This window comes from Methanofollis fontis (assembly GCF_004297185.1).
GTDB lineage: Archaea > Halobacteriota > Methanomicrobia > Methanomicrobiales > Methanofollaceae > Methanofollis > Methanofollis fontis.
The window spans coordinates 396,867-507,963 of record NZ_PGCL01000001.1 but is presented as its reverse complement, the minus strand read 5'-3'; the positions used below and the strand labels follow the sequence as shown (position 1 = coordinate 507,963).

Annotated in this window: 117 protein-coding genes and 1 pseudogene (2 of these 118 only partly in view); 54 read left to right on the top strand and 64 right to left on the bottom strand. The window is 64.4% G+C overall.

Features of this window, described 5'->3' with window-relative positions; all coding sequences use genetic code 11:
- Together CUJ86_RS02480 and CUJ86_RS02475 are read right to left on the bottom strand one after the other, a co-directional pair.
- Positions 1-128: the 5' portion of a dihydropteroate synthase-like protein gene (locus CUJ86_RS02480; RefSeq protein ID WP_130645969.1), read on the bottom strand. 1,282 nt of this gene lie to the left of the window's left edge; only the first 128 of its 1,410 coding nucleotides appear in the window; it begins with the start codon at positions 126-128; its stop codon lies beyond the left edge, outside the window.
- Positions 61-576: a PAS domain-containing protein gene (locus CUJ86_RS02475; protein WP_130645968.1), complete on the bottom strand. Its 516-nt coding sequence runs from the start codon at positions 574-576 to the stop codon at positions 61-63. Before CUJ86_RS02475 ends, CUJ86_RS02480 begins: the two co-directional genes overlap by 68 nt.
- 205 nt (positions 577-781) lie before the next feature.
- Between CUJ86_RS02475 and CUJ86_RS02470 the strand changes: the two genes are divergently transcribed.
- Positions 782-1,447: a PHP domain-containing protein gene (locus CUJ86_RS02470; protein ID WP_130645967.1), complete on the top strand. Its 666-nt coding sequence runs from the start codon at positions 782-784 to the stop codon at positions 1,445-1,447.
- A complete protein-coding gene (truA, locus tag CUJ86_RS02465) occupies positions 1,444-2,286 on the top strand; it encodes a tRNA pseudouridine(38-40) synthase TruA (protein WP_130645966.1) in 843 nt (280 codons plus the stop codon). Before CUJ86_RS02470 ends, truA begins: the two co-directional genes overlap by 4 nt.
- Here the strand turns inward: truA and CUJ86_RS02460 are convergent.
- Positions 2,218-2,811 (bottom strand): hypothetical protein, encoded by a 594-nt coding sequence (locus tag CUJ86_RS02460; RefSeq protein ID WP_165394740.1) that lies wholly within the window; start codon positions 2,809-2,811, stop codon positions 2,218-2,220. The two genes, truA and CUJ86_RS02460, sit on opposite strands and share 69 nt — an antisense overlap.
- A 161-nt stretch (positions 2,812-2,972) precedes the next feature.
- Between CUJ86_RS02460 and CUJ86_RS02450 the strand changes: the two genes are divergently transcribed.
- The 4 genes from CUJ86_RS02450 to CUJ86_RS02435 are packed head-to-tail and all read left to right on the top strand — an operon-like array spanning position 2,973 to position 5,732.
- On the top strand, positions 2,973-3,863 hold the full coding sequence (locus CUJ86_RS02450; RefSeq protein ID WP_130646215.1) for a thiamine pyrophosphate-dependent enzyme: 891 nt from the start codon (positions 2,973-2,975) through the stop codon (positions 3,861-3,863).
- Positions 3,857-4,963 carry a transketolase C-terminal domain-containing protein gene (locus tag CUJ86_RS02445; RefSeq protein WP_130645964.1) on the top strand — a complete coding sequence of 369 codons (1,107 nt, stop codon included), beginning with the start codon at positions 3,857-3,859 and terminating at the stop codon, positions 4,961-4,963. Before CUJ86_RS02450 ends, CUJ86_RS02445 begins: the two co-directional genes overlap by 7 nt.
- Entirely contained in the window at positions 4,963-5,490 is a 528-nt protein-coding gene (locus tag CUJ86_RS02440; protein WP_130645963.1) for a 2-oxoacid:acceptor oxidoreductase family protein, read from the top strand. Before CUJ86_RS02445 ends, CUJ86_RS02440 begins: the two co-directional genes overlap by 1 nt.
- On the top strand, positions 5,487-5,732 hold the full coding sequence (locus CUJ86_RS02435) for a 4Fe-4S binding protein (RefSeq protein ID WP_130645962.1): 246 nt from the start codon (positions 5,487-5,489) through the stop codon (positions 5,730-5,732). Before CUJ86_RS02440 ends, CUJ86_RS02435 begins: the two co-directional genes overlap by 4 nt.
- Before the next feature lie 204 nt (positions 5,733-5,936).
- Here the strand turns inward: CUJ86_RS02435 and CUJ86_RS02430 are convergent, their stop codons facing one another.
- On the bottom strand, positions 5,937-6,566 hold the full coding sequence (locus tag CUJ86_RS02430) for a type 1 glutamine amidotransferase family protein (protein WP_130645961.1): 630 nt from the start codon (positions 6,564-6,566) through the stop codon (positions 5,937-5,939).
- A 79-nt stretch (positions 6,567-6,645) separates the two neighbouring features.
- Between CUJ86_RS02430 and CUJ86_RS12345 the strand changes: the two genes are divergently transcribed.
- Genes CUJ86_RS12345 through CUJ86_RS02415 form a run of 4 tightly spaced genes read left to right on the top strand, consistent with a single transcriptional unit; the run spans position 6,646 to position 8,754 of the window.
- Complete coding sequence (locus CUJ86_RS12345) at positions 6,646-6,987, top strand: transposase (protein ID WP_165394739.1); 342 nt, start codon at positions 6,646-6,648, stop codon at positions 6,985-6,987.
- Positions 6,917-7,201 carry a hypothetical protein gene (locus CUJ86_RS11745; RefSeq protein ID WP_165394701.1) on the top strand — a complete coding sequence of 95 codons (285 nt, stop codon included), beginning with the start codon at positions 6,917-6,919 and terminating at the stop codon, positions 7,199-7,201. The genes CUJ86_RS12345 and CUJ86_RS11745 overlap by 71 nt, the downstream gene beginning before the upstream one ends.
- The gene (locus CUJ86_RS02420) at positions 7,201-8,379 is read left to right on the top strand and encodes a DUF362 domain-containing protein (protein WP_235855548.1); all 1,179 of its coding nucleotides are present in this window, start codon (positions 7,201-7,203) and stop codon (positions 8,377-8,379) included. The genes CUJ86_RS11745 and CUJ86_RS02420 overlap by 1 nt, the downstream gene beginning before the upstream one ends.
- Positions 8,380-8,436: 57 nt before the next feature.
- Positions 8,437-8,754 (top strand): DUF2769 domain-containing protein, encoded by a 318-nt coding sequence (locus CUJ86_RS02415; protein ID WP_130645960.1) that lies wholly within the window; start codon positions 8,437-8,439, stop codon positions 8,752-8,754.
- A 54-nt stretch (positions 8,755-8,808) separates the two neighbouring features.
- Here the strand turns inward: CUJ86_RS02415 and CUJ86_RS12340 are convergent.
- The 13 genes and pseudogenes from CUJ86_RS12340 to CUJ86_RS02350 all read right to left on the bottom strand — a co-directional run.
- A pseudogene (locus CUJ86_RS12340) lies at positions 8,809-8,874 on the bottom strand (4Fe-4S binding protein); the annotation flags it as partial.
- Positions 8,875-9,163: 289 nt separating this feature from the next.
- The gene (gene argB / locus CUJ86_RS02405; RefSeq protein WP_130645959.1) at positions 9,164-10,033 is read right to left on the bottom strand and encodes an acetylglutamate kinase; all 870 of its coding nucleotides are present in this window, start codon (positions 10,031-10,033) and stop codon (positions 9,164-9,166) included.
- The gene (gene argJ / locus CUJ86_RS02400) at positions 10,030-11,181 is read right to left on the bottom strand and encodes a bifunctional glutamate N-acetyltransferase/amino-acid acetyltransferase ArgJ (protein WP_130645958.1); all 1,152 of its coding nucleotides are present in this window, start codon (positions 11,179-11,181) and stop codon (positions 10,030-10,032) included. The genes argB and argJ overlap by 4 nt, the downstream gene beginning before the upstream one ends.
- Positions 11,178-11,666: a CBS domain-containing protein gene (locus CUJ86_RS02395; protein WP_130645957.1), complete on the bottom strand. Its 489-nt coding sequence runs from the start codon at positions 11,664-11,666 to the stop codon at positions 11,178-11,180. Before CUJ86_RS02395 ends, argJ begins: the two co-directional genes overlap by 4 nt.
- Positions 11,667-11,681: 15 nt before the next feature.
- A complete protein-coding gene (gene argC / locus CUJ86_RS02390; RefSeq protein WP_130645956.1) occupies positions 11,682-12,668 on the bottom strand; it encodes an N-acetyl-gamma-glutamyl-phosphate reductase in 987 nt (328 codons plus the stop codon).
- 85 nt (positions 12,669-12,753) lie between these two features.
- Entirely contained in the window at positions 12,754-13,668 is a 915-nt protein-coding gene (locus tag CUJ86_RS02385) for an ADP-ribosylglycohydrolase family protein (protein ID WP_235855547.1), read from the bottom strand.
- Positions 13,669-13,738: 70 nt separating this feature from the next.
- Positions 13,739-14,863 (bottom strand): sulfopyruvate decarboxylase subunit beta, encoded by a 1,125-nt coding sequence (comE, locus tag CUJ86_RS02380; RefSeq protein WP_130645955.1) that lies wholly within the window; start codon positions 14,861-14,863, stop codon positions 13,739-13,741.
- The gene (locus CUJ86_RS02375) at positions 14,856-16,127 is read right to left on the bottom strand and encodes a cysteate synthase (RefSeq protein WP_130645954.1); all 1,272 of its coding nucleotides are present in this window, start codon (positions 16,125-16,127) and stop codon (positions 14,856-14,858) included. The genes comE and CUJ86_RS02375 overlap by 8 nt, the downstream gene beginning before the upstream one ends.
- A gap of 13 nt (positions 16,128-16,140) precedes the next feature.
- On the bottom strand, positions 16,141-17,364 hold the full coding sequence (locus CUJ86_RS02370) for a methanogenesis marker 16 metalloprotein (RefSeq protein WP_130645953.1): 1,224 nt from the start codon (positions 17,362-17,364) through the stop codon (positions 16,141-16,143).
- Complete coding sequence (locus CUJ86_RS02365; protein ID WP_130645952.1) at positions 17,361-17,975, bottom strand: (Fe-S)-binding protein; 615 nt, start codon at positions 17,973-17,975, stop codon at positions 17,361-17,363. Before CUJ86_RS02365 ends, CUJ86_RS02370 begins: the two co-directional genes overlap by 4 nt.
- Position 17,976: 1 nt before the next feature.
- Positions 17,977-18,684, bottom strand: a complete 708-nt coding sequence (locus tag CUJ86_RS02360; RefSeq protein WP_130645951.1) for a GTP-binding protein — start codon at positions 18,682-18,684, stop codon at positions 17,977-17,979.
- On the bottom strand, positions 18,681-19,460 hold the full coding sequence (locus CUJ86_RS02355) for an ATP-binding cassette domain-containing protein (protein WP_130645950.1): 780 nt from the start codon (positions 19,458-19,460) through the stop codon (positions 18,681-18,683). Before CUJ86_RS02355 ends, CUJ86_RS02360 begins: the two co-directional genes overlap by 4 nt.
- A gap of 167 nt (positions 19,461-19,627) precedes the next feature.
- Complete coding sequence (locus CUJ86_RS02350; RefSeq protein WP_130645949.1) at positions 19,628-20,710, bottom strand: ATP-NAD kinase family protein; 1,083 nt, start codon at positions 20,708-20,710, stop codon at positions 19,628-19,630.
- 159 nt (positions 20,711-20,869) lie between these two features.
- On the opposite strand from CUJ86_RS02350, the gene CUJ86_RS02345 reads away from it, so the two are divergent.
- Positions 20,870-21,823, top strand: coding sequence for an alpha/beta fold hydrolase (locus CUJ86_RS02345; RefSeq protein WP_130645948.1), 954 nt, complete (start codon positions 20,870-20,872; stop codon positions 21,821-21,823).
- A gap of 28 nt (positions 21,824-21,851) precedes the next feature.
- Here CUJ86_RS02345 and CUJ86_RS02340 read toward each other — a convergent pair whose 3' ends face one another.
- Complete coding sequence (locus CUJ86_RS02340; RefSeq protein ID WP_130645947.1) at positions 21,852-23,219, bottom strand: TrpB-like pyridoxal phosphate-dependent enzyme; 1,368 nt, start codon at positions 23,217-23,219, stop codon at positions 21,852-21,854.
- 113 nt (positions 23,220-23,332) lie between these two features.
- Here CUJ86_RS02340 and CUJ86_RS02335 point away from each other — a divergent pair, with 113 nt between their 5' ends.
- From CUJ86_RS02335 to CUJ86_RS02290, 10 genes are all read left to right on the top strand, one after another.
- The gene (locus tag CUJ86_RS02335; RefSeq protein ID WP_130645946.1) at positions 23,333-23,668 is read left to right on the top strand and encodes a hypothetical protein; all 336 of its coding nucleotides are present in this window, start codon (positions 23,333-23,335) and stop codon (positions 23,666-23,668) included.
- Positions 23,643-25,613: a V-type ATP synthase subunit I gene (locus CUJ86_RS02330; protein WP_130645945.1), complete on the top strand. Its 1,971-nt coding sequence runs from the start codon at positions 23,643-23,645 to the stop codon at positions 25,611-25,613. The genes CUJ86_RS02335 and CUJ86_RS02330 overlap by 26 nt, the downstream gene beginning before the upstream one ends.
- Positions 25,610-27,058 carry a V-type ATP synthase subunit K gene (locus CUJ86_RS02325; RefSeq protein WP_130645944.1) on the top strand — a complete coding sequence of 483 codons (1,449 nt, stop codon included), beginning with the start codon at positions 25,610-25,612 and terminating at the stop codon, positions 27,056-27,058. The genes CUJ86_RS02330 and CUJ86_RS02325 overlap by 4 nt, the downstream gene beginning before the upstream one ends.
- Before the next feature lie 3 nt (positions 27,059-27,061).
- Positions 27,062-27,649, top strand: coding sequence for a V-type ATP synthase subunit E (locus CUJ86_RS02320; RefSeq protein WP_130645943.1), 588 nt, complete (start codon positions 27,062-27,064; stop codon positions 27,647-27,649).
- A complete protein-coding gene (locus CUJ86_RS02315) occupies positions 27,646-28,830 on the top strand; it encodes a V-type ATPase subunit (protein WP_130645942.1) in 1,185 nt (394 codons plus the stop codon). Before CUJ86_RS02320 ends, CUJ86_RS02315 begins: the two co-directional genes overlap by 4 nt.
- A complete protein-coding gene (locus CUJ86_RS02310) occupies positions 28,827-29,138 on the top strand; it encodes a V-type ATP synthase subunit F (RefSeq protein WP_130645941.1) in 312 nt (103 codons plus the stop codon). The genes CUJ86_RS02315 and CUJ86_RS02310 overlap by 4 nt, the downstream gene beginning before the upstream one ends.
- Positions 29,135-30,898, top strand: a complete 1,764-nt coding sequence (locus tag CUJ86_RS02305; RefSeq protein ID WP_130645940.1) for a V-type ATP synthase subunit A — start codon at positions 29,135-29,137, stop codon at positions 30,896-30,898. The genes CUJ86_RS02310 and CUJ86_RS02305 overlap by 4 nt, the downstream gene beginning before the upstream one ends.
- Positions 30,895-32,283, top strand: a complete 1,389-nt coding sequence (locus tag CUJ86_RS02300) for a V-type ATP synthase subunit B (RefSeq protein WP_130645939.1) — start codon at positions 30,895-30,897, stop codon at positions 32,281-32,283. Before CUJ86_RS02305 ends, CUJ86_RS02300 begins: the two co-directional genes overlap by 4 nt.
- A complete protein-coding gene (locus tag CUJ86_RS02295) occupies positions 32,280-32,924 on the top strand; it encodes a V-type ATP synthase subunit D (protein ID WP_130645938.1) in 645 nt (214 codons plus the stop codon). The genes CUJ86_RS02300 and CUJ86_RS02295 overlap by 4 nt, the downstream gene beginning before the upstream one ends.
- A gap of 150 nt (positions 32,925-33,074) precedes the next feature.
- The gene (locus CUJ86_RS02290) at positions 33,075-33,692 is read left to right on the top strand and encodes a LysE family transporter (protein WP_130645937.1); all 618 of its coding nucleotides are present in this window, start codon (positions 33,075-33,077) and stop codon (positions 33,690-33,692) included.
- Here the strand turns inward: CUJ86_RS02290 and CUJ86_RS02285 are convergent, their stop codons facing one another.
- Positions 33,693-33,917 carry a hypothetical protein gene (locus CUJ86_RS02285; RefSeq protein ID WP_130645936.1) on the bottom strand — a complete coding sequence of 75 codons (225 nt, stop codon included), beginning with the start codon at positions 33,915-33,917 and terminating at the stop codon, positions 33,693-33,695.
- A gap of 3 nt (positions 33,918-33,920) precedes the next feature.
- The gene (locus CUJ86_RS02280) at positions 33,921-35,477 is read right to left on the bottom strand and encodes a solute carrier family 35 protein (RefSeq protein ID WP_130645935.1); all 1,557 of its coding nucleotides are present in this window, start codon (positions 35,475-35,477) and stop codon (positions 33,921-33,923) included.
- A gap of 290 nt (positions 35,478-35,767) precedes the next feature.
- On the opposite strand from CUJ86_RS02280, the gene CUJ86_RS02275 reads away from it, so the two are divergent.
- The 4 genes from CUJ86_RS02275 (at position 35,768) to CUJ86_RS02260 (ending at position 39,299) form a co-directional block, all read left to right on the top strand.
- The gene (locus tag CUJ86_RS02275; RefSeq protein WP_130645934.1) at positions 35,768-36,715 is read left to right on the top strand and encodes a hypothetical protein; all 948 of its coding nucleotides are present in this window, start codon (positions 35,768-35,770) and stop codon (positions 36,713-36,715) included.
- 150 nt (positions 36,716-36,865) lie between these two features.
- Entirely contained in the window at positions 36,866-37,393 is a 528-nt protein-coding gene (locus tag CUJ86_RS02270) for a zinc ribbon domain-containing protein (protein ID WP_235855546.1), read from the top strand.
- Complete coding sequence (locus CUJ86_RS11955) at positions 37,390-37,545, top strand: hypothetical protein (RefSeq protein WP_207231372.1); 156 nt, start codon at positions 37,390-37,392, stop codon at positions 37,543-37,545. The genes CUJ86_RS02270 and CUJ86_RS11955 overlap by 4 nt, the downstream gene beginning before the upstream one ends.
- Before the next feature lie 419 nt (positions 37,546-37,964).
- On the top strand, positions 37,965-39,299 hold the full coding sequence (locus CUJ86_RS02260) for a hypothetical protein (protein ID WP_130645933.1): 1,335 nt from the start codon (positions 37,965-37,967) through the stop codon (positions 39,297-39,299).
- A 40-nt stretch (positions 39,300-39,339) separates the two neighbouring features.
- Here the strand turns inward: CUJ86_RS02260 and CUJ86_RS02255 are convergent, their stop codons facing one another.
- Positions 39,340-40,017 (bottom strand): hypothetical protein, encoded by a 678-nt coding sequence (locus tag CUJ86_RS02255; RefSeq protein ID WP_130645932.1) that lies wholly within the window; start codon positions 40,015-40,017, stop codon positions 39,340-39,342.
- Positions 40,017-40,379: a hypothetical protein gene (locus tag CUJ86_RS02250; protein ID WP_130645931.1), complete on the bottom strand. Its 363-nt coding sequence runs from the start codon at positions 40,377-40,379 to the stop codon at positions 40,017-40,019. The genes CUJ86_RS02255 and CUJ86_RS02250 overlap by 1 nt, the downstream gene beginning before the upstream one ends.
- Positions 40,380-40,456: 77 nt before the next feature.
- Here CUJ86_RS02250 and CUJ86_RS02245 point away from each other — a divergent pair, with 77 nt between their 5' ends.
- A complete protein-coding gene (locus CUJ86_RS02245; RefSeq protein ID WP_235855545.1) occupies positions 40,457-41,293 on the top strand; it encodes an HFX_2341 family transcriptional regulator domain-containing protein in 837 nt (278 codons plus the stop codon).
- On the opposite strand, the gene CUJ86_RS02240 is transcribed toward CUJ86_RS02245, so the two are convergent.
- Entirely contained in the window at positions 41,241-42,293 is a 1,053-nt protein-coding gene (locus CUJ86_RS02240) for a hypothetical protein (RefSeq protein WP_130645929.1), read from the bottom strand. The genes CUJ86_RS02245 and CUJ86_RS02240 overlap by 53 nt on opposite strands.
- A gap of 137 nt (positions 42,294-42,430) precedes the next feature.
- Here CUJ86_RS02240 and CUJ86_RS12250 point away from each other — a divergent pair, with 137 nt between their 5' ends.
- Positions 42,431-42,556: a hypothetical protein gene (locus tag CUJ86_RS12250; RefSeq protein WP_268878233.1), complete on the top strand. Its 126-nt coding sequence runs from the start codon at positions 42,431-42,433 to the stop codon at positions 42,554-42,556.
- A 291-nt stretch (positions 42,557-42,847) separates the two neighbouring features.
- Here the strand turns inward: CUJ86_RS12250 and CUJ86_RS02235 are convergent, their stop codons facing one another.
- The gene (locus CUJ86_RS02235) at positions 42,848-43,351 is read right to left on the bottom strand and encodes a hypothetical protein (RefSeq protein WP_165394738.1); all 504 of its coding nucleotides are present in this window, start codon (positions 43,349-43,351) and stop codon (positions 42,848-42,850) included.
- 99 nt (positions 43,352-43,450) lie between these two features.
- Here CUJ86_RS02235 and CUJ86_RS02230 point away from each other — a divergent pair, with 99 nt between their 5' ends.
- The 3 genes from CUJ86_RS02230 to CUJ86_RS02220 all read left to right on the top strand — a co-directional run bounded on the left by CUJ86_RS02230 (position 43,451) and on the right by CUJ86_RS02220 (position 47,516).
- Positions 43,451-43,693: a hypothetical protein gene (locus tag CUJ86_RS02230; RefSeq protein WP_130645927.1), complete on the top strand. Its 243-nt coding sequence runs from the start codon at positions 43,451-43,453 to the stop codon at positions 43,691-43,693.
- A 230-nt stretch (positions 43,694-43,923) separates the two neighbouring features.
- Positions 43,924-46,134: a hybrid sensor histidine kinase/response regulator gene (locus CUJ86_RS02225; RefSeq protein ID WP_165394737.1), complete on the top strand. Its 2,211-nt coding sequence runs from the start codon at positions 43,924-43,926 to the stop codon at positions 46,132-46,134.
- A gap of 248 nt (positions 46,135-46,382) precedes the next feature.
- Entirely contained in the window at positions 46,383-47,516 is a 1,134-nt protein-coding gene (locus CUJ86_RS02220; RefSeq protein ID WP_130645925.1) for an ORC1-type DNA replication protein, read from the top strand.
- 209 nt (positions 47,517-47,725) lie between these two features.
- Here the strand turns inward: CUJ86_RS02220 and CUJ86_RS02215 are convergent, their stop codons facing one another.
- From CUJ86_RS02215 to CUJ86_RS02205, 3 genes are all read right to left on the bottom strand, one after another.
- Complete coding sequence (locus CUJ86_RS02215) at positions 47,726-49,177, bottom strand: MOP flippase family protein (RefSeq protein ID WP_165394736.1); 1,452 nt, start codon at positions 49,175-49,177, stop codon at positions 47,726-47,728.
- 121 nt (positions 49,178-49,298) lie between these two features.
- Positions 49,299-50,072, bottom strand: a complete 774-nt coding sequence (locus CUJ86_RS02210; RefSeq protein ID WP_130645923.1) for a polysaccharide deacetylase family protein — start codon at positions 50,070-50,072, stop codon at positions 49,299-49,301.
- Positions 50,073-50,708: 636 nt separating this feature from the next.
- Positions 50,709-51,287 (bottom strand): HEAT repeat domain-containing protein, encoded by a 579-nt coding sequence (locus CUJ86_RS02205; protein ID WP_130645922.1) that lies wholly within the window; start codon positions 51,285-51,287, stop codon positions 50,709-50,711.
- A 169-nt stretch (positions 51,288-51,456) separates the two neighbouring features.
- On the opposite strand from CUJ86_RS02205, the gene CUJ86_RS02200 reads away from it, so the two are divergent.
- Together CUJ86_RS02200 and CUJ86_RS02195 are read left to right on the top strand one after the other, a co-directional pair.
- Positions 51,457-54,585, top strand: a complete 3,129-nt coding sequence (locus CUJ86_RS02200) for a DUF3427 domain-containing protein (RefSeq protein WP_130645921.1) — start codon at positions 51,457-51,459, stop codon at positions 54,583-54,585.
- An 84-nt stretch (positions 54,586-54,669) separates the two neighbouring features.
- Complete coding sequence (locus CUJ86_RS02195) at positions 54,670-55,128, top strand: EVE domain-containing protein (RefSeq protein WP_130645920.1); 459 nt, start codon at positions 54,670-54,672, stop codon at positions 55,126-55,128.
- Here the strand turns inward: CUJ86_RS02195 and CUJ86_RS02190 are convergent.
- From CUJ86_RS02190 to CUJ86_RS02180, 3 genes are all read right to left on the bottom strand, one after another.
- Complete coding sequence (locus CUJ86_RS02190) at positions 55,097-55,315, bottom strand: hypothetical protein (RefSeq protein WP_207231371.1); 219 nt, start codon at positions 55,313-55,315, stop codon at positions 55,097-55,099. The genes CUJ86_RS02195 and CUJ86_RS02190 overlap by 32 nt on opposite strands.
- Positions 55,316-55,653: 338 nt before the next feature.
- Positions 55,654-56,136, bottom strand: coding sequence for a hypothetical protein (locus CUJ86_RS02185; RefSeq protein WP_130645919.1), 483 nt, complete (start codon positions 56,134-56,136; stop codon positions 55,654-55,656).
- 199 nt (positions 56,137-56,335) lie between these two features.
- Entirely contained in the window at positions 56,336-57,829 is a 1,494-nt protein-coding gene (locus CUJ86_RS02180; protein ID WP_130645918.1) for a transglutaminase-like domain-containing protein, read from the bottom strand.
- A gap of 91 nt (positions 57,830-57,920) precedes the next feature.
- Between CUJ86_RS02180 and CUJ86_RS02175 the strand changes: the two genes are divergently transcribed.
- Positions 57,921-59,819: a serine hydrolase domain-containing protein gene (locus CUJ86_RS02175; protein ID WP_130645917.1), complete on the top strand. Its 1,899-nt coding sequence runs from the start codon at positions 57,921-57,923 to the stop codon at positions 59,817-59,819.
- Here CUJ86_RS02175 and CUJ86_RS02170 read toward each other — a convergent pair.
- The 3 genes from CUJ86_RS02170 to cooS form a co-directional block, all read right to left on the bottom strand.
- On the bottom strand, positions 59,809-60,489 hold the full coding sequence (locus CUJ86_RS02170) for a ribonuclease III domain-containing protein (protein WP_130645916.1): 681 nt from the start codon (positions 60,487-60,489) through the stop codon (positions 59,809-59,811). The genes CUJ86_RS02175 and CUJ86_RS02170 overlap by 11 nt on opposite strands.
- Positions 60,490-60,824: 335 nt before the next feature.
- The gene (locus tag CUJ86_RS02160) at positions 60,825-61,250 is read right to left on the bottom strand and encodes a cupin domain-containing protein (protein ID WP_328590927.1); all 426 of its coding nucleotides are present in this window, start codon (positions 61,248-61,250) and stop codon (positions 60,825-60,827) included.
- The gene (cooS, locus tag CUJ86_RS02155; protein ID WP_130645914.1) at positions 61,234-63,138 is read right to left on the bottom strand and encodes an anaerobic carbon-monoxide dehydrogenase catalytic subunit; all 1,905 of its coding nucleotides are present in this window, start codon (positions 63,136-63,138) and stop codon (positions 61,234-61,236) included. The genes CUJ86_RS02160 and cooS overlap by 17 nt, the downstream gene beginning before the upstream one ends.
- A 240-nt stretch (positions 63,139-63,378) precedes the next feature.
- Between cooS and CUJ86_RS02150 the strand changes: the two genes are divergently transcribed.
- Genes CUJ86_RS02150 through CUJ86_RS02140 form a run of 3 tightly spaced genes read left to right on the top strand, consistent with a single transcriptional unit; the run spans position 63,379 to position 64,718 of the window.
- Positions 63,379-63,801, top strand: a complete 423-nt coding sequence (locus CUJ86_RS02150; protein ID WP_130645913.1) for a spore germination protein GerW family protein — start codon at positions 63,379-63,381, stop codon at positions 63,799-63,801.
- Positions 63,802-63,810: 9 nt separating this feature from the next.
- The gene (locus tag CUJ86_RS02145; protein WP_130645912.1) at positions 63,811-64,479 is read left to right on the top strand and encodes a DUF2953 domain-containing protein; all 669 of its coding nucleotides are present in this window, start codon (positions 63,811-63,813) and stop codon (positions 64,477-64,479) included.
- Positions 64,476-64,718 carry a hypothetical protein gene (locus tag CUJ86_RS02140; protein WP_130645911.1) on the top strand — a complete coding sequence of 81 codons (243 nt, stop codon included), beginning with the start codon at positions 64,476-64,478 and terminating at the stop codon, positions 64,716-64,718. The genes CUJ86_RS02145 and CUJ86_RS02140 overlap by 4 nt, the downstream gene beginning before the upstream one ends.
- Here the strand turns inward: CUJ86_RS02140 and CUJ86_RS02135 are convergent.
- Entirely contained in the window at positions 64,715-65,551 is an 837-nt protein-coding gene (locus tag CUJ86_RS02135) for a class I SAM-dependent methyltransferase (RefSeq protein ID WP_130645910.1), read from the bottom strand. The genes CUJ86_RS02140 and CUJ86_RS02135 overlap by 4 nt on opposite strands.
- Before the next feature lie 113 nt (positions 65,552-65,664).
- On the opposite strand from CUJ86_RS02135, the gene CUJ86_RS02130 reads away from it, so the two are divergent.
- Positions 65,665-65,844, top strand: coding sequence for a hypothetical protein (locus CUJ86_RS02130; protein ID WP_130645909.1), 180 nt, complete (start codon positions 65,665-65,667; stop codon positions 65,842-65,844).
- A 132-nt stretch (positions 65,845-65,976) separates the two neighbouring features.
- Here the strand turns inward: CUJ86_RS02130 and CUJ86_RS02125 are convergent, their stop codons facing one another.
- The 8 genes from CUJ86_RS02125 to CUJ86_RS02090 form a co-directional block, all read right to left on the bottom strand.
- Entirely contained in the window at positions 65,977-67,131 is a 1,155-nt protein-coding gene (locus CUJ86_RS02125) for a COG1361 S-layer family protein (protein WP_130645908.1), read from the bottom strand.
- Entirely contained in the window at positions 67,132-67,779 is a 648-nt protein-coding gene (locus tag CUJ86_RS02120) for a Yip1 family protein (protein WP_130645907.1), read from the bottom strand. It abuts the gene before it with no gap.
- A 42-nt stretch (positions 67,780-67,821) separates the two neighbouring features.
- Positions 67,822-68,187, bottom strand: coding sequence for a hypothetical protein (locus tag CUJ86_RS02115; RefSeq protein WP_130645906.1), 366 nt, complete (start codon positions 68,185-68,187; stop codon positions 67,822-67,824).
- Between the two features lie 65 nt (positions 68,188-68,252).
- Positions 68,253-69,998 (bottom strand): PAS domain S-box protein, encoded by a 1,746-nt coding sequence (locus CUJ86_RS02110; protein WP_130645905.1) that lies wholly within the window; start codon positions 69,996-69,998, stop codon positions 68,253-68,255.
- A 6-nt stretch (positions 69,999-70,004) separates the two neighbouring features.
- Complete coding sequence (locus tag CUJ86_RS02105; protein ID WP_130645904.1) at positions 70,005-71,144, bottom strand: pyridoxal phosphate-dependent aminotransferase; 1,140 nt, start codon at positions 71,142-71,144, stop codon at positions 70,005-70,007.
- Entirely contained in the window at positions 71,141-71,548 is a 408-nt protein-coding gene (ribH, locus tag CUJ86_RS02100) for a 6,7-dimethyl-8-ribityllumazine synthase (protein WP_130645903.1), read from the bottom strand. The genes CUJ86_RS02105 and ribH overlap by 4 nt, the downstream gene beginning before the upstream one ends.
- A 49-nt stretch (positions 71,549-71,597) precedes the next feature.
- Positions 71,598-72,059, bottom strand: coding sequence for a riboflavin synthase (ribC, locus tag CUJ86_RS02095; protein WP_130645902.1), 462 nt, complete (start codon positions 72,057-72,059; stop codon positions 71,598-71,600).
- Positions 72,056-73,189 (bottom strand): pyridoxal-phosphate-dependent aminotransferase family protein, encoded by a 1,134-nt coding sequence (locus tag CUJ86_RS02090; protein WP_130645901.1) that lies wholly within the window; start codon positions 73,187-73,189, stop codon positions 72,056-72,058. The genes ribC and CUJ86_RS02090 overlap by 4 nt, the downstream gene beginning before the upstream one ends.
- Positions 73,190-73,397: 208 nt before the next feature.
- On the opposite strand from CUJ86_RS02090, the gene purE reads away from it, so the two are divergent.
- Positions 73,398-73,787, top strand: coding sequence for a 5-(carboxyamino)imidazole ribonucleotide mutase (gene purE, locus CUJ86_RS02085; protein WP_130645900.1), 390 nt, complete (start codon positions 73,398-73,400; stop codon positions 73,785-73,787).
- Between the two features lie 465 nt (positions 73,788-74,252).
- On the opposite strand, the gene thiC is transcribed toward purE, so the two are convergent.
- Positions 74,253-75,533, bottom strand: coding sequence for a phosphomethylpyrimidine synthase ThiC (thiC, locus tag CUJ86_RS02080; protein WP_130645899.1), 1,281 nt, complete (start codon positions 75,531-75,533; stop codon positions 74,253-74,255).
- Between the two features lie 25 nt (positions 75,534-75,558).
- Between thiC and CUJ86_RS02075 the strand changes: the two genes are divergently transcribed.
- The 6 genes from CUJ86_RS02075 to CUJ86_RS02050 all read left to right on the top strand — a co-directional run bounded on the left by CUJ86_RS02075 (position 75,559) and on the right by CUJ86_RS02050 (position 81,938).
- On the top strand, positions 75,559-76,158 hold the full coding sequence (locus CUJ86_RS02075; protein ID WP_130645898.1) for an MBL fold metallo-hydrolase: 600 nt from the start codon (positions 75,559-75,561) through the stop codon (positions 76,156-76,158).
- Positions 76,155-76,610, top strand: coding sequence for a GIY-YIG nuclease family protein (locus tag CUJ86_RS02070; protein ID WP_130645897.1), 456 nt, complete (start codon positions 76,155-76,157; stop codon positions 76,608-76,610). Before CUJ86_RS02075 ends, CUJ86_RS02070 begins: the two co-directional genes overlap by 4 nt.
- Entirely contained in the window at positions 76,607-77,158 is a 552-nt protein-coding gene (locus tag CUJ86_RS02065) for a flavodoxin family protein (RefSeq protein ID WP_130645896.1), read from the top strand. The genes CUJ86_RS02070 and CUJ86_RS02065 overlap by 4 nt, the downstream gene beginning before the upstream one ends.
- Before the next feature lie 15 nt (positions 77,159-77,173).
- Complete coding sequence (locus CUJ86_RS02060) at positions 77,174-77,479, top strand: YunC family protein (RefSeq protein WP_165394735.1); 306 nt, start codon at positions 77,174-77,176, stop codon at positions 77,477-77,479.
- Between the two features lie 269 nt (positions 77,480-77,748).
- The gene (locus CUJ86_RS02055; RefSeq protein WP_130645895.1) at positions 77,749-80,808 is read left to right on the top strand and encodes an ABC transporter substrate binding protein; all 3,060 of its coding nucleotides are present in this window, start codon (positions 77,749-77,751) and stop codon (positions 80,806-80,808) included.
- A 218-nt stretch (positions 80,809-81,026) separates the two neighbouring features.
- Positions 81,027-81,938, top strand: coding sequence for a hypothetical protein (locus CUJ86_RS02050; protein WP_130645894.1), 912 nt, complete (start codon positions 81,027-81,029; stop codon positions 81,936-81,938).
- 7 nt (positions 81,939-81,945) lie between these two features.
- On the opposite strand, the gene cofH (CUJ86_RS02045) is transcribed toward CUJ86_RS02050, so the two are convergent.
- Entirely contained in the window at positions 81,946-83,025 is a 1,080-nt protein-coding gene (cofH, locus tag CUJ86_RS02045; RefSeq protein ID WP_130645893.1) for a 5-amino-6-(D-ribitylamino)uracil--L-tyrosine 4-hydroxyphenyl transferase CofH, read from the bottom strand.
- Positions 83,026-83,207: 182 nt separating this feature from the next.
- On the opposite strand from cofH (CUJ86_RS02045), the gene CUJ86_RS02040 reads away from it, so the two are divergent.
- Positions 83,208-84,035 (top strand): mechanosensitive ion channel family protein, encoded by an 828-nt coding sequence (locus tag CUJ86_RS02040; RefSeq protein WP_130645892.1) that lies wholly within the window; start codon positions 83,208-83,210, stop codon positions 84,033-84,035.
- Between the two features lie 789 nt (positions 84,036-84,824).
- On the opposite strand, the gene CUJ86_RS02035 is transcribed toward CUJ86_RS02040, so the two are convergent.
- Together CUJ86_RS02035 and CUJ86_RS02030 are read right to left on the bottom strand one after the other, a co-directional pair.
- On the bottom strand, positions 84,825-86,867 hold the full coding sequence (locus CUJ86_RS02035; RefSeq protein WP_130645891.1) for a sodium-translocating pyrophosphatase: 2,043 nt from the start codon (positions 86,865-86,867) through the stop codon (positions 84,825-84,827).
- Positions 86,868-86,996: 129 nt separating this feature from the next.
- Positions 86,997-88,409 (bottom strand): DNA-directed DNA polymerase II small subunit, encoded by a 1,413-nt coding sequence (locus tag CUJ86_RS02030; RefSeq protein ID WP_130645890.1) that lies wholly within the window; start codon positions 88,407-88,409, stop codon positions 86,997-86,999.
- A gap of 104 nt (positions 88,410-88,513) precedes the next feature.
- Between CUJ86_RS02030 and CUJ86_RS02025 the strand changes: the two genes are divergently transcribed.
- The 4 genes from CUJ86_RS02025 to CUJ86_RS02010 all read left to right on the top strand — a co-directional run bounded on the left by CUJ86_RS02025 (position 88,514) and on the right by CUJ86_RS02010 (position 91,446).
- Entirely contained in the window at positions 88,514-88,945 is a 432-nt protein-coding gene (locus CUJ86_RS02025) for a metal-dependent transcriptional regulator (RefSeq protein ID WP_130645889.1), read from the top strand.
- A gap of 61 nt (positions 88,946-89,006) precedes the next feature.
- On the top strand, positions 89,007-89,870 hold the full coding sequence (locus CUJ86_RS02020; RefSeq protein WP_235855544.1) for a metal ABC transporter solute-binding protein, Zn/Mn family: 864 nt from the start codon (positions 89,007-89,009) through the stop codon (positions 89,868-89,870).
- Positions 89,867-90,640, top strand: coding sequence for a metal ABC transporter ATP-binding protein (locus CUJ86_RS02015; RefSeq protein WP_130645888.1), 774 nt, complete (start codon positions 89,867-89,869; stop codon positions 90,638-90,640). Before CUJ86_RS02020 ends, CUJ86_RS02015 begins: the two co-directional genes overlap by 4 nt.
- Positions 90,637-91,446 carry a metal ABC transporter permease gene (locus CUJ86_RS02010; RefSeq protein WP_130645887.1) on the top strand — a complete coding sequence of 270 codons (810 nt, stop codon included), beginning with the start codon at positions 90,637-90,639 and terminating at the stop codon, positions 91,444-91,446. The genes CUJ86_RS02015 and CUJ86_RS02010 overlap by 4 nt, the downstream gene beginning before the upstream one ends.
- Positions 91,447-91,458: 12 nt before the next feature.
- On the opposite strand, the gene CUJ86_RS02005 is transcribed toward CUJ86_RS02010, so the two are convergent.
- Positions 91,459-92,031, bottom strand: a complete 573-nt coding sequence (locus tag CUJ86_RS02005) for a DUF3267 domain-containing protein (protein ID WP_130645886.1) — start codon at positions 92,029-92,031, stop codon at positions 91,459-91,461.
- Between the two features lie 92 nt (positions 92,032-92,123).
- Here CUJ86_RS02005 and CUJ86_RS02000 point away from each other — a divergent pair, with 92 nt between their 5' ends.
- The 4 genes from CUJ86_RS02000 (at position 92,124) to CUJ86_RS01985 (ending at position 96,080) form a co-directional block, all read left to right on the top strand.
- Positions 92,124-92,828 carry a S24/S26 family peptidase gene (locus CUJ86_RS02000; protein WP_130645885.1) on the top strand — a complete coding sequence of 235 codons (705 nt, stop codon included), beginning with the start codon at positions 92,124-92,126 and terminating at the stop codon, positions 92,826-92,828.
- 137 nt (positions 92,829-92,965) lie between these two features.
- Positions 92,966-93,673, top strand: a complete 708-nt coding sequence (locus tag CUJ86_RS01995) for a S24/S26 family peptidase (RefSeq protein ID WP_130645884.1) — start codon at positions 92,966-92,968, stop codon at positions 93,671-93,673.
- Positions 93,674-94,765, top strand: coding sequence for a 5-amino-6-(D-ribitylamino)uracil--L-tyrosine 4-hydroxyphenyl transferase CofH (cofH, locus tag CUJ86_RS01990; protein ID WP_130645883.1), 1,092 nt, complete (start codon positions 93,674-93,676; stop codon positions 94,763-94,765).
- A gap of 370 nt (positions 94,766-95,135) precedes the next feature.
- Positions 95,136-96,080 carry a magnesium transporter CorA family protein gene (locus CUJ86_RS01985; protein WP_130645882.1) on the top strand — a complete coding sequence of 315 codons (945 nt, stop codon included), beginning with the start codon at positions 95,136-95,138 and terminating at the stop codon, positions 96,078-96,080.
- Here the strand turns inward: CUJ86_RS01985 and CUJ86_RS01980 are convergent.
- The 12 genes from CUJ86_RS01980 to CUJ86_RS01925 form a co-directional block, all read right to left on the bottom strand.
- Positions 96,058-96,477: a response regulator gene (locus CUJ86_RS01980; protein WP_165394734.1), complete on the bottom strand. Its 420-nt coding sequence runs from the start codon at positions 96,475-96,477 to the stop codon at positions 96,058-96,060. The two genes, CUJ86_RS01985 and CUJ86_RS01980, sit on opposite strands and share 23 nt — an antisense overlap.
- A 68-nt stretch (positions 96,478-96,545) precedes the next feature.
- The gene (gene pdxT / locus CUJ86_RS01975) at positions 96,546-97,118 is read right to left on the bottom strand and encodes a pyridoxal 5'-phosphate synthase glutaminase subunit PdxT (RefSeq protein WP_130645880.1); all 573 of its coding nucleotides are present in this window, start codon (positions 97,116-97,118) and stop codon (positions 96,546-96,548) included.
- Entirely contained in the window at positions 97,108-98,004 is an 897-nt protein-coding gene (gene pdxS, locus CUJ86_RS01970; protein WP_130645879.1) for a pyridoxal 5'-phosphate synthase lyase subunit PdxS, read from the bottom strand. Before pdxS ends, pdxT begins: the two co-directional genes overlap by 11 nt.
- A 20-nt stretch (positions 98,005-98,024) precedes the next feature.
- Positions 98,025-98,945 carry an adenosylcobinamide-phosphate synthase CbiB gene (cbiB, locus tag CUJ86_RS01965; protein ID WP_130645878.1) on the bottom strand — a complete coding sequence of 307 codons (921 nt, stop codon included), beginning with the start codon at positions 98,943-98,945 and terminating at the stop codon, positions 98,025-98,027.
- Positions 98,927-99,442 (bottom strand): DUF7524 family protein, encoded by a 516-nt coding sequence (locus CUJ86_RS01960; protein ID WP_130645877.1) that lies wholly within the window; start codon positions 99,440-99,442, stop codon positions 98,927-98,929. The genes cbiB and CUJ86_RS01960 overlap by 19 nt, the downstream gene beginning before the upstream one ends.
- Before the next feature lie 3 nt (positions 99,443-99,445).
- Complete coding sequence (locus tag CUJ86_RS01955) at positions 99,446-99,628, bottom strand: methytransferase partner Trm112 (protein ID WP_130645876.1); 183 nt, start codon at positions 99,626-99,628, stop codon at positions 99,446-99,448.
- Positions 99,625-100,635 (bottom strand): adenylosuccinate synthetase, encoded by a 1,011-nt coding sequence (locus CUJ86_RS01950; protein WP_130645875.1) that lies wholly within the window; start codon positions 100,633-100,635, stop codon positions 99,625-99,627. The genes CUJ86_RS01955 and CUJ86_RS01950 overlap by 4 nt, the downstream gene beginning before the upstream one ends.
- A gap of 62 nt (positions 100,636-100,697) precedes the next feature.
- The gene (locus CUJ86_RS11740) at positions 100,698-101,015 is read right to left on the bottom strand and encodes a DUF4405 domain-containing protein (protein ID WP_165394733.1); all 318 of its coding nucleotides are present in this window, start codon (positions 101,013-101,015) and stop codon (positions 100,698-100,700) included.
- A 279-nt stretch (positions 101,016-101,294) separates the two neighbouring features.
- Positions 101,295-102,461 (bottom strand): aminotransferase class I/II-fold pyridoxal phosphate-dependent enzyme, encoded by a 1,167-nt coding sequence (locus CUJ86_RS01940; RefSeq protein ID WP_130645873.1) that lies wholly within the window; start codon positions 102,459-102,461, stop codon positions 101,295-101,297.
- An 8-nt stretch (positions 102,462-102,469) separates the two neighbouring features.
- Entirely contained in the window at positions 102,470-102,961 is a 492-nt protein-coding gene (locus CUJ86_RS01935) for an Lrp/AsnC family transcriptional regulator (RefSeq protein WP_130645872.1), read from the bottom strand.
- Between the two features lie 5 nt (positions 102,962-102,966).
- Entirely contained in the window at positions 102,967-104,250 is a 1,284-nt protein-coding gene (locus CUJ86_RS01930) for an ORC1-type DNA replication protein (protein WP_130645871.1), read from the bottom strand.
- 635 nt (positions 104,251-104,885) lie between these two features.
- Positions 104,886-105,146 (bottom strand): hypothetical protein, encoded by a 261-nt coding sequence (locus tag CUJ86_RS01925; RefSeq protein ID WP_130645870.1) that lies wholly within the window; start codon positions 105,144-105,146, stop codon positions 104,886-104,888.
- Positions 105,147-105,179: 33 nt separating this feature from the next.
- Between CUJ86_RS01925 and CUJ86_RS01920 the strand changes: the two genes are divergently transcribed.
- The gene (locus CUJ86_RS01920; RefSeq protein ID WP_130645869.1) at positions 105,180-105,668 is read left to right on the top strand and encodes a MogA/MoaB family molybdenum cofactor biosynthesis protein; all 489 of its coding nucleotides are present in this window, start codon (positions 105,180-105,182) and stop codon (positions 105,666-105,668) included.
- Positions 105,669-106,329: 661 nt separating this feature from the next.
- On the opposite strand, the gene cgi121 is transcribed toward CUJ86_RS01920, so the two are convergent.
- The 5 genes from cgi121 to CUJ86_RS01895 form a co-directional block, all read right to left on the bottom strand.
- Complete coding sequence (gene cgi121, locus CUJ86_RS01915) at positions 106,330-106,836, bottom strand: KEOPS complex subunit Cgi121 (protein WP_130645868.1); 507 nt, start codon at positions 106,834-106,836, stop codon at positions 106,330-106,332.
- Positions 106,829-108,997 (bottom strand): ATP-dependent DNA helicase, encoded by a 2,169-nt coding sequence (locus tag CUJ86_RS01910; RefSeq protein ID WP_130645867.1) that lies wholly within the window; start codon positions 108,995-108,997, stop codon positions 106,829-106,831. Before CUJ86_RS01910 ends, cgi121 begins: the two co-directional genes overlap by 8 nt.
- Positions 108,998-109,102: 105 nt before the next feature.
- Positions 109,103-109,645, bottom strand: coding sequence for a KH domain-containing protein (locus CUJ86_RS01905; RefSeq protein WP_130645866.1), 543 nt, complete (start codon positions 109,643-109,645; stop codon positions 109,103-109,105).
- A gap of 4 nt (positions 109,646-109,649) precedes the next feature.
- Positions 109,650-110,441 (bottom strand): serine protein kinase RIO, encoded by a 792-nt coding sequence (locus CUJ86_RS01900; RefSeq protein WP_130646207.1) that lies wholly within the window; start codon positions 110,439-110,441, stop codon positions 109,650-109,652.
- Positions 110,442-110,445: 4 nt separating this feature from the next.
- On the bottom strand, positions 110,446-111,097 hold the 3' portion of the coding sequence (locus CUJ86_RS01895) for a tyrosine--tRNA ligase (protein ID WP_130645865.1). It continues 290 nt past the right edge of the window; the window shows 652 of its 942 coding nt (coding positions 291-942); its start codon lies off the right edge, out of view; the stop codon is at positions 110,446-110,448.

The following is a 111,097-nucleotide window of genomic DNA, read 5'->3' as shown; positions in this document are numbered from 1 at the left end:
GCTCCCAGGTCGGCGGGGGTGAGGAATGCGGCGATCTCGCCGGTCACGGCGACCTCGGCATCATGGCCCCGGGCGGCCTTTCTGACGATATCGGCGGTCAATGAGCCGGTCGGAAGCAGGATTCGCATGCAGATCCCTTCGCGGCAGAGAGGATAAGTCTTGAGGGGCGGTCGGAACGGGATCCCTGAGCCTGAAGGTATTGAGGCGCAGACCGCCAAACAGACCGGTCCCCATCTCCTGGCTCGAATAACAGATATCCACCCCGCCAGCCCTTGTCCTGCAGGGGATTCCCCTCAGCGAGAGGCCGTTTTCATAGGTCGTTTTCAATAGACGCGGAAAGAGCGGACGCAACTCCGCTGCGGCGGCAAAGTGCGAGAGCATGAAGGTGACCGCATCCGTACCGGCAACCGGGGAGTCGGGACGGCCGATCATCTCGCAGAGCTGCTCGTTCATCCACAGGATCTTTCCTTCGGCATCCTGTAGTGCAATGCCGTCACTGGACTCATTGAATATTGAAAAATGAAGATATGAAGAAGAACCACACTCCTGAATGCTGGTTCCGGCAATGCCCGCCATACAAGGTAATGTCGATGGAATTAATTTAATATTTCGGACATATTAATGTCATTAATTTAACTGGCTGCGGCATCCCCCAGACCCGGGCGTTCAACGATCATACCAGGAGTGAATGGTGATCCTTCAGACCCGCCAGGGCGCACCGCCCCCAATTGGGAAGAATACCAGCCATTAATAGGAGACAGAGCAATACCGATCTGATCTCATGCTGAGGTGCGATCTGCACATCCATACCAGGTATTCCCGCGACGGGGAGAGCAGTGTCGAGGATATTCTCCGGAGGGCCGAACAGGTTGGGCTTGACGCCGTTGCGATCACCGACCACGACAGCGTGGAGGGGGCGCTCCATGCCATGAGATGCGAGCACCGGATCATCGTCATACCCGGCACCGAGATCTCCACAAAACAGGGGCACCTCCTGGCGCTCGGGGTCACCGAGGCGTTCCCGAAGGGGATAGACTTTTTTCTGGCAGTGAAGCGGGCCAGAGAGGCCGGGGCGGTGCTGATCCTCCCCCACCCCTTCCATATGTGGCGGCACGGTGTCGGGCGCAAACTGCGGGCCGGACTCTCGACCGTCGACGCCATCGAGGTCTTCAACAGCCGCTACATCACGGGCACGGCGAACCAGAAGGCCGCCAGGATCGCAAGGCGCCTCGGAAAACCGGCTGTCGGCGGGAGTGATGCCCACCACGCCCGTTTTGTCGGCTACGGCTACACCCTGGTCGATGCGGAGCCCAACGTTGATTCGATCCTGACGGCGATCCGGGAGGGGCGCACCTCTGCCGGCGGCCAGATGACCCCGATCAGCTCGTATACCAGACAGTCCATGAAGAGTTCGTGGAAGAGGGTCCAGGCCAGGATACCCAGATGAGATGTGCGTTCAGGATCGGCTACTGGGGGGAGCAGTTCTTCGGCTCCCAGGTCCAGCCCGACGTCAGGACCGTGGAGGGAGAGGTGGCGGCCGCCTGCCGCCGCCTCGGTCTCTTCGACGACCCAAAAGAGGCGGGTTTCACCTCTGCCGGCCGCACCGACCGCGGGGTGCATGCTGCCGCCCAGGTCGTCGCCTTCACGACCGATCTGCCCGGACGGGCGGTGGCCGCCCTGCCCCACGAACTCCCGAAGGACATCTGGTGCACCGGATGGGCGGCGGTCCACGACCGCTTCAACCCCAGAAAGGAGGCGCTCGCCCGCACCTACCGCTATTATTTCGGTGAACACCCCGGCGACCTTGCGGCGATGAACAGGGCGGCGGCGCTGTTCGTCGGGGAGCACGACTTCACGCTGTTTTCACGAAAAAGCGAACGTTCCCCCATCAGAAGGGTGCTCGCCACTTCGGTCGCAGAAGAGGAGGGGGCCTGCGTCTTCCAGGTGACGGCGGAGAGTTTTCTCTGGAACATGGTGCGCTGCATGGCCGGCGCCCTCGACGCCGTCGGGCGGGGGGAATGCGGGGCGGATGGAATCGCCGACCTCCTCACCGGCAGGGGCGGGAGGCGCCCGGCGGCCGCACCCCCGCACGGTCTGATCCTCACCGATGTCGACTACGGATTCGCCTTCACTCCCGTCCGCCCGTCACGAAAGGCAATGGCGGCACTCGAAAACAGGGGGCGGGAACTCCGCCAGAAAGAGGGGGCGAACCGGGAATTACACCGGTTCTGCCTGGATGTCCCGCGGGAGCAGGCGGTCGATGACGAACTGCGGCACCTGCCCTGAGGTCTGGACGGCCATGTGGAAGTTCGCCTTGCCCTCCGCCATACCGATGTACTTCATGAGCATCCTGAAGTCGGTGTCGAGCAGTTCAATCCCGAAGACCCGGACCGAGGCATGATAGGGTCCGAGCTGCTTTTCCTCACCTACCACGAGTTTCTGCCGGTTTCCGTTGACGTCGAAGATCAGTTCGTCGTCATAGCTGAGGGCCATCATACGAGCGTTGCCGATGGTGACCGCCTCCCCGTCAGGGAACCAGACATTGTAGGTCGTGGTGTACGGGAATGACGAGGCGCCGGGGGCGTCGGTGATCTCGATGTCGAGCGTGAGGAAGGCGGCGGCCGCCAGCAGGACGATCAGCACAACGATGCCAAGGGCGATCTTCAGCCCTCTCCCCCGTTTCGGCGGGGACGAGGGGGGCGAGGCCGGCGGTGGCGGAGACGCCGGCGACGGTGCCGGTGCAGGCTCCGGTTCCTGCACAGGGGGTACGGGCTCTGCCGGAGACGGATCAACGTTCACTTCTTCGTCCATACTCTGATCAGGGGAGAGTGTGATGTTCTGCCTATATATGCATGCTGAATCCGCCCTGAGAGGCGACCAACAGAACCAAGTCGGATCGGGAGCATAGTAACCTAAAAGAGCAGCCCGACAAATGTAATGATCGATAATGAAAAACATTCACCGATGTGGAGTTGATCACTATTTCTGAGATTCCAAAAGAGGAGTACCTGAAGCCCTGCACGGCGGCATGTGCGGGATGCAGCTCGTCCCTCTGCCTCCGCTATGTGCTGAAGGCGGCCGGCCCGGACACCGTGCTGGTCATCCCCGCCTGTTGCACCAGCGTCATACAGGGGATGTATCCGAACACCTCGTTCAATGTCCCGGTCTACAACATCGCCTTTGCGGCGGCGGCGGCCTGCGCCTCCGGGATGAGCCGGGCATTCAGGAGCGAGGGGAAGAAGACGAACGTCATCGTGTATGCCGGAGACGGCGGCACGGTGGATATCGGCATCCAGGCGCTTTCCGGCGCCTTTGAGCGCGGCACGGACTTTCTTTACATCTGCTACGACAACGAGGCCTACGGGAACACCGGGATGCAGCGCTCGGGTTCGACGCCGCTCGGCGCACTGACGACGACGACACCGGCCGGAAAGACCGAATACAAAAAGGACCTCGACCGGATCGTCGCCGCCCACAACCCGCCCTATATGGCGACCGCATCCAGCGCCTATCCCCTGGACCTCTATAAGAAGGTGAAAAAGGCGCTCTCCATCGAGGGGCCGAAGTTCATCCACATCATGGCGCCCTGCCCACCGGGCTGGCGCTATGACTCGGACCGCACCATCGAGATCGGCAAACTCGCCGTCAAGACCGGGATGTGGGTGCTCTGGGAGCGGGAGCACGGCAACCTGACCGTTTCCGGCCCCTCGAAAGGGGCGATGGCCCGCCCGCAGCCCATCGACGAGTATATCAAGGCGCAGGGCCGGTTCAAGGCGGCGACACCGGAGATCATCAACGAACTCCAGCAGACCGTCACGAAAAACCTTGAGCGGATCAGAAAGGAGGCCGAGGGCATATGCTGACGATTGCAACCGGGAACAAGGCCGTGGCAGCGGCCGTAAAGGAGGCGAAACCCTCCGTGGTGGCCGCCTACCCGATCACCCCGCAGACCGAGATCATCGAGCAGATCGCCCAGTATGTCTCATCCGGCGAGGCCGATATGGAGTATATCCCGGTGGAGAGCGAGCACTCGGCGATGGCCGCCTGTATCGGCGCCGCCGTCACGGGCGTGCGGACCTTCACCGCCACGAGCTCCCACGGGCTGCTCTACATGCACGAGATGCTCCACTGGGCGGCGGGCGCCCGCCTGCCCATCGTGATGGCGAACGTGAACCGCGCCCTGGGGCCGGGCTGGAACACCTGGGCCGAGCACACGGACGCCTTCTCCCAGCGCGACACCGGGTGGCTCCAGGTCTTCGTCGGCACCGTGCAGGAGGCCTACGACGCCACCCTGATGGCCTTCAGGATCGCCGAGGACGAGCGGGTGCTGCTGCCGGTGATGGTGAACCTGGACGGCTTCTCGCTCTCGCATATCATGCAGTCGCTCGAGACCGTTGAGGTCGGGGACTTCATCCCGCCAAACCGCCTCCCCCACGCCATCGACATCGAGAACCCGATGGGTTACGGGCCGATGACCGGGCCGGCCGACTACTTCCGGTTCCGCTGGGACATCGAGCGCTCGATGCGGGACTCCAGGACAGTGATCCAGGAGACCGAGGCGGCATTCGCCGAGCAGTTTGGACGGAAATACGGCCCGACCGAGGACTATCGCTGTGAGGATGCCGATGTCGTCGTGGTCTCGATGGGCACCCTCGGCAAGGAGGCCGAGGTGGCCGTGGACCTCCTCAGGGAGGAGGGCGTGAAGGCCGGTTCGATGCGGCTGCGCTGGTTCCGGCCCTTCCCTGACCTCGACCTGAAGGGCAGGGAGGTCGTGGTGATCGACCGCGACTACTCCTTCGGCTACGGCGGTGTTGTGGCGGCCTCGATCCGGGCGAAGACCGGCGTCGAGTGCTACAACGTCATCGCCGGCCTGGGCGGACAGGAGGTCACCTACGACGATATCGCCGGTTTCGTGAGGGAACGGCGGATCGGCGAGGAGCACTGGTTCGGGGTGAACGAATAATGTACGAGATCAGGATTCACTCCCGCGGCGGGCAGGGCGGCGTGACGGCGGCGCGGCTGCTCGCTCTGGCCGCCTTCAGGGACGGCAAGCATGCGACCGCCTGCCCCTTCTACGGGGCGGAGCGGCGCGGGGCGCCGGTCACCTCGTTTGTGCGGATCGACGACGGCCCCATCAAGATCTACTCACAGATCAGGAACCCGGACATGGTGGTGGTCCTCGACGCCAGCGTCATGGAAACGGTGGACGTCGTGCAGGGGCTCAAGGAGGGCGGTGTCGTCGTCATCAACAGCGAGCACCCCCACGAGTTCCCGGGCTACACCTCCTACCATGTGGACCTCACCGGCATCGCCCTGGCCGAGAACCTGGCGATCGCCGGCACGCCGATCGTGAACACCCCCTTCCTGGGGGCGGCGGCCCGCCTCGGCGTGGTCTCGTTCGAGTCGGCGAAACAGGCGATTTCAGAGATGTTCTCGGACAGGAGAAATGTTGCCGTGGCCGAAGCGGCATATCAGGAGATGGTCGTATGAGAGAGAGGCTTGCGCTGAGCAGACCGACAAAGGGTGCGTGCGGCCAGACAGGGTCGTGGCGGGTCTTCCGGCCCGTCGTGGACCATGAAAAGTGCAACCAGTGCGGCATCTGCGCCATCCACTGCCCGGACGGCGTGATCGATGAAGAACTCAACATCGATCTCGACTTCTGCAAGGGCTGCGGCATCTGCGCCAACGTCTGCCCGAAAAAGGCAATCGAGATGGTCAGAGAAGAGAAATAACTTTTTTTGTCTGCTCTGTTGAAATCCTTCCCCCAACGCGCTCAGGGGAATTGCGAGGGTGACTACGGTTTCGATCTTTTGAGATGCCCTAATACCGTCATTCTCCACGGGGCGGGGGTCGACAGACCCCGGGCACCCGTGGCTCCATCACCATCCAATGCCCATCCGATCAGGTTATCAACAGAGCCAGAATTTCCGAATTTGTTATTGAGAAGGCAGGGATGCCATGAGGGCATAGAAAAATTCCGGTTTCCTTAACGTAAAAAGCCCGTACCATGCGTCGAGGGTTGCGGGATTCATGACATCCAGTTTCCTGAATATGCTGCAGGCAAATTCAACCGGTGCAAGCCCGCTTGCCGTGATAAGGTTCCCGTCTGTCACTGTAGGCTCTGTCCGGTACAATTGTTCTCCTTTGTATCCGGGGCAGAACATTTTGAGCGCTTCGGGATCATTGCTGGTGTGGGGCCGGTTGTCAAGCAGCCCGGCATTGGCCAGTCCGAGGGTAGCCCCGCAGATTGCTGCAACAACCATCTCCTGCTCAAGGAGCGTGTCTACCATATTGATAATCGACGCATGGGCGGGATCAAGCCAGGGGTCTGCGCCGGGCAGGAGCAGGAGATCTCCTTTTTTGGCCCTGATATTCTCAATGGTGATACCCGGTGTCAACTTCAGTCCGCCCATCGTCGTTATCGGGTCCAGGGATTTTCCGCACAGGACGACATCGTACTTCAGCGACGGGTCTTTGAGGTACCTCCCGGAATGGAGTTCGCCAAGGGCATGGCCGGTTTCCCAGTCGGAAAGCGTATCAAGGATATAGAGATAGAGTGTCGGCATTTGGCATCACTACGCCATCAACACTTGGGGGGATGGGATATCAATTTTATTTCCCGAAATTACCGGAAATTTAAAAAAAGTGCTTGTTGAAATCCGAAAACATTTCCTCAAAACGTCAACCTCGGTTGATACCGAACAACAGGTTATTACCGGATTCGTTGCCTCGAAAAGCCAGGTTCGTGATACCCAGCATGCAAAGAAACTACTCAGGCAATGCCACAATCTCCGGAAATCCGATTGTTATGTCATGGATCGGGGATACGACTCTGAAGCCATTCACCGGCTGATCCGGGAAGTCCTTCATGTCAATTCGGTTATCCCTCTCCGATCCTGGAATGCTGACTTCGTTGGTGGGACGTACCGACAGGAAATGGCCACTCGGTTCAATGACATCATCTACCCTCGACGACAAAAACGTTGAAAACAAATTATCTGTCTTGAAAAGAAAATTCTCCGGGGATCTCAAAGCAAGAAAATTTCTCATCCAGACAAAAGATATCGCCGGAAAAATAATTGTCTGTAACCTCCACAGATCCTTACAATTTCTCATCGTGGAGGTTTTCTACAGTGCATTTTTGTCTGGATCCGCCCCGCCCCAATCGCATATATCAGAGCGGTGCAAAAACTGGGAGTGATGATGACGGAAAAACAGGTCGGGCTCGTCCACTGCCGCCGGTACGACCCTGAAGAGGTCGATCGCGCGGTGGAGCGGGCGATCGGGCTCGTCGGCGGGATCGGCGCCTTCGTCCGGTCAGGCCAGCGGGTGCTCCTCAAGCCGAACCTGCTGATGGGCGCCGAACCCGCAAAAGCAGTCACAACCCACCCGGCGGTGCTGGGCGCCGTCGCCCGCCTCATCGTCCGCCACGGCTGCACCGTCGTGATCGCCGATTCGCCGGGCGCCGGGACGCGCTATACGGAGAAAAATCTCCGGCGGTCCTATGAAAAATCCGGGTTTGCAGCGCTCGCGGCTATCCCCGGCGTCACCCTCTCGACCGACACCGCCTCGAGCACCGTCTCCTACCCCGAGGGGGCGGTGATGAAACGCTTTGCCATCATCGACGAGGCGCTTGCAGCCGACGCCATCGTCACCGTCTCAAAGGCGAAGACCCACCTATTCACCGGATACTCGGGTGCGGTCAAGAACCTCTTCGGCGTCGTGCCCGGACTGGAGAAACCGGTCTTCCATGCCCGTTTCAGGCGCCCCGATCAGTTCTCGGAGATGCTCCTCGACCTCAACGCTGCGGTCGTCCCGGTGCTCCACATCATGGACGCCGTCGTCGGCATGGAGGGCGACGGCCCAATGTCCGGGAGCCCGCGCCCGATCGGCGCCATCCTGGCCGGTGCAGATCCGACGGCGGTGGATGTCGCCACCTCCCGTCTGATGGGGATGGACCCGAAATCGGTGCCGACGATCGCCGCCGCCATGGAACGCGGCGTCATCGCCCCCGAATGCTCCAACCTCGAGATGCTCGGCGACGACCCCGGTGCAGTGCGGGTACCCGACTTCAGAAGGCCCTCCACACATCCCGGCGGCCCGGCCGTCCCCTGGCCAAACCGGCAGATTCTCCGCTTCCTGCAGCGAAGGGGGACCGACCTGCGCCCGCTTCCCGTCCCAGATCCGGAGCGGTGCAGCGGATGCGGGCGCTGTGTGCTCACCTGCCCGGCCGGTGCCATGCGGATCGAGGAGGGGCGGGCGGTGATCGACGCCGCCTCCTGCATCCGATGCTACTGCTGCCATGAGATGTGCACCGATGGTGCGATCGACCTGGTGCAGGGGATAGGTGGGCGGATCGCCGCCCGTCTGCTGCGGTGATGGGGGGCGCAATCCTTTTATAGAGGGCGGGACCGTCTCTCTTCGGGGGACGAGAGAATGGATACCTTTGAGTCGAAAGTGCACGCCATGAAGGAAATGCCGCCTGCCGAACAGAAGGCAATGGTCGACCGCCTGAAATCGATGTGCACCTGCGCCAGCTGCCCGTCGTACACCAGCTGTGCAAAAAACGGAAACGAACTAATCTTCTGCGCAACCGGAAAGAGTTTCATGTGCATCCCGACGGAAAAAGGCTGCATCTGTCCGACCTGCCCGGTGGCGGCGGAGATGGGACTGAAATATTCATTTTTCTGCACACGCGGCGCAGAAAAGGCACAGCGTTATGAGCATGCCCTCTGGGGCACGAAGATGGTGTAGACCATCTTCGGCAGTTTTTGAGAGGGCCAGAGCCTGAAACATCCGGAAAAGAGATTATTTCTCTTCCCTGGCCATCTCGATCGCCTTCTTCGGGCAGACGTTGGCGCAGATGCCGCAGCCCTCTTTACGGACCGAAAGACCTCATCGTCGCCATAGCGGTTGCAGTGCACGAGGGCGACCTGTTTCATGGGAGAGGGTGGTGCCTCCTCCTATGTGCGTTTTGCGATGATCCGGGATTGTTCGATGCCTCTGACCGGGAGGGGGGCACGAATTTCCCCACATACCCATACCCGCCCCTATCGCATCGACCGGGGGAGCGGGGGGTGACAAAACCCATCCGGTTTTTTGCGGGAAAAAGCGATTAGCACCCGGAACGGGAGGGGATCCCTCCCCATCACACAAAAGAGAATTATTCCGTGATCATCGTCCCGACGCCGGCATCGGTGAAGAGTTCGAGGAGGATGGTGTGGGCCTTGTTGCCGTTGACGATATGGGCATGGGGCACACCGCCCCGCACCGCCCGGACGCACGACCCGATCTTCGGGATCATCCCCTCGGAGATGGTGCCGTCGGCCATCAGGTCCTCGGTCTCGGCGACATGGAGGCGGCGGAAGACCTGGGTCCGCTCCTTATCCATCACGCCGTCGACATCGGTGAGGTTCACGAGTTTGAAGGCCCCCAGGGCGACGGCGATCTCACCGGCCGCCGTGTCCGCATTGATATTGAGGCTCCGCCCCGCCCGGTCGATGGCGATCGGGGCCACGACGCCGATATACCCGTTTTTCAGCAGGGTTTCCAGGATCTCGGGGTTGATCCGCTCGATCTCGCCGACATACCCGAGGTCGACCTCATGCTCCTCCTCGCCGATGAGCACCCGCTGCATCCCGATCTTCTTCGCCATGATCAGGTTGCCGTCATTGCCCGAGAGCCCGACGCCCAGGGCGCCGCACCGGGCGACGCGGGAGACGATGCCGTCGTTGATCTTGCCGACCAGCACCATCTGGGCGATCTCCAGGGTCTCGTCGTCGGTGATCCGCAGGCCCCCGACAAACCGCGGCTCCTTGCCGAGCGCCTTCATCTTCTCGGTGATCTCCGGACCGCCGCCATGCACCAGCACCACCTGCATCCCCACATAATGGAGGAGTATGGCGTCCTTGATCGCATTCTCCAGCACCTCCTCATCGACCATGGCATGGCCGCCGAGTTTGATGACGATGGTCCGCCCGTGGAACTGCTGGATATAGGGCAGGGCCTCCATCAGCACTTCTTCGCGCCTCATGTTGTGTACTTCCCGTTGATCTCAACATATTTCTCGGTGAGGTCGCATCCCCATGCGGTGGCCTCGCCCTCGCCGTCGCCGACCGAGAGGGCGAAGACCACCCGCCGCCCCTGCATCGCCGCCTTCGCCCGCACGAGGTCGGAGACGATCTCGCCGTTCCGGACGAGGGGGGTCTCGGCCTCGCCCTCCCCGATGGAGAGGTCCACCGCATCCGGGTCGAAGGGGGTGCCGGCACGCCCGGCCGCGGCGATCACCCGCCCCCAGTTCGGGTCCTCGCCATAGACCGCCGTCTTGACGAGCGGGGAACCCACGACCGTGCGGGCGATCATCTCGGCCGCCGCCTCGTCCCCGGCCCCGGAGACCCGCACCTCGATGAGCTTGGTGGCGCCCTCGCCGTCGGCGGCGATCTGCATCCCGAGAGAGATGCAGCACTGCTCCAGGGCGGCGTCGAAGGCCGCACGCGGCACCCGCCCCGCAGCACCCGTGGCCGTGCAGAAGGCGCAGTCGTTCGTGCTCTCGTCGCCGTCCACGACCACCCGGTTGAAACTCCGCCTCACGGCCGTGCGCAGGGAGTCCGATAGGTCCTCGGCCCCGATCTCGGCATCGGTATAGATGAAGGCGAGCATCGTGCCCATGTTCGGGGCGATCATCCCGCTCCCCTTGCAGATGCCGCCGACCGTGAAACCGTCCGCCTCCACCAGGGCGTGCTTCTCGACGAGATCGGTGGTCATGATCGCCCGGGCGGCGGCGGTCTCGGCCGCGGCCGAACAGGAGAGTGTCGGCGCCACCGCCGCACACTGCCGCCTGATCAGCGGCAGGTCCAGGTAACGCCCGATCACGCCGGTGCTCGCCACCCCGACCCGGCCGGCATCGACACCGAGCGCCTCGCCGGCGATGGCGGTCATCTCCACGGCGTCTTCAACGCCCCGCTGCCCGGTATAGGCGTTCGCACACCCCGAGTTCACCACGATCGCCTCCAGGCGGCCCGCCCGGATCTGCCGGCGCATCACCTGCACCGGGGCGGCGGCCATCAGGTTCGAGGTGAAGGTGGCGGCCGCCGTGCCCTCGGCCCGGATCAGGGCGAGACCATATTTGCCCTCCTTTATTCCCGCCGCCTCCACGCCGGGGACGGCGCAGAGACTCTTCATTCCTCTTCTCCCTCCGAGAAGGAGGTGCCGAGCCCCTGCACGATATCGCGACGTGCAAGGATCCCGACCAGCCGCCCCTTCTCCACGACCGGCAGGCGTGCGATCCCCTCCCTCAGCATCAGGGCCGCCGCACGCTCGATCTCCTCGTCCGGTCCGATGGTGATCACCGGCATCGACATCACCTTCCGCACCGTCACCTTCCCCACATCAGAAAGGGCCTCACGGGTCTTCTCCCAGTTGATCGCCTCCCGGATCGGGACCTCGATGAACTCGAGGGGTGATGGAAGCCAGAGGTCGTTCGAGATCCCGCCGGTCTTCAGCAGGGAGAGGATATCGGCCTCGGTGACCATACCGACCACCTGGTTCTCGTCGATCACGGGGAGCCCGCTCACATTGTGTCGGCGCAGCAGCGACGCCGCCCGGCGGACCGAATCGTCGGGGGAGACGGTCACCGGGTCCACGGTCATGATATCACGTACTTTCATTCTCTTCATCTCCGTTCAGGGTAGGCACGGGGGCACGGTCAGCCCCGCATTTTCGGCATAGCCGCACATAATATTCATATTCTGGATCGCCTGCCCGGCAGCGCCCTTGACCAGGTTATCGATCGCCGAAACGGCGACGACCCGGCTTCCCTCGCTCTCGACGGCGATATCACAGAAATTGCTCCCCCGCACCGCCGACAGCATCGGCCGCTGGAGGCGCACGAAATACTCGCCCCGGTAGAACTCGCGGTAGAGGGCCTCCACCTCCTCCTGCCCCATCGGTTCGTCCAGGAGGATGTGGGCGGTCGTCAGGATCCCGCGGTTCACCGGCACCAGGTGCGGGGTGAAATAACACGCCGCCGTCGAACCGAGTCTGGCGAGCTCCTGCTTCATCTCGGCAAGGTGGCGGTGGCTCGTCCACTTGTAGGGGTTGATGCCGTCGGCCACGTTCGGGTAATGGGTCGTCGCCGAGGGGTTGTCGCCCGCCCCGGAAACCCCAGTCTTGGAGTCGTAGATCACGTGCGCCGCATGCGGCGCCAGGGGTGCCGCCGCCAGCGTGGCGCCGGTTGGGAAACATCCGGGGTTCGAGACGAACCTGGCGTTTTTCACACCCTCCCGCGAGATCTCCGGGAGACCATACGGCGCCTCGAACCAGTCGGTATGGCTGACACCGTAGATTCTCTCATACACATCCCGCGGCAGCCGGTAGTCCGCGGAGAGGTCCACGACCCGGATCCCCCGCTCCAGGAGGGGGGAGACATAGTTCATGGCGGCGGTGTGGGGCACCGCAAGGAAGGCGAAGTCCGCCTCGATATCCCCGGCCGCCGGGTTCGTAAAGACACAATCGGTATACCCGCGCAGGTGCGGGTGCTGATCGGTCACCGGGCGCCCCTCCAGCGCACGCGAGGTGGCGACCGTCACTTCCGCCTCCGGATGGGTCATGAGGAGACGGATCAGTTCACCGCCGGCATAGCCGGAGGCCCCGACGATAGCGACATCCATACAGGAGTTATACGGGAGAAGAGTCTTAACCCTTTTTAAGATGGAGGCGGATGAATGCGGGGCTCGAACAGGGGGGACAGCGGGATCAAACCGGTTTTTGCCGGGCTGTCGCCTCAAAAAGCCGTGACGCACTGGCCTCGATCAGGTGGCGGTTCTCGAGCCCGGCGAGCAGGTCGGCCGGGAGCGCACCTGCCCCAAATTTCGCCCCGACGAACGCCCCGCAGATAAAGGCGATGGTGTCGGTGTTTCCGCCGATATTTGCCGCAATATACAGCAGGTTCTCGGGATCGGTATACCGCCCCATCAGGAAGAATGCGAGCGGGACGGTCTGGAAGACCGAGACATCGTTCCCGATGGCAGGCAACGCCCCCTCCAGGCTGATCCCCTCCCTCTGAAGGTCCATCGCCCGACCGATCCGCTCCCCGAGTGCGGGTTCTTCGGCCATGGCACACTGGAAGGCTCGTTCGAAGGGATCCGAGGCCCCGTGCAGGGCGGCGGCGATGGTGGTGGCGACCGTCACCGCGGCGGCGTGGGCGGCCGGGCTGGTATGCGTCACCGAGCAGGCCTTGACCAGTCGGCCGGAGCGCTCCACGGGATCGGCGTAATACAGGGCGAAGGGGACGGCGAGCGGGATGCAGCCTGCGGTATCGGAGTTGACCCCGCCCCGGTCGGTCTGTCCGGTGACCAGGTGCTCGCAGGCGGCCATCACCGATCCGTCCGGGAAGCGGAGGGCGCCCTCCATGCAGAGGCGGGAGAGGTCCCGGCCATAGCGTTCATCCGAGTACTCGCCGGAACCCAGGAGGTCGGCGACGAGCAGCATGATCTGAGTGTCGTCGGTGTATTGACCCGGCTCAAGGGCGGCGTTGGGGTGCCATTTCCAGGCCTTGCGGTAGCCGCCGTATATATTGGACAGGTTCATTCCCGAACTCTCCCCCGGCATACCGAGGGCGTCGCCGATCGCCGCTCCGAGCATGCAGCCCACAAACCTGTCCAGCATCATGCGCGTACTGGTCATGCGGAGGTGATAAGCCCTTCGCAGGGACGTTCCCCCGAATCACCGGAGACGGCGGTCAGGGCCGGGAGAGGGCGCGGCTGAACCGCTCCCTGATCGCCGCCGGGCTGAGCGGGATGTTCGGGACGGCGGTGTTCCCGGGTCTGATCACCACGTGGACGAAGTTCGGGCCGCCGCCCTCCGCCTCGCGGAGTGCTGCCCGAATCCCGGCGGCGTCGGCGGCCTTCCAGGTCCGTCCGATCCCGGAAGCCCGTGCGATCAGTTCGAGGTCGGCGCCCCGGGCCGCACAGGTGGGCTGGTTGCCGGTGGAGCCAAAGGCGCCGTTGTCCAGGCAGACCACCGTCAGGTTCGCCGGGGCGGCGGCGGCGATCACCGGCAGCACGGACGACCCCAGGAGGCTGCCGTCGCCGTCAAGCACGACCACCCGGCGATCGGTGGAGAGGGCGAGGCCGAGGCCGATCGGGGAGGCCTGGGTGTAGGAGCCGAGCATATAGAAGTTCAGGTCGCGGTCGGCGATCGCATGGAGTTCCTTGCTCGGAACCCCGATATTGGAGACGACGGCGGCGTCCCCGAGCAGGGGTGAGATCGCCTCTATGGCACCGTACCTGGTCAGGGAGGGTTCCGGGATCTCGCGTTTCAGGCAGAGGGAGGAGGTGCGGGGGCGGGGCGGGATAGAACGGCAGCCCGCCGTGCAGCCCTCCCCCTCCCAGAGCCTCGGCGAGATCAGGGCGACATGCGGGCGGTTGTTCTCGAAGGCGTCGTCGATTGCCTCCCCGATCCCCCCGATCCCGGCGGCGTCCTCGATGACGGTATAGCGGATCCCGAGGGCGTCGAGAACGGCCGGGAGACGGCTATTGAACGGGACCTGCGCCGGTATCCGCTCCTGGTAGACCCCCCGCCAGCTCGCCAGCACCGGCAGGGGGAGGTCGAAGGTGGCGCTCAGGGACATGACGGCGTTGAGCATGTTCCCGAGCCCGGAACTCTGGATGACGACGACCGGGTGCCGCCCGGCGAGCACCGCCCCGGCGGCGATCCCGACGCCGTCCTCCTCCCGGTTGAGCCCGACGGTCTGTATCCGTTCGGGGAGGAGGAAGCAGAGGTCACCGGCGCGGTCGCAGGGGAGGGTGAGGGCGAGGTCGATCCCGTGCGCCTTCAGGAGATCGCAGACGGCCTCCTCATGCATGCTCGTTCACCCAGCCGAGCACGTCTCGTGCGCATGCGGCAGCTCCGTCCGGGGAGCGGAGGCGGAAGGAGGGCTCGACCACTCTGAGGTCGAGGCTCTCCTCCGCCCGCCGGTAGCCCCCGCCGGTGATGTTGAGGAGGGTGCAGTCGCCGGGACTGATGGCCCCGCTCTCGACCGCCTCCAGCAGGGCGGCGACCGCCACCGCCGCTGCCGGGTCCAGGTCGATCCCCTCGGCCCCGGTGAAATGGCGACCCGCCTCCTCTGCCGCCCGGTTCTCCACGCCATACATCCGCCCGTCGGTGGCGGTGAGGGCGTCGTAGACCCCGCCGCCGATCGCATAGGGCGGGTTGCGGTTGGTGAGCACGTCGGCGGAGACGGCGGCGATCGAGCGCCGGGCGTCGGGCATGTCGATCTCCGGGACGATCTCCCGCCGTCCCGCCTGCCAGGCCCGCACCATCGGGATGAAGGGGATGTTCTGGGCGAGATGGAGACGGGGGAGGGCGCTCCCGAACCGCCCGTCGCCGATGAGACGCATCGCCGCCTCCCATGCGGCAATCCCTCCCGTGCCGCTCCCGACCGCCTGCACATAATGCTCAGGAACCCGCCCGATGCTCACGGCGGCGTCGAGCATCACCGTGCCCATGCCGTCGCGGCGGGCGACGTTCCGCGCCCCGCCCTCGGGGACGAGGCCAGGCGTGTTGCAGAGGGTGTCGGCGGCGGCGATCGCATCCGAGTAGTCGCCGTCAACGGTGATCAGGCAGGCCCGGTCGGTGGGTTCGGCCGTCCAGATCCGATCCCGCCCTCCGGTGGGCACCACCACCACCACCGGGATGCCGGTGACGGCGGCGGTCTGGCAGAAGGCCCGCCCGGTGTTCCCGGCCGAGGCCACGACCAGGGTGCCGCTGCCGGTCTCCCGCATCCGCACCACCGTCGGGAGGGCCTCGAGTTCCTTAAATGAGCAGGTGGTGATCCGGGCCCCGTGTTCCGGCCAGTAGCCGGAAAAACCGATCCAGAGATTCTCAAGCCCGATCTCACGGGCAAAGGCAGTGCTCCGGTAGGTCACCGGTCCAGCCTCAGCCGGGAGGGTCCCCTCCACCGGAAGCCAGTCGGCGAAGCGGAAGATGCCGGGTTCGTCCCGGAGATCCAGGCGTTTTTTCCGGTAGTCCGCCCGGACCAGGGCACGGCACCCGGAGGGGCAGGCGAGGGTGTAATGGTCCTCCAGGACCGCCCCGCACCCCGGACAGATGAGCTGGTATGGTCGCATTCTGTTTTTCTCCTCAAAATTGATATTTCCCGTTTAATAGTCCGTTTTTCAGGCGATAACAGAGGTCTTCTGCCCTTTTTCGGTCGGACTGGCGGATGGTGATCGGCACCCTTCGTTCCCCGACCTCCAGGGCGCCAAGGTCGGCAGTGACCGCTCCGCCGGTGCACGCCACCGCACATGCGCCACAGGAGGCGCAGAGGCAGGGGTCGACCCCCTCCCCGGTCAGGAACGCACCCGTGGGGCAGATCGCGCCGGCCGCACAGGCCTCGCAATAGGCGCAGGCGGCGGGGTCGTAGGTGACCGTCCGGTCCGTCCCGCCCCAGACCTGCCCGTAGTCTGCCGCCGCAAAGGGGGTGCGGTCGGCGATATCGACGACCGGGAGGGGGATGTCGGCGTCCAGCACCGAGAGGACGGCGATGGAGGCGTCGTCCAGCACCGGTATGGCGGCGGCAACCGAGGTGATGCACTCCGGTCCAGCGGCGGTCACGAACCCGCCGCAGGTGCAGGGGTCCATCCCCCGTATATCGGCAAAGACGGCGATGTTCGGGCGCTCCGTCGTGCTCCTGGTCCCCTCGCCCATCACATATCCCGGGGCGCCGTTGGCGAGCACACCGCTCCCGGGACGGATGGTGCGGAGGGCGGGGTCGTTCTGGAGCGGGTTTATCTCCCCGCAGCCGCTGACCGAGGCCTCTCGGAGCGGGCCCGAGAGCCCGGTGGCCGAGAAGATCGTCCGCACAGAACCCTCGGACCGGTTCACGAAGGCCGTATAGTTCCTGAAGGCGCTCCGCGTCGTCACCAGACGGGCCGAAGTCAGGTCGTCGATGGTGATCCGGGCCTCAAAGTCCCCGGCGTCGGTGCTGGCCTCCACCCGGATCTCCCGCCCGGCGGCGAGATCGGCAATGAGGTGCCCGCCGCCGTAGCGGCGATCGGCGTGGGCGGTGCCGTAGACCACCGCATCCACCAGCCCCAGGCGCTCGTTCGGGCAGGGGCCGGGATGGGCCGGGACGCCATTGAGGCGCAACGCCGTCGCCCGCCCGAAGGCCCCGGCATCGGCCACCGGCACCGAGAGCACGGCCATCGTCCCGGACATCACCCCCACCGTTGCGCAGGTGACGATGTCCACCTCATCAGCAGCGGGACGCTCCCCGGCCCGCACCAGGGCCTTGAACTCCGGGGCGGCCATCACCACGGCCTCACCCCGCTCCAGCCGCCTTCTTATCTCCTCGATATCCTTCATAGCCTGATGTCCTCCACCCGTACCTGCGCCTCCTCGCCCCGCCCGATGACCAGGTTCACCACGCCGGTGTGGGTGAGGGCCATCATGCAGGCCGAGGGCAGGAAACGCTGCCGCATCCCGAAGGTCGGGGGGCGCAGCACCGTCCGGGCCATACCCTCGAAGCCGACGATATGGTAGGCCTTCACGTCCAGACACTCCTTTCCCCGCGAATGGGCCGGCCCGACCACATGGGTGGTCAGAAGACCGGTGATAGGGTCGGCATCGATGACGCGGAGCACATGCTGCACCGGGCATCCGGCGCCCTCGGGCCGTCCGAGCACGATGTCGCCGGCGTCGATCCCCCAGCGCTCCACGAGATCGGGTCTGAACGGGAGCACGACCTTCCGGGCCGAGGGTTCGCCGGGGAGGGGTGTGAGCAGGAAGTCGTAGGTGTTGCCCAGCACGTCTCTGCCCGTGTGGACGGCAGCTCCTCGTCCGTCCGCCGTCCCCCCCTCATGGTAGAACGGACACTCCTGCAGCCGTTTCTCCCCCCGCTCCACGGCGGCGAGGAAACCCTCGCAGGTGCGTGCCCCGCAGAGCCCGCAGTCTTTTCCCGGCGGTCTCCACCCCACCTTAATCACCCCGGTAGAAATACTCTGCGTCCTCGAGGCGCCGCACCACCCCGAAGTGGTGCTGCCAGCCGATCTCCTTTTTCCCGACGCAGACGGTGCAGACGCCAAGCGGCGGCACGCCCCTGAGGGTGATGGCGTCGGGATCGGCGGCGTCCGGGGTCTCCTCGATCCGCCGCACCAGATAGCGCATCCCCGTGCCCTGGACGGCATTGGTCTCGACGATCTCGATCTCCGGGGCGACCTCCCGGATCCGCTCCCTGAAGACCTCCTTCTCGGCCTGGGAGACGAGATCGATCCTGGTCACCACGGCCGCATCGGCCAGGGCGATCATCGGCCCCATCTTCAGGGGGGCGTGGGTACCGGAGACGGCGGAGAGCACCACCACGCCGAGCGCATCGGTGGTGTAGGGCGAACAGCGGAGGCAGAGGCCGGCGCTCTCCACGATGAGCAGGTCGGCCCCCTCCTCCCCGGCCCATGCAATGGCGTCGCGCATCACCATGATCCCCACGTGGTCCGGGCAGACGTCCCCGGAATACACCTTCTTCGTGGGGATGCCGAACTCCTCCCTCAGCTCCTCGTCCTCGAACGCCCGCACCACATCGATCTTCAGGTATGCCACCGGCACCCGCCCGCCGATCTGCCGGATCACCTGGCGGATCACCGCCGTCTTACCGGCCGAGGGGGGTCCGGCCACGACCAGGATCTTCATGCGACCGGCACCGGACCGGTGATCGGTTCGCCTGCCCGGATCCGCTCCCGCAGACCGGCGAGCATGGCGTCCATTCTCCTGACGGCGTCGAGGGCGGGGCGCTCCCCCTCGCCACCCTGGATCACGCCTGCCACCGTGCCGTTGCGCATCACGATCCGCCGGTCGCACATCAGGGAGACCAGGGGGTCGTGGGTGACGAAGATCACGGCCTTGTTGTGGGCCCGGAGGATCTCGATCACCCGGTCCTTGAAGATGCCCGCATTCTCCACCTCGTCCAGGATGAGCACCGGGGCAGCGGAGATCAGGATGGCGTCGGCGACCATCAGGGAGCGGGTCTGCCCGCCGGAGAGCCCGGTCATGCGGGCCCCGGGGAGGATCTTCTCCCCGGTAAACTCGTTTGCCAGGGCGACTGTCTCCCCGACCAGCCCCTCCCGCTCGATCCGCCGGGCCCGGACATGCATCTCCAAAAACTCCCCCACCGAGAGGTCGGCAAGGCAGCGGGTGTTCTGGGTGATCAGGGCCACCGGTTTTCGCGCCGGATCACGCACGATCTCCTCGGGCGGGATCTGGCCGTTGACGAGGACCGTTCGACCGGTCACAGTGTCGTCTCTGGCAAAGACCTCGATGTCGTTGATGAAGGCGCTCTTGCCCGATCCGGTCGGGCCGACGATGGAGAGGGTCTCACCGGGGCGGATCTCGATCCGGTCAAAGTTCTCGGTGTTCCCGCATTTGTCCCGTCCGGGGAGGACGGTGATCTCGCAGGCCGGGATGTCCATGCCCCCTCTTTCTGCGGCGGGGAAGATAAAATTACCCAAGACGCAAATAAAAATCATACAATAGGGAGAAATTGTGCCAAAAAATGCAATATTGTAAAATAATTAGACATGCATGGACGAGATAGATTCCCCCATCGGAGAAAATCCGCCGCATTTCCGGACTGATGTCACCTGGAGAGCGGCATTCGACGGGCGGCATGGTAGCCGCAGATCACCTGCACCTCCCTCCCGAAGGCGGCGTCCAGGCCCGGGTCCCCGGTGTCCACAAACAGCGCGGGGGTCGCCGCCAGTTTCTGCGGAGTGGCCACCACGATCACGTTCGCCGCACCGACGGCACGCACCACGTCCGGACTGATCTGCTGCGTGCCCCGCCCGAGCACCGCACCCTGCGCCCCGATGGGGCTGACGATGATCCGGCATCGCCCGCCGCCCCGCACCTCCTGGAGCAGGGTGCGCTCATCGGCGTCGGCGGCGACGATCCGGCCGTCCCTGATGACGTCCACGCCGAGCAGTGTTTTTTCCAGCCCGAGTTCGGCGGCGATCGCCGCCGTCGTTCCCCCGGCGCCAAGGAGCGTGGTGCCGCCGCTCAGCACCAGGTCGGCCATGAAACGGGCAAGACCGGCGAGCGCCTCCCGTTCGTCGCCGAAATCAGCGGCCTTGCACCCCTGGAGACCACACGGACGGCAGGGGACGCGTGCCGCCGCAAACAGGCGGGCCCGCAGTTCGCCCCGGCGGTAGGCTTCTTCGTCGATATCCATCACCTCGGCCTCGCAGGAGTCCAGGGGGCCGACCAGGACGGCCGCCACCCCCTCCGGACGGCTCACAAACACCCCCGAAAACATCTTCACCCCGGCCGGTATGCCCAGGATCGGCGTATCCCCGGCAGCCCGGACGACATCGCGGGCCGTGCCGTCGCCGCCGCAGAAGAGGATCACCTCTGCCCCCCTTCTCACGAACGCTTCGACGGCGGCGACGGTATCAGCGGCGGTCGTGGCATCTTCCGCCGGCGTATAGACGACCTCATGGCCGATCCCGGCCTCCTCAAGAGCGGAGGCGCCCATCTCCCCGCCAGAGGTGAGCACCCGCAGGTCCAGCGCCCGCAGGGGCTCGAGCGCCTCGAGGGCGCGTTCTTGCGCCAGCGGCACCGCACCTCGCCGCCTGGCCTCGTCCGCCAGGCCGTCGGTGCCCTTCAGCCCGACCCGCCCGCCAAGACCGGCCAGGGGGTTGATCACCACTCCGATCGTCCTCATATCGGTTCAGCATTGCACCGCCGCCCCTATGCCTTTTTCCCCGATCCCTGAAATACGGCCTTTAGGCGGGGATAGGCGGTTTCCCCCTAAATCAATATAGAAACCAATAAACCATCCGATGATGACGGAAAAAGAAGAGCAGAACATGGAGCGTGCAGAATGAAGCAGAACAGCGCAGGCGACGCCGAAAAGACCGACGAGAACCGGATCGAGATCATGAAGGGCGTGTCCGTCTCCCCCAGGACCATCGAAACCCCCCTCGGGAGGGTGGAGATCGATATCACCGACGGGGACGGGCCCGTGCTGATGGGCAGTCACGGCGGTCTCGGCGGGATCGATCAGTGCCGTGCGGCCATCGACTTTGCCGGGGGCGAGTTCAGGCTTCTTTCGCTCTCCCGTCCGGGCTATCTCGGGACGCCCCTCGAGACCGGGGTCTCGCTCGAGGAGCAGGCCGACCTCTTTGCCGCCGTCCTGGACGAACTCGGGATCGAGCGGGTGGCGGTCTTCTCCATCTCGGCGGGCGGACCGTTCGCTTACACCTTCGCTATCCGCCACCCCGACCGGATCTGGGCCCTGATTACCGCCGACTCGGTCAGCGGGTATTACGACCTCCCGGAGACGGCGGGCCCGCTGACACAGATGATATTCCTCTCCGACATCGGGCAGACGATCCTCCAGAAGATGACGAAGGCAAAACCGGACGCATTCATCAAGGAGATCTTCAAAAGCGAGGCATATTACACAAAGGATCAGATGAAGGCGCACCTTGACTTCGTGCTGAACGACCCACACGCCCACGAATTCGTAACGGCCTTCATGAACACGATGTACCCCTATAAGCCCCGGAAAGCAGGGACCGAGAACGACGTGCGGATCACCCGCGGCCTCACCCACCTCCCCCTGGAGGAGATCGCCTGTCCGACCCTGGTGATCCACGGCACCCACGATGCCGACGTGAAGTTCTACGACGGCGTCTATGCCTACGAGCACATCAAAAATGCGGAGCGCCTCTGGATAGAGGAGGGCTCCCACCTCTGTTTCTGGATCCACCCACAGTCAGGCGAAGCGCAGCGGTATGCCCTCGATTTCCTGAAGAGAAACATGCCCCGGTGACCCGCCGGGGCTCATCTACTCTCTCTTTTTATTCCGCACCCGTCACCGTGGGCAACCGTCCGAGCGATTCCCGGATCAGGTCGGCCGGATATTCGTAGTCGACGAGCTGCCCGGCGAAATAGGCCTCGTAGCTGGAGAAGTCGAAGTTGCCGTGGCCGGAGTTGTTGAAGAGGATCACCCGCTCCTCGCCGGTCCGCCGGCACTCGAGGGCGGCGTCGATCGCCGCCTTGACCGCATGGGCCGATTCAGGGGCGACGATGATCCCCTCGGTGCGGGCGAAGGTGACGGCGGCCTCGAAGACCTCGTTCTGGTGGTAGGCGGCGGCCCTCACGACGCCGTCATGCACCAGTTTCGCCACCAGGGGCGAGACGCCGTGGTAGCGCAGACCGCCGGCATGGATCGCCGGCGGCACGAAGTCGTGGCCCAGGGTGAACATCCGCATCAGCGGGGTCAGACCGGCCACGTCACCGTAGTCGTAGGCGTAGAGCCCCTTTGTCATCGTCGGGCATGCGGCGGGTTCGACACCCAGGATCTCGGTCTCCGGGTGCTTCCCGGTGATCCGGTCCCCGGCAAATGGAAAGGCGATCCCGCCGAAGTTGGAGCCCCCGCCGACGCAGCCGATGACGGTGTCCGGGTATTCGTCGACCATCGCCAGCTGCTCCCGCGCCTCCAGCCCGATCACCGTCTGGTGGAGGCAGACGTGGTTGAGCACCGAGCCGAGGGCATAGTTGGTGTCCGAACGGCCTGCGGCGTCCTCCACCGCCTCGGAGATGGCAATCCCGAGGGCGCCTGGGGTGTCCGGGTGCTCCTCGAGCACCTTTCTGCCAGAGGCAGTGCGGGTGCTCGGTGACGGGAAGCATTCGGCGCCATAGACCGCCATCATGCTCTTGCGGTAGGGCTTCTGGTCGTAGCTCGAGCGGACCATGTAGACCGTGCACTCCATATCGAAGAGCGAGGTGGCGAAGGCCAGGGACGAACCCCACTGACCGGCCCCGGTCTCGGTGGAAAGGCGCTCCACGCCCTCCTTCATGTTGTAATAGGCCTGCGGGATGGCGGTGTTGGGCTTGTGGCTTCCCGGCGGGGAAACCCCCTCCCACTTGTAGTAGATCCTCGCCGGCGTCTTGAGGTGGCGCTCCAGCCGCCGCGCCCGATAGAGGGGGCTCGGCCTCCAGAGACTCAGGATCTCCCGCACCTCGTCCGGGATCGGGACCGAGCGCTGCGTGCTCATCTCCTGACGGATCAGCTCCATCGGAAAGATGGGGGCGAGGTCGTCGGGCACCACCGGTTGGCCGGTCGCCGGGTGAAGCGGCGGGTCCAGGGGCGAGGGCAGGTCCGCCTGGATGTTGTACCACGCCTTCGGGATGGCGTCCTCGTCGAGGAGGATCTTGGTCTGCATGAAGTATCGTCATCTTTGACCACATATATACATTCGTGATCAGAATGTGACGGAGGCTCCGGCAACAAACGCTTAATACATGGGTGACAGAACCGCACTCTGAGGAAGCGTCTGTGGCGTTCCATGAGATCGAACTCGTGAAACGGGCCGAAGCTGAGGCGGAGGAGGCGATCCGGCGGGCCCGCACCGAGGCGGCGGAGCGGATCGATGCCGCACGGGCTGAGGCTGCAGAGGCGGCGGAGGCGATCCGGCGGCAGGCGGAAACCGAGGTACAGGCCCTGATCGCCGCCGCCGGTGAGGAGGCCGAGAAGGAGGCGGCGGAGATCGCCCGCCGGACTGACGGGGATAGCGCCGCCGTCAGGCGGGCGGTGGGGGCCAGACTTGAGCGGGCGGCCGCACACATCGCAGGGGAGGTGAGCGGCGGTGCTGCGCCCCGCACCGATGCGTAGGCTGACGGTGGGTGTCCACCGGGAGCACGAGGGGCGGGTGATCGCCGCCCTGCAGGAGGCAGGCGCAGTCGAACTCGGGGCGGCGAACGAGGAGGAGGACCTGCGGGCCCTCACCTCCCGTCACGAGCGCTCCCCCCATCTTTTGCGGATCGCCGAGGAGCGGGTCCGCCTCGAACGCGCCATCGAGACTCTGGAGAGCGCCGGGCCGGAGAAGAACCCTGTTCGCCGGATCTTCGAGCCCCCAGACCGTCAAAGACGCCGGGTCCCCCTCAGGGACGCCGCCGCCGTTCTTGCGGAGACGGCGGCCCACCGTCCCCTCATCGACGAGGTGCTGGCGCTGCGGGCCGGGGAGACGGCGATCGACGAACGACTCGCCCGTCTCGGGGAGGAGGAGGAGATGCTCGCCGCCCTCGTCCCCTTCGGGCTCGACCTCAGCTGGCCGGGCAGATCGCCCTATCTGGTCGTCCGGGCCGGGACGGTTCCGGCGGCGGAGTGCGGGGACGTGGACCGCCGTCTGGGGGAGGCGGGCGGCGAGCACGTGATCTGGTCCTGCCTCTGCGCAATCGGTGATGCCCCGACAGCGGTGGTCACCGCCGCCCTGCCGGACGCCGCCCCGGCCGTGGACGCTGCCCTGCGTGCCCTGGCCTTCCGAGAGTTCGTGCCCGAGATCCGGCAGGGGAGCGCAGAAGACGGACTCTCCGCTGTCAGGGCCGAATGGGAGGACTTACACCGAAAACGGGAGGCGAATACCGCCCGGCTTTCCACCCTGGCCGCCGAGCACCTCCCCCTCATCCGGGCCCTTGCCGAAGAATGCCGGATCGTGCGGGAACGAGAGGAGGCGGCACCCCTGCTCGGCACCACCCGGGACATCGCGGTGCTGCGGGGCTGGGTGCGGGAACGGGATGAGGCGACGATCAGGGCCCTCTGCGAGCGGGAGACGGGGAGGCTCGCCTTCTGCACCTTCGAACCACCGGAGGGCGATCCGCCGGTCGCTCCGGACCACCCCGGCTGGCTCGCACCCTTCGGCGTGCTCACCGCCACCTTCGGCACGCCCCGCTATGACAGCGTCGACCCCACCCTCTTCCTAGCCCCGGTGCTCGTGATCACCTTCGGGATCATGCTCGGCGACGCCGGTTACGGACTGCTCCTCGCCCTCATCGCCACCCTGCTGCTGCGGGGCGCCGGGGCGGAGGCGGGATCGGTCCGAGACCTCTCCCTGGTGCTCCTGGCCTGCGGACTCTCGGGCACCCTCTTCGGGGTGCTGATGGGCGGGTTCTTTGGCGACCTCCTTCCCCGTCTCTTCGGCGTGACGATGCCCTTTACCCTCATCGAACCCCTCAGCGACCCGATCGCCATCCTGGTGCTGGCACTCGGCATCGGGATCGCCCACCTCAACCTGGGGCTCGCCATCGCCGCCGCCGAACACCTGCGGGCCGGGGAATACCGGGAGATGCTCCTCTCCGAGGGGACCTGGTTCGTGATCCAGCCCTGCGCCGCCGTGATCATCCTCACTTTTTTCGGCTGGGGCTCCTTCGCCCCGGAGGTGCTCACCGCCGCTGCCATCGGGGCGGCCGTCGGCGTCGCCGGAGTGATGCTCCATGAGGGGCCGCTCGGCTTCTTCTCCCTCACCGGCTTTCTCGGTGACTGGCTCAGTTATGCCCGTATCCTGGCACTGGCACTGGCCACCGGCGGGATCGCCATGATGATCAATATCCTGGCCGGGATGATCGCCGGCGTCCACCCGGCCCTGGTGGTGTTCGCCGCCCTCTTCGCCGTCGGCGGGCATGCGGCCAACCTGGTGCTGCAGGCGCTCGGCGGGTTCATCCACGCCCTCAGGCTCCAGTACGTCGAGTTCTTCGGCAAATTCTTCCGGAGCGGGGGGCGGGCTTTCGCCCCCTTCGCCGCCGGGCGCCGCCATACCGAGGTCGGGGGTGAGGAGGGGTGACGGTCGTGGACGCCGGGCTGGTGCTGGCCGTCATCGGGGCCGGACTGGCGGTCGGGCTGGCCGCCATCGGCTCCGGCATCGGGGTCGGGATCGCCGGGGCGACCGGGGCGGGCGTGATCGCCGTCCGGCCCGAACGCTTCGGGCGGGCCCTGGTCTTCCAGGCCGTGCCGCAGACACAGGGGATGTACGGCCTGCTCGTGGCAGTGCTGATCCTGCTCTCCACCGGGGTGATCGGCGGGGGGGCGGAGAGCGTGCCCCTCCCCCTGGGGCTGGCGGCGGTCGGCGCCGGACTCGCCTCCGGGGTGGCCGGACTCTCTGCCATCGGGCAGGGGATCGCCGCCTCCGCCGGGATCGCCGCCACCGCCGAACGGGACGAGGCGATGGGGCGGAGCCTGATCTTCGCCGTGATCCCGGAGACCCAGGCGATCTACGGGCTGCTCGTCGCCATCCTGATCATGGCCTTCACCGGCCTCCTGAGCGGGAGTGCGGCGGCGACCGAGGCCACCGGGCTCGCCGCCATCGGGTGCGGTATTGCCGTCGGCATCGCCGGACTTTCGGCCATCGGGCAGGGGATCGCCGCGGCCGCCGGCACGGCGGCGAGCGCAGAGCACAGCGAGACCTTCGGGCGGGGGCTGGTCTTTGCGGTGATCCCGGAAACGCAGGCGATCTACGGGCTGCTCGTCGCCATCCTGATCATGGCATTCACCGGCATGATCGCCGGCGACCCGGTCGGCGACCTGGCGATCGGCTTCGCCTCGGTCGGCTGCGGGTTCGCCGTCGGGCTGGCCGGGATCTCCGCCATCGGGCAGGGGATCGCCGCAGCCGCCGGCACCGCCGCCACCGCCGAGCACAACGAGATATTCGGCCGCTCCCTGGTTTTCTCGGTGATCCCGGAGACCCAGGCGATCTACGGGCTGCTGGTCGCCATCCTGATCATGGCATTCACCGGCATCATCACCCGCGACATCACCGCCACCGCCGCCGCCGGTTTTGCAGCGATCGGCTGCGGGTTCGCCGTCGGGTTCGCCGGGATCTCCGCCATCGGGCAGGGGATCGCCGCTTCTGCCGGGATCGCCGCCACCGCCGAGCAGGAAAGGATGTTCGGAAAGGGGCTGGTCTTCTCGGTGATCCCGGAGACCCAGGCGATCTACGGGCTGCTGGTCGCCATCCTGATCATGGCATTCACCGGCATCATCACCCGCGACATCACCGCCACCGTGGCCGCCGGCCTCGCCTCGATCGGTTCCGGCTTCGCCGTCGGGCTGGCCGGGCTCTCGGCGATCGGGCAGGGGATGACGGCCGCATCCGGCATCGGCGCCACGGCCCAGCGGGAGGGGGCGATGGGACCCAGCCTGATCTTTGCGGTGATGGCCGAGACCTTTGCGATCTTCGGGCTGCTGGTCGCCATCCTGATCATGTTCGGGATCGGGCTCTTCGGGGGCTGATGGATGGGGGTGAACGAGATCATCGCCCGCATCCGGGCGGAGGCGAACGGGGAGGTGCGGCGGATCCAGGCGGAGGCAGCGGCCGAAACGGATCGGATCCGGCGAGAGGGCCGGGAAAGGGCCGAACGGGAGGCGGCGGCGATCGTGGCCGCCGGAAGGGAGCAGGCCGAACGGCAGCGGCGGCGAGTGCTGGCGCGGGCCCGCCTCTCCGCCCGCACGGCCCTGCGGGAGGTGCGGGAGAACGGGATCGAACGCTCCTTCGAGGCGGCGGATGAACATCTTGCCGCCCTCGCCCGCTCCCCGGCCTACCCGGACGTGCTGCGGGCCCTCGTCGCCGCCGGGCGTGAAGCGGTCGGGGGTGGGGAGGTTAGTGTGCACTGCCGCCCGCAGGACCGTGAGGCGGCGGAAATTGCCTGCGCCGGCCTCCCGGGGATTACCCTCGTCCCCACTGCCCATGACGGGGGCGGGGGCGTGATCGTCATCTCGGGGCGGATGCGCAGCGACCAGCGCTTCTCCGCCCGCACCGAACGGATGCGGGAGCGCCTGACCCGTGAAGCGGCGGCGATCCTCTACCGGGAGGAGGGAGAATGAGCACCCTCTCGGAGATCGCCGCCGCACTCCTGGACGGGGAGGGCGGCACCGCCCTGCTCGCCGCCGCCCTGGCCGTCGCCATCATGGTGGCGGTGATGCTGGCTGCATCGGCCGGGTATTTCCGGATCATTCTGAACATCGCCCTCTTCGCCCAGCCGGACGCACGGGTGCGGGCGATCGGCAACCCCCTGGTGGAGCGAGGGCCCCTTGCCGGGGCGCTCTCCGCCCCCGGCCTCCACGACCTCTTTGACCACTTCGGCCGCCTCGGGCACCGCATGCCCGCCGGCACCGACCTGGACGGAGCGGCGGCCGAACGGCTGATCCGAGAGCACCACTACGAGGTCGTCGGGCACCTGATCGAGAGCGTGCCAGACGGCGTCCGCCCCTTCTTCATCGCCTACGCCCGCATGCTCGGGGCCGGGGAAGCGGCGGCGATCGTGGCGATGAAGGCGCAGGGGGTGCCGCCGGCGGCGATCGAGGAGGAGATCGTCCCGGTGGGGGGTCTGACCGTGAACGGCGTGCGCAAAACCGCCCACGCCGAGAGTGCAGAGGAGGTGGTGCGGCGGCTCCGCCCCAAACCCTTCGGCCCCCTCATCGCCGCCGCCTATACCGGATCCGCCGGCAATATCGGGCGTTTCCTGGCCAGGGTGCAGGCCGACTCCCTGGCAGACCTCGCCCTGGCCGCACGGGGGGTGGACATCGCCCTCTCCCCGCCGGTGGTGGAGACGGCCGGCGTGCTCATCGACACCGCCAACCTCCGCGCCCTGATCAGGGGGCGGACCCTGGAACTGGAGCGCGAGGCGGTGCGTCCCCACCTGGTGGCGACAGGGGGGTTCGAACTCGTCGGCGATCGGCTGGTCCGGGCCGAACGAGCCGGCAGCCTGCCGGACCTGCTCACGGCCATCTCGGGGACTCGCTACCACCCCTACCTCGCCGCCCTGCCGGCGGCGGTGCGGGACGGGGACGGCGCCGCCCTCGAACGGGCGCTCGACCGCTGCACCCAGGATATGGTGCGGGCGACGGCCAGCCAGTACCACCTGGGGAGCGGGCCCCTGCTCCGCTACCTGGTGGCGCTGGACTATGAGGTGAGGAACATGCGGGCGATCGCCCACGGGCTGGCGGCCGGTGTGCCGCCCCATGAAATCGAGGGGGTGCTTGTCGTGGAGGAGATGGAAGGATGAGGATCAGGGCAATCGGGGACCGCACCATGGTGCGGGCCTGCAGGGCCGGGGGGGTTGTGGAATGCAGCGTGTGTGCGGGGCCGCTTGAGACCGCCGCCGCACTGGAGGAGGCGCTCGCTGACCCGGAGAGCGGCGTCGTGCTCGTGCTCGACCGTTTTCTCCACGAGATCCCGTATACCCCGCCGTCCGGGCCCTACCCGGTCGTGATCGCCGTCCCCGGTCCGGCAGGGCCGAAATCCGGCGAGGACGCCGTCGAGCGGGCGGTCAGGCGGGTGACCGGGAGGGGAGTGCCGGGGGTGGTACAGTGAGCGGACGGATCATCCGCATCACCGGACCGGTGATCCAGGCGGACGGCATGCGCGGCGCCCGCATGTACGAAGTGGTGCACGCCGGCGATGCCGCTCTGATCGGCGAGATCATCGGACTTTCCGAGGAGACCGCCACCATCCAGGTCTACGAGGACACCACCGGCATCGCCCCCGGCGAACCGGTGATGCGCAGCGGCGCACCCCTCTCGGTGGACCTCGGCCCCGGCCTGCTCGGCGGGGTCTTCGACGGCATCCAGCGTCCCCTGGAGGTGATCCGGGACCGGATGGGCGACTTTATCGTCCGGGGGGCCTCGGTGCCGCCCCTGGACCGCACCGCCAGATGGGAATTTACCCCCCTGGCGGCGGCGGGCGACGCCCTTGCCGGCGGGGCGGCGGTCGGCAGCGTCCAGGAGGGGCGGTTTGTCCACACCATCATGATCCCGCCCCACCTCTCCGGCACCCTCCTCTCGGTGGCCCCGCCGGGCGAATACACCATCGAGGAGGAGATCGCAAGAATCCGGAGGGGGGACGGTGAGGAGGTCGGGATCACCATGGTCCAGCGCTGGCCGGTGCGGGAGGGGCGGCCGGTTCTGGAACGCCTGGCCCCGGGCGAACCCCTGATCACCGGACAGCGGGTGATCGACTCCTTTTTCCCGATCGCAAAAGGGGGAGCCGCCGCCGTCCCAGGGCCATTCGGGGCGGGCAAGACCGTTGTCCAGCACCAGCTCGCCAAGTGGTCGGACGCCGACATCATCGTCTATGTCGGCTGCGGTGAGCGGGGGAACGAACTTGCCGACGTGCTCCGGAAGTTCCCGGCCCTGCAGGACCCCCGCACCGGCGAGGCGATCATGGGGCGGACGGTGCTCATCGGGAACACCTCGAACATGCCGGTGGCGGCCCGCGAGGCCTCGGTCTACACCGGGATCACCATCGCCGAGTATTACCGTGACATGGGCTACGACGTCGCCCTGATGGCCGACTCCACCTCCCGCTGGGCCGAGGCGATGCGGGAGATCTCGGGCCGGCTCGAGGAGATGCCGGGCGAACACGGCTATCCGGCCTATCTGGCCTCCCGTCTGGCCGGCTTCTACGAACGGGCCGGGCGGGTGCGGGTCGCCGGGAACCGGGAGCGGACCGGATCGGTCTCGATCATCGGTGCGGTCTCCCCGCCGGGCGGCGACTTCTCCGAGCCCGTCACCCAGAACACCCTGCGGATCGTCAAGGTCTTCTGGGCCCTGGACGCCGACCTGGCCCATGAACGCCATTACCCGGCGGTGAACTGGCTCCTCTCCTATTCCCTCTACCTCGACGCCGTGGAGGGCTGGTGGGAGGAGCACGGCGGTGCCGGCTGGGACCGGGTGCGGCGGCGGCTGATGGGCATCCTCCAGAAGGAGAGCGAACTCGAGGAGATCGTCCACCTGGTCGGCCCGGAGGTCCTCCCTGAGGAGGACAAACTCGCCCTGCTCGTCGCCGGGATCATCAGGGAGTCCTTCCTGATCCAGTACGCCTTCGACCCCGTGGATACCTACTGCCCGCCCCACAAGCAGTTCCTGATGATGCAGGTGATCCTGGACTACGCCGACGCCGGACGGGAGGCGGTGCGGCGGGGGGCGACGACGGCGATGATCGGCGCCCTCCCGGTGAGCGGGCGCCTCGCCCGCCTGGGCACGGTGCCGCACGCCGATTTCCCGGGCTTTTTCCGCGAGGTGGAGCGGCAGATCGGGGAGGAGTTCGGCGCCCTCGGAGGTGAGGGGGCATGACCTCGCCGGAACGGGAGTACACCTCGGTCACCCGGATCGCCGGACCCCTGATGGCCGTCTCCGGGGTCGGCGACGCCGCCTATGGCGAGGTGGTGGAGGTGCGGCTGCCGGACGGTGAGCGGCGCCTGGGGCAGGTGCTCGAGAGCCGGCTGGACCTGGCCGTCATCCAGGTCTTCGGGGGCACCGGCGACCTGGACACCGAGGCAACGGCGGTCCGCTTCACCGGCGAACCCCTGCGCATGGCGGTCTCCCCCGAGATCCTGGGGCGGACCTTCGACGGGGCGGGCCGACCGGCCGACAGGGGCGGGGCGGTGATCCCGGAGGAGGTGCGGGAGATCGCCGGGGCCTCGATCAACCCGACGGCCCGCCTCTACCCGGAGGACTGCATCGAGACCGGGATCTCGGCGATCGACGTGATGAACACCCTGGTGCGGGGGCAGAAACTCCCGGTCTTTTCGGCGGCCGGTCTGCCACACAGCCGTCTCGCCGCCCAGATCGCCAGACAGGCGCGGGTGCTCGGGGAGGACGACGAGTTTGCGATCGTCTTCGGGGCGATGGGGATCACCGCCGAGGAGGAGCGCTTTTTCCTGGGGGAGTTTGAGGAGACCGGGGCCCTGGAGCACGCCGTGCTCTTCGTCAACCGTGCCGACGACCCCGCAATCGAGCGGATCGTCACCCCCCGCTGCGCCCTGACGGCGGCCGAATACCTGGCCTTCTCCCTGGGGATGCACGTGCTGGTGATCCTGCAGGACATCACCACCTACTGCGAGGCATTGCGGGAGGTCTCGGCGGCCCGCGAGGAGGTGCCGGCCCGCCGGGGCTATCCGGGCTACATGTACACCGACCTGGCCTCGATCTTCGAGCGGGCCGGGCGGATCCGGGGGCAGAAGGGCTCGATCACCCAGCTCCCGATCATCTCCATGCCCGACGACGACATCACCCATCCGGTGCCCGACCTCACCGGCTACATCACCGAGGGGCAGATCGTGCTCTCCCGAGACCTCCACCGGAAGGGCGTGTATCCACCGATCGACGTCCTTCCGAGCCTTTCCCGGCTGATGCCCGGCGGGATCGGGGCCGGGAAGACGCGGGAGGACCATGGCGCCGTCTCGGACCAGCTCTATGCCGCCTATGCGAGGGGGAGGCGGCTCGAGAGCCTGATCGCCGTCATCGGGGAGGAGGGGCTGACACCGATCGACCGCCTCTATATGCAGTTTGCCGAACGCTTCGAGAACGAGTTCGTCGGGCAGGGGGCGGCGGGCGGACGGGGGATCACCGCCGGGCTGGACCTGGCCTGGGACCTGCTCTCGGCCTTCCCGGACGAGGAGCTGCGGCGGATCGACCCGGCCCTCATCGCCGTCCATGCCCGGAGGGAGAGCGGATGAGCCGCCGGATCATACCCGGGACGCGGCCGACCCGGATCGAGCTCCTGAAGATCAGAAAACGGATCGTCGTGGCCGGGAAGGGGCACGAACTCCTCCAGGAGAAACTCGACGCCATGGTGATGGAGTTCTTCCGGCTCCGGGGCGAGCGGGAGCGGCTCCGGCAGGCGATGGAGGAGGCCTTCGCCGCCGCCTATCCCCCCCTGCTGCGGGCCGGGATGGTGATGGGCGAGCGCGGCCTGGATATCGCTCTCGGGTGTGCGGCGCCCGCCAGGGAGATCGGGGCGGGCACCAGGACGGTGATGGGCACGGCGGTGCCGGCGCTCCGCCTCCCGCCACCGGGCACAGGGGAACCCGGCTACCCGCTGGCCGCACACGGCGCCGACCTGGACGAGGGGCGCCGCCGCTGCGAGGAGGCGGTCAGGGCCGCCCTGAGGTGCGCCGAGGCCGAGGGGGCGCTGGTGCGGCTTGCCGAGCAGATCGCCACCACGAGACGGCGGACGAACGCCCTTGCCTATGTGCTCCTCCCCTCGCTCCGGGACACCGCCGCCTATATCGAGGGGTATCTGGAGGAGATGGAGCGCGAGGACCTTTACCGGCGGAAGCGGACGAAGGCAATCCGGGCGGAGGCGGAGGGGGCGTGAGCGGGGAGGACCTAGCCCGCCTCTACCTGCTGGCGCAGGCGGCGGCGGCGCTCGCCCTCCTGCTCGGCGGGATCGTGCTGATCGCGGTGCTGGTCGCCGGCATGTGATCCGACCCGCCCCTTTTTCCACCCCAGAGACCGATTCATAGCGATGGACAGCGTTCCGGCCGCACTGGTGATCGGGTTTGTGATCGGGCTCTCCGGGGCCCTCGCACCCGGCCCGACGCTGGTAGCGACGATACGGGGCTCGCTCTCCGGCGGCTGGACCACGGGCCCTCGGGTCGCCCTTGGGCATGCGATGGTGGAGGCGGCACTCGCCCTGGTGATCGTGGCCGGACTCTCGGGGGCGGCGGACACCCTGGCGGTGCCGGTGGCGGTGCTCGGCGGTGCGGCCCTGATCCTCTTCGGCGTGCTCACCCTGCGGGAGAGCCGCGGCGCCGTGCTGGAGGCGGCGGATGGGGAGGCCGCCGGGAGCGCTGTGCTCGCCGGTGCCCTGACAAGCGCCGCAAACCCCTATTTCTGGCTCTGGTGGCTGACGGTGGGGAGCGGGCTTTTGCTCGCTGCCAGCGCCGCCGGATGGGCCGTGGCCACCGCCTTCATGATCGGGCACTGGGGCTCCGACTTCGGGTGGTTCGGGCTCGTCGCCGCCGCCACGGCGCGGGGGCGGAGCGTGCTCTCCGCCGGGCTCTACCGCATCATCCTCGCCGCCTGCGGGGTGTTCCTGATCCTCTTCGGCGGCTCCTACCTCTGGTACGCCTTCGCGGGCTGATCAGCGTCGTTCTGTAATGCGGGCGCTGCCCCGCACCTCCCCGCGGCGGGCGCGGGGGCGGAGGCGGCCGAGATCGATCGATGCCGGGTCCGCCCCTGAGACCAGGGCAAGTTCTGCCAGGATCTCCTGCCGGGAGGGGATGGCGCCGGTGAAACGTGCGACGAACTCGATCTCGGTGACGCCGAGGGCCGGGTCGTGCTCGTAGCGGGGAAATTCCAGGTCCATGGATCACCCATCGGCGGGCGGGGTGATGAAGGCGTCGGGCGGCAGGACCGCCACCTCCACCACACCCCGCACCGAGAGACCGGCGGCCGAGGGATACTGCACCCCCTCGGTCCAGTAATAGACCCATTCCTCCCCGGCGATCGTATTTCGCATGTTCTGGTTGCCGAAGACCCCGTCCGGGGCCAGGAAGTAGAGCCGCGGGGCGTCGCGGTACGCCGGGGCATCTCCTTCGTCGCGGCTCCACCAGGAGAGGATCGCCTCACCCTGTTCTGGCAGTGGCTCATAGACGTTTTTGCAGGAGAGCACGGTCACATACCCGTCCGATGCGGTGAGGCGGATCCGGTCCTCCGGGCCGGCGCCGCCGACCAGGTCGCAGAGGGAGCGGAGCGGGGTGCCGCGCACGGCGTCCTCGACCTTGGCCGGGTTCTTCGACTCGTCCGGGTTCCAGAGGTCGGCGGGGTCGAAGGTCGGGCCCTGGAAGCGGTAGACGCTCTCGCCGTCCCCGGCGACCGGGAGGTGCGCCGCCATCCAGGTGGTGTTCACCGTCGTCTCATTCAGAACGGCGGTTCCGTCGGCGGCATAGCGGACCACCCGCACCTCCGGGGCGGTCGGGGGCGCAATGTCCACAAGACGGAGGGCGGTGATGCCGGTGACGGCCTCCCCCTCCATGCCCGGCCCGACCAGGGCATAGGCCGGGAGGGAAACGCCGTCCTTCATGGAGGCGAGGATATACCTGTTGTTCCTGATCAGGTCAGCGCTCGTGCTGGTATAGAGGCTCTCGTTCCCGGCGGCGAAGGTCACCGAGTAGCCGCTCGCCGCAAGACTCGAACTGAGCATCGGGTGGTGCGGGGACTCGCGGCCGTCCACCACGCCGATGAAGAACCAGACCGGGACGCCGCTCCACCGCCCCCCGTCCGGGCCGATATAGGCGGTACCGTGGCAGCGGAGGGCCTCCTGGTACATCGCGGGGTTCACGACGGCCTCGGTCACCCCGGAGAGGGCGAGCAGGGAGTCTGTATGGGCGGGCGCCGAACTGCCGCCGAGGCGGACACTGATCCGGATCTCCGCCTCCGCCCCCTCCGGGCCGGCGCCGTCCGGGGCGTAGAAGAAGAGCACCTTGTCGCCGTCCCGCACGCTCCTGGAGAGGATGCCGTCCTCGGCCGAACCGAGGAGCACCGCCTCGCCGTTCACGGTGCAGTTCCAGCCCGCACCCTCAGATTCCGCCCATTCCCCGACCGAACAGAGCACCTGCGAGTGGAGGCGGGGGTTCCAGTCCCGGTCGGAGATGACAGAGGGGAGGGCGGCGGCGGTGCACGCCCCCTCCAGCACCCCATACACCGTGGCGTTCCCGACGACATACTCAAGCCCGGAGTTCCCGACCGGGACCACCGTGCTGCCCGGGGAGAGCGTCACCTCCCCCTCGTAGAGCACGACGGGCCCGCTCCCGCCGTTCGCATGCACCGCCGCCAGCACCCCGGCGGCGACCAGCACCGCCCCGATGATGATAATGACTGCCACCTGTTTTGAGACCACGACTGACGCCTCCTCTCTTCGGGGCACCAGAGAACGCCCCGAACGGAGAGATGAATGAGAAATGGTGAACTTTTGTGCAGGAATAACCTTCCGCCAGGTACCACGCCGGGGAGGGCGTGTGAGGGCGGCGGAAGGGCATTGTGGTCTGCCGGAAAAACAGATCCCCGATTTACTCCGTGATTGAACAAAAATTTGAATAAATCACCTTCAATACCCCTGGAAGGACAGATCGGAAGAGATTTAGGAGGTGAGGAGAGAATGTCGATCAAACCTCATTAACCTCCCATAAATCTACCGATGGAACAGGAGCTGTAGAGATGCGTTCACGATACCTGGTATTATCCCTGGCACTGGTCGCCGCCCTGCTGCTGGCAGGCTGCACCGGCACCCCCTCCGGCGAAGAGACGACCGCCACCCCCACGGCCGTACTGACGACCGCTGAACCGACGACCACCGAACCGGCGGAAGAACCCGCCGGTACGCTCACCCCGGCGATCACCCTCGGCACGATGCACGCCACCATGATGGAGGCGATCGAAGAGGCGCTGGCCTATCCGGTCCTCAATGCGACCGAAGAGAAGAGCGATTTCGAGGCGAAGGTCGCCGAGTTCGACGTGCTTGCTGCACGTTTCACCGAGGAGGCCGCCCTGGACAGCCCCGAGAATGCGGAGACAAAGGAGGCCTTCGATGCGATCCTGGTGAAGAAGGCCGCCGTCGTCGATGCAGCGGGGGATTTCTTCGCCGCATATGAGGTGGACCGCGTGGTGCGGACGGAGAACGTGACGGTGTTCGAGGAGTCGATCGACGTCTTCACCTCCGCCTTCGGCCCGTTCACGAAGGCCTACTTCGAGGGGGTCAGCGAGGCCGAGTTCGGTGACGACGACCACGCCCGCTCGGCGCTCGCCCTGCTGACGATGCACCGCGACCTGCTCGAGGGCGTCGAGGAGGCCTTCGGGTATGTGCTCCTCAACGATACGGCAGAGAAGGAGGATTTCTGGCAGAAGATGCAGGATTTCGACACCGCCGGCAATGCCTTCGTTGAGAGCGGATACCTCGACCGCCCTGAAAATTCGGCAAAACTCGCCGCCTACACGGCGATGATGCACGAGAAGGAGCAGATGCAGGGCGCCGCCTCCGCCATGTTTGACGAGTTCGAGGCTACCGGGACCGTCTCCGCCAATGTCGCCGGAGCATTCGAGAAATCGGTCGATGCCCTCACGACCGCCTACGACGCCCTCCTCGATGAGGTGCTCGCAGACCTCTGATTTCCCCCCCTTTTTTTGACGGTTCTGTGTGGACGTCCTCAGAGGAGGCGCCCCTTCCGGTCGGGCGGACAGAAACGCTTATTGTCGCCCCTTCCCTTCCATCTGAAGGGGGTCAGGCGCCGGTCGATTAAAGACCCCGGGAGAGCGTTTATGGACAATAAAGAGATGAAATCATGCCAGAGCTGCGGGATGCCGATGCAATCCCCATCTGATTTCGGCACCAAAGCGGACGGATCGCCATCGGAGGACTACTGCACCTACTGCTACCAGGGCGGCGCCTTCACCGAGCCCGATATCACCATGGAGGAGATGGCAGAGAAGGGCGGGGCGATCATGGCGGAGATGTACGAGATCCCGATCGAGAATGCGAAACGTTTCGCTCTCGAACAACTCTCCTGCCTGAAGCGGTGGGCCGGACGGGAGGTCCCGTCCTGCGGGAGCTGCGGGATGCCGATGCGCTCGCCCGGGGAGTTCGGCACCGGGGCGGACGGGTCACCCTCGAAGGACTACTGCACCCACTGCTACCGGGACGGCGCCTTCGTCGAGCCCGAGCTGACCCTCGATGCGGCGGTGGAGCGGTATGCCCCGATGATGGCCGGGCACCTCGATATGCCCCTCGAGCGGGCGAGGGAGATGGTGCGGCAGTACCTCTCGACGCTGCCCCGCTGGCGGGTGTGAGAGGAGGGATTCACGGATCCGGGGTTCTGCACCAGAGAGGTTTATCCCGGACCGCCACCGATGCGGTGCGTGCGATCCTCCAGGTCGCCTTCGACCGCTTCCCGATCTGCCGCCTCCAGGCGGGAGTGTTCCAGGAGAACCGGGCGTCGTGATGGACGAATATCTCTATGCCCTGCTGAGGGAGGGGTGACCCCACCGGCGGGTGCACAAACCCGGCAGAAACCATTTTTAAGAGATCACCGGAAAAATCATTTTTGACGCCACACCTGTCACCGACGGCACCGCACGGCCACCATATCCCTCCTGCCGCATGCCAGATTTTCATACCGTTCGCGCACAGGAGGGGCAGCAAGTGCCGGCTAAAAAACCACACACATGCACTATCCAGCGAATATACTCTGTATCTCTCAGCAACGACCGGCCCGAATGACGGGTACCCTTTTCATACATTACCTTTATCTTTTCCGGGCCGAACCATGCACCCATCCCGCGAGCCGCGGTCCTCGCCACTCCCCACAGGATATCCGGCCCTCCCCATCTCGTGGGGGACATTCAGCAGGTGAGATACGGAATGAAGAAATATCTATGGCCGGGGACTGTTGCGCTCATATTCGCCGCCGCTTTTCTTGCGGCGCCGGCGGCAGGACTGCTCACCGGCACCGAGACGATGATCTGCACCGACCCGGCAGAACAGTCCAGGCCAGCGATCCAGGGCGACCTGATCGTCTGGGAGGACGGTCGCAACGGCGACACCGACATCTACCTCTTCGACATCTGTAGCGGCGAGGAGATGCGGGTGACCACCGATACGGACCGCCAGAACTTTCCAGCGGTCTGGGGGCGCCGGGTCGTCTGGACGGACGAGCGCAACGGCAACCGCGACATCTACCTCTACGATACCGCCACGGGAGAGGAGAGACAGATGACCTGGAGTGCTGCGGCACAGGCCTATCCGGCGATCCGGGAGGACCGCATCGTCTGGATGGACTGGAGTGGCGGCAACTGGGACCTCGTCCTCTACGATCTCGGCAGGGATGAAGAGCGATGGGTGACCGCCGATTCGGCGGACCAGGCGTATCCGGTGATCTGGGAGGACCGGATCGTCTGGAAGGACGAGCGCAACGGCAACGACGACATCTACCTCTACGATATCGGCAGGGATGAGGAGATCCGGGTGACCTCGAATACGGCGAAGCAGGACCATCCGGCGATCTGGGGCGACCGCATCGTCTGGGAGGACTATCGCAGCGGCGACGCCGACATCTACCTCTACGACATCTGCACCGGCGAGGAGATGCAGGTGACCTCGAATGCGGCGAATCAGACCAATCCGGCGATCTGGGGCGACCTCATCGTCTGGGAGGACGAGCGCAACGGTAACCCCGACATCTACCTCTACGACATCGGCAGGGATGAGGAGGTGCGGGTGACCACGAGTGCGGCGGCAGAGACCAATCCGGCGATCTGGGATGGGCGGATCGTCTATGAACGCTGCGCCGGCAGCACCGACATCTGCCTCTTCGAGATCGGCGGCTGCATTGCGGCCTCCATCGACATCGACCCCGACACCCTGAACCTCAAGAGCAACCGACGCTCTGTCACGGCGTACATCGAACTGCCAGCCGGCTATGACCCGGCAGAGATCGACGTCGCCTCCTGCTCTCTCGACTGCACCCACGGAACCTTCCCGGTGCTCACCGGCGCCCCCTCCTGCGTGGGCGATCACGACCGGGACGGCGTGGCCGACCTGATGGTAAAGTTCGGCCTGCGGGAGAAGGAAGATGAGGACGTGACGGTGAATTGCAGGCCCGATGACCGGTTCGAGGACGTCACCATGACGCTCAGCGGCCTGATGAACGACGGCACGCCGTTCTCGGGCCAGGACACCGTCAGGATGCGGGTGTAGCCCGGACGGTGTGAATCGACGGACAGAGGGGCCATTCCCCTCACCCCCTCCTCGACGCACGGGAGAAGAGTGCCATCCCCACATCGGCCGGGAGCCAGACCCCCGGTTCCCGCAAACCCGATGCGATCATCGACGCCGGGTGCGGGCACTCGATCCCCCCGGCGTTGAGGGTGCCGGCGATGCGGTGGAGCACCAGCGTCCAGGTGCGAAAAGCAGCGGGCCAGTCCCCCGGATCTGAGGGTTCCGCCCGGAGGTCGATGAGGCGGCAGATCCCCCCGTCCGCACCGAAGGCCCGGACGAGGGGGGTGTCGAGGGCGCCGAATACTGACGGGACGGCGAAACGAAGCATTTTGCTGCAATAGACCGGCCCGAACCCCCTGATCTGGCCCTGTAGCCCCTCCATCAGGGCATCGGCGTTCTCCGCGAGAGCGGGGGCCGGCGCCCCATTGGCGTAGAGCGGGAGGTCCAGGATCCTCTCACAGCGGATGCCCAGGGGATCGGGCAGCCCGCCCCAGATCGCCACGTTCATGGCATGGAGGTAGCCGAGCCTGTTCTGGCGGGCGGCATTCGAGAGGGTCCATTCGAGGGTGCGGATCCCCGGAAACCCGCCCATCCAGGAATCGGCCTTCCAGCGGTAGTCCTGGTATGCGGCGGCAAGGTCCACATCGGCGAGAAGGCGGTCGATCTCCCGGCAGAGATCCGGGGGGAGGTCCGCCATCAGGGCGATACCTCCGCCTCGGCGATCCGCCGGACGTTCCGGGGATACTTCAGCCGGTAGTCGATCCTGACCGGGCGGGCCAGGCGGTCCTCGATCCGCGGCCCGAGATACCCCCGCACATACTCGCCGACGGTGGCGGTGAACTGCACGACGTCCCCCTGCCTGAGGGTGCCGGCGGCGTCGAAACCGGCGGTGTAGTTGATCCAGATGTGGTCGGCGAGGGGACGGCCATCCGGGCCCCGCAGGTCCCTGAGCAGGACGGTCCTGCCGGCGGTTCCGGCCTTCCGATAGGTGCCATACGTCCAGAACACAGCGGTAAAGGCGGTTCTTCTCTCATTCAATCCCTGGAGTGCTGTCCTCATACCTTTCTCTCTCAGAGGGTATGCCCGGGCGCAACCTTCAATACCTTCACATGTATATTGTGACCATTGTGACCCCGGTGAACATACGCTCAGGTCTCTCAGAGACGGTCCACATCATCCCGCTCGGGCACGAGATCGACCGGGCGGTGAAGCCCTTCACCAGGACGCGGGCGGACCGCGCCTATGTGCTGACGGTCCCGAAAGCCGCCGACCTCGATCCGGAGATGAACAACAAGCAGCAGTTTTTCCTGGATCGGGTGATCGAGGAACTACAGGGCTTCGGGATCCCGGTCACCTTCGTGCCGGTGAACATGTTCTCGATCCCGGACGTGATGCGGGTGATCGCCCGGATCATCCGCACCGAGCAGGAGGTAGGCAACCGGGTGCTGGTGAATATGTCCTCGTGCGGCAGGAAGACCTCGGTGGCGGTGACACTGGCGGCGATGGTCCACGACGCCGCGGTCTATTATGTGAGTGCCGACCGCTATGCCTCGAGCGGGGGCCCGGAGGACGAGCGCCGCCACGGTCTCTCGGTCGTCGAGGAGGTGAGGACCGAGATGTTCCAGAACTTCCGGATCATGATGCCCAAACACGAGAACCTCCTGCTTCTCGCCGAACTCTACCGGCGGAGGCATGAGGGGGACGGGAGGATGGAGAGCGATATGATCATCGAGTTTTTCCATGAGAGCGGGGTCTACGGGTTTTCCAGCGACGACCTTCCCCCGAAGAAAAACCGCGGCTATGAACCGGGCGGGCGGAAACGGGCGCTGCTGAACCGGATCAACCGGGGCTTTCTGGAGGAGCTCGAACGGCAGGGCTATGTGGAGCGGATCAGGGAGGGGCGCCGGTTCTCGATCAGGATCACCGAGGCTGGCGAGTATATTGCGTGTGTGAGCGGGCTTCTGGAGGATTGAGGGAGGGGCGGCGCCGCGTATGCCCGCGTGGCCCCCGCCGGTATCTGCCGATCATGGATGCATTCCGCCACCAGGACATCCGGCCGAACCCGAAATGCGGCCTTCTCCGACGCCGACGCCGGACGTCCTGCGGCAGTTTCAACCCGCTCCTGATGGCGGCCCGAAAGATCGAAGGGTTATATGAAAGGTCCGAAGGAGTAAATCGGGCGAATCCGTTCTTTTTTCGGGGGGGCAGATACCGGTATGCCAGGAGGGGATCGCCGGGCCGGGGATCCGGTTCCCATCGCGCATAGTACCACTCCCTGATGATCCGGAAAGAGGCGTACACCTGCTCCAGGGTGTCATCGATGGATTCGTCAACCTCCTTTTCGGCACGGATCTCCGCCACCTGATCGAAATAATCGAGGTTTGAATCGAGGATCCCGCGCACGAAATCCCTCAATGGCAGTTTGATGGCCCGGTCTTTTCGCCCGTCGTCCCATGACTCATACCGGATGCAGAGCATCTCCTCATCCCCGGTCGGATAGAGGCCGACATCATAGACGCATTCACCGAAACTGATCTTCCTGAGGTCGTCGGCATTGTTTGAAATTGAATATTCAAGGTCTTTTTTCCTGTCGCCCAGCCGTTCGGTGTCGATATGCCCCAATGACTGGTATATGGAAAGAAACGTATCCCAGACCCATGAGCGAATGCCGGACTTCGGCGGTATGGTCGTCTCCCCGATGACCAGGCGGACCTCCGGTTCGGCATATGACTCCCGGATATGGTCACGGTAATACTGCCTGTCCCATTCAAGGCGTATCCTGACCGGGGGGGCGGGGGGAGGCGGCGTCAATCGATCAGCATTGTCGTTCCCCCGGCATAAGGGAATCGGATCGCCATTCATTTCACCCGTATCTGCCATTTCCTTTCCCGTGGTCGGCTGGGTCTCCGGTTTCACCGTCGACACAATAACCGAATGGAAAAAACCGAGCGAAACGCCCAGCCACAGCAGCATAAATAGTTCTGCCGCCCGGGCGCCCCCCATGCCCAGAACAGTCCATCACTGCCCATAACAGCACATCGAATCCTGAAACCGGATGGTTTAAACCACTCCTCCTCCTGACATATCATCCATTGAATATCTGATGGCCCATGGACCGTAAGAACGAACCCCCCACCAGAAAGAAACAGACGCCGGAGGAGTCAGTGAGCCAGATCCTGATCAGGGCCATCGAACAATGGGAAACCCAGGGACGACGGCATAAGCGGTCCGGCTGAGACCGAACACACCCTTCCAGATTCCGGCCCAATTCGCGCCGATTTCCGCCCGTTTTCCCGCCCTTTTCGTCCCCTCTTCCCACCATTCCGACCCATCGCTCCTGATCACGCTCACGCACCCCCAGAACTCCAGATGAAACGGCGCCATTTCTCCTCAAATCCCAAAAATACCCCCAGAACACCCCGATCCGAAAAACCGCCCACACTATCGAGATTAAAGCGCTCAAAATCGAAAACTACGCCCAGAATAGAGAGATTGCCGCACAGGAGAAGAAGGGGAAAGATCCCCCCTCAGTTCAGGGCCGCGACCCCGTCCGCCCAGGTCTCGACGGTGGCGAGGATGGCGTCGTCCTCATACGAGGTGATCCGCACGCTCTCGCGGGCGAAGGTGACGTAATAGGTCTCCCCGTTGGCGTCATGGCACCGCAGCTGGCAGCTGAAGGCGTCGGCGTCCGGGTTCCGGACGGCGTCTCCTCCAAGCGCCGCCTCAAGGGCGGCGTTGGCGGCGAGTTCGGTGGCGGCGGCGTTGAACCCGGACATATCCGGGGCCTTTGCGCTCACCGACCCCACGACGCTGCCCTCGCCGTCCTCGTAGTTCACCCGAACGGTGTAGGACTGGCGGTTGCGCTCCACGCCCGGGTGGGTGGCCCCACCCTGCACATACTCCACGCACCCCCAGGGGTTGGTGGCGATCACGTCGGCGATGATCCCCTCGAAGGTCGCAATATCGGCGATTGCGGCCGGGATCTGCCGGACGGCGGTCTTGGTGTTGCTGGTCTCGACAAAGTCTGCCATGGTTTGGTACTCCTGCCAGCATGCTCCCGGGTGCATGACAGGCACACCACAATATTACCATAAGTAATATTAATCTGCCTTATCAACACTGTATCGAGCATGGAGGAGCGCAGCACCCGGGAGGTGGTGGCCGAGACCGCCCGGGACGTGAAATGGATCTGCCGGACGCTTGCACGGATGGAGGAGCAGGGCGACCGGACCGAGGAGCGCCTCCGCTCCCTGGAGGGCTGGCAGAGCGAAAAGGTGGGGGAGGCACGGCGGGACAGGCAGATCGCCGCCGGAGCAGGGGGAGTTGTGGGGGGAGCGGTGGCGATCGTGCTGCAGATGATGGGGTGGGGGTAAGGGGCAGCGGCGCCCCCGACCAATAACGCTATTTTCTGAGTGATAGCGCCACACATTTGTGAATTGAACAATTATTTTAGATAATATCACCTAAAGAGATGGCAAACAAATAAAAATCATTATATAATATTGGCCTGTATCCACACACCATACGGCGACATGAATAATCCGCAAAAAATAGTGCACGCGGAATGTTGCCGGCCCATCTCCGGACCACCAGAGGATGTGATGTGGTGTATACGATCTGCTATACTGATCATGATGAAGACTCCCTTGCCGCAGTGAAGGACTATCTTGAAACCAGTGGAAGTTTCTCTGCAGAAACCGCAACAACAGCAGCAGACGGACTGGGCATCCTGAACAACCGCGCCGTCGATGCCGTCATATGCGGGCGCCTGCCGGAGATGGACGGGATCACCTTCCTGCAGGAGGTCCGTTCACGCCACGGCGACCTTCCCTTCATCTTCTTCTCAGAGAACGGGCAGGAAGAGGCCATTCTCGAAGCGCTCAGGTGCGGGGCGGACTTCTGTCTCCAGAAGAGGGATGACCGGCGTATCCGGTGCACCGAACTCCTGCAGACGCTACGCCTGGCCGTGGGGGCACGGAGGGGCGACAGGGCGGAGATTGAGCACCTGCACCGGGCAGAGGAGTGTGCGGGCGTCGGCATCCGCGAATACGATCCTGCGGCCGGGACCGTCCGGGAGTCGGAGATCGAGGCATGCGTCCCGGAGTGGGAGGGGATACACCATGAGCTGACCGGTCTGGATGAGCAGGCGACCGACGGCACCCTTGAATTCTCCGTGACCCCGGCAGACGGTTCCGGCCCCAGGGTTGTCCGCTCGGTCAACCAGATCACCCGGAACCCTGGAGGGGATCAGGCACAGGTCATGAGCATCGTCCATGACGACACGGAGAGCAGATCGACAGAGCGGGCTTTTCGGAGCACAATCAGGAACATCGTGGGTTCGGTCGGGCTTGAGTCCCTGGACCGCATCACCGAGAGTGTCGCCTCCTGGCTCGAGGCGGACTGCGTGATGATCGGGGAGATCATGCCGTGCAACACGCGAGTCCGGGTGCTCTCCATGATGCTCGACGGCGAGCATGTCCGGGACTTTTCGTATGACCTGAAGGGGTCCCCATGCGAGAATGTCACCGAAAAGGGCTACTGCATATACCCGAAAAATGCCGTGAAGCTGTTCCCGACGGCCAAGGACATGGTGGAACTGAATGTCCAGGGCTATGTGGGCACCGCCATGCGCAACTCCCGGGGGCAGGTGATGGGGATCCTCTGTGTGCTCACCCGGCGCCCCCTCCGTACTCCACCGGCCCTTCAGGAGATCATCGACCTGATCGCCGTAAAAGCGGTGGCAGAGATCGAGCGCAAACGATCAGATGAGGCAATACAGAAGGCCCGGCGGATGCTCGCCGATGCGATGGACCTTGCCCGCCTCGCAAACTGGGAATATGAGGTTTCAGAAAGCGTTTTTACCGTCGATGGCCGCTTTTATTCCCTGTATGGCGCCACCGCAGGGCAGGAGGGCGCCACCCGGATGGCGCTTGAGACCTATCTCCGGGAATTCGTCCACCCCGAAGACCGGGACATGGTCGCCACCGAACTGAATACCGCCGCATGTGCGACCGATCCCTGCTACCTGGCCCTCTGCAATCACCGGGTTGTTCGGCGGGACGGCGAGCATAGGCACATCGCCATGCGTATCGGGGTCACCACCGACGAGCAGGGCAGGGCGATGACATTGCATGGGGCAAACCAGGACATCACCGAACTCAAACTCGCCGAGCAGGCACTCCTTCAGGCAAACCATAAGGTCAACCTGCTCTCGAGCATCACCCGCCATGACATCCTGAACCAGATCCAGATCATCAGCGGGTACCTGGAAATCGCACACTGCAAGAGCGGGGATGCGGAGCTGGACAGGATATTTGCCATTCTCAAGGAGTCCACCCGGAACATCCAGCAGCAGATTGAGTTCACCAGGGTCTACCAGGACCTCGGGACCCATGAACCGCAATGGCAGTCCCTGGAGGCGGTCCTGCAAAATCTGCCGGCCCCACGCCGGATTGACCTCTCCAGCGACCTCAACGGCATCGAAGTATATGCCGATCCGATCCTCGAGAAGGTGTTCTACAACCTCATGGACAACTCCCTCCAGCACGGGGGGGAGGTGTCGGCGGTCCATGTCTCCGCGGTGGAGGAAGAGGGAGGTGCACTCGTCGTCTGGGAGGATGACGGCAGGGGCATCCCGACCGAAGAGAAGACGAAGATATTCACAAAGGGATACGGGAAGAATACCGGATTCGGCCTCTTTCTCATCTGCGAGATCCTCGCCATCACCGGGATCACGATCCGGGAGAACGGGGAACCGGGGAAGGGTGCACGCTTCGAGATCGCGGTGCCAAAACAGGCCTATCGGCGGGCATAATCCCCTCCACGGGGCTGGGGGGGGCTCAACCCTGCCGGCGACGGCGTTCAATTCCATATACATTCCAGGGGGTATACCGCCCATGTCCCGGGCCTTCCCGAAAATCCGAGCAGGTCGAGAACCGCGGTATGAGGCGGACCTGCAATTGAACGCTCTTCTCTCCAGTCCGTCGGGCTGTTCATCCACCACATTCACTTTCACCCCCCGCCCGCCTCCCCTTTTTCTCTTGCCCGATGGATGGACTCACCATGACATCCATCCCCCTCATGGCCGACCAGACGCTCTTCAGGAACCCGGAGGTCTTCGAGGTCACCCACCTCCCGGAGACCTTCAACCACCGCCACGCCCAGATGCAGGAACTGGCCTTCGCCCTCCGCCCCACTCTGGACGGCGGCAGCCCCCTCAACACGGTGCTCCGCGGCCCGCCCGGCACCGGCAAGACCACGGCCGTCCACCGGATCTTCGCCGGGGTCGGGGAGGTCTGCGAGCGGGTGGCGCCGGTGCTCATCCCCTGCCACTGCGACCAGACGCCCCGTGCGGTCTTCGCCCGGATCTACGCCGCCCTCTCCGGTCACCCCCTCCCGGATGCCGGCGTTCCGCTCCGGCGGATCACGGAGCGGATCGCAGACAACCTGACCGGGCGGGGGGCGGTGCTCGTCGTCTGCCTGGACGACGCCGGCGAACTCATCCCGAACGGCGTGCTGGACGATGTGCTCACCGCCCTCCTCCGCATGCACGAGGGGTATCCGGGCACAAAGGCCGGGGTGTTCCTGACGCTCTCCGGCATGGACCCCGACCTCTCCCGCTGCCTCACCCCCTCGACCCTCTCGGTGCTGCATGCCTCCGAAGTCTTTTTTCCGCCCTATTCCCGGCAGGAGATCCGGGGGATCCTCGCCGACCGCATCCGGGCCGGCCTCTACCCCGGCGTGGTGCCGCCGGCCGTGCTTGACCTGATGGCGGAACGGACGGACGCCTGTGGGGACCTCCGGGTGGGGCTGGACATGGTGCGGCGGGCGGCGGGAGCGGCCGAGAGGGCGGGGCGAAGGGCGGTGACGGCGGAGGACGTGCACGCCGCCCATGCGGCATCCCGGCACCTCCGCCTGGAGATGGCCGTCGATTCCCTGGACGCCGCCGACCGGGAGGTGCTCGATGCGGTGCTCTCGATCTGGCGGGAGGGAGAGGAAGAGACGAGATCCGGGACCGTCTATGAGCGCCTCTGCGACCGGGATGCGATGAGTTATTCGGCGTTCTATAGCCGCCTCCGCAAACTCGAGCACCTCCGGCTGGTGGACATTGTGATGTGGCGGGGACGGGGGAACAGCCGGATGATCCTGCCCGGGGAAGGGGTGGAGGAGGCGATGGAGGGGGCATTCGCGGTGTGACGCCCTACGCGGGGTCCAGTTTCACCACTCTGGCGTCATAACATCCATGGTTGCCGCTCACGCCACTGTCGATCGACCAGATCCTTCAGGCGAGAATACCTGTCAGAGGTCTGGTGGATGCCTCATACATCCTCTTCTGCTCTGGCAGGCGTGCCGTCCGGTCCCGGGGTGTCGGGACGTGCCTTCATTTCGGCTTTCTGACGGTTTTTTCAGGCAGAGACCCCGGAGATCCGGCGTATGACCGATTTCATCTCCTCCACCGTCCCGCCGTCCACCACCATGATCACACCGGTGTAGACAAGGGCCCCGAGGACGATCGCGGAGACGAGAGCGACACCGCCGGGTATCCACCCCTCGCTGATCATCAGGAATGCCCGGACGGCGGCGACCATCACCCCCGACCCGACGGCCGCAGGGAGGAGGGCGCCAGCGAGGGCGGCATAATTCAGCCCGATGATCCGGTTGGCGATGGTCTGGATGACAAAGAAGAGTCCGCAGAACGCCAGCGTAACGGCGGCGGCAACGCCGGTGATGCCGGCGCCCATCCCCAGATAGATCGCCAAGGAGATGGTCGGGAGGGAGAGGATCTCATAGCGCACATAGAGGTCGGGGCGGCCCATGCCCATCAGCACCGGGTTCGCATTGGCCTCGACCGATTTGAGGATCCCGTAGACGGAGAGGATCTGCAGGGGGAGCACCATGGGCGCCCACTTCTCCCCGATGGCGAGGGGAATGAAGACCGGTGCGACGACGGCAAGCCCGGCGAGCATGGGGAAGGTCAGCAGCGAGGTGTACCTGACGGTCTTGAGGTAGCCGCGGATGATCTGTCTGGTGTCGTCCTGGATGGCCGAGAAGGCCGGGAAGGTCACCCTCCCGATGATCCGGGAGACCCGACTGAACGGGAAGACGGCCATCTGGAAGGCGAGGGTGTAGAGGCCGAGGGAGGTGGCGTCCAGGAATTTTGCGATGAGGAAATAGTCGATGTTCGAGCCGATATAGCCCAGGACCTGCGAGGCCATTGCGTTCCTGCCGTAGCCGAAGAGGTCCAGGAAACTCTCCCGGTCCGGGGACCTCTGCGGACGCCAGGGGCAGAGCACCCACAGCAGGGCCGAACTCCCCAGAATCGCCAGCACCGAACCGAAGACCAGGCTCCAGACGCCATAGCCCAGAAAGGCCAGGACCAGGGAGACGACGCCCCCGATACCGGCCGTCCAGACCTCGGTGGCGGCGATCTTCCGGAAGTCGATCCGCTTCATCAGCAGCGTCCTGTGGACGATGCCGAACGACCCGAAGATGAAATTCAGGGAGAGCACGACGATGATCGGTGCCAGCAGGGGTTCGCCGAAAAAGGCGGCGATGGACGGGGAGGCGAGCAGGCCCACCGCAAAGAGGGCGGCACCGAGTGCGAGGCCCACCCAGAAGGCGGTGGAGAGGTGCCGTTCTGTGATCCCTTTTTTCTGGATGATGGCGGCGCTCAGGCCGACGTCGTTGACGGTCTCGATGAGCATGGTGAACACGAGCGCCATCCCGAGGATGCCGAAATCTTCGGGGACGAGGAGGCGGGCAAGCAGGATCTTGACGAGAAACTGGAATCCCTGGGATACCACCTGCGATATGCCTGACCAGCTGATCCCCCTGACGGTCTGGATTTCAAGGCTCAATCGGATCCCCCCCTCCGAGCACACCCCCCGGGTGCAACCGGGTGGCGAGCAGTGTAGAGCGCACGATGCTATTTAAGGATTGTGCTGGAGTCCCAGCGACGGAACACTGAAATTTGAATATTCACAGACCGAAATGCAATTTACAGAGCCTTGAGGCGGATTTCGCCTTTCGTGTGAGGACGTCGGTGAACGGCGGGGCGATCATCCGGGAGAAGCCCTTCAGGTCCAGGTCCCTGGTGACGCCGAACCGGGCGATGCTGTAGGGGTCGGAGCCCGCGGCCGGGCGGGAGTTCACCTCCAGGGCGCAGGCGTATCCCGCATCCCTGGCGGCACGGGTCTCCCTGGCGGCGTATTTCCCCCAGGGGTAGGAGAGGGAGAGGAAGGTCTCCCCGAGCCCGATGAGCGCCTCCCGAGACATCTCCAGTTCGGCCCGGAGCGCTCCGGGCTCGAGCAGGGGGAGGTTTGCATGGGAGTGGGTGTGGCTCCCGAGCCCGATGCCGCACGAACGGATGGAGCGGACGTCGTCTTCGTCCATCAGGCGGGCGTCGGGGGAGTGGCAGTTGAACGTCGCCCGCCCCCCGAGCATGCCGGTGACCAGGAAGACGGTGGCCGGGACACCGAAGTCTTCGAGCACCGGGACCGCCTCCTCGAGGACGTCCTGATAACCGTCGTCGAAGGTGACGACCGCCTGCCCCCGGAGGGCGGGGTCGCCGGCCGCGAGCGCCTTCACCAGGGAGGGGAGGGGGACGATATCGTAGCCCGCCTCCAGGAGCCAGGCGATCTGGACGCCGAAGTCCTGCCGTGAGACGGCGAAGGGGTCCGTGGGTGCGTGTGCGGTGACGGAGTGGTACATGACGACAACAGGGCCGGGAGGGCGCCGGAATGTGAACGGCATCAGATTATCTCCTCACGTCAACCGCCTGCTTTGCGCATATTCGAATGTCTCGCTCCGTGGTCGGGGGGGAGACCCGACCTCCCGCCGGCACCATCGCACTCGACAGAGATCAGATATTCCCTATATAATAGTATCTCCATGCCGCCCTGACCCCCGGCGCCCTTGGAGGGGTGCCCCTTTGATCAGGGGGGCGAAGGCGCTTTTCTGCGGTTTTCTCTGGATTCTGGAGCGAAGATTTTGATAGGATAGGAAAATGGAGTGTTGGTGGGGGTTTTCGTATTTCAGGTAGCCCGGTTCAGGGGTTTTAAGGAGTCCAGCCCATATCGTCCGTGAGATGATGCAGAATGCCGACAAGACTCCCTGATGGTGAATTCGTCGTCGCTGTGCTCCATCATCTGTCGCAGGAGGCCTGCCTTGAAATGGTTTTTTGAATGGTTTTGATGGATCGCTTTCCGGCGTTCTGTTCACGCTGTTGTTCTCGATGGAGCCGAAGCAGGTCTCCCCGGCCTTCCCCGATGCACCTGATCGTTGATGATGAACCTCTGGAAAAAGAGAGAAATGGGCATGCACACGGACATCAGTAGGGGGTATCAGCCCGGCCGTGTGATGAGGGAGTTCGATCCCACAGAGATGACGTTACCAGCCCCGCCGCATCTCCATCATATCGAATGATTTCAGCAGCGACTTATCACCATGAATGAGACGGAGCCCGAGTTCCAGTGTCTGTTGGGCCTCGGCCAGTACCTCCCCGTCACGCTCCCGACCGACCAGCCTCCTGATCGAATCGACCGCCATCTGGTGGGCCGGAAAATAGGGCGATTCTTTCCACGCCCGTCTTCCCTCTGAGAAATGAGCAACAATTAACTCCGTGGGTATATTTTCGATACTGCCCAATCCGACGAACGGCGGTGAGAACCTGTTGTAATCTTCATGCATCATCTCACGAAAACTCTGGAGCGCCGCCTTTCGCACCTCTGGGTCCCGATCGGAGATGAGCGGGATGAGGTTGTAATAATAATGGTGATCCCACCACCGGACCAGAGATGCTTGTGCTTCAATCGCTGCGGACTTTCGTGTTTCCGGATCCTTGCTCTTCAGCCTGGCGACATTATCGGTTATTCTGGCGTATTGTTCATCCAGGTCTTTTCTCTTCTCCTGCGCCTCCGCACGCTTCTTTTTCCAGGATTCCAGGAACCCCCCGAGAATGCCGGCCATGTCGCCACATCTCCGAGATCTGTCATAAATATATGGGGACCAGGGATTAGCGATCTCTCTTCAGGGGGCAGGAAGGGGAACTCCCACCAAACAGTCAGAATTTCAGGTTTCGGATCGGTAAAAGACAAAACAACCACCTTCATATATCAATCACGAAAAATAGAACCTCATGGAACTTTTTCCTGGAATCTATGAGCAATTAATCAACGAATATCTCCAATCAAAACTATCCTCGCTCAGAACCGATCAGAGATGGTACACCGACACCATCGGGCACTATGATCCCCAGTCCATCCTCTCCCGCTATATCCATACGATTGTTGAAGATGCCCTCCGCACCGCAGACGAAAAACATCGGTCCCTGGCAGATCAGATCGCCATCTGCAATGGCATCGTCGCCCATCTTGCCGATGTCATCGGTGACGATCACCTCCACCACTGCAAAATCACCGATGACGCCGAACTCCTGCTCGCCATCCTGGACCCTGATCTTTCCACAACCCTGGATCAGCAGACCATCCCCCGACCCGAGACCTCCATCTCTCAGGGCAGTCTCTTCACCGGGTCCCCCAGGGAACCCGGACTCGTGTATGAGCTCAAAAAGGAGATCAGAAGTGCGGACCGCATCGACCTTCTCATCTCATTCATCAAGTGGAGCGGTATTCGCCTGATCATCGACGATTTAAAGGAGTTCGTCAAACACGGCACCCTGCGGGTGATCACAACATCCTATATCGGCGCAACCGACATAAAGGCGGTTGAGACCCTCTCTCGCCTGAAAAACACCACCGTCAAGGTATCATATGACACCGAGAGGACCCGCCTCCATGCAAAATCCTACATCTTTCACCGGAAAAGCGGATTTTCTACCGCATACATCGGTTCGTCGAACCTCTCGAGTTCAGCGGTCACAAGCGGTCTGGAATGGAACGTGAAGGTGACGCAGCAGGACTCGGCGCATATCATCAGAAAGATCGACGCAACCTTCGAGACCTACTGGAATGATCCAGAGTTCATCACCTATACCGATGCGAGCAGAGACCACCTCATCCGCTCCCTCTCAAAAGAGACGAAAGACGATTCCGGGGTAACAACGGTCTTCGATATCCAGCCCTACCACTTCCAGAAGGAGATCCTCGAACAGATAAAGGCCGAACGAGAACTCCATCACAATTTCAAAAACCTCATCGTTGCAGCGACAGGCACAGGAAAAACGGTCATATCAGCATTCGACTACAAAGATCTCACGTCCAAAGCGGGGCACTACCCCCGCCTGCTGTTTGTCGCCCACCGTGAGGAGATCCTCAAGCAGAGCATCAACGTATTCCGGGGGATCCTCAAGGACCCCAATTTCGGGGACCTCCTGGTCGGGGGAAACGAACCCACCCAGATCGAGCATCTGTTCACGTCCATCCAGAGTCTCAACAGCAGGGACCTGATCCAGCGCACACGACCCGATTTTTATGATGTGATCATCATCGATGAGTTCCATCATGCAGCGGCACCCTCCTATCAGCGTCTCCTCTCCCACTACACGCCTCAGGTCCTTGTCGGTCTCACCGCCACCCCTGAACGGATGGACGATCTCGACATCTTCCAGTATTTTGATGGCAGAACCACCGCAGAAATCCGCCTGCCCGAGGCGATCAACCGGAAACTCCTCTCACCGTTTCACTATTTCGGGATCACCGATGTGGTGGATCTGGATTCGGTGACCTGGAGGCGCGGATGCTACCAGCCCGGTGAACTCAATGAACTCTATACCGGGAATACAGAACGGGTTGAGCGGATCAAGGAGGCATTACTGGAGTACATCAGCGATATCGACGATACCATCGGCCTTGGTTTCTGTGTCTCCGTCGATCATGCACGGTTTATGGCCGAATCGTTTACACGGGCAGGCATCCCCTCGGCATCGCTCTGTGCCGAGAGTCCAAGAGAAGAGCGCTTTTCCATCCAGAACCGCCTGAAATCACGGGAGATCCACTTCATCTTTGTCGTCGATCTCTACAATGAGGGGGTGGATATCCCTGAGGTAAACACGATCCTCTTCCTGCGTCCGACAGAGAGTCTGACGATATTTGTGCAACAACTCGGGCGGGGACTGAGGCTTGCAGAGGGTAAAGAGTGCCTGACCGTGCTCGACTTTGTCGGACGACACAATGTCCATTATCGGTTCGGGGAGAAGATGATGGCACTCCTCTCCACAAGCGAAAGACCCCTGATCATGCAGGTCCGGGAAAATTCATTTGAACTCCCAAAAGGGTGCCATATCCATCTCGAAAAGGTGGCACAACAGCGGGTGCTTGAGAATATCACCACGGCAACCACCACGCGGCGTTCGTTAATCCGCACCATCCAGGCATTTGAAGAGAGGACCGGCACACCCCTCACCCTGAAAAATTTCATGGCATACCACGCCATAACACCGAGGGAGATCTATAGAAAGGATACCTTCACCGCCCTGGCATGCCAGGCAGGGGTGTGTAAAGACGGGGACGGGGCAGACTCCGCATTCACAAAAAATGCCGCACTGCACCTCAGCACCATCGACTCACCACGATTGATCCGCTTCATTCAGGACCTCTTGAAAGACCCGTTCGGGTATTCCTATGACACCCTCACCGATGCCGAGAGGCGGATGCTCGCGATGGTCTATTATTCCATCCACACCTCTCCACCAGAAACCCACGATATCCCGTCCCTCTTCTCAGATATTGTGGAGAGTGAATGGATCCGTAACGAGGTGTCCGATCTCCTGGACTACAATTTTGAGCAGATCGAGTTCATCCCTGAATCGGTCGATCTGGGTTTCGATTCACCCCTGGAGGTGCATTGTACCTACACACGGGACCAGATCTTCTCTGCCCTCGGGCACCATACCCTGGACGCCAGACCCTCACAGGGGAGTCGGGAAGGCGTGCTCCATCTCCGGGACAAACAGATTGATGCCTTCTTTATCACCCTGAACAAGACCGAGGAGCACTATTCCCCCACCACCATGTACCAGGATTATGCCGTCTCTGAATCCCTGTTTCACTGGCAATCACAGAGCACCACATCTGCATCCTCGCCGACCGGAGAGCGCTACATCCACCACGAGGAGAGAGGCAACCGGATCCTGCTCTTTGTCCGGGAGTTCAAAAAGGTCGACAACCTGGCAGAGCCCTACATCTTCCTCGGGACGGCACGCTATGTCTCCCATGAGGGCACCCGCCCCATGAGCATCCTCTGGGAACTCGACCGCCCCATGCCGCCGGGGTTGTTTGTGCGGGCGAACAAGACGGTGATCGGGTAGGAAGGGGCGCCAATCGGATCCACCCCCACCACCCAGGTGTTCATCCGGATACTTTTTTCCGTACAGGGGATACAATGGGAACCAATGACCCGCTGGATCGGCACCTCCACCCGTGAGAACGCAGACATCGTGATGAAAAAGGAAGTCTGGGGCGTCTCAAAAAAGGACATCAACCAGATCAACCGGATCAGGCCGGGCGACACCCTGCTCCTCTATGTCGGGCAGAAGACGATCGACCGGGAGACCACCCTCCCCCCGGCCATCATCGGGTGCTTCGAGATCGTCTCCGGCGTCTCCCATGACACCACCCCGATCTTCACCGTTCCCAGAAAACTCGGGAACGAGGTCTTCCCGCTGCGGGTCAGGCTGAAGACGGTGGAGGTCTTCGAACCCCCGGTGGAGTTCGAGCCCCTGATCCCTCGCATGGCGTTCATCGCCGACAAAAAGCAGTGGTCCGGGCAGAACGGAGGACAGACGATGCGGGCGATCACCGAGGAGGACCACTCCTATATCATGAAGGCGGCCAGGACGCCGCGGGACTGAAGGACACCACCACCCTCCCTGCGTTCCACTCCCGCACCGCCCTCGCATAACACCCCTCGCAGAGCACGGTCAGTCCGTCCGCAGAGCGAAACGCCGCCCGCCCCTCCCCGCAGAGGGAGCAGCGCCCGAGATCGGTCGAGACCCGCGAGAAATCGGCGTGGTCCAGCACGCCGGGGAGGGTCGTCACCTACTTCCCGTTTGCACCTGTGCACCTGTTTGCACCGGCGTGCACTCCTGGAGTGTAAACAAACGGGCGGCTCCTGTTGGGTGGATCCTCGATCCCGCCCTGATCACCCCGATCATCCCGGTCATGTGCACTCTGGCGCAGATCGCACACACACCCACCCGCAGACGTGGGGGGATCGGGTGGGGTGTGTGCTTCCCCATCTGAGTGCAATGTACTATTATAGGAGAGAGAGATCTCTCTTCTCTTTAGAATCTACAGTCCGAGCCCGCTCCTCCGTTCCCGATCTTTGCACTTCTCCGGTGCAACTTCGGTGCAAACGGGGTGCAAAAGTGTCATCGTCAGGCGGGTCGGGATCGATCCAGATCTGCCCCCCGGACGCCCACCGGCGGTAGGCCGCCGGGTCGAAGGCGTAGTGGTGCTCGCGCCGCCGTTGTTGTAGCCGTGCAGGATCCGCCAGGTCTGGTGATAGGAGAGCCCCGGGGCCTCCTGGAGCATGCGGATCGTGAACTGCTTCCAGCCCATCGCCTCGACCGTCGCCGCCGGATCGTGATCGCATACATATGGCGCCCGCCCCGCCGGATCAGCACCTCCCGGATCGTCCCGCCGAAACGGCGGATCTCGGTCGAGAGGGCGATCGGCAGCAGGTAGAGGGGCACCGGACCGGCGGTGCTCGTCTCGTCGCGGGCGGCGGTCCCTGATCCGGTGGTGGCGCACAGGGGTTCATGGGGGCTGCCGCATCGTTCGTTTCCACCCCCCTCTCCGGGGGGGCCTGCATGGTTCTCTTTCATGTTCTGTTCCTCGTGTGCGGGAATCTCCCGCACCAATGGAACGGTGAGCGCAGGGGGATATAAATGGGACCCTATGGCGCCGAAAGGGGAAAATCAATCCTATTTATGCGCTTCTTATGAAGGCACGGCACGCCCGTCGCCGCACTGCAAAGGGGCGGGAGAAGAGGGCGATGATTCGGGCAGGAAATATACAAAACAAAATATTTTGGCCGGGGAAGGGCCCTCTGCGCACCTATCCCTCAGCCGCAAGATCGATGGAGAAGTGCTCCGCCGACAGCACATCCATGTCCGCCGCCGCCCCGTCGCAGACGACCGCCGGGAACTGGCGGACCGGCCTGAACACCACCGCATCATCCGGGATGGCGGGGTCCATCGGCGCATCCACATCTGTCTGGATGACCAGACGGGCCGGGTCCAGGCGGTCGGCATAGTAGGTCTTGAAGCGCTCCCGCTCCTCCTCCGGGATCGCCACCCAGTCGGCGATCTCCGCCACCGTGGTGTCGCAGGGCACCCAGCCATATCCCTCGATATAATATTCCGCCCAGAAATGCGTCCCCGGCGTCTCCGCCAGGAGCATCTGGTAGCCGCCGGCCGCCCTCGCCGGGATCCCGAGCGAACGGCAGAGCGCCGCAAACAGCATGCTCTGGGTCCCGCAGTCGCCGTGCCCGGTGGCGAGCATGTAGGACGACTCCGCCACCTTCGGTTCGACGGTGTCCAGGGAGGCGTGCGGGACCTGGCTGTACGGGTAGGTGTCGATGATAGAGCGGTAGACGGCGTGGACCGCCAGGCAGGGGTTTGTCTCGTTCCCGGCGATCGACGCCGCCAGGTCCCGCACCCCGTCCGTGACCTCGATGTTCCGGGAGGAGGAGGTGTAGAGGATATAATCCGGGTCGCTCGTGTCGTAGTCCAGGACAGAGGCCGGATCGACCTCGAAGATCTGCTCGTACGAGGTGAAGGCGATATCGGCGCTGATGACCAGGTCGCCGTCCAGGGCCTCTATGGGGACCTCGTAATAGACGTAGCCGATCCGCCCCTCGGTCACCGGTCCGGTTACGATATACTCGGGATGGGAGAGGTTGGCGACTGAGACATCCTGCTGGGAGTCGGTTTCCAGGGGGAGGGGGAACCAGACCCGCAGGGTGCCGTTCACCGGGAGGGAATCGGCCGGCAGGTCCAGGCGTTCGGTGCCGGCATACCTGACCGGGTTGCGGTACGGCAGGGCGCCCTCCTGGGCCTCTGCCAGGGCATACCTGGATGTATAGTCGAAATCGACCACCCTGTCGGCGATGGGGTGGAGGCGTTCGGGGTGTGCATACAGGAAGTCGATGGCGATGTTCTCATAGTAGAGCACCTCCCCGTCGGAGCGGATCGTCTGGGCACGCCCGTCCAGCCATTGATCCATCTCGGGCGCCGTGAGGTTCGGGACCTTCTGCCGCATCTCCGCTTCCGCCGCCGAACGGTTGAACGGGAACTCGATCACCGCCCGTGTCGCCCGGAACATGCCGTTCCGATCGGCGAGGGCGCCGTCCGCATCCCCTGCCGCCAGGGAGCGGGCATACGCCTGTTCGTAGAGGTCGGCGGCCGTGCGGTAGTTGCCGTCGGCCATCTCCGTCGCCGCCCGGACGGAGAGGTCGTCTCCGTCACCGCCGTCTGGTGCGGAGAGGCAGCCGGCGCCCCCGCAGAGGAGGAGGAGCAGGAGGAGAATTGCGGGATGATTCGGGCACATGATGGGTGGTGGGCCACGGTGAGGGAAAAGCGCATCGAAACGGGGCGGCGATTTCAATCATTATAAATGCCGGGGGGCAGAGGATCCAACCATGAGACTCCCCCCCTCCACCCTCCTCATCCTCCTATTCCTCCTCGCATGCCCCGCCGCCGCCGGGATCGCCGATCCGGCTGATGTGGCGGCGTTCTTCGACGGGGCCGTCCCGGCGGGCATGGCCGAATACAACATACCCGGTGCGTCGCTCGTCGTGGTGGACGACGGGGAGATCGTCCATGCTCGGGGCTACGGCTACGCCGACATCACCTCGAAAACGCTCGTAGACCCCGAAGAGACGCTCGTGCACGTGGGTTCGATCACCAAACTCTTCACCTGGACCGCCGTGATGCAGCAGGTGGAGGCGGGGGCGATCGACCTGGACGAGGACGTCAACACCTACCTGAAGGATTTCTCGATCCCTGAGACCTATCCGGGGCACCCGGTGACAATGCGGCACCTGATGACCCATTCGGCCGGTTTCGAGGAGGAGGAGGTCCACTTCGCCGTGGGGGACGCCGCCGACCTCTACCCCTTCCGCACCTACTGCCGGGAGAACATACCGGCACTCGTCTATCCGCCCGGCACCGTCACCTCTTACTCAAATTACGGCACGACACTTGCGGCGGTGGTCCTGGAGGACGTCACCGGCATCCCGTACGAGCAGTACGTGGAGGAGCGGATCCTCGCCCCGCTCGGCATGACCGACACCATCCTCTCCTATCCCAGATCCCCGGAATCGGAGAACGCCACCGCCTCCGGCTACCACTATCTCGGCGGGAAGAACATCGCCGTCCCGGACACCCTCTTCGTCATCGGTCCGGCCGGGACGATCGCATCCACGGCGACCGATATGGCGGCATTCCTCTCGGCCCACATGGAGAACGGTTCGGCGGTCCTGGGGGCGGACACCGCCCGCCTGATGCACGCCGCGGCGTTCTCCAACGACCCCCGCGTGAGCGCCATGTGCCTCGGCTTCTACGAGAACCATATCAACGGCGAGCGGATCATCGTCCACGGCGGGGACACCGACACCTTCCACTCCCTGCTGGCGATCATCCCGGAGAGAAAGGCGGGGTTCTTCGTCTCCTACAACAGCGCCGGCGGGAACAATGCGAGAAACGACCTCCTGATGGCATTCGTGGACCGCTTCTGGCCGGATGACGGGGTGGAGGAGGAGAAGAGCACCGTCACGACCCCGGTCCGGCACTATGCCGGCACCTACCAATCGACCCGGCACAATTACCGCTCCTTTGAGTTCTACCTCTCCCCCCCCGAGCAGATGGCGGTCGTCGCCGGGGATGAGGGGACGGTGCTGATGGAGCGCGGCGGAGCGGCGCCCGTGGTATACGTCCAGGTCGAACCGGGCGTGTTTAGGCGGGCGGACGGGACGGAGACCTATGCCGGCGACCTGGTCTTCCGGGAGGGCGAGAGCGGCGATGTGGAGTTCCTCTGTCTCGAAAACGTCCCGATCATGGCCTTCGAACAGGTGCCCCCCTATGCCACGTATCCCTTCACCGATGGCGTGAAATATGCGGCCACCGCCCTGCTGCTGACGGCCCTGCTCTGGCCCCTTGCGGCGGTCGTCCGCCGATTCCGCGGCGACGGTGGGGAGGGGGAAACGCCCCTGCCGTCTTGCGCCCGGGCGGTCGCCGGCAGCGCCGCCATTCTCTTCCTGCTCTTCACATACCTCCTCCTGCCGGCGGCGGCGGGCGACCCGGCCCTGGTCCAGGCCTATATGTGGGAGCGGACGACGCCAGTCGCCCTCGCCGCGGCGCTTGCGGTGCCGGTCGTCGCCGTCCTCCTCTCGGCCGCCGCCGCCCTGTTCCTGGTCCCGGCCTGGAAAAACGGCTGGTGGACGCTCAGGCAGCGGGCGCACTACACCCTGGTCGTGATCGGGCTGCTGATGATGGCCTGGTGGGCGAACTTCTGGAACCTCTTCCTGTTCAGGGTATAGGGGCGGCGGGTTCCAGCAGGGCGGCGGCCTCCGCCACCCCGGTCAGCCCGCGCTGGAGGAAGACGATCCCGAGCACCGCCTCCACGAGCGTCCCCTTGACGTGGGCGGTGTCCCCCTTCGGCACCGGCGGGTCGAAGTGGATCCGGTGCTCGTACAGCCCCCAGCGGTCGCAGAGACGCCCCATATTCGCATTGCTCTCGTAGTGCTTCCGCCGCTCAGAGAGGCCAGCGGCATCGGCCAGGTGCGGGCTCCAGATCGCCGGCAGCACCCCGATCTTCAATGCAGCGTCCCCGATCCAGGCCAGCACCTCGGCCGCATCAGGGAGGTGCGCCATGGCGTCAAGGTCTGCCGGGGAGAGGGCACACCCCCCCTCCCGGAAATGGACGGCGATCTCAGAGAAGAGGTTCCGCGTCGAGGGCTGGAAAAACGCCAGAACAAACATCTCTTTTCGCTCGATCGAAAACCCGAGGTCCCGCTCCACGACGGGGCAGACCGCCGTGCCGATCGCATCCATGCCCCGCAGCACGGCATCGACCGCCCCGTGCCAGCGCAGCAGGAGATCGCGCTCCCGCCCGTCGTCCAGGGCGTCCGCCTTCTCTGCGAGGCCCCCCCTGAGCAGGGCGAGGTTCCCCTCCACCCCCACCTCATGCCAGACCAGGCTCCGGTGCATGCCCCCCCTTCGGCGGGGGAGGCAATAGGGGTTCCGGCCAGATCCATGAAAATATATTTATATTTGCGGCGCCATAGGGGCGTTGCCTCAGGGGGGACGTGACCGGATCTGCTGCCGGTGGCGATAAGATCAACGGTTGAAACGGCTGAAAACCGTGAAGATCGACAGAGATATCGTCATAACGGGGCCGAACAGATGTCCACTGAAAACAGGCCCGAAGAGACCGGACCCACAGGTCTTCTACGGCACAGGAACTGTGGGTGACAAAGACGGTCGATTCACGGGTGCCGGCCTGTTTTCACAGGGCACGATGCCGTGGGGGTCCTGTCCGATGATCAAAACGGCTGACGATCATCAGGCAGAGAGGGCGTATCACGGGGCCGACCAGTAAGATCGGAAAACCCGCCTGGGGCAGGGGTTTTCCCGACACCTTCGTAGCCCTTTTTTTTTATTCGTGTATCATGATGAGCAGCATCTTGAAGCGTTCCGGCGCCTGCAGGGCGTGCGGGACGCCGGCCGGCATGATGATCATCCCGCCCGCCGACGGTGATATCCGCCGTCCCCTCCAGCACCTGCAGGATGGCGTCATAGGGTGCGGTGTGCTCGGAAAGCCCCTGCCCGGCATCAAAGGCGAAGGCCGTGATCGTCCCGGCCCGTTTCGTCACCAGGGCCCGGGAGACGACCGCACCCTCCTGATACTCCACCAGGGAGAGGGGATCGATCACCCGCTCCATGAGCCTCTCCTCAGATCCCGAGGGCATTCCGCCTCCCCTCGATGTGGGCGAGCACGCCGTCGGCCGCCGCCGCCGGATCGCCCTCCAGGGCGAGCACGCCGCCGGTGATCTCACGCAGGTCAGCGGTGAGGAGGCGGACCAGCCCCGGCGCCCCGGTCACGGTGGGCACCGGGTTCACATAGGTGTAGAGCCCCAGGGCCAGGGCGAAGATGGCGTCGATCGTCGCCTTCTGCTCCATATACTCCGGGGCCACCGCCGCCACCGGGAGGTCGGGCACCGCCACGCCCCCCAGGGCCTTGCCGATGGCGGCCAGCAGGTCGGCGCATCGTCCGGTGTCGGTGCAGGTGCCAAACGAGAGCACCGGCGGGATGCCGAGGGCGGTGGCGACCTTCTTCAGCCCCGGACCGGCGCGGCCCGCCGCATCGGGGGTGCAGAGCCCGGCCACCTGCATGGCGGCATTGCCGCAGCCCATCGAGAGCACCAGGACATCGCGGGCGATCAGCTCGGAGGCCACGGCCACCGAGTGGACGTCCTGCCCGGAATCCCGGAGGCTGGTGCAGGAGACCAGCCCGGCCACCCCGCGGATCGATCCGTCCTTGATCGCATCCAGCAGGGGCTCGAGACCGCCGCCGAGGGCCGCCGCGATGCTCTCCGGCGAGAACCCGACCACCGCCTGGCGCGTGGGCAGACCGCGGACCGGCGTCACCGTCCCATGGCGCCGCCGGAAGTTCTCGATCCCCATCTCGAGCAGGGCCGCCGCCGTCTCTCGCGCCCGCGCCGGGTCGTAGTCCATATGCTCGGTGCCGCCGTCCAGCCCGACGAGTTCGGAGACGGCCACGATCCGGAAGCCGAAGCGTTCGGCATAGACGGGGTCGAGGGGGAGCGAACAGTTCATATCGGCCACGAAGACGTCCACGGCGCCGGTGGCGAGCACCGCCTCCTGCATGATCCAGTTGCCGGTGTAGCCCCAGAAGACGTCGTCCATGTCCAGGCGCTGCACCATCTCCTGCCCGGTCTCGATATTGGCGATCACCCGCAGCCCCTTCGCCCCGGCCTCGACGGCCCGCTCCTGCCACTCGGGCATGCGGGCCAGGTCCACCAGGGCAAAACCCAGGAAGGGTTCGTGGCCGTTCGGGAGGACGTTCACGTAGTCAGGGTCGAGCACCCCCAGGTCCACCCGCATCCAGTGCGGCGCCGGCGTCCCGAAGAGGGCGTCCTGCAGGTATTCCAGCACGATCTGGCTCTGGTAGGCCGTCGCCACCGAGAGACGAAGCGCCTTTTTCGCCAGGCTCACGTAGTCGCCGTCCACGTTGGTGAGGCAGGAGGAGGTGGCCCGCATCATCTCGCCGTAGACCCCGCCCGGAAAGATCCCGAGGTTCCGCCAGACCGTCTTCCGCTCGGCCGGGGCGAGAAAATCGACGATACGGCTCTCTTCATGGCTTTTCCGCGCAAAATCGTTCTCGACGAAGGTGCAAAGCCTTAGACTGAGCTCGTCGATCGGAGTCCCGGTGTCCAGCCCCAGGCGCCCGGCAAACCCCTTCAGCTTCTCGGGATCGCTCACCCGGAAGGGCGAGGTGCCCAGCGCCGTCTCCCGCAGGGTGCGGACCGCGGCCTCGCAGTGGTAGTGATAGGTCGAGGCCCCCATCACATTCCGCAGCAGCATCATCCGCATCGCCATGCCGTCGGCCGAGATGCCGCAGACGCCCCGTTTGTCCGTCTCCGCATCGGCCCTGCACGGCCCGTTGGAACAGAAATCGCATCGCATCCCGCCGGTGCAGAACCGGCACCGCCGGTCGGGGTCGTTGCCGATCCCCTGCGCCTCATACCGGTCCCAGACATTGGAAATCCCCATCTCGTGGAGTTTTTCGTACATCGACCGCACCGATTCATGGTAGGATACCCGCCGCTCTTCCATCACGTCCTCCCCCGCATCCCCATATGGGCCGAATCGCTTAAATCTGTCGTGCCCCGACCACCGGCACAGAGGAGATCGTCGGCCTGCCCGTCATCACCTGTATCCTCCACCGGCCCATCAGAAAGATGATCGACGGCTGAAAGAGGCGCTGATGGCAGAAAAAAGGATCGAAAAACCCTTCCTGGCTGAAAACGCCATATTTTTATAGGGTCCGGTACTATCACCCCTCTGGTGAACCAGATGTCAGGCGATGAAATGATCCGTGCGACGGCCGGCGAGCTGCGCAACTTCATCAACGCAAAGGCGATCATCGGCGACCCCCTCGACCTCGGCGACAAGGTGGTGTTCTCGATCGCCAGCTTCGGTTTCGGGTTCGGTGCCGGGTCCGGCAGCGGCAAGCAGGGTGAGGGAGAGGGCGGAGGCGGGGGTGCCGGTGGAGGCGTCCACCCGGTGGCCCTCCTGGTCGTGCACAAGGACGTGCGGGGGCCCGAGGGGGTCCAGATCTACTCACTCCAGAAGAAGGGGCAGCTGTCCGAGGTGATCGAGACCATCGGCGAGAGTCTCCCGGCCACCGTGGAGCGGATCGCGGGCAAGGTGATCGAGATGAAAAAGACCTGCGCCGAAGAGGAGTGTGTCGAGGCCCCGGAAGAGAGCGGGGAGTAACACGCTGACATGGGCGGCGGCGACCTGCCTGTACTCCTTTTTTTTCTCGCGCTCCTAGCGCTGTCTCTGTACGCCCTGCTGCTCGTCCCCTTCGAGGTCCGCTTCTCCGGATCCTTTGACGCCGGTGAATGGCGGGGGTCCTGCCGTTTCTGCTGGGCGGTGCTCTCCCTGAGGCTGTTGATGGAGGAGGGCGCCCTCAGTGCCGGGGTCGCCCTGGGGCGGCGGGTGCTCTTCTCAGTCCCGATCAGCGGCGAGGAGGAGGAAGCCGTGGAGGAAGAAGAAACGGCAGAACCGGAAGAGGAAGAAGGGGCCGGGATCGCCCCCGGCGAGGCGCTCGCCGCCGCGCGTGCGGTGCTGCCCGGTTTCCTGGACCTGCTCGGCTACCTCCTCGCCCGCTGCCGGATCGGGTGTGGGCGGGTCTGGTTCAGGGCCGGACTGGACGACCCCGCCGATACCGGCACGCTCTACGGGATGGTGCAGGCGGCAAACGGTGCATTGTGGGCGACGCCCTTCTCGGTGGCGATGGACCCCCTCTTCAACGGCGGCGAGGTCGCCGGGCGGGCGGATGGGGCGCTGCTGGTCGAGCGTCCGCTGAGCGTGCTCGTGGCGGCGGCGTTCTTCGCTCTCTCGGCGCCGGTGCGCACCGCCGTCTGGCCGCTGGTCCGGGGTGAAGGATGAAAGAGGAGCAGGGCGTCGAGGTCGGCCAGGCCCGCCTGGCGGCAGGGAGGGCGGTCGTGCCGATCGTTCGCACATATTCGGCCACCGTCGGGAAAGGAGGGTTTTTCCGGGCCGAACCGGTCGGGATCCTGGTCGCCGGGGAGGGGTGGGCGGTGCTGCTCTCCAGAGAGGGGGCGGAGGTGCCCGACGACGTGGTGGACGTTGCGGCGCACCGGGCGAGGCAGGCGCTGGAGCGTTAACCCCCTTCCTTCTCCCACCAGATATGGGCGAAGCGGGAGCGCTCCCGCATCACCAGGTCCCCGTCCTCTTCATTCAGCCATTCTTCAAGCGCCGCCGTCAGCACCCCGACCTGCCGCTCGTCTTTCGCCGAATAACGGGGGGCATAATAGGCAAGGGCGTCCTCCATCCCGGAAAAACGCCGTTCTTCGGTGAAACGGTGCACAGTCAGGTTCGGATAGCGCTCCATCTCCCAGAGCAGGTTGAAGACCACCTCGGCCTTCGGCACCGGACGATAGGGGGCGGCATGGAGGGCAGGCCAGAGGGCGAGATACTGCCGCTCCCATGCCGGCGTGCCCGCATGCCAGAAGATGTGCACCGATCCTGAGGCCACCTCCTCCATCTTGAGAAGAGCGGCGGCGAGGTCGGGCATGGCCAGGGAAAACGAGGCGACCACGATATCGTAGGGGGGGGCGAGGTCGCGGAGGGGATCGAGGTCCTCAAAGCGTTTCTCGACGACCCCGATGTTCCGGAGGCCAGCCGCCGCCACCCGTTCCCTGAGCACCGCCGCCATCCCCCCGGACGGTTCGACGGCATCGACCCTATCCACCAGCCGGGCGATCGGGAGGGTGAGGGTGCCGCGGCCCGCACCGATATCGAGCACCGCATCCCCCGCCCGCAGGGGGAGGGCGGAAAGACTCAGGTCCACGCGTTCGCTCATCCGCTCGCTGCCGTCATACCGGCGGGCGGCCCCCCTCCCCTTCCAGAGGGTGTCGGGCCCGGCAAACCCGCTGCTCGCACGGTGGCGCTCCAGCGCCGTCCGCCACACCGCCGCCCAGTCGATCCGGCCATCCATGGGAGTATGTCGGCCTCCAATGAGAAAAAACCCCGTCGCCCCCGCCTCAACCGACGGGAGGGGCACAATCCCTATATGCACCTATCGACAATGGATCGCTGGTGAAAACGTCCATGGACAAAACAGGCATCGCAATGATCGTCGTCGGGCTGGTGCTTGCGGCCCTCGGCATCTTCGGCATCTCGCTGCTCGCCCCCGAGGTGATCGCATTCCTCATCGGCGTCATCGAACTCGTTGTGGTCCTCATCGGCCTCGGGCTGATCGTGATCGGGGCGATCATGGCGCAGGAGTGAGGGGGGGAAGGGCCTTCGAACCTGAACATACACCCTTTTTTCGTATTCCATGAGAGGGGGAGCGTGGTGACGGAAGGGTCCGCCCCTCCCGACATCTCCCGAAACGAGCGGTTATAAAAAAAGGTCTGGAGCCTATTCCTCGTTCTGCTGCGCCCGTTTCCAGGAATACCAGATGACCCCGGCGATCACCGCAATCACCGCCACGATCAGGGCGATCATGCCGAGAGGGAGGGACTCCTCGTTCTCGGAGGGTGAGGACGCCGTCGAACCGATTGAGATCTCGGTCGTGCTCCGGTAAAGGTTCCCGTTCTCGTCCTTGAACTCGATGACCAGCGGGACGGTGGTGGTGTTCTCGGCGGTGAAGGTGACCTCGAAGTTCGAGAGGTCGTCCGGGTCCAGGGAGGCAACCGGATACAGCCGGTTCGGCTCCACCGGGACGCCGGGTGCCCCGACACTGATCACCACGGCCTTCGCCACCTCAAGACCGGTATTGGTGACGTCGCCGCTCACCCGGTAGATCCCGCCCTCACGGACCACCTCGATCCCGGAAACCACGATCTCCGCCCGTTTTTTATTGTCGGTGAAGACGATTGGAAGGCTCGCCGCCATGCTCCGCTGGTTCTTGCCGTTCCGGTAATGAACGGTCATCACCAGATCGGTCTCCTGGTGCGGGGTGATGTTGAAGGTCACCTCGGACTTCTGGTCTGGGGCCAGGGCACCGATAAACGCACTCGTCGGCACCGACTCGATCCCGGCGCCCGAGGGCACGACGGTGACCCCGTTGATCTCGCCGGTGCGGGGGTTGCTCACCGTCACCCGCACCGTCTCCTTCTTGCCTTCAGTGAAGGAGTCCGGACGGTCCACGACCGCCAGCCGCGGCTCGGTCTCCTCCACCTTCACGGTCACCGGGTAGCGGAGGGACCCGGCGTCCCTGAAGTCAATGACGAAGATGGGATAATAGATGCCGTCGCCGGCGTCCGCCTCAACCGTAAACGTGAACGAGACCTGGTTCCCGGGGCCGATGGAGCCGAAGGTGCGGTAGGGATCGTCCAGAATCAGGATATTCGAGTCCGTATACATCCTGGCGCTCCGCAGGGGAACGCTCTCGTCTGCGGTGTTTTTCACTGTCACCGTCACCGTCGCCACATCGTCCGGCATCAGCACGGCCGGATCGACGGTAAAACCTGTCACCGTCACGCGGGCGGCGTTCTCCTCCGGGGTGGCCGCCGAGACCGCCCCGGCGAGCAGCAGCAGGAGCACCGCACAGAACAGCAGGGACCGCTTCATCTACACAACTCCAAGGGTGATGATCTGGTAGATGATATATATGGCCACCGGCACACCGACGCTGATGGCGGCGTTCTTCAGGCTGAGGTGACGGGCGTACTTCACGCCATAGACCCAGATGTTGGCGCTCCAGAGCAGGAAGACGATGCTGATCAGCACCGCCGCCATCATCATCGGCGAATGGGTGATCGACTCCTGGAGGGCGGTCACGGCCGCGGGATCGTTGAAGTCGATCTGCGGCAGGGCGAAGGAGGAGGCGAACTGGATGGTCAGGGCAAGACTCATCAGCGATCCCAGGATCTCCGGCACATAGCCGTAGCCGGTCGCCTCGATCGTCTTTTTCAGGTCGCCGCTCCCGCCGAGCACCGACGACACCCCATAGAACAGGACAGCGATCACGACCCAGACGATGAGGGAAAAGACCACCGCCCCCACCGCCGCAACAATGGCCGCAACCCCCATGATCCCCTGGACCTCTGGCGGAAAGGCCGGGGCGATGAGATTTGTCGTCATATAGGCGCCGATCCCGCCGATGATGCCGGTGATCAGCACAATCAGGGCGGGGACCTTCAGTTCGGGCGGTCTGTCCGCCCGCTTCCTGAAGAAGGCATCCGGGTTGAGGGCGACCTCGATAATCGGGTGAGTCATGGAGATCGATTCTGCGCCCCACCGTATATATATGATGGACGCTCAGTCCTCGAGGGCGAGCAGCACCGCTTTTCTGAAGAGGATCTCCGGGACGACGCAGCCGAACGGCGCATCGGGATCAAATGCCAGGTCAGGACGCCCGAGTTCCTCCATCCTGGACGGCCCCGAACAGTAGCGCTCCGCCCCACCGGCGATGGCGATCAGGTCGTCGAGGGGCAGGTCGTTGAAAAAGATCCCGGCGCCATTCCCCGCCTCCTCCACCCGCACCTCCGTCTCGACCCCGCCCTCCCGGAGCAGGGGGAGGATCTCCTTGAGCAGTTCGGGGAGGGATCGGTCGGTGTCCGAGGAGCGGTAGGGGCAGGGAGCGTTTTTGCTCCGCCGCCAGAGCACCACGAACCGCTCCTTCATTCTTGTCCCTCCCCGGGCTCTTCTGTCATGGGGAGGGGTCGTTCGCCGGCCATATCAATGATCCCTCAGTGCTTCCTGAGGAACTCCCGCACCTTCTCCGACTCGATCCAGCCGATATCGAGTCTGGTGATGATCGCATCGATGATCCGGGTCTGCTCCATGATCCGGTCCGCCTGCTCCTTATCACAGTAGAGGTCGGCCACGCCCACGATAACGGCCAGAGGGTTTCTGATCTCGTCGCCCAGGGCGGCGAACTGCTCGATGTTCCGGTCGATCTGGTCGAAGGCCTCTGAGCGCATATGTTCGATCTGTTTGCGCTCGGTGATTTCACGCCCCACGCCCTGGAACCCGGTCACCACGCCGTCCACATACACCGGGGCGGAGTTGATCTCCAGGTATATCATGGTGCCGTCCTTCTTGCGGAAGAGCACCTCCAGCCCTTCGATGCTCTTTCCGGCGGCGGCTGCGGCAATGGCGGCGGCGCAGCGCTCATGGTCCACCGGATCGACCGTCTTCGTGAAGGGCACGCCCATGCACTCCTCCGGTGCATACCCGCTCACCCGGAGGAGCGAGGGAGAGAGATAGGTGAAGCGGCCCTGCAGGTCCATCGCGAAGATGATGTCGAAGGTGCGTTCGGCGATCAGCCTGAACTTCTCCTCACTCCGCCGCAGCGCCCGTTCGCCCCGTTTCCGGATCCGGATCGTACAGAGCAGAAAGATGACGGCGATTACCAGCACGGCGATCGCCGAGACGCCCGCGATCAGCACGCCCCGATCGATCTCCACCGATCCAGGCGGGCGGTTGACCACCGCCGCACCCTCGGGGAGGGGCGCCTTTTCAAGACTGTAGCGGCCGAGCTGGAAATAGTCATAGACATACTCGCCCTGCAGGTCGGTGATCACCGGGATGGAGGACGGGTCCTCGCCCTTCATGATCCGGAGGGCCATCCCGGCGGCCGTCCGTCCCTGACTCTCTCCGGAGATGAGTTTTCCGCCGACGATGCCGTGGCCCAGATAGACGTCCCAGACGCCGTAGACCGGCACCGGGGAGGCAGAGGAGATCGCTGCGGCGGCGTCCTCATATTCATAATACTCTCCGTCGGCGCCGCGATAGAAGGTCATCAGCAGTACGATCGAGTCCGGCGGGAGGGTACGGACCTCCTCCCGCACCTCTCCGAGGGTTCCGTCCGTGGAATGGACAAAGGTGAGGCGACCGGCATACTCCTCCGAGAGGCTCTCGATGATCTGCCGGTTGGAGAGGCCGGTGGCGGTGGCGTCGTTCACCACATACACCGTATCGATATCGGGCTCCAGGGTGAGGGCGCCGTCGATGGTGCCGCCGACGTCGTAGGCCTCGACAATGCCGGTGCAGTTCTCCCAGCCCTCGCGGTAGGCGTCCTCATAATAGTTCAGGCCGCAGAAGACCACCGGCGTCCCGGGGAACAGGGTGTCGTGGTGCTCCCGCAGGAAGTGGAAGGCGTACTCGTCTGAGCAGATGATGGTGTCGAAGGTGAGGTTGGCATATTTGAGCCCCAAAATAGCGGCGGTGCGGTCCGCATAATCAGACTGCCCGAGCCGCGGGGTGTCCATGTACTCGACATAGAGGTCGATATCCCCCTGGCCGGAGGTGAGCACGGAGCGGACACCGTCGGTGACATCGTCGGGCCAATCGAGCCCCTCATGATAGGAGTGGAGGAGGAGGACCGTGCCGTCCTCTGCCGCCGATACCGGGAGAACGGCGCAGAGGGTGAAAAAGAAGAGGATCAGGAGGGCCATCAGGGTGTCCCGACCGCATATGCCCTTCTGATTCATGGTAAATCACCTGCTCTTCCAGAGCCGGATCCGTCGTGCTGCCTCTTTGAGGGAGGGGAGGGAGGCGGCATAGGAGAGGCGCATCCATCCGGGGGCGTTGAAAGCGCTGCCCGGCGTCGCCGCCACATGGGCCGAATGGAGCCATTCCTCCGCCACCGCCATGTCGTCGCCCTCGACCTGTACGAACACATAGAAGGCGCCGTCCGGCGGGGCGACCGTCATGTCCATGGCGCCGAACTCGTCGAGCATATACCTGCGGCGGTCGGCGAACTCGCGCCGCATCGCCTCCACGCAGGACTGGTCACCGGTGAGGGCCGCAACACCGCCCCACATCACAAAGGTCGGCGGATGGGAGACCGAATGCTGCTGCACCTTTGCCATCTGCCGCAGGATCGGCAGTGGGGCGACCGCCCAGCCGAGACGCCACCCGGTCATTGCATAGGCCTTGGAGAAACCGTTGACGGTGATCGTGCGCTCGGCCATGCCGTCGAGGGAGGCCAGAGAGATGTGCTCCTTCTCGTAGATGAGTTTCTCGTAGATCTCGTCCGAGAGGGCGATGAGGTCGTAGTCCTGGCAGAGATCGGCCACGAGGCGCAACGACTGCCGGGAGAGCACCGTGCCGGTCGGGTTGGACGGGGTGTTCACCACGATCATCCGGGTCCGCGGCCCCACCCGCTCCAGGATGGCGTCGTCGATCTGGAAGGAGGGGGAGCGCAGAGGGTGGTGCACCGCCCGCCCGCCGGCCATCTGGATGCAGGGCTCATAACTCACCCAGGAGGGGTCGGGGAGGACCACTTCGTCGCCGGGGTTCAGGCAGGCCTGCATCGCCTGGAAGATGGCGTCCTTCGCCCCGCAGGTGGCGATTACGTTGGCCGCTTCGCAGGGAATGCCGTTCCCGGTCCGAGATTTCTCGGCGATGGCGGTCAGGAGTTCAGGGATCCCGTTCGAAGGAGCGTAATGGGTCTCACCGCGAGCGAGGGCGTCGCAGCAGGCCGCCACGATATGCTCGGGTGTCGCAAAGTCGGGTTCGCCGATGGAGAGGGAGATCACGTCGATCCCCTCCCGTCTCATCCGTTTTGCGGCATCCGATATCTGGATGGTCGCCGAGGGGGCGACCGCACCCACCTTCTCTGAGAGGGCCCTCATTCCAATCTCTGAATCATCTTGACGGCCGATTCAACGGCACGCTTGGCGTAATCCATCCGCTCGGTGGCCTCCATCCGGGTCATGCCCGGCCCGGAGATGCCGAGGGCGACGGGTTTATTGTACTCCAGGGAGAGGTCGATGATCTTGCGGGCGGCGTGCTGGACGACGATCTCGTCGTGCTGGGTCGCCCCCTCAATGACGCAGCCGATAGTGACGACGGCGTCGATATCGCCCTTTGTGAGCAGTTTTTTGATTGCAAGGGGCATGTCGTAGGCGCCGGGGACATAGATGGTCTCGGTCACCTCGGCACCCAGGAATTGGGCGTGCTCCCGTCCTTCGATCTCCATCATATAGGTGATATCGCGGTTGAACTCCGCGACCACAAAGCCGATCTTGATTGCCATGGGTCTCTCCTGTTTGATCGTGTGAGTATCCTTTGATTATTCTGTCGGTTTACTGCCGGGCAGGGCCGGCGTCCTCGAAGCCCTGCCGCTGCCCGCTGCCCGCCTGTCTGACGAGCACCTGGGGGCGGAGGACGAGATTAACGGCGTTGACGGCGTGCTCCCGCGTCCGCTGTTCGGCCAGCCAGGCGAGTTCGGCGTCGTCCTTCGCCTCGTCCTCGTGGACGAAGACCTCGATGATGTGCCGGTTGGTCATGAGCTGGGCGAGCATGAGCCCCTGCGAGGCCTCGTGGGCGCAGAGTTTGTCCTTCTCCTTGCCGCCCGGCATGCCCAGGGCGATGACGATCTCGCAGCCCCGTTCCTCGATGAGTTTCTTGCAGGCGACCGGGAGGTCCTTGAAGCCGGGGACGGTTGTACGCTCGATCGCCACGCTCGCCTGACGCTTCAGTTCGTCGATGGCGATCGCCCCCATGTTCACGCGGGCGAAGGTGGTGTCGGCCACCCCGACCTTCATGCGTCGAGCACCCCGGCAGCGGCCTCCACGCCGTCGCCAACGTCTTTTGCGCCGGCCGTGCGGAGGGCGTGCTGGACGGCGGCCAGTGTGGCCAGAATCTCCGGGGCGGAGACCGCACCCATCGAGCCGATCCGGAAGATATTGCCCTTGAGGTGGTCCTGACCGCCGGCGATCTCGATCCCCATCCGCTTCACCGTGCCCCGGAGGGCGCTGTCGGTGACGCCCTCAGGCATCCGCACCGCCGTGACGGTGTTGGAGTAGGCGTGGACGGCGTCGAGCGTCGGGAAGAGGTCGAGCCCCCATGCCGATACAGCGGCGCGGACCGCTGATGACATGCGGCGGTGGCGGGCGATCCTGGCGGCCATGCCCTCCTCACGGATAATGGCGAGCGATTCGGCCAGGCCAAGGAAGAGGGGGACCGCCGGGGTGTAGGGGGTCTCCATCGGGCTCTTCGAGCCGCTCTTCCGGTAGGCGGCGAGGTCGAGGTAGAAGGGGCGATCCTCAACGATCCGCTCCCAGGCCCGCTCAGAGACGGCGACGGCCGCCAATCCCGAGGGGGCGGCCAGGCACTTCTGCGATCCCACGATCGCCACGTCCACGCCCCAGTCATCGGCGAGCACCTCATCGCCGCCGACCGAGGTGACGCCGTCCATGACGAAGAGGGCGTCGTGCTTGCGGGCGAGGGCCCCGACCTCCTTCGCCGGGTTGAGTATGCCGGCCGAAGTCTCGTTGTGGACCATCGTCACCATCTCCGCACCGTTCTCCAGGGATTCAGCGACGGCATCCAGGTCGATCGGCGTGCCCCATTCGGACTCGATCGCCGTCGCATCGCCGTAACGCTGAGCAATTTTGAGGAGTCGGTCGCCGAACTTACCGTTGACGGGGGAGGCGATCTTTTTGCCCCGGCCGAAATTGGCGACCGCCGCCTCCATCCCGGCCGTACCCGAGCCCGAGATGATATAGACCTCGTTTTCTGTGCCGAAGCAGTCCTTCAGCACGTCCACACTCGCTTCATAGGCGGCGCCGAACTCAGGGCCGCGATGGTTGATCGCCTGCCGCATCATCGCCTGCCGCACCCGTTCGGGCACCGGCACCGGACCCGGCAGCATCAGGAGTCGTTCGTTTTCCATACAGATCAGCGTGTACTGGTTTACCGTCCGGGGCAATGTAGGTTTTCATGGGGGACACACGGTGCGGAGACAACGGGGGCGATATTTCCCCTCAATACCCCAGATACACCCCGCTCCGGAGCCCGACCTCGACCACATGGATGATCAGCACCCTCCCCCGGACAGAAGATCTAATCCGCCGGGACCGCACAATCACATACGATTCGCCATGCCCGATGTTGCCATCATCACAGGCTCGGCCTCGGATGCCGTCATCGCCGAAAAAGCCGTAAAAGTGCTCGAAGAATACGGGATATCCCATGATATGCAGGTGATCTCGGCCCACCGCGATCCTGACCGCCTCGACGACTACATCGCCTCCTCAGACGCCCGCATCTTCATCTGCATCGCCGGGATGGCTGCCGCCCTGCCGGGGGTCGTAGCCTCGAAGACGAAACGACCCGTGATCGGGGTGCCGGTCTCCGGCACACTCATGGGGGGCCTCGACGCCCTCCTCTCCATCGTCCAGATGCCAAGAGGCGTGCCGGTCGCCTGCGTGGCCGTGGACGGCGGGGAGAACGCCGCCCATCTCGCCGCAAGGATTCTTGGGGTTGTCTGAAGGGGGGGTGTTCTCCTCCCGGATCAGCGGTGACGGGGGGGTGCAGGAAGAACACCGGAGGGGGAGGACCGCCCCGGACAAACACCGGGATAAAGGAGTCATTCGAGAATACACGCCACCTCCCCTTCCATCGATACCCTCAATTCCGGCCCTATCCCATTGACGGGGGTGGGTCAGGGAGGGGTCCGCTCCTCCCGGTCAGGGGTGGATTATTTTTCCCGAACTGCACTGGACGGGGGGTTCCACCCCCCACTCCCCCCGATCAATACGATAGGGACGGAGATGGCTATCGAAGTGGTCCTGAGATGAGGAACTCGTCCAGTGCACCGATCCCACTCCCAATCGTATTGACAGTGGGGGATTCAAGAAGGGTCTCCCCTCCCGGCCGAAGCGCTCAGGAGAGATCAGCACTCGCTCCCGCCATTCAACCCACAAAAAAACCAGAAATTGGGGGAATCCCCCCTCCTATTCCTTCTGTTCGTCCAGGATATCCCGGACCATCTTGACGGCGCAGAGATCGCCGCACATCGAGCAGGTCTCCAGATCGCCGTCCCGCTCGTGGATCCGGCGGGCGTGCTCCCCGAACATCGCCGCCGTGAACTGCTCGTCCCAGTTCAGGCGGCGGCGGGCCTGCGCCATTTTCAGGTCGGCACCGGTATGGGCGCCCTCGCCCAGACGGACGATATCAGCGGCATGGGCGGCGACGCGGGCCACCCTGGTGCCCTCGACGATGTCGTCCTCGTCCGGGAGGGCCAGGTGCTCGGCCGGCGAGACCATGCAGAGGAAATCGGCGCCGTTCATCGCCGCCACCGCCCCGCCGATCGCCGCCGCCACATGGTCGTAGCCCGCTGCGATATCGGTCACCAGGGGGCCAAGGAGGTAGAGGGGCGCCCCGTCGCAGATCTCCTTCATCATCTGCACATTATAGCCGACCTGGTCGAGGGGCATATGGCCCGGCCCCTCGATGAGGCGCTGAACCCCGGCCGAGAGCGCCCGTCTCGCCAGCACCCCCAGGGTGACGTATTCGGTCGCCTTCGCCAGGCGCTCGGCGTCATAGATGCAGCCGGGCCGCATGCCGTCGCCCAGGGAGATGACCACGTCGTTCTCACTCAGGATCTCGAGGAGATAATCGTACTCCGCATACAGCGGGTTCTCCTCGCCGGTGGCGGCCATCATTGCCACATGGAACGCACCGCCCCGGGAGACCACCCCCATGATCCTGGGGTCGAGCCTGAGCGATGCCAGCGCCTCCTGGTTCACCCCGCAATGGAGGGTGAGGAAGTCCACGCCCTGCCGGCAGTGCTCCCGGATCACCCGGAAGAGCAGGTCGGCGTCCACATCGGCGGCGTTTCCGGCCCGCCGCACCGCCTCGTAGATCGGCACCGTCCCCACCGTGGTGTCCAGGCTCAGGATCGCCTTCCTGATCGCCACAAGATCGCCCCCGGTCGAGAGGTCCATCAGGGCGTCGGCGCCGTTCGCCAGGGCCGCCGCCGCCTTCCTCATCTCCAGCGCCGGGTCGCACCGCTCCCCCGAGGTGCCGACGTTCACGTTCACCTTGATCCGGCACCCCTCCCCGATGGCGGAGAGGCGATGCGGGCGGCGGGGATTGGCGGCGATGGTGATCCGCCCCCTCGTCACGGCTCTGGCCGCCTGCCGTGGCGACAACCCCTCGTCCCTCGCCACCGCCTCCACCTCGGGAGGGACGCCGCTGAGGGACTCCTTGATCAGGGTCTGCATAACACACATCTGTCGGGAGTCCTTATATCTCTGCATGCCAGTCGTGTGGTTGCCGGGAGAGGGGTATTATGCGAACAGTTACATCCACAACGGGGTGCTCATCGACGCCGGGGTGACGCCGATGGCCCTCGCCCCCCATGCCGACCGGATCGAGCGGATCGTGCTCACCCATACGCACTACGACCACATCGCCTTCCTGCGGGAGATCGCCGATCTCACCGGGGCGGAGATCTGTGTCCACGCCCTCGATGCCGGGGGGCTCTCCGGCGACGCCGTCAGCCTGGCCCGGGTCTTCGGGGGCAGGGCGCCGATGGTCCCGCCTGGCCGCCTCCTGGACGGGGGGGAGGAGATCAACGGCATGACGGTGATCCACACCCCGGGCCACACGCCGGGCGGGATCTCGCTCTGGGACGCCGACGAACGAGCGCTCTTCTCCGGCGACACCGTCTTCACCGGGGGCTCCTTCGGGCGCTGCGACTTCCCCGGCGGCGATGCGGCGGCGCTCGCCGCCTCGATCGGGCGCCTGAGCGAACTCGAGGTGGAGGCGCTCTACCCGGGCCACGGCGAACCGGTGCGATCGGGCGGCACCCGCCACATCGCGGCGGCGGCATACGCCCTTCGGGGCATGCGATGAAAGGGATCTACTGCCTGATCCTCCAGAACCGGGCCTGCGACCTGGAGGTCGGGCGCCTGGGCACCGTCGCCTTCAGGGAGGGCTGGCACCTCTATGTGGGCTCCGCCCTGGGCCCCGGCGGCCTCCCCGCCCGCGTCGGGAGGCACGCCCGTTGCGCCGCCGCACGGGACCGCCCGCCGCGATGGCACATCGACAGACTCCTCCTCTCCCCCGCATTCCGGCTTTGCGGCGCCGTCTGTGGTCAGACCGAAGAACGGCTGGAGTGCCGGCTTGCCCGCACCATCGGGGGGGACGCCGTCCCCGGCTTCGGGTGCACGGACTGCACCTGCGGATCGCACCTGTTCTATCGCACCAAAGAGCCTTTTGAGGAAGTGGAGGCTGCTTTCAGGAAAATCGGCATCATTGCCCTCACCAGAAAGACCAATAAGGGGGAGAGTAATCTCAATGTATGAAGGTCCTCGGCATATCAGGGAGCATGCGAAAGGACGGCAACACCGCACAGCTGATCCGATACATCCTGGCGAAGGTGCAGGTGGAGGGCATCGAGACCGAGTTCGTCTCGCTTGCCGATAAGGATATCAAGCCATGCACCGGGTGTGAACGCTGCAAAGAAACAAAATGGTGCGTGATCGAGGGTGACGACTGGGGCGACATCGCCAACCGGATGCTCGAGGCAGAAGTCGTCGTCATCGGATCGCCGACCTACTATTATGACATCAACGGCCAGCTGAAGAACCTCATCGACCGCACCTACTCCTTCTACCACGACCGCAAACTCGCCGGCAGGAACGCCGTCGCCGTCACCGTCTGTGCCGACCGCGGCTGCGAGCGTTCGCTCGAGACGATCGAGGGCTTCCTCAACACCCACCAGTACTCCTATCTCGGCCATGTCTGCGGCAAGGCCTACATGCCCGGCGAGATCATGACCGACGAACGGGCGGTGAAAAAGGCCAACGCCGTCGCCGCAAAGATCATCAACCTCCTCCAGCCCCACGACTGAGGGGGGGTTCTGCAGGTGTCGGGTACAGAAGAGATCCCCATCCCTCTCCGGGAGCGGGAGGCGGCGGGCTATGTCATCCCCCTCGGCCCGGCCAACCTGGTGTTTGCAAAGACCGAGAACGGTCTGCTCGGCTGCGGGGCGTTTGATGTGGACGCACTCGAACGTTTCGGCTATCCGGCGGCCCGGATCCGCCCGAGTGGTGAATCCGTCCGGGACATCGACGACCTCCTCAACGGCACGGTGGCAGCGGCCAATGCCCCGGCCAGAGCGCGCGGCATCACCCCAGGCATGAGCGGGGCAGAGGCCCTGGAGCGCCTCTGAACCTCCCCTCCCCGCCCTTTCTGTTAGTTGGCGTCAATACCTCCCTATCCTCCATAATCTGTACGATAAGTGCAAAAAAACAATGTAAAGCCATTAGCCGGAACGAAAAAATCCCACAATCATTAAATAAAATACTTATCTGATGGCAATCAGACTTTATTCAACCAACCACCCCCGGAGGTCTGTCCATATCCCCGACCAGGATCACACCCCTCATCTGCATCCTTCTGTTTCTTTCCATTCTCTCTCCGGTCGCCGCAGCAGACTCCGTGCTCATCCTCTCCTCATACAACCAGGGATTTGAGTGGACCGACGACGTGATCGACGGGGCGCTCTCGGTGCTCCCCCCCGACGCCGATACCGACGTCCATATCGAGTACATGGACACCAAACGCGCCTCCGGCGAGGACTACTTCGATCATCTCCTGGAGGTCTACCGGATCAAGTACCGCAGCGACCCGCCGGACGTGATCATCGCCGACGAGGAGGACGCCTACCGGTTCCTGGTCGAGCACCGGGACGACCTCTTCCCGGGGGCGCCGGTCGTGGTCACCGGGCTGAACTGGCGCCCTGACCGTACGGAGCCTGGGTATCCGGGCTTCACCGGCGTCATGGAGGACTACGAGATCATGCGGACCATCGACCTGGCCCTCGACCTCCACCCGGGGACCGAGCACCTGGTCATCGTCAACGACAACATCTCCATGGCCGGAAAAGAAAACGACCTCCTCCTGAAGGATATCATCCCCCACTACCAGAACTGGATCGGGATCACCGAGATCAAAGAGCGCAGTCTCCAGGACCTCGGCACCGCCCTGGAAAAGATACCGGAGAACAGCGTCGTCCTCCTCCTCACCTACAACACCGACGCCGACGGACGGGTGTTCACCTATGACGAGACCGCCGCCCTGGTCACCGCCATGACCGACGCCCCGGTCTATGGCGTCTGGGACTTCTATGTCGGCGACGGCATCGTCGGCGGATGGATGACACGGGGGTGCGACCAGGGGATGACCGGCGGGGAGATGGCCCGGGCGATCCTGGACGGCACCCCGGTGGAGGAGATCCCGGCGGTGGTGGCGACCCCGCAGCAGGCGATCTTCGACTACCGCCAGCTCCTGCGCTTCGATATCCCGGAATCGGCCCTGCCACCGGAGAGCACCGTGCTGTATCGCCCCGACACCACCATCGAGGTGCCGGTCCAGACGCTTGCGGTGGGCGGGTTCATGGGGCTCGTGCTGATCGGTCTGCTCGCCACGCTGGTGCTGACAAACCGGCAATTGAAGGGGGCCGAACAACGGGCTCGGGTCAATGAGGAACGCCTCACCATGGCACTCGAAGCCTCGAAAGACGGCATCTGGGAATGGAACCTCCAGGACAACACCACCTATTTCAGCCCGACCTATTACCGCATGCTCGGCTACGAACCCGGTGAATTTCCCTCCTCCTTCACCACATGGGAGGCCATGATCCACCCCGACGACCTGGACCAGACCATATCCAGACTGCGGTCCGCCCTGGAGCCCGAGGGCCCCCCCTACAAGACCGAGTTCAGACTGCATACCAAAGAAGGGGGCTGGCGATGGGTGCTCGGACGGGGACAGGTCATGGAGTGGCAGGACGGCACCCCCCTCCGCATGGTCGGTACCCACGTCGATATCACCGAGCGGAAGAGGACCGAACTGGAGCTGGATATCTACCGCCAGCACCTCGAGGACCTGGTGGGCGATCGGACGGCCGAACTGGACCGGACGATCGCCGACCTGCAGACCGAGGTGCGGGAGCGGACGGCGGCAGAGGAACGGCTTGCCGCTGAGACAGAGCGCCTCAGCGTCACCCTGCGCTCGATCGGCGACGGCGTGATCACCACCGACACCGCCGGCAATATCCTGCTCATCAACCGTGCCGCCGAGGTGATCACCGGATGGAGCGATGCGGAGGCCCGCGGGAAGGCCCTCTCAGAGGTGCTGCGGATCTTCGATGAGAAAAGCCGGACGCCGGTCGCCGACCCGGTGCGCAAAGTGATGCTGGAGAATGCGATCGTCGAGATCCCGGACGACACCGTGCTCATCAGGCGGGACGGCACCGAACGGCTGATTGCCGACTCGGCAGCGCCGGTGCGGGGCAGCGACAGCCGGATCCTGGGGGTGGTGATCGTGTTCAGGGACGTCACCGGTGCCCGCCATGCCGAGGAGGAGCGGATCCGGAACCAGAAACTCGAGTCGGTCGGGCTGCTTGCCGGCGGAATCGCCCACGACTTCAACAACTTCCTGATGGCCGTGCTCGGGAACCTCCAGATCGCCATGGACGGCGTGGACCCGGAGGAGGAACGGTTCGGATACCTCAGGGAGGCCGAGTCGGCACTCTTCAGGGCGCGGGACCTGACGACCCAGCTCCTCACCTTTGCCCGTGGCGGGGCGCCGGTGCGCCAGTCCAGGAGGCTCGAAGAGATGATCCGGGAGACGGCCACCTTCACGCTCCGTGGCTCGCACACACGCGCCTCCTGTGAGATCGACGAGAACCTCTGGCCGGTGGACGTGGACATCGGGCAGATCTCGCAGGTGGTCCAGAACCTGGTGCTCAACGCCTCCCAGGCGATGCCGGACGGCGGGACGGTCACCATCAGGGCACGCAACCGGGATCTGACCGATGAGGTGCCCGACCTGCCGGCAGGGCGCTATGTGGCCGTTGAGGTGATCGATACCGGCGTCGGGATCGCTTCCCAGAACCTGCAGCGGATCTTCGATCCCTACTTCACCACCAGACCGGACGGCCGCGGTCTGGGACTCTCCAGCTGCCTCTCCATCGTCAGAAAACATGACGGCACCATCGAGGTCTCCTCAACACCGGGAGAGGGCACGACCTTCACGGTCTATCTCCCTGCAACAGAGAAACCACCCATCATCGAGGAGAGCGAGATCGACGATCTGGCGATGACGGAGCGCGGGCGGGTGCTGGTCATGGACGACGAGCACCATATCAGGGACGTGATCACCGTCATGCTCGAAAAACGCGGCTTCTCGGTCGACGCCGTGCCGGATGGGGAGACTGCAATCACGGCATATCAGCGGGCGATAGCCGAAGGGAAGCCATACAACTCCGTAATCCTGGACCTGACGGTGCCGGGCGGGATGGGCGGCCGCGAGGCGATCTTCCGCCTGAAGGAGCTGGATCCGTCGGTGCGGGCGATCGTATCGAGCGGGTATTCCCAGGACCCGGTGATGGCGGAGTACGAGGCATTCGGGTTTGCCGCCGCCATCCAGAAACCCTTCAGGATGAGTGACCTGGTCGCCACCCTGGACCGCCTGGCACAAAACGGGCAAAAATGAAATTTTTTCTCATTTAAGAAATTTTTATTTCTACATTTTTCAATAAAAAGTATTATTAGCATCTCGAAGAGTGATAATAGATATATAGGAAAATGAGATACAATTCAGAATCACCCTTTGAGCCTCCCATAGACCCATCAGCCCTCTCATTTCCCACCCTCTTCACATCCAGGACATTGTCAGGCGTTCTTTTTCACCTGCATGACGGTAAGATGAGCATGGGCGACCTGTGCAGGGCCCTGCGGACAAGACCCCATGCGGTGCTCCCCGACCTGAAACACCTCTGCCTCACCGGGATTGCTGCGAAGGACCGGGATGTCTACGCCCTCAGGCCGATCGGGTCGGCCATTGTAAGGAGGATGGCAGATTTCGCAGGGGTTGAAGGGGTGACCGATGAGATGATCGAGGCATGGAACACGATCCGCAGCCTCGGGCGTTCGGGGATCCCGATCCAGATCCTCCATTTTCTGGTCGGCGGCGATCAGACACCGGACGGGCTTGCACACCTCACCGGCACCTCACATTCCACCCTCAGACCCCGTATCCGGGCGCTCTCAGCGATGGGACTGCTGGAACACCAGAACAGGACCCTCAGGATAACCGGGAAGGGGATGGAGGCCCTCGCCGCCGCTAACGACCTGGCGGGCACCCTGGAGTTCTGTGTGCGCAGGCCGGCATTTTTTCGGGAGAACCGGCTGGACGGTCTTCCTGAAGGGGCACTCCTGGGCATCAGGCATTTTTCCGACGGCGCCTATCGTCCCGGCATCCCGGCGCTTCAGGCATGGCTGGAACTGGAGGCCGACCACCCACTCGCCTCCCCCTCGTGCATCCGGTACATCACCGATTCGATCCCCGGGAACACCGTCGGCAGGATCCTGCAGACGGTGGAGGAGGGCGGCGCCGACGTGAGGATGATCCTCTCCCGGCAGGCGGCAGGTGTGCTCGCCAGCGAGGGCAGTCTCCCGAGGAACCTCAGCGTGCATGTGGCGGATCTGCCGCCAGGCGCCGATCTCGGCTTCACCGACGGCGCAACCGCATTCCAGGGCCTTTTTTCGGTGGGGGAGCCAGCCCGGCAGTGGGGGGAGCAGGTCTACGGGCACTGCCTGGAAGGTGCAGGGCCGCTGGAGTAGAGGAACGTCACGGAACAGCGTACAGGGTCGTCCGCTGGAGGAGCGGGCGCCCGATGTCCTCTGCGATCCGTCGCATCTCGGTCGGGTCGAGGTAATCGGTGCCGGCAGCCCCGGCGCCCTTTGAGATGGACTCCTCATACATCGTCCCCCCCAGGTCGTCCGCCCCGCTCATGAGGGCGACCTGCGCCATCTTCGTCCCGAGCTTCACCCAGGAGGCCTGGAGGTGCGGTACGGTGTCCAGGAAGAGGCGGGCGACCGCATACACGAGTACGTCCAGGCGACCGGTGGCGCCTGCCGGGGCGCGCCCGGAGAGGTAGAGCGGTGTCGTCCAGGGGATGAAGGAGAGGGGGACGAACTCGGTGAAGCCCCCGGTGTCGTCCTGGATCTCCCGGATGATCGAGAGGTGGCGGGCGATATCGGCCGCCGTCTCGATATGCCCGTAGAGAAGCGTGGCCGTGGAGGGGATGCCCATGCGGTGGGCCTCGGTGATGATCCGCACCCATTCGGCCGTATCGATCTTGCCCGGACAGATCTCCTCCCGCACACGGTCCACCAGCACCTCGGCGGCGGTGCCGCAGAGGGACCCGAGGCCCGCCTGCTTCAGGGCGGAGAGCACCTCCGCCGTCGTCATGCCGCTTCTGGCGGCAGCATAGGCGACCTCCTGCGGGTTGGAGGCATGGACATGCACGTCGGGTGCCTCCTGCCGGATCAGGCGGATGAGATCGATGTAGTCGTCGGCGGTGAAACCGGGGTGCAGACCGCTCACCGTGCAGATCTCGGTGACTCCCCGGCCTCGGGCGGCCCGCAGTCGGGAGACGACCTCGTCCACGGAATGGAAATATGCTTCCGGATCACCGTTTTTTCTTGAAAATCCGCAAAATTCACAGGCGTTGACACAGATGTTCGTGACGTTCAGGTTCTGGTTGCACACCCAGGTGACCGCCTCGCCCACGCCCTCCGCCCTCACCCTATCGGCGGCGGCGGCGATCGCCCACACATCCCGCCCCCGCACGGAGAGGAGACGTGCCGCCTCGTCTTCGGTCATCCGTCGCCCGTCCGGGATATCGGTCAGCAGTGCCTGCAGCATGCCCATCCCTGCGGGGGGTGGGATATAAACCCAGCGGTGACTGGAGGGTCTGCATCGCCCCCCACAATATCGGATAACGGCCGAACGGGGGTTGAAAACAAGCTCATTACTCAAAAAGCCAATTAATAACTGATTTATAATCTCGATTCAAGATCTACCCATTACTCAGTGAGGATTTGCACATGGCCGCCCCGGATATACCCCTTCCAGCGATCAACGTCATGCGGTACCTGGAACTCTCGCCCGAAGATATCGCTCTCGCCCTTCTCAGCCTGATCATCGGGTTTGTCGCCATACACCTGCTCAGCAAGCGGATCATGGGGTATGCCCGGGACAACATGAAGATCCCGCAGATCATGGCGATCCATATCGTCACCGCCATCAAGCTCTTCCTCTATCTCGTGGTCGTGCTCATCGCCCTCGCCTTCCTCGACGAGGACATCGATGCAATCATTCTCAGCGTATCAGCGGTGGTGATGTTCATCTTCGGCTTCGGTCTGCAGGACACCATCAACAATTTCGCCTCAGGCATCTGGATCGCCTCCTCGCGGGCATATGATATCGAGGACGAGGTGACGATCGCCGGGCACCGCGGCTTTGTGAAGGACATGAACATCATGGCCACCGAGGTGAAGCTGATCGACAACACCCGCGTGATCATACCGAACGGCAAGGTCTGGAACAACCCGATCGTCAATGTCTCCAGGATGCCCACCCGCATGATCGTGGTCGAGTACTCGGTCTCCTACAATACGGTCATCAGCGAGGCGGTGAACGTGGCGCTCAGGGCGGCGCGGAAGCACCCGAAGATCCACTCCTCCCCGGCGCCGCTCGTCCGCTTCAAGGATATGGCTGATTCAGCTGTTATCCTGCAGCTGCGGGGCTGGACCGATACCGAAGACTACTATCCGGTCAAGTCCGAACTGATGACGATGCTCTTCGAGGAGCTCAACGAGGCGGGCATCCAGATCCCCTTCCCGCAGGTGGACGTGCATATGAAGGAGGACTGAACGTCCGGCAGGGCTGCACGGCAGCACCCCGGTCGATATGATTGGGGCGGGGGCGATTCAGGACGGAGGTCGGAGGGAAACATCAGTCCCCGACAGATGCCGGGGTGTATGAACCATTCAGGACAAACACCCTCACCCCCCCTTCTACCGATTCCTCCAATCCCGCCTCTATCTAATTGAGGGGGTGGGTCCGGGAGGGGCACTCCCCTCCCGGCAGAGGAAAATCGCTTTTTTCGAACAGCATGGGACGGGGGGTTTTCACCTCCCGCTCCCCCGATCGATATGATAGGGGTCGGGACGGAGATTGAGGACGTTCTGAGGGGAAGGACTGCCCCCGACAGACACCCCACACTCTTTCTGCACGACTCCCCCGATCCCGCCTCTATCTCATTGAGGGGGAGGGTCCGGGAGGGGACCACCCCTCCCGGTCAGGAGCGGATCCCCTCTTCTCGATAAACATGGGACGGGAGGTACCACAATCGCGATCAGCGGTGACGGGGGGTTCCACCCCCGATACCCCCCCGGTCAATACGATAGGGACCGGGGCGGTGCAGGGTGAACAACGTAGGGGAAGGATCGCCCCTGACAGACACCCCCAGCCTTCTTCTGCCGAGACCCTCAATCCCGCCCCTATCTCATTGACGGGGGAGGGTCAGGGAGGGGTCCTCCCCTCCCGGTCGGGAGCGGACCGCGCCGCTACCATGCGGCCATGAGCATGAGCAAACAGGAGCCCCCTAAAAACCGAACCCTCCCATGCACCAGGGCGGAGTCGGCGAAAAAAAGAAAAAATTAGAGGAACAGGGGGGCGAAGACGACGGCCACGATGGACATCAGCTTCAGCAGGATGTTGATCGCGGGGCCGGAGGTGTCCTTGAAGGGGTCGCCGACGGTGTCGCCGGTGACGCCTGCCTTGTGGGCATCCGAACCCTTGCCGCCGAAGTGGCCCTGTTCGATGTATTTCTTGGCGTTGTCCCAGGCGCCGCCGGCGTTCGCCATCGTGATGGCGAGCATGAAACCGGAGACCAGGGAACCGGCGAGCAGACCGCCGAGCGCACCCTTGCCGAGCACGAGCCCGACCACGAGGGGAGCGGCGATGGCCAGCAGACCGGGTGCGATCATTTCCTTGAGAGCGGAGTTGGTTGAAATGGCGATGCAGGACTCATAGTCCGGGTCCGCCTTGCCCTCCATCAGGCCCTTGATCTCCTTGAACTGGCGGCGGACCTCGACGACGATCTGGTATGCCGCCCGCCCGACCGCCATCATCGTCATCGACGAGAAGAGGAAGGGGAGCATGGCGCCGATCAGCACGCCGATAAAGACCGGGGTGTCCAGAATGTTGATGGTAATGGTCTCGGTCCCCTCGCTGACCGCGAAGGCATAGGAGGAGAAGAGTGCGAGTGCGGTGAGTGCCGCCGACCCGATGGCGAAGCCCTTACCGATGGCGGCGGTGGTGTTGCCGACGGCGTCCAGGGTGTCGGTGATCTCACGCACATGGGGGTCCTGGTGGGACATCTCGGCGATACCGCCGGCATTGTCTGCCACCGGACCGTATGCGTCGACCGCAAGGGAGATGCCCAGGGTGGCGAGCATGCCGACGGCCGCAATGGCGATGCCGTAGAGGCCGGAGAAGGTGTATGCGAGCCAGATGGCGACGCCGATGATGATCACCGGGAAGACGGTGGATTCCATCCCCTTCGCAAACCCGGTGATGATGTTCGTCGCCGACCCGGTCTGGCAGGACTTGGCGATCTCCAGGGTCGGGCTGCGCTCGAACGAGGTGTAGTACTCGGTGATCTGGCCGATCAGGAAACCGGCGACAAGACCGCCGACGGTGGCCACGAAGACCCCGAAGCCGTACTCCCCGAGGAGCATGTCGGTGATGAAGTAGGTGGCGATGACCACGAGGGCGAGAGCCAGCAGCAGACCCTTGTTGAAGGCCATATGGATGGCGCTCGACTCCGTCTTGTTCGTCCTGACGACGAACGAACCGATGATGGAGCAGACGATGCCGATGGCGGCGATGATCACCGGGAGCAGGATGACGTTGATCAGCGGTGCGTTCGGAAAGAGAATGGCGGCCGTGGATGCGCCGAGGAGCATGGTGGCGATGATCGAGCCCACATAGGACTCATAGAGGTCGGCGCCCATGCCGGCGATGTCGCCGACGTTGTCACCGACGTTGTCCGCAATCACGGCAGGGTTCCGGGGGTCGTCCTCCGGGATGCCGGCCTCGACCTTGCCGACCAGGTCGGCGCCCACGTCTGCGGCCTTGGTGAAGATGCCGCCGCCCACACGGGCGAAGAGGGCGATCGAGGATGCGCCGAGCGAGAAGCCGGCGAGGATGTTCACCAGTTCACCCTGGGGCATACCCGGCAGAATGGTCGAGAGGCCGATAAACCCGATCGAGAGCCCGAAGAGGCCGAGACCGACGACCGACATGCCCATGACTGAACCGCTTGCGAACGAGACCCTGAAGGCCTCAGCGATCCCGCGGCGTGCGGCGTTCGTGGTCCGCCCGTTTGCGGTGGTGGCGGTGAACATACCGATGTAGCCCGCGGTGGCCGAAAGCACGGCACCGAGCACGAAACAGCCCGCCGTGAGAGTGCCGTTCGGCAGCAGCGCAGCGATAACGATAGCCAGCACGACGACGAAGACGGCGATCGCACGGTACTGCCTGTTCAGGTAGACCATGGCGCCGTGGTGGATCGCCGCGGTGATCTTTTTCATCACCTCGGTGCCCTCTCCCTCCTTTCTGACCCGGATAAAGGAGTATCCGGCAAAAAGAAGCGCCAGAAGAGCACACAGAGGTGCCAGATAGACGATTGGATCCATGTTTGTTCTTTCCTCCGAGAACCGATTGACAACGTCAGGACTCGGTTGTCTAATCTTCTATCTATGTGCCGTTCCAATCATAAAAAGAGAGCGATATATTTTCAGGCGTGCGGCCGGACCCCTCCCGCCTCATGCCTGGTTTTTCAGGAAATCGACCATCTCGTATTCAAGAGTCGCCAGATCCAGCACGACCGCGCGGGCAGGCGTGGGCTCCACGTTCATCTGTTTCTGGAAGGCGGTCTGGGACTGCCAGGTGCCGGCATTGATCATCAGCACCCCGCGGTAGCGCTTGATCCCGCAGATATGCACGTGCCCGGTGAAGAGCACCTCCGGGACCGGGTCGATGATGAGCACATCCTCCTTCGCCGGGGCGATGGGTGTGCGCATCCCGTAGGTCGGGGCGAGGTGGCGGCGCTTCAGCATCTCCTCCATGATCTCCTCGGGGTGGCGGTAGGAGGCGCCCGGGATCATCCCGATCATGTCGTCGAAGGAGCGCCCGTGGTACATCAGGATGCGCACGCCCTGCAGGGAGACCAGGGCCGGGTTCTCCACGAACTCGCAGTTCTCCGGGTAGTCCTCCCTGAACTTTGGGGGGATGGCGGGCTGCGGTTCGGCGCCCCGCACCACGTCGTGGTTGCCCGGCGCCAGGATGATCCGGATCCTGGAGGGAATGGCGGAGAGCATCTCGCCGAGACGGGCGTACTGCCCGTAGATGTTCTTGATCACCAGTTCCTTGTCCTGCCCCGGATAGATGCCGATGCCGTCCACGAGATCCCCGGCGACGAGCAGGTAGGAGACGTCCTCCCGGCCGGCGATCCAGTCGGCGAAACGATGCCATTCCTCCTCCAGGAAGGTGTCGGAGCCCACGTGCACATCGGAGATCAGCACCGCCTTGCCTGGGCTCTCCGACATGAAGGGGGCGTTCGTGAGCGGGATGTCCGGGCGGATCAGGGTGTCGGCAAAGAAGATGTTGCCGTCCGAGGAGAGTTTGCCCTTCACCCCGATCACCTCGTCCGGGAGGATCTTCTCGGCCTCAGCAAAGCCGTCCCTGGACTTGTTGAAGAGCACCCGGATGGTGCCGGTGGTGTCCTCCATCATCACAATCTTGTTCCCTTTGGCCGTGGAGCGCACCTCGGAGATCATGCCAACGAACGACGCCTCCTCCTCCCGGTAGCGCCCGGTGCGCGCCAGCGCCTCGATCGGCACCGGCTGCACCCGCCCGCGCATGAAGGAGGAGAGTTTTGTGTAGCGGTGGCGGAAGTAGGAGACATACTCCTCGAAGTCCCGGATGCTCTCTGCCGAGTTTTCCTTGCCCTTCAGCACCTCGTAGGCGGGGTCGGGCAGAAAGCGTGTGCCGTCCCTGACCTTTTTGACGGCCGGGATGGCGTCTGCGGAGACCACGACCGTTCCTTCGGGAGCGGCGGCGATGATCCGATCGATCAGCGAGGGGTCGTCCTGCTCCCTGATATAGGCCACCACCTCGGGCGATACGTTGAGCCGGGTGGCCAGAAAGCGTGAGACGATCTCCTCCTCGCAGAGCATGGATCAGGGGTTGGCGCTCTGTCCTCATGGGTGTTGTGATGTCGGCCGACGGATTTTGGACGGGGTGAAAACTTTTTTCCGGTCCGCTCGCCACACATCCCCGTATGGAGGAGTTCGACGGCAGCGAACTGCCGGCGAGACGGGCCGAATTTCTCGGCATCATCGCCGGCATGGGCGGAGAGGGGACGACGGGCGCCATCGCCCGGGAGGCGGGGGTGACGCCCTCGACAGCCACAAAGACCCTCTCGGTGCTGGCCGATGGAGGATATATCGAGCAGATCCCCTACCGCGGCGTCCGCCTCACCCCGATGGGGGAGCGCTACGCGCGTTTTCTCGTGCGGCGTCACCGGGTGCTCTCGCTCGCCCTCTCCCGCTTCGGTCTCTCTCCCGAGGAGGCGTGCCGGGAGGCGAAAAACCTGGAGTCCCACGTCTCCCGGGAACTCGTCGACCGCATCTGCGCATCGCTCGGGCACCCGATGCAGAGCGTATGCGGCCCGATAGAGCACGACTGTTTATGCTGTCCGCTGCGGTCCTGAATCGAGGCGATGAACCACGTCAGATAAAAATTTGATTCGTACCAAAAATCTCCGGGGGTGCATGATGAGATCATATGGGGGTGTGGTGATGGTCTTCTGCCTGGTGGCCGCCGCCCTGGGGAGCGGGTGCCTCGGCGACGCCTCCCCCGGCGGGCAGGGGGAGGAGGGGCGGATGCTGGTGGCGGTGACCATCCCGCCGCAGGCCGAGTTTGTGGAGCGGGTCGGCGGGGAGCGGGTGTCGGTGCTGGTGCTCGTGCCGCCCGGGGCGAGTCCACACACCTACGAGCCCACGCCGGCCCAGATCACCGCCCTCTCGGATGCGCGGATGTATGCAGCCGTCGGATCGGGGATCGAGGCGGAGAGGGCCTGGCTGGACCGGATCTCCGGCGTGAACCCGGATATGCTCATGGTCAACTGCTCGGAGGGGATCGCCCTCATCGACGGCGACCCCCATGTCTGGCTCTCGGTGCGGAACGCACAGGAAATGGCCGAACGCATCTGCGACGGTTTGATCGCCATCGATCCCGACGGCGAGGCCTATTACCGCGCCAACCTGGAGGATTACCTGACCGACCTGGACGACCTCGACCGGCGGATCGCCGCCGACCTCGCCGGACGGGAGGGGGAGGCCGTGATGGTGTATCACCCCTCCTGGGGGTATTTCATGCGGGACTACGGCCTTACGCAGGTGCCGATCGAGGCGGACGGCAAGGAACCGACGCCGGCTGCGATCGAGCGCCTGATCCGGCAGGCCGAGGAGGAGGGGATCACGGTGGTCTTCGCCTCCCCCGAGTCCTCCACCCGGAGCGCCGAGGTGATCGCCGACGCCATCGGGGGGCGGGTGGTGACGGTCAGTCCGCTTGCCCGGGACTATACGGCGAATATGGAGACGGTGGCCGATGCGTTTGCGGAGGCGGCCAGATGACGGACGGTGCGGTGATCGAGGTCGAACACGTCGGGGTGGACCTGGGCGGGCGGACGGTGCTCGAGGACGTGAGCCTGCGGATCTGCCGGGGCGACTTTTATGCGATCATCGGCCCGAACGGCGGGGGGAAGAGCACCCTCCTGCGGGTGATCCTGGGGCTGATCCACCCGGATACGGGCGAGGTGCGGGTGCTCGGCGGTCCGCCTGATGAGCAGCGCCATCTCCTCGGGTATGTGCCGCAGTACCGCACCTTCGACTTCTCGTACCCCCTCACGGTCCGGGGGATGGTGCTCTCCGGCCGCCTGGGGCACATCGCCCGTTTCCCGCGCCGCTACGGTGAGGAGGACCGGGAGGCGGCGGACGGTGCGATGGAAACGATGGGCATCGCCGACCTGGCCGACCGCCCGATCAGCGCCCTCTCCGGCGGGCAGCAGCAGCGGGCGATCATCGCCCGCGCCCTGGCCGGCAACCCGGAGGTGCTGATCCTGGACGAACCCACCGTCTACGTGGACTCGCCGACCGGCGAGCACTTCATGGACGTCCTGGACGTCCTCCGCCGGCAGATGACCGTGGTCTTCGTCACCCACGACATCGGGGTGCTCTCCCGCCATGTGACGAAGGTGGCATGCCTGAACCGGCGGATCTACACCCACGACACCCCCGAGATCACCGGGGACATGATCCAGGGCGCCTACGGCTGCCCGGTGGACCTGATCGCCCACGGGCTGCCGCACCGCGTCTTCGCCGAGCACGGGGAGGAGGGGCCGTGATCGGCGTCCTCGCCTTTGAATTCTTCAGGAACGCCCTCCTCGCCGGACTGCTGGCGAGCGTGGCCTGCGGCGTCATCGGCACCTATGTGGTGGTGAAGCGGATGGTCTCCCTGGCCGGCGGGATCTCGCATGCCGCCTTCGGCGGGATCGGGCTCGGCTACTATCTCGGGCTGGACCCGATCCTCTCGGCAACCGCCTTCACCGTGGCCGTGGCCCTGGGCATGGGAGACCTCTCCCTGCGGCGGCGGCAGAACCTGGACACCCTGGTCGGGGCGGTCTGGGCCGGGGGGATGGCGCTCGGCATCCTCTTTGTCTATCTCTCGCCCGGTTTCGCCCCCGACCTCTTCGGCTACCTCTTCGGGAACATCCTGCTCGTCCCGGCCGATGCGATCCTCTGGATGGCCGTTCTGGTCGGGGTGATCCTGGCAGTGACGGCGCTGTTCGCCCGCGACCTGATGGCGGTCACCTTCGATGAGGAGTACGCCCGCGTGATGAACCTGCACGTGGAGGGGATCTTCCTGCTGCTGCTGGTGCTCGTCGCCCTGACGGTGGTGATGCTGATCCAGGTGGTGGGGATCATCCTGGTCATCGCCCTGCTGACGATACCGGCGGCGATCGCCCGGGAATACGCAACTGACCTCGCCGGCATGATGGTGCGGGCGGTGGCACTCGGGGCGGTGTTCACGGTCGGCGGCATTTTCTGCTCGTATTTCCTGGACGTCCCTTCGGGCGCCACGATCATCCTGATCGCCGTCGCCGCCTACGGGGCGGTAATGGGGGTGCGGACCATCCTCCCCGGGCGGTGAAACCCGCTCTTCTCATTCACGCACAAAGACCGTGAGGGTGCCTCCCTCCTCGAGGACGAGGCTTTTTTGAGGGGTGCGAAGGATCAGCCCTGCCGCCCTGAGGTCGGCGGCCGATCCGGCGGCATTGAGGGGGACGGCGATGAGGGCGGCGATCCCCCAGGCCGGAGCGACGGCGATCGCCCCGATGCCGAGGGCCGTGATCAGGACGAAAGGCGCGACGAGCACGAATATGCTCTCGCTTCGTGTGTACTCCCCGTCGGCCGAGCAGGAGCAGTAGAAGAGCAGAGATGTCCTCCCCCACCCGAAGAGCGGACGCCGGTGCAGCAGAAGGTAGGCGAGGGCGTGGAGACCTTCGTGGATGGCGCCGACCAGGAGGATCAGGATGACCAGGGCGAAGAGGGGCAGGAGGTCCGGAAGACTTCTCACCGTGAAGGTGAACGAGGCGTCGCCGGTGGCAGAGGCATAGACGACGATGCCGATGGCGAGAAAGACGAAGAAGAGGATGAACGACCAGACCGTGAGGAGCAGCGGACGATCTCCTGAGAGCGTGACGACCCGGATGATATGGCGGTCCGGCAGATCCATACTACTTCTGTAATCTTTGTTTTCATATCATGGCGCCGGTCGGGTCGTTCCTATATTTATATCAGATCCAGGTTCCCACCATCACCATACGGATGTCGGATAAACCGTCCCCCCCACCAGAACCCGGCCTGATCGATTCGTTCAGGGAGAGCGGTCATCCCCTGGTCTCCATCGCCCGCGACGTGCTCTGGGCGGTGGCGGTCGTGGCGGTGATCGCCCTGGTGCTCTTCCTGGTCTCCGGGACATGGCCTGCGGTGGTGGCGATCGAGTCGGAGAGCATGGTCCCGAATATGAATGTGGGCGACCTGGTCTTCGTGGCGGCCCCGGACCGCTTCGGCCCCCTCCAGACCCGGGAGGACGGGCAGGCCTCGGGGTATCTGAAATACAACGACTACGGGGACGTGGTCATCTACCGCCCGAACGGTGTCGACGCCGTGCACCCGATCATCCACCGCGCCATGATGTGGGTCTGGGAGGGTGAAACGGTCCGGAACCCAGACGGCCTCACGCCCGGCTATACTGCCCCGCATGAGGGGTATATCACCTGGGGCGACAACAGGATCACAAATCCCTATCCGGACCAGTTCAGTATTGCGGGCATACCGGGCCTCGGGCGGATCGAACCGGTCAGGGAGAAGTGGGTCGTCGGCAAGGCCCTGTTTGCGATCCCCCTCGTCGGCTACCTCCCCCTCCACCTGATCGAGGTGGCGGTGGTGATCGTGGTGCTGATGATCCTCTGGGACATCGTGGTCGAGCGCCGTAAGTCCGGGCAGAAATCCGGTAAAAAGAGCAAATAGATGGAAAACGATGAGATAACCACACTGCTCTCCGACGTGCGGGGCGGCCACCGCCTTCCCGGGGGTCGGCGTGATTCGCCGCCCCTCGCCCCCATGGATATGCATTATATCTCATCCCGCCCATGATCACGTAATAGATGTCGGAGAAAAAGACCCGGTCTTCCGGGGGGGAGGCCGGACGCAGCCTGATCGATTCGTTCAGGGAGAGCGATCATCCCATGGTCTCCATCGCCCGCGACGTGCTCTGGGCGGTGGCGGTCGTGGCGGTCATCGCCCTGGTGCTCTTTCTGGTTTCAGGGACATGGCCCGCGGTGGTGGCGATCGAGTCGGAGAGCATGGTCCCGAATATGAACGTCGGCGACCTGGTCTTCGTGGTGGCCCCGGACCGATTCGGCCCCCTCCAGACATGGGAGGACGGGCAGGCCTCGGGGTATCTGAAATACAACGACTACGGCGATGTGGTCATCTACCGGCCGAATGGGGCCGATTCCGTGCACCCGATCATCCACCGCGCCCTGATGTGGGTGGAAGCCAACGAGACCGTCCCGATGTCCTTCGAGAACGGTTTCTCCACCACCTACACCGCCCCGCATGAGGGGTATATCACAAAGGGCGACAACAACCCGGTCCCCGACCAGGTGGTTTCGTATCCGGGCCTCGGCCAGATCGAACCGGTACGGGAGGAATGGGTCGTCGGCAAGGCGCTCTTCGCCGTTCCCCTCCTTGGTTACCTGCCCCTCCACCTGATCGAGGTGGCGGTGGTGATCGTGGTGCTGATGATCCTCTGGGACATCGTGGTCGAGCGCCGGAAATCCGATCAGAAAACCGGTAAAAAGAGGAAATAGATGGCAAAGGACGAAATTTCAACGCTCCTCTCCGATCTGCGGGGAGGGCACCGCATGAACACCGACGAGGCCGCCGCCCTCCTGGGGGTGCGGGACCGGCGGATCTGGGCGATTGCCGCCGCCGCCGACGAGGTGCGTTCCGAACGGGCGGGCGAGGCGGTCACCTATGTGCTCAACCAGAACCTCCATGTCACCAATATCTGCAAGAACCTCTGCGGTTTCTGCGGTTTCGGGCGGAAGGCGACGGACCCGGACGCATACCTCCTGAACGAGGAGGAGGTGCGCCGGCAGGCCCGCAACGCCGGCGAGCGGGGGGTCACGGAGGTCTGTTTCCTCTCAGGGGTGCACCCGGCGTTCACCCTCTCCTCCTATGAGGAGATGATCGGTTGGGTGCGGCAGGAGCTCCCCCGTGTGGACATCCACACATGCAGCCCGGAGGAGGTGCTCTTCGCCGCCGAACGGAGTGGAGTCTCGACGGTCGAGGCCCTGGAACGCCTGCGGGCGGCGGGCATGGGCACGATGCAGGGGACGGCGGCCGAGATCCTGGTGGACGAGGTGCGTGAGGTGATCTGCCCGCGGAAGGTGAGCACCGACGACTGGGTGCGGATCATCACCGAGGCCCACCGCATGGGCATCCGCTCCTCGGCCACGATCATGTACGGCTCCTATGAGACCGACGCCGACCGCGCCCGCCACCTCTCGGTCCTCAGGGAGGTCCAGGAGGACACCGGCGGCTTCACCGAACTGGTCACCCTCCCCTTCATCCACCAGAGCACCCCCCTCTACCAGGCCGGGATCGCCCGTCCGGGCCCGACCGGGCGGGAGGACATCCTGCTCATCGCCGTCGCCCGCCTCTTCCTGGACAATATTCCGAACATCCAGGTCTCCTGGGGCAAGGTCGGCATGAAGATGGCGCAGGCCTGCCTGATGGCCGGTGCGAACGACCTCGGCGGGACGATGTTTGCTGATGCCGTCACGGTCTGCGCCGGCGCCGACGAGGCGGACTACTGCGACCCTGCCGAGATGCGCCGGATTGCCGAGGACATCGGGCGCCCCCTGGTCCAGCGGACCACGACCTACGGGCGGGCCTGAGGGACCCCTGAGACCGGGAGGGGAGGAAACCCGCCCGGACCCACCCCCGTCAATGCGATTGGACCAGGATTGGAATAACCGTCCAGAAGGGGGCGGATGAGTTTGTCGGGGACGGGTTTTCCATCTTCGAACATCCGCCCTGATTTGCCCCGCCCCCAATCGCAATGAGCGGGGGGAGCGGGGAGTGAAACCCCCCGTCCGGTGCTGTTCGGTGAAAGGCGATCCGCCTCTGACCGGGAGGGGAGACCCCTGTGCGAATCTACAGGGGCCTGAGACTCTATATTCTCCATATTTTCCGCTGGAGTACGTTCATCTGGGATCAGCGCCGATCTATCCCCGGCAGCACAAAAACCTGCGGAGGAATGGGACCATGCTTCAGATATTCAAGACCAGGCAGAACGGCGGGGGTGCGTTCATCGAGGAACTCGACACCGTCGAACCGGGGGCATGGATCATCTGCACCGCACCCGACGAGGCCGAGATCGCCCGGGCGGCAGGGATCATGGAGATGCCGGCCGAGGATATCAGGGCGGCCCTGGACGAGGAAGAGCGGCCGCGCCTGGAGAGCGAGGAGGGGCGGACCCTGATCCTGATCGACGTCCCGATCCCGATCCAGGGCGAACCGCCGGGCACTTATACCACCGTCCCGCTCGGCATCGCCATCAACGACGACTATATCCTGACCATCTGCCTGCGCGACCTCACCCTCACCAGCGACTTCGTCGCCGGTCGGGTGAAGACCTTTTTCACCTTCAAAAAGACGCGGTTCCTCTTCCAGATCCTCTACCGCAACGCCTCGCTCTATCTCTCCTATCTGCGGCAGATCGACAGGCGTTCGGACGAAATCGAGCGGGCCCTCCATAAGTCCACCAGAAACGAGGAGCTGATCCAGCTCCTCCAGCTCGAGAAGTCGCTGGTCTTCTTCTCGACCTCCCTGAAGAGCAACGAGATGGTGCTCGAGAAGATCCTGCGGTTCAAGCCCCTCCGAATGTTCCCTGAGGACGAAGACCTCCTCGAGGACGTCATCATCGAGAACCGGCAGGCGATCGATATGGCAAACATCTACTCCAACATCCTGACCGGCATGATGGACGCCTTCGCCTCGATCATCTCGAACAACCTGAATATGGTGATGAAGTTCCTGGCCTCGATCACCATCGTGCTCGCCATCCCGACGATGGTGGCGAGCTTCTACGGCATGAACGTGAGCGTCCCGATGGGGGGCGATCCGCTGGCTTTCGTGATGATCGTCGGTATTTCATTCGTCATCTCCACCGGGATCGCCCTGCTGCTCAGGAAGAAGGGGATGCTCTGATCGCCCGCAGGGCGACGGCCGAGCGGACGGCATTGGCAAGCTCCAGGAGTTCGGCCGGGGTGCCGACCCCTTTTCTGACGTAAAACGATGCACCGGCGGCAAGGGCCTCCTCCAGCACCGAGTCGCGGCTCATGCCGGTGTAGAGGACGAAGGGATGGTCGTAGCCGTTCGAGCGCATCCAGCGGAGAAAGGCGATCCCGTCCATGCCCGGCATCTGGAAGTCGGAGACGACAGCGTCGAAATCGCCGGGGAGGAGGGGCGCCGCCGCCTCGGCTCTCGCTGCCGTGGTGCAGCACCATCCCCGGCAGGTCCCGAGATAGGCGGCGACCGTCTCGAGGACGCGGGGGTCGTCATCGACCAGGAGGACCTGCAGGTCGTCAGGGAGTTCTGTGGTCACGTACCCGGAGTATGGAGCGGGAGAGGGGAAAAAGATCCGGGCGGGGGAGCGTTGAAAAAAAGGATCCCCTACAGCCCAGCGAGGAACATCCGGTGCAGCCGCAGGTCGCCGGAGAGTTCGGGGTGGAAAGAGAGGGCCATATGCCGCCCCTGCCGCACCGCCACGATCCCGGACGGCAGGGAGGCGAGCACCTCGACGCCAGGACCGGCGGCAGAGGCCAGGGGCGCCCGGATGAACACGGCGTGGAAGGGTTCGTCCAGCCCCGTCACATCGAGATCGGCCTCGAAAGAGTCCCGCTGCCTCCCGAAGGCGTTTCTCTCCACGTCGATATCGACGATCCCCAGGGGTCTGAAACGGGTGTCATTGATCGAGACGGCGACGATGACCATGCCGGCGCAGGTGGCGAAGATCCCGCCCTCGAACACCCTGAAGGCATCGTCAAGGCCGTTTTCTGCGATCAGGCGGGCGATAGTCGTCGACTCGCCGCCGGGTATGGCGCAGGCGTCGCAGCGCTCCAGGTCGGCGGGGGAGCGGACCTCCACCACCTCACCCTCCCCGCCGAGGGCGTCGGCAAACGCCCGCATATGCTCGGAGACGTCTCCCTGGAGGGCCAGAACGCCGACGACGGTCCTACCAGCCACGTTCCTGGAGCCTCTCTTCCTCTTTGAGCTCGTGGATGTCCAGGCCCTTCATGGGATCGCCGATGCCGCGGCTTACCCCGGCGATCACCTTTGCGTCGGTATAGTGGTGGACGGCCTCGACGACCGCCTTCGCCATCTTCTGCGGGTTTTGCGACTTGAAGATCCCGGAGCCCACGAAGACGCCGTCGGCGCCCATCTGCATCATCAGGGCGGCGTCGGCAGGGGTGGCGATCCCGCCGGCAGAGAAGTTCACGACCGGCAGGCGGCCCATCCGCGCCGTCTCGGCCAGGACCTCGTACGGTGCCTCGATCTGGCGGGCGCGGGCGCGGAGCTCCTGCTCGTCCATCCCGCGGATCTCCCGGATCTCGCCCTGGATCGCCCGCATGTGCCGGACGGCCTCGACCACGTTGCCGGTGCCGGCCTCGCCCTTGGTGCGGATCATCGCCGCTCCCTCGTTGATGCGGCGGAGCGCCTCCCCAAGGTTGCGGGCGCCGCAGACGAACGGGACGGTGAACTGCATCTTGTCCACGTGGTACTCCTCATCGGCCGGCGTGAGCACCTCGCTCTCGTCGATCATGTCGACGCCGAGCACTTCAAGCACCTGGGCCTCGACGAAATGGCCGATCCGCACCTTCCCCATCACCGGGATGGAGACGGCGTCGATGATCTCGGCGATCTTCTCCGGGTCGGCCATCCGGGCCACGCCGCCCGCCTTCCTGATGTCGGCCGGGACGCGTTCGAGGGCCATCACCGCAACGGCGCCCGCATCCTCGGCGATCCGGGCCTGCTCCGCATCGACCACGTCCATGATCACCCCGCCCTTCTGCATGGAGGCAAAGCCGCGCTTCAGGAGCTCGGTGCCATACCTCAGTTCCTCTAACTTCATTACTCCTATCTATAGGGGGGTCATGCCAATAAAAATAGTGCGAGCACGGCAAATATCGAAAATATCAGGGTTATTCCCCGAACCGCCCGGATTATCGCCGGCCCTCCGACCGCCAGGCTCCGCTCCCCCGGACCGATGGCATACACCCCGGGCTTGGTGAAGCAGACCCCGGTACCCCCGGCGATGACACTCATCGGCCAGCCCCCGTTGAGGCCGGGCCGCTTTTTCCGGTCGGCACGGAGGGCCTGCCGGGCCGGGGCGAACCGGCCGTGGAGGGCAAACCAGAGGAGGCCGAAGAGAGCGGATATCCGCGCCGGCAACAGGTTGGCGGCGTCGTCGGCCCGGGCAGACCACCAGCCCAGGCGGAGGCGGTCGTCGGGATAGCCGAGCATGGCGTCCATGCAGTTGATCGCACGATAGACCGCCGCCGCCGCCAGACCGAGGCCCAGGGGGGCGAAGACGCAGTACCAGAAGAGCGGGGCGACGATCGAGTCGGAGAGGTTCTCGGCCACCGATTCATATGCCGCCGAGCGGATCTCCTCGGTGGAGAGGGGGGCGGTGTCCCGCGAGACGAGCATGCCTGCCGCCCGGCGTCCGTTCCCCAGGGACCCCGCAGCCAGCGCCTCCTCGACGGCGGTGGCATGCTCCTCCAGGGAGCGCCAGGCAAATGTCGCCTTCAGCAGGAAGGGGGCGACGAGCAGCAGCAGGAGGGGGGGCAGAAATCGTTCGGCCAGGGCGAAGGGGAGGGCGAAGAGGAGGACCGAGATCGTCCAGAGCGCCACCCCGGCGGCCCGCTGGAGGCGGGGCGGATAGCGGGCCGGGCGCCCCCACCAGCCCACGAACCGCCCGAGGAGGGCGACCGGGTGGAGGGGAGTATGCGGATCGCCGAGCAGACGGTCCACCACCAGCGCCAGGAGGAGGATCAGCGCCGGAAATACCATGCGCTGAGCACTCCGACCACGAGAACGACGAAGGCGGCTGCCTCAAAGGCGATGATGCCGGTGGCCGCGTAGATGATGAAGAGCAGGGCGGCAACGGCGATGACCGCAAACGGGATGACGGAGACGGGGAGACGCGGCTCTGGGGGCGCCGGCATCTCGGGTTCGGGCGTCTCCGCGGCCGGGGGCTCCCTGACGAACACCTGCACCGTGGCGCGGTTCGCCCCGTAGCCGGTGATCGCCGTGATATCGAAGGTGCCCGGGAACACACCTGGTTTTATGGGGACCGGGATCTCGTCGAAGCGGTCCAGAAAGAGGTTTTCGTGAGAAAAGTCGGTGAAACGCACCGCATTGCTGGTCGTGAGGGTGAGGTGGAGGGGAGAGCCCTGATTGATCAGCCGGATGAGCAGGGTGTCCCCGGCGGCGGCCTCGATCGATCCGGGCAGGTCGATCGAGTGAATCGAGCGTGCGTTCAACCGGATCTCGCAGGGGATGTCCATATCTTATTCCTGTTCGTCACGGGGAAGGAGATCAGGGATGCCGTCCCGGATGGGATAGGCGACCGCACAGGCCCCGCACCAGAGGGTGCCCTCAAGGATCTCGTCGCCATCCTCCGCATCGACCCGCAGCTCGAGGTCGCCCTTGCAGACCGGACAGCAGAGGATGGGGAGGAGGCTCCGCTTCACAGGTCGTCCCTCAGGTCGATGATATGGGTGATGTCCGGGCCGGTGGAGATCAGCCCGATGGGAGCGCCGATGTCCTTTTCTGCGGTTTCGAGGAAGGCAATGGCCTTTTCGCTCAGGGCGTCGTACGAGGTCGCCCCATAGCAGGCGGGGTCCACATGGTCGATGCCGGTGATCGCCGCGATGGTGCAGCCGTTGATCATCGCAGAGTAGCGCGCCATCTTTCCGTCCCAGCCCCCGATCCGCCTCTCCCGGTGGGTGACGGTGCCGAACTCCTTGAAGCCCAGTGCCTCGGAGGCCTCGGCGTTCATCTCGGTCTGGAAGGGGCCCTCCCCGACCCGTGTCGGATAGGCCTTGAAGACCACGACCACGTCGTCGACGCGGGTCGGACCGACGCCGTTGTCTGCGGCGATCTGCGAGGCCGAGGTGTCCTTGCTTGTCACGAAGGGGTAGGTGCCATAGTAGAGGGAGATGCCGAAACCCTGCGTGCCTTCCAGGATCACGTTATCGCCCGCATCGATTGCGTTGTTCACTTCCAGGGCGACGTCCATGATGTAGGGGGCGAGTTCCGGGACGTCCTGTGCCTGGCGTGAGGTGCGCAGCACGCGGTCAGAGTTCGCCGGACCGCACCCGGTGCCGGTGGACCCGATCTTCTTGGCGAGGTGGTCGCTCCCCCGGTCCCGTGCGATGTGCTCCTCCTCGATGATCCCGCAGCGCCCGTCCACAAACGTCCGGTCACCGCAGTCCAGGAGTTCGATTTCCCTGAGGAACACCCGCGGGTCGACGAGCACCCCGCTGCCGATGCAGAGTTTCGCATCAGGATACACAAACCCGGACGGGATCATCCGGACGCCGTAGTTTTTATCCCCGACCGTGACGGTGTGACCGGCATTCGGGCCGACGCCGCCACGCGAGATGATCGAGGGGTGGTCCAGGTGGGCGATATGCGCCACAATCTTGCCCTTTCCTTCATCCCCAAAAAATCCGCCGACTATTATCGTACACGCCATTGCTATATCATGTAATTTGGGGCGATACTCGATGATAAAAGTTTATCATCGGGTTGTCCCTCTCACCTCACCTCGCACCGTTCGTTCCTCTCAGGGAAGAGACAGCGCCTGATGCTCCGGAAATAGGGGATATGAAGCAGGATGTGAAGGAGCATCAACACGATGAAGATGATGCCGGCGATGGTGTGGATGTCTACCCAGACCGACCGGGTGAGGCCGAGCACGCTGTCGAGATCGACGAGGGCCGTTGCCGCTCGCCCGCCCCCCCATCCGCCACCGGAGGGGAGGAGCCAGAGGAGGACCGCCGAGGAGATGGCAGCGATAATGAAGAGGACAAGCATCGCCAGGTCGACGACGGCGTTTATCTGCCGTTTCTGCATGGGTGGTGAAAGGAGACTCCGGAATTTATAGTTCGTGGAGGAGACCGGCGCTCCGCGAGGGGGGGCCTGCAGATCCAGATCCGCAGAAATCTGCCGCGGCCAGCCACGCCCTTTCCGGGGGTGTGCCGGTGCATCGGAGGGGGAATCTGAGTTAGAATAGAACAATATGACCAATTGCATAATATTATGTTTATGCAGATCTCCAGTGGAAATCAAGGGGTTATTCCACTGCCGTTTGTCAGACAGGGGGCATACCCTGATGGAACACGATCAAAAAAATTATCGGCGGTCCAGGCCCTCGATGAAGGCGCCCATACGCTCGATCGCAACCGAGAGATCCTCCCGTCCGACTGCATATGCGCAGCGGAGGTGGCCCGTTCCGCCCTCGCCGAAGACGCTGCCCGGCACGACGGCGACCTTCTGCTCCACCAGGAGGCGCTCGGCGAACTCGCCGTCAGAGAGCCCGGTGGACTCGACTGAGGGGAAGGCGTAGAACGCCCCCTCGGGCAGGTGGCAGGTGAGCCCGATGCGGTTGAGCCCCTCGACGAAGAGGTTGCGGCGGAGGCGGTACTCCCGCACCATGGCGTCCTTGTCCTCTTCGCCCTCGCGCAGGGCGGCGAGAGCGGCAAGCTGCCCCATCACCGGGGCGCAGAGCATCACGTACTGGTGGATCTTCAGTGCGGCGTCGCAGATCTCTTTCGGGGCGCAGAGATAGCCGATACGCCACCCGGTCATCGCGTAGGCCTTGGAAAAACCGTTCAGCACGATCGTGCGTTCGCGCAGGTCGTCCATTGTCCCGGGGGAGCAGTGCGTTCCCCCATAGGTAAGCTCCGAATACACCTCGTCGGAGATGAGCACCAGGTCGTTGTCCACGATGATGTCGGCGATCTCCCGGTAGTCGTCCCGCCCCATCACCCCGCCGGTGGGGTTGTTGGGGAAGTTCAGGATCACCGCCTTTGTCCGTTCGGTCACCCGTTCGGCAAGCCCCTCGGCGGTGATCTTGAATCGATCGTCGGCGCGGCAGGGGAGGGGGACCGGCACACCGCCGGCAAGCGTGACACAGGGGGCGTAGCTCACGTAGCCGGGGTCGATGACCAGCACCTCATCGCCGGGGTCAACGACCGCCCGGATGGCGATGTCTGCGGCCTCGGAGACGCCGGAGGTGATGATAATCTCGGCGTCCGGGGAATAGCGCAGCCCATAGCGGTGTGCAAGATCGGCGGAGAGCGCCTCGCAGAGCGGGGCGTAGCCCCGGTTCGAGGTATAGGAGGTGATCCCCTGCTCGATCGAGTAGATCCCGGCCTCGCAGATCTTCCAGGGGGTGGCATAGTCGGGTTCGCCGACGCCCAGGGAGATGACGTCCTGCATGCCGATGCAGAGGTCGAAATATTTCCTGATCCCGGAGGGGGGGATCAGCCGCGCCCGTTCTGAGACAATATTCCTCATCGGTCACCTCAGAATGAGTAGGGGAGACGTTCAGAGGCCTCGCGCTCGTCGTAGGGCGTGCCGTTCTCCTTGTAGGTCTTCAGCACGAACTGGGTGGTGGTCTCCCGGATCCCGTCCATCGGCGCGATGTGCTCGGAGACGAAGCGGGCGATCTCCTGCATCGTCCTTCCCTTCACCAGCAGGATGAAGTCGTAGCGGCCAGAGACCAGTCGGAGAGTCTTCACCTCGGCGAAGCGGGCGATCCTCTCGGCGATCTTGTCGTAGCCGGCGTCACGCTCGGGGGAAACCTTCAGGGCGATGATCGAGGTGACGTCGCCGTCCCCGGCGCGCTCCCAGTCGACGACGGCGCCGTATTTTCTGATGATCTTCGATTCTTCCAGGGTTTTGATCCGCGCCTTCGCCTCGTCGAGGTCGATCTCGACCATCGTGGCGAGGTCTTCGAGGGGTATGCGGCTGTTTTCCTCCAGGAGGTGGAGGATCAAGTGGTCCTTTTCATCCATGCTGATCACCGGAACGAGGCCCGCAGGCGGTTGAGGTCGACATGGGCAAGCCGGTCCTCGGAGAGCCGCGGGTCCTTTGCGAGTACGTCCTGTATCTTCTTCGTGTTGGTGTCAAACCACATCTCTTTTGTCCTTCCGTAACGCCCCTTGGAGACGACGCGGGTGTTGATCACCCCGAGCATGTTCAGTTCGGAGATGAGGTCGGTGATCCGCCGGTGCGTGAGGGGGTCGATGTCCACGATCTTGGAGACTTCGCGGTAGACCCGGGTCACCTCACCGGAGGTGAAGATCTTCTTGTCCATCTCCTCGAGGAGCAGCATCGAGTAGAGCACCACCTTGCTCTGGGTCGGCAGGGTGGAGATGCACTCGATCATCGAGTCGGCCTCGATCTTGTCGAGGGCCATCCTGACGTGCTTCTCCCCGACGCGCTCGGCGTTCTCGCGGTCGGCGAGTTCGCCGGAGACCCGCAGCAGGTCCAGGGCGCGGCGGGCGTCGCCGTGCTCCTGGGCGGCGAAGGCGGCGCAGAGCGGGATCACCCCCTCCTCCAGACTCCCCTCCACGAACGCCATCTGGGCGCGCTGGGTCAGGATATCGCAGAGCTGCGGGGCGTTGTAGGGCGGGAAGACGATCTCCTCTTCAGAGAGGGAGGAGAGCACGCGGGGGTCGAGAAAATCGGTGAACCGGAGGTCGTTTGAGATCCCGATCATCGAGACCTTGGAGGCCTTGAGGTCGGAGTTGATCCTGGTGAGGTTGTAGAGGGTCTCGTCCCCGCTCTTCTTGACGAGTTTGTCGATCTCGTCGAGCACGATGACAAGCACTCCCCCGGTGGCGTCGAGCTGGTTTTTGAGTTCGGTATACACCTGATCGGTGGGCCACCCGGTCATCGGGATATGGGCGCGGGCCTTGTCGGAGGGGGTGGCATCGAGATCTTCGAGACCCTTGGCGATCTGGGCGAGCACCCGGTACTGGGTGTCGATCACCTCACAGTTGAGGTGGACCACCCGGCACCCGGTCCCCATCCCGGCACCGACCTTCTCGAGCTCTGATCCGACATAGCGGACACATGCGGTCTTGCCGGTGCCGGTCTTGCCGTAGATGAGAATGTTCGACGGGGTCTCGCTCTTGAGGGCCGGTGCCAGGATCGATGCGATCGAGTCAATCTGGGGACGACGATGGGGGAGGATCTGGGGACGGTAGGAGTGACGGAGGACCTCCCGGTTCTTGAAGATCCTGGTGTTCGAGAGGTACTTCTGGAAGAGTCCGAGGGATGAATTTTCGTTGTCAGACATGGTATCAGCCGCGCGCGGGAGGGGAAAGATATGCACTGTGGGGGGTCTGGAGATATAACCCCTTTGTTTCCATTGGAAACTGCTTATAAAGGTGATCATGAGGGGTGGGAAAGAGGGCAGATACGGCGAGATCTGGAACCGGATCCCGGACCCCCTTATTTCGAGTGGAACCTGTGGAAAACAGGTGACCTGTTTTCCTATAACACTGGTAAAACAGCTTGTTGTAGGGTTATCTTGTTGTACTATAAATCTTCTCTGATCTCAAAAGAGAGATCTTCTAGATCGCGAGAGGAGGTGATCCCGATCGATCCGGATCGCGGGACAGATCGATGGGATCTGGAGGGGATCGAGATCACGGGATCGATCAGGAGCGCGGAGGAAGGGGGATCAGGCAGGATCCGGATCAGTGGATCGCGAGAAACCCCGGAGATCCTGTCCAGTCACGGGAGATCAGGATCACATTGGTGAGATCCCGACCGATCGCGATCGATCCTGACCGATCTCGAGACCTGTCGGGGTGGATGATCAGGGTATAAGAGGGAACACCACCCCTGTCCTGATCACTCAGGGTATGGAGATCCAGGGATCGTCACCGGGATCCCACCATCCATGAAACATGACAAAAAACGGCTCAATCACAAAAAAACAGCAAATACAAAGAAATTCAGATTTCTACCCTCCCAACCACCACCATCTTTTCCTCCCTGATCCACCGCCATTTCTCCCTCCTCCTCCCCACCCCTCCTTCTCCATATGCTCCAGTGGAAACAAAGGGGTAGGGGATCGCGTTTCACCTCCCTTTCACTCATCCCCTCAGGAACCTCTTTCCTCCCCCTCTTCAGTTTCCCGGTACGCCCCCTTTCCCTCCGGGGATCGACCTCCACAAGAGGTATCATCCAGTATGACCATCGAAAATGGGTGAAGCAATCATGAAAACAGAGCACATCAGGGATATCAGCATCGGGGTGGCGGTGATCACCGTCTCCACGACGCGGACCGAGGAGACCGATACGAGCGGTCGAACGATCCGGGAGCACCTGGAGGGTGCCGGATATCCGGTGCGTTTCTACAGGATCGTGAAGGATGATCAGGTGGCGATCCGCGCTGCCCTGATCTGCTCCCTCTCCGACGCGGACGCGGTGATCCTGAACGGCGGCACCGGTCTCACCTCCGACGACTGCACCATCGAGGCGGTGGAACCCTTCTATGAAAAAAGGATCGACGGCTTCGGGGAGATCTTCAGGAGACTCTCGTACGAGGAGATCGGGACCTCGGCCCTCCTCTCCCGCGCCTCGGCAGGTGTGGCGGGCGGACGGGCGATCTTCTGCATACCGGGTTCGACCGGAGCGGTCCGCCTGGCCATGGCAGATATCATCATCCCCGAACTCCGACATATCCTCTCCCATGCCCGGGGGTGAGCGTTTTTTGATCCGGGAGGGGCGGCCCCTTCCCGGTCTTTCCCCCTTCGATGGGATAGGGGGGATTGAGGGTATCGTGAAGAAGGGGGTGCAGGCAGAATTGTGCTGAATTTTTTTGTTCCGGATATTGTTGCAGGGGCGGTTCACCTCTCAGAATTTCACGATTTCCCCCCTGACCCCCTCCTGCGACGGGGGCGGGATAGAGGACGTCAGTGGAAGGAGGTGGAGGGTTTTGTCCGGGGCGGTTTTTCCCTTCCGGTGTTCCTCCTGTACCGCCCCCGCCCCTATTGTGCGGAGGATTCATGGGGTGAAACACCCCGTCACCGCTGTCTGCTCCTGACCGCGAGGGGAGACCCCTCCCGGACCCACCCCCGTCAATGGGATAGGGGGGAAGGAGGGAATCGTGCAGATGGGGATTTTGGCATGTATTCCCGAATGTCTCATGCACCGCGGAGTTAGTTGGGGGACGCTCATCTCAGAACGCCCTCAATAACCGCCCCCACCCCTATCGCATTGACCGGGGGGTATCGGGGGGTGGAACCCCCCGTCCCGTGCTGTTCGTTGAAAGGCGATCCGCCCCTGACCGGGAGGGGTCCTCCCCCCCCTCTCCAATCATATCGACCGGCATCCCGCCGTGCCGTCGCAAAAAAGAACTGCCCCTCTAACGGTTCACGTCGAGCATGGCCACGCGTTCGAGGACCAGGGGGAGGATTCGCCCGCCTGCGGCGTCCAGCTCTTCGGCGGTGATGCCGTAGCGCTCCATCAGGCGCTGCCGTCGGGCGTCGTCAATCTCCTCCCAGTCCCCGGTGCTCCAGCGGAGGAGGGGACCGAGCGCTTCTTCCGCCTCCTCAGAGGGGGGGTGGAGGCAGACATAACAATGGTTCTCGCCCTCGTGGAGCCCGATTTCGGCGGCCACCCGGCACTGGCGGGTGCCGGCGGCATAGAGGAGGGCCTCCATCTCGAGGGAGTTGGCGATCGCCCGCCCCTCCTGCCAGGAGCGGACGGCTTGGCGGACGGCTTTTTCGGCATGGCGCCGTCCTGCCAGCGCTCCTGCGTCGAGGAAGATGATGTGCGTCCTGTTTCGCTCCCCGATCCGCCGGACATAGGAGAGGAAGGCGGGGAGGGAGGGGATCTCGATAACCGCCTGGAGGACCCGGCACTCACTCATCCCCCTCACCCCCGAAGGCGGAAAGAGAGAACTGACGGCTGGATGTCTCCTCTTCGACGGTGCGTTCGTCCGCACCCTCCCCGATCTGGGCGAGCACCGATGCCGCCGTTTTTTCGCCCAGGATCGGGGCGAGGCGGGCGGTTCCCGCCTCCCGGATCGCCGCCGGGGTGGCGATCCCGGCGTTGAAGAGGCGGCGGGCCCGCACCCGTCCGATCCCCTTCAGCCTGATGAGGGGGAGGAGCTCCTTCTTGATGCCGTGGCGGATCCGGATCCCGTCCTCCTCGATCGGGCGTTTGAACTCCCCCTTGAACAGGGAGGCCAGACGCGAGGCGGCGTGGACCAGCCAGACCGCCGTCTCGACCTTGTTATGGATGTCGCCGGGCCCGACATTGAAGCGCTCGCAGATCATCTCCTCGGTCACCTCCTCCGACCAGTTCTGGAGGAGCATCGCCGTCTTCACGCTTGAGTAGAAGCGCTCGAGTTCGTCGGTGCCGTAGGGCGCGCCGGTCCAGAGTTCGTCCTCATGCTCCGAGAGGAAGCGGTAGATCATCTCCTCGTCCCCTTTGCGCAGGTAGAGGGTGAGCATGTCCGGGGTCTCGCAGATCGCCTGCAGGAGTCCGAACCCCGAGAACTCGGGGGCCCGCTCGAGGGCGTCGACGATCCCCTCCGCACTCCTGGGGTCGATATAGAGCCTGGAGACCAGGTCGCCGTACTCGGTCGCCTCAAGCCGATCGCCGAGGGCGGTGATCATCTCGCGCTCGGCGAGCCAGTCGATCACCCGCCCGATCGTCTCGTGGATCGTGGAGCGGCGGCCGCGGTGCTCCCAGGCATAGAAGGTCCGCTCCATGAACTCGATCACTCCGGCGGGGGTGCGGGCAAAACCGGTGGCGACCAGGGAGAGCACATGTGAGCGCAGGGCGTTCTCGGAGTTGCACTGCGAGGTGATCTCCTCGGGCGGTGCATCGATATAGTTCTCGTAGAGGTCCTGGCAGGCGGTCGCCCCCTTGGCGATGAGCACCGCCTCGCCGTAGGGGTCGAGGTGGGGGCGGCCCGCCCGACCGGCCATCTGCTTGTACTCCCCCACCGGTATCGGCGCCATGCCGCCGTTCCCGAAACGGAGATAGTCGCGGATCACCACCCGGCGGGCCGGGAGGTTCAGGCCGGCGGCAAGCGTCGGGGTGGAGGAGATCACCCGGATCGAGCCCTTCCTGAACCCGTCCTCGACGATACGGCGTTCGGCGGCCGAGAGCCCCGCATGGTGGAAGGCCGCCCCTTTTCGCACGCAGAGGGCCAGGGTGCGCCCGAGGTCGGTGGTGGCCGCCCGCTCTATGGCGTCGGCGGCGGTGTCAAGGGCCTCTTCGGAGAGTTTCAGCCCTCCAGCCGCCCGCTTTGCAAACGCCTCGGCGTTGCGCCGGGAATTCACGAAGACCAGGCACTGCCCCCCCTCCCCCACGGTGTCGAGCACCAGGTTCAGGTCGTCGTAGCGGGAGGAGCGGCGCACCTCGCGTTCGCTGTCCGTGAAATGGATCGTGCCGTCGAAGAAGACGCCCTCCCTGAGGTCCACCGGGCGCCACTCGCTCGTGACCAGTTCGGCGTCCAGCCATCCGGCAAGGGCGCCGGGGTTGCCGACCGTGGCCGAGAGGGCGATCACCTGCATCCCCGGGTTCTTTGAGAGGAGTTTGGCGATCACCATCTCCAGGGTCGCACCCCGGTCCGGCGAACCGATGAGGTGGCACTCGTCCACCACGAGCAGGCTGACCTCGCCGAGCCAGGGGGCGGCATTCCGCAGGAGGGAGTCCACCTTCTCCGAGGTGGCGACGATAATGTCGTTTCGCCCCAGGTAGGCATCCCGGCGGTCGAGGTCGCCGGTCGCCACCCCGACGCGCACCCCCCGCCCGGAAAAATCGTCGTACTTCTCGGTGGCGAGGGCCTTGAGGGGGACAATATACAGGCACTTCCCGCCGTCGGCCACATGGCGGTGCATCACCATCTCGGCGATGATCGTCTTGCCGCTCGCCGTGGGGATGGCGCAGAGCAGGTTCTTCCCCTCGAAGATCCCGCTCTCCACACACGCCGCCTGGGGGGGGTAGAGTTCTGCGATCCCGCGGTCGGCATATGCGGATTTGAGGGATTCGGGGATGGGGAGGTCAGCTACCTTCATATGGACCCCTTTGTTTCCAGTCGAAAAATGGGATTGGTACGGTATTTTGCGCGATATATTGTGGATTGTGTATGTCGGACTCCATGGGAAATCACGGGGGCCGGACTAATAATAGTAGTCCAGGATGTTCTCCCGCTCCTCCCGCCGCTTCTTCTCCAGGAACGAGAAGACCGCCTCGTGCGGGACGCCGTTGATCAGCATCTCGATGGCGGTGCGGGCGTTCTTCAGGTGATCGGGGCTGGCGATGATCGCCACCGTCTTTCCGGCCACCGAGATTTCGACGCCGGTCATGTTCTCGATCTGCTCTCTGGCCTTTCCGCCCTTCCCGATGATCCGGCCGCGCAGGCGCTCCTGCTGCTTCGGGGAGGGGTCGACATCGGTGAGGTCGATGATGTCGAGGACCATGTCCTCGTCCTCGAGGAGGCGGAAGGCCCGTTCTGGTGAGAAGCCGCGGCTGATGGCGGTGACCACGTCGGTGGCGCGGAGCACGCCCACCGGGTCCTCGCCCTCGATCCGCACCTCGCCCTCCTCGCTGTCGATGGTGATCGTTGCCCCGGTCTCCTCCTCCAGTTTCCGTTTTGTGGCGCCAGCCTTTCCGATGAGGGCGCCAATCCGCTGTGCACCGATCCTGATCTCCTGTTGTGTCATGGTATCATTCCTCCCTATCTGAGAGTTTTCGGACTGTTCCGCCGGTCACGCTCCGCATGATCCCGTCCTCGTCCTCGATATCGCAGAGGTTTGAGAAAAACCGGTTGATATTCCTGATATCCCTGATCAGAAAGGTGCCGGCATTGGGGTGGTCGCGGGTGACCGCCTGGCCCATATCGATGATATAGGGTTTGTCCTGCCAGAGTATATTGAATTCACTCAGGTCGCCGTGGACCAGCCGCGCCTCCTGGTAGAGACGGGCGATATGGTCGATGATCTCCCGGTATGTGGCCTGTGGGTCCGGGATATCGGCGGTGCGGAGCTGCGGCGCCGGCGCCTCGCCCTCGCCGATGAACTCCATGATCAGGATGTTGCGGTCGAAGGCATAGGGCTCAGGCACCGGCACGCCGGCGTCGTGCGCCCGTTTCAGGTTTGAAAACTCCTTTTTGGTCCAGGTGAAGACGATGTCCTTCCTGGTCCGCCGCACCGACGCAAACCTGGGATCGCCCAGGATGTATTCGGCCATCGCCTTGAAATTCGCCGTCCTGATCCGGTAGATCTTCACGGCGGCGGGTTGACCGTCCCGTTCGGCGATGAAGACGTTCGCCTCCTTGCCGGTGGAGATCGAGCCCCCGATTGCAGAGAGTTTCTTCTTATGGACGAGGCGGTAGAGGGCGAGCAGGGTCACCTCGTCGAAGACCTCACCGCGCACCTTCCTGGAGTCGGCGTCCTTGATGCGGACCCCCATCTCCTCCAGGCGCCGGTCGAACTCCCTTCCGTCCCGCGCCCCGGCCATCGGATCACGCCACCGCGTCGTGGACGCCGGCAAGCATCTCCACCAGGTAGTCGGCGGTCATTCCCTTCAGGTCGAGGGGGTGGACCGCACCGGCGGCATAGGCAGCCTCCAGTTCGGCATAGGAGGCGAACTCCAGGTCGCCGCCGAACTTTGCGGGCCGGTGCATGACCAGGCGCTCGAAGCGGGGGACGATATGGTACTGGAGCACCTGGAGCACGGGGTTCTCCTCGATCTCCGGTGGGCAGAATGCCTTCTTCATCTTCCGCCTGATATCGTCCTCGCTGTCGGCGACCGAGATGAGGTTGCCGGCCGAGGAGGACATCTTCTTGCCGTCCAGGCCGTTCAGGATGGGGGTGTGGATGCAGACCGGCGAGGGGTATCCCATGCCGGGGAGGTGCTCCCTGGCGAGCATATGGATCTTGCGCTGGTCGATCCCGCCGACAGCGGCGTCCACGCCGAGCATGGCGATATCGGCCATCTGCATGATCGGGTAGACGAGCTGCGAGACCGCAGGGTGGTCCATGTTCCGCCCGACCTCGTCCATCGAACGCCGCGCCCGGTTCACGGTCACCTCCTGGGAGAGCTGGAGCACCAGGAGCTCGTAGTCGGGGTGGAGCTGCAGGTCAGTGCCCATCACATAGCGCGCCTGCTTCAGC

Coding starts and splice junctions, on each gene's coding strand:
- comE (WP_130645955.1), bottom strand. CDS start 14,863: ATGCATGAGGAGGCCGTCTGCGATCTCCTGAAGGCGCACGGGATCGAC.
- CUJ86_RS02230 (WP_130645927.1), top strand. CDS start 43,451: ATGGAGGAGCGCAGCACCCGGGAGGTGGTGGCCGAGACCGCCCGGGAC.
- CUJ86_RS11740 (WP_165394733.1), bottom strand. CDS start 101,015: ATGCAGAAACGGCAGATAAACGCCGTCGTCGACCTGGCGATGCTTGTC.
- CUJ86_RS02275 (WP_130645934.1), top strand. CDS start 35,768: ATGCGTTCACGATACCTGGTATTATCCCTGGCACTGGTCGCCGCCCTG.
- CUJ86_RS02340 (WP_130645947.1), bottom strand. CDS start 23,219: ATGCAGACCAAGATCCTCCTCGACGAGGACGCCATCCCGAAGGCGTGG.
- argJ (WP_130645958.1), bottom strand. CDS start 11,181: ATGAAGAGTCTCTGCGCCGTCCCCGGCGTGGAGGCGGCGGGAATAAAG.
- truA (WP_130645966.1), top strand. CDS start 1,444: ATGAGATGTGCGTTCAGGATCGGCTACTGGGGGGAGCAGTTCTTCGGC.
- ribC (WP_130645902.1), bottom strand. CDS start 72,059: ATGAAGGTCGGGGTGGCCGACACCACCTTCGCCCGCGTGAACATGGGG.
- CUJ86_RS02440 (WP_130645963.1), top strand. CDS start 4,963: ATGTACGAGATCAGGATTCACTCCCGCGGCGGGCAGGGCGGCGTGACG.
- CUJ86_RS02020 (WP_235855544.1), top strand. CDS start 89,007: ATGATGAGATCATATGGGGGTGTGGTGATGGTCTTCTGCCTGGTGGCC.
- cbiB (WP_130645878.1), bottom strand. CDS start 98,945: ATGGTATTTCCGGCGCTGATCCTCCTCCTGGCGCTGGTGGTGGACCGT.
- CUJ86_RS02170 (WP_130645916.1), bottom strand. CDS start 60,489: ATGCACCGGAGCCTGGTCTGGCATGAGGTGGGGGTGGAGGGGAACCTC.
- CUJ86_RS02395 (WP_130645957.1), bottom strand. CDS start 11,666: ATGAAAGTACGTGATATCATGACCGTGGACCCGGTGACCGTCTCCCCC.
- purE (WP_130645900.1), top strand. CDS start 73,398: ATGCCCGATGTTGCCATCATCACAGGCTCGGCCTCGGATGCCGTCATC.
- CUJ86_RS02210 (WP_130645923.1), bottom strand. CDS start 50,072: ATGCCGTTCACATTCCGGCGCCCTCCCGGCCCTGTTGTCGTCATGTAC.
- CUJ86_RS02150 (WP_130645913.1), top strand. CDS start 63,379: ATGTCAGGCGATGAAATGATCCGTGCGACGGCCGGCGAGCTGCGCAAC.
- CUJ86_RS01985 (WP_130645882.1), top strand. CDS start 95,136: ATGCTTCAGATATTCAAGACCAGGCAGAACGGCGGGGGTGCGTTCATC.
- CUJ86_RS02235 (WP_165394738.1), bottom strand. CDS start 43,351: ATGGCAGACTTTGTCGAGACCAGCAACACCAAGACCGCCGTCCGGCAG.
- CUJ86_RS02200 (WP_130645921.1), top strand. CDS start 51,457: ATGGAACTTTTTCCTGGAATCTATGAGCAATTAATCAACGAATATCTC.
- CUJ86_RS01940 (WP_130645873.1), bottom strand. CDS start 102,461: ATGAGGAATATTGTCTCAGAACGGGCGCGGCTGATCCCCCCCTCCGGG.
- CUJ86_RS02070 (WP_130645897.1), top strand. CDS start 76,155: ATGAAAGGGATCTACTGCCTGATCCTCCAGAACCGGGCCTGCGACCTG.
- CUJ86_RS02090 (WP_130645901.1), bottom strand. CDS start 73,189: ATGGAAAACGAACGACTCCTGATGCTGCCGGGTCCGGTGCCGGTGCCC.
- CUJ86_RS12250 (WP_268878233.1), top strand. CDS start 42,431: ATGGACCGTAAGAACGAACCCCCCACCAGAAAGAAACAGACGCCGGAG.
- CUJ86_RS02240 (WP_130645929.1), bottom strand. CDS start 42,293: ATGCTGCTGTGGCTGGGCGTTTCGCTCGGTTTTTTCCATTCGGTTATT.
- CUJ86_RS02195 (WP_130645920.1), top strand. CDS start 54,670: ATGACCCGCTGGATCGGCACCTCCACCCGTGAGAACGCAGACATCGTG.
- CUJ86_RS02140 (WP_130645911.1), top strand. CDS start 64,476: ATGAAAGAGGAGCAGGGCGTCGAGGTCGGCCAGGCCCGCCTGGCGGCA.
- CUJ86_RS02005 (WP_130645886.1), bottom strand. CDS start 92,031: ATGGATCTGCCGGACCGCCATATCATCCGGGTCGTCACGCTCTCAGGA.
- ribH (WP_130645903.1), bottom strand. CDS start 71,548: ATGGCAATCAAGATCGGCTTTGTGGTCGCGGAGTTCAACCGCGATATC.
- CUJ86_RS02220 (WP_130645925.1), top strand. CDS start 46,383: ATGACATCCATCCCCCTCATGGCCGACCAGACGCTCTTCAGGAACCCG.
- CUJ86_RS02035 (WP_130645891.1), bottom strand. CDS start 86,867: ATGGATCCAATCGTCTATCTGGCACCTCTGTGTGCTCTTCTGGCGCTT.
- CUJ86_RS02385 (WP_235855547.1), bottom strand. CDS start 13,668: ATGATGCTGGACAGGTTTGTGGGCTGCATGCTCGGAGCGGCGATCGGC.
- thiC (WP_130645899.1), bottom strand. CDS start 75,533: ATGTGTGTTATGCAGACCCTGATCAAGGAGTCCCTCAGCGGCGTCCCT.
- cofH (WP_130645893.1), bottom strand. CDS start 83,025: ATGCTGCAGGCACTGCTGACCGATATCCCGGACGGGCGACGGATGACC.
- CUJ86_RS02460 (WP_165394740.1), bottom strand. CDS start 2,811: ATGGACGAAGAAGTGAACGTTGATCCGTCTCCGGCAGAGCCCGTACCC.
- CUJ86_RS02270 (WP_235855546.1), top strand. CDS start 36,866: ATGGACAATAAAGAGATGAAATCATGCCAGAGCTGCGGGATGCCGATG.
- CUJ86_RS02110 (WP_130645905.1), bottom strand. CDS start 69,998: ATGAATCAGAAGGGCATATGCGGTCGGGACACCCTGATGGCCCTCCTG.
- argB (WP_130645959.1), bottom strand. CDS start 10,033: ATGAGGCGCGAAGAAGTGCTGATGGAGGCCCTGCCCTATATCCAGCAG.
- CUJ86_RS02355 (WP_130645950.1), bottom strand. CDS start 19,460: ATGGACATCCCGGCCTGCGAGATCACCGTCCTCCCCGGACGGGACAAA.
- CUJ86_RS02125 (WP_130645908.1), bottom strand. CDS start 67,131: ATGAAGCGGTCCCTGCTGTTCTGTGCGGTGCTCCTGCTGCTGCTCGCC.
- CUJ86_RS02295 (WP_130645938.1), top strand. CDS start 32,280: ATGAGCCGCCGGATCATACCCGGGACGCGGCCGACCCGGATCGAGCTC.
- CUJ86_RS02470 (WP_130645967.1), top strand. CDS start 782: ATGCTGAGGTGCGATCTGCACATCCATACCAGGTATTCCCGCGACGGG.
- cooS (WP_130645914.1), bottom strand. CDS start 63,138: ATGGAAGAGCGGCGGGTATCCTACCATGAATCGGTGCGGTCGATGTAC.
- CUJ86_RS02345 (WP_130645948.1), top strand. CDS start 20,870: ATGAAGCAGAACAGCGCAGGCGACGCCGAAAAGACCGACGAGAACCGG.
- CUJ86_RS02315 (WP_130645942.1), top strand. CDS start 27,646: ATGAGCACCCTCTCGGAGATCGCCGCCGCACTCCTGGACGGGGAGGGC.
- CUJ86_RS02105 (WP_130645904.1), bottom strand. CDS start 71,144: ATGAGGGCCCTCTCAGAGAAGGTGGGTGCGGTCGCCCCCTCGGCGACC.
- CUJ86_RS01920 (WP_130645869.1), top strand. CDS start 105,180: ATGAAAACAGAGCACATCAGGGATATCAGCATCGGGGTGGCGGTGATC.
- cgi121 (WP_130645868.1), bottom strand. CDS start 106,836: ATGAGTGAGTGCCGGGTCCTCCAGGCGGTTATCGAGATCCCCTCCCTC.
- CUJ86_RS02290 (WP_130645937.1), top strand. CDS start 33,075: ATGGACAGCGTTCCGGCCGCACTGGTGATCGGGTTTGTGATCGGGCTC.
- CUJ86_RS02310 (WP_130645941.1), top strand. CDS start 28,827: ATGAGGATCAGGGCAATCGGGGACCGCACCATGGTGCGGGCCTGCAGG.
- cofH (WP_130645883.1), top strand. CDS start 93,674: ATGGCAAAGGACGAAATTTCAACGCTCCTCTCCGATCTGCGGGGAGGG.
- CUJ86_RS02130 (WP_130645909.1), top strand. CDS start 65,665: ATGGACAAAACAGGCATCGCAATGATCGTCGTCGGGCTGGTGCTTGCG.
- CUJ86_RS02370 (WP_130645953.1), bottom strand. CDS start 17,364: ATGAAGGATATCGAGGAGATAAGAAGGCGGCTGGAGCGGGGTGAGGCC.
- CUJ86_RS02320 (WP_130645943.1), top strand. CDS start 27,062: ATGGGGGTGAACGAGATCATCGCCCGCATCCGGGCGGAGGCGAACGGG.
- CUJ86_RS02025 (WP_130645889.1), top strand. CDS start 88,514: ATGGAGGAGTTCGACGGCAGCGAACTGCCGGCGAGACGGGCCGAATTT.
- CUJ86_RS02360 (WP_130645951.1), bottom strand. CDS start 18,684: ATGAAGATCCTGGTCGTGGCCGGACCCCCCTCGGCCGGTAAGACGGCG.
- CUJ86_RS01925 (WP_130645870.1), bottom strand. CDS start 105,146: ATGATACCTCTTGTGGAGGTCGATCCCCGGAGGGAAAGGGGGCGTACC.
- CUJ86_RS02445 (WP_130645964.1), top strand. CDS start 3,857: ATGCTGACGATTGCAACCGGGAACAAGGCCGTGGCAGCGGCCGTAAAG.
- CUJ86_RS02420 (WP_235855548.1), top strand. CDS start 7,201: ATGATGACGGAAAAACAGGTCGGGCTCGTCCACTGCCGCCGGTACGAC.
- CUJ86_RS01910 (WP_130645867.1), bottom strand. CDS start 108,997: ATGAAGGTAGCTGACCTCCCCATCCCCGAATCCCTCAAATCCGCATAT.
- CUJ86_RS02015 (WP_130645888.1), top strand. CDS start 89,867: ATGACGGACGGTGCGGTGATCGAGGTCGAACACGTCGGGGTGGACCTG.
- CUJ86_RS01900 (WP_130646207.1), bottom strand. CDS start 110,441: ATGGCCGGGGCGCGGGACGGAAGGGAGTTCGACCGGCGCCTGGAGGAG.
- CUJ86_RS02030 (WP_130645890.1), bottom strand. CDS start 88,409: ATGCTCTGCGAGGAGGAGATCGTCTCACGCTTTCTGGCCACCCGGCTC.
- CUJ86_RS02135 (WP_130645910.1), bottom strand. CDS start 65,551: ATGGATGGCCGGATCGACTGGGCGGCGGTGTGGCGGACGGCGCTGGAG.
- pdxS (WP_130645879.1), bottom strand. CDS start 98,004: ATGAAGTTAGAGGAACTGAGGTATGGCACCGAGCTCCTGAAGCGCGGC.
- CUJ86_RS01905 (WP_130645866.1), bottom strand. CDS start 109,645: ATGACACAACAGGAGATCAGGATCGGTGCACAGCGGATTGGCGCCCTC.
- CUJ86_RS02250 (WP_130645931.1), bottom strand. CDS start 40,379: ATGAGGACAGCACTCCAGGGATTGAATGAGAGAAGAACCGCCTTTACC.
- CUJ86_RS01935 (WP_130645872.1), bottom strand. CDS start 102,961: ATGGATGAAAAGGACCACTTGATCCTCCACCTCCTGGAGGAAAACAGC.
- CUJ86_RS01995 (WP_130645884.1), top strand. CDS start 92,966: ATGTCGGAGAAAAAGACCCGGTCTTCCGGGGGGGAGGCCGGACGCAGC.
- CUJ86_RS02065 (WP_130645896.1), top strand. CDS start 76,607: ATGAAGGTCCTCGGCATATCAGGGAGCATGCGAAAGGACGGCAACACC.
- CUJ86_RS02475 (WP_130645968.1), bottom strand. CDS start 576: ATGGCGGGCATTGCCGGAACCAGCATTCAGGAGTGTGGTTCTTCTTCA.
- CUJ86_RS02120 (WP_130645907.1), bottom strand. CDS start 67,779: ATGACTCACCCGATTATCGAGGTCGCCCTCAACCCGGATGCCTTCTTC.
- CUJ86_RS02050 (WP_130645894.1), top strand. CDS start 81,027: ATGGGCGACCTGTGCAGGGCCCTGCGGACAAGACCCCATGCGGTGCTC.
- CUJ86_RS02180 (WP_130645918.1), bottom strand. CDS start 57,829: ATGTGCCCGAATCATCCCGCAATTCTCCTCCTGCTCCTCCTCCTCTGC.
- CUJ86_RS02285 (WP_130645936.1), bottom strand. CDS start 33,917: ATGGACCTGGAATTTCCCCGCTACGAGCACGACCCGGCCCTCGGCGTC.
- CUJ86_RS02040 (WP_130645892.1), top strand. CDS start 83,208: ATGGCCGCCCCGGATATACCCCTTCCAGCGATCAACGTCATGCGGTAC.
- CUJ86_RS01950 (WP_130645875.1), bottom strand. CDS start 100,635: ATGGCGTGTACGATAATAGTCGGCGGATTTTTTGGGGATGAAGGAAAG.
- CUJ86_RS02175 (WP_130645917.1), top strand. CDS start 57,921: ATGAGACTCCCCCCCTCCACCCTCCTCATCCTCCTATTCCTCCTCGCA.
- CUJ86_RS02145 (WP_130645912.1), top strand. CDS start 63,811: ATGGGCGGCGGCGACCTGCCTGTACTCCTTTTTTTTCTCGCGCTCCTA.
- CUJ86_RS02430 (WP_130645961.1), bottom strand. CDS start 6,566: ATGCCGACACTCTATCTCTATATCCTTGATACGCTTTCCGACTGGGAA.
- CUJ86_RS02435 (WP_130645962.1), top strand. CDS start 5,487: ATGAGAGAGAGGCTTGCGCTGAGCAGACCGACAAAGGGTGCGTGCGGC.
- CUJ86_RS02160 (WP_328590927.1), bottom strand. CDS start 61,250: ATGCCCTCGGGATCTGAGGAGAGGCTCATGGAGCGGGTGATCGATCCC.
- CUJ86_RS02255 (WP_130645932.1), bottom strand. CDS start 40,017: ATGGCGGACCTCCCCCCGGATCTCTGCCGGGAGATCGACCGCCTTCTC.
- CUJ86_RS02415 (WP_130645960.1), top strand. CDS start 8,437: ATGGATACCTTTGAGTCGAAAGTGCACGCCATGAAGGAAATGCCGCCT.
- CUJ86_RS02260 (WP_130645933.1), top strand. CDS start 37,965: ATGAAGAAATATCTATGGCCGGGGACTGTTGCGCTCATATTCGCCGCC.
- CUJ86_RS02205 (WP_130645922.1), bottom strand. CDS start 51,287: ATGGCCGGCATTCTCGGGGGGTTCCTGGAATCCTGGAAAAAGAAGCGT.
- CUJ86_RS01930 (WP_130645871.1), bottom strand. CDS start 104,250: ATGTCTGACAACGAAAATTCATCCCTCGGACTCTTCCAGAAGTACCTC.
- CUJ86_RS02115 (WP_130645906.1), bottom strand. CDS start 68,187: ATGAAGGAGCGGTTCGTGGTGCTCTGGCGGCGGAGCAAAAACGCTCCC.
- CUJ86_RS02300 (WP_130645939.1), top strand. CDS start 30,895: ATGACCTCGCCGGAACGGGAGTACACCTCGGTCACCCGGATCGCCGGA.
- argC (WP_130645956.1), bottom strand. CDS start 12,668: ATGGATGTCGCTATCGTCGGGGCCTCCGGCTATGCCGGCGGTGAACTG.
- CUJ86_RS02075 (WP_130645898.1), top strand. CDS start 75,559: ATGCCAGTCGTGTGGTTGCCGGGAGAGGGGTATTATGCGAACAGTTAC.
- CUJ86_RS01960 (WP_130645877.1), bottom strand. CDS start 99,442: ATGGACATCCCCTGCGAGATCCGGTTGAACGCACGCTCGATTCACTCG.
- CUJ86_RS02350 (WP_130645949.1), bottom strand. CDS start 20,710: ATGAGGACGATCGGAGTGGTGATCAACCCCCTGGCCGGTCTTGGCGGG.
- CUJ86_RS02000 (WP_130645885.1), top strand. CDS start 92,124: ATGTCGGATAAACCGTCCCCCCCACCAGAACCCGGCCTGATCGATTCG.
- CUJ86_RS02375 (WP_130645954.1), bottom strand. CDS start 16,127: ATGCGACCATACCAGCTCATCTGTCCGGGGTGCGGGGCGGTCCTGGAG.